Here is an 85888-nt window from a genome sequence, read left to right on the forward strand (position 1 = left end):
ACCGCCGCCACCACCAAGAAGCCGAGCAGGGAGAACTTTGTACCGCACCAAGCGCCAAACCCGGTACAAAACTCTCCCAGCGCTCCCGTTCTACAGCGGTTCCGCGAAAAAGTTCGCCCAGCACACCTAAAAACGGCGTTTTTCGCCTCTTTCGCGTCTGCAGGGCGAATTATTTCGCGCACAAGCAAGCAACAAGCCACGCAGGGCGAATTATTTCGCGCACTGGGGATAGAACAGGAAGTGCTGACGAAGGTCGTATGCGCTGATATTTAAGGTCGCCGCCGGAGGGGCCTGGCCAGGATTCGAGACGGGGCCCGGCTGCGGCGGCCGTGGGCGCCGGAGGGGCCTGGCCGGGCTTCAAGATCGATCACACCGAGCCGTCAGGCTCGCGTGTGGCGATCACGCGGGCAGGCCACCGCCCACAGATGCCACCCACGGGCGCATCAAGCAGCCCGGCCCCACAGACACGCGCCACCAGGCACGCGCCACCAGCTACACCCGGAACACCAGCGGCCCACTACCACCACCCACAGACACCGCCCACTACCACCGCCCACAGATGCCACCCACGGGCGCATCAAGCAGCCCGGCCCCACAGACACCGCCCACGGGCGCATCAAGCAGCCCGGCCCCACAGACACGCGCCACCAGACACGCGCCACCAGACACGCGCCCGGAACACCAGCGGGGCCACAACCACAGACACGACAAAGCGGGCCGGAACCTCTCGGTTCCGGCCCGCCCTCGATACTCAGCGACTATCGGCGCCACGCGGCAGGTGGTGCCACGCGACAGGTGAGCACCAGTGCGCCACCGCAGTCAGCTGTCAGTAGTGCACGACCACCGTGTCACCCATGTCGGTCCAGTCGTAGATGAACTTCGCGGCGTCGACGGGCATGTTCACGCAGCCGTGGGAGCCGCCGTAGCCGCTCCAGCCGAAGGAGGAGCGCCAGGGGGCGCCGTGCATAGCGTAGGAGCCGGTGAAGTAGGTGACCCACGGGACGCCTTCGGTCTCGTACTTGGAGCCGTCGGCGTTTTCACCGCGCATGGTCTGCACGTCGTACTTGAGGTAGACGTGGAAGGTGCCGGTGACGGTCGGCGTGTCGGGTGCGCCGGGGACCATGTAGAAGGGGCCGCCGGCGACCTTGCCGCCGATGTAGGCGGTGACGGAGGCGTCGGTGAGGTTGATGTCGACCCACTTTTCGCCTTCGGCGGCCTGGTAGACCAGGTTTTCGGTGCCTTCGGCGACCTGCTTGGTCTCGGAGCCGGGCTCGACGTCGTCGTAGTGGAACAGGCCCTCGTAGGCCTTGCCGTCGGTCATGGCGGCGACGACGTCCTTGGTGATCTGTTCGGTGTTGTTGGTCTTGAGGCCCTTCTTGCCTTCACGGGCGACGGTCAGGACGTTGCCTTGGGAGTCGACGTTGTCGACGCGGTTTTCGGGCTTGACGTCGGTCTTGGCGGCCAGGGCGTTGACCCAGTCGGCGACCTTGACGGTGCTGATCGAGGGTGCATCCAGGCTGCCGTCATCCTTGGTGAGGAATTCGACCCACTGAACCTTGTCGGAGCGCTCGGCGGTGAAGGTGTCGATGCCGTCGGAGATTTCGATGGGCGTGTCGAGGAGGGCGTTGGCCTGCTCGGCGGCGGCCTGCGCGTCCTCGGTGGTGATGGAGGGTTCCATCTGGCGCACGCTGACGTCCTGGGTGACGGAGGTGAGGGTGGCGCCGGCCTGCTTGACGGCGGCGGCCACGTCGTCCGTGGACACGCCGTTGCCGTTTTGCGCGGGGGTGACGGTGAAGGATTCACCGTCTTGCGCGACGACGACCGCAGCGTCCTTCATTTCCGAGGTCAGGGTGGAGTTCGCGGTGGCCGCGAGCTTCTTGATGGATTCCTCACTGACGGTGACGACGGGGTCGACGTTGCGCTGGGAGAACAAGGCGCTGACGAACGCGGGTAGGGACGTGGAGCCCTTCATTGCGGCGTCGGCGGTCTCGTCGGCGTCGACCGTGATGCCCGCTTCGTTGAGCGAGGCCTGCGTGGTCTTGCCTTCGACGGTGAGGGACACGTTGGTGGCGTCGGCGCGCTGGTTCACTGCAGCGACGACCTGGTCTCGGGTCATGCCCGCGACGGAGGTCCCGGCGATGGTGGTGCCGGGCAGGGCGCGTCCGGAGTAGTTGGCGGCGTAGACGACGCCGGCGCATACGACGAGGAGGACGAGGGCGCTCACAACGCCGATCGCCCATCTGGTTTTCAGAGATAGTTTCTTGAGCATCGTTTCTTATCGTATAGCCTCGTGTGCGCTTGTGGGTAAATTCCGTTGAATTTTCAGCTGAGTTATCGACCACACGGAAAGGGGCGAAATCTCGCCTTTTCGACCAACCAATCAACCGACAAACGTGATTATTGCCGCGACTCCCCTTGCCACCTGCAAGAACGCGAGCCTTTATCCTGGTTGTATACGCGTTTGCCGTCGATTTTGGGAGGCTCATCATGGCTGCGCCGCGACTTCTTGTTGTGCCCGGAGGCACCACTATCGGTGCCGTCGCGTTGGCGAACGCGTCGATCCACAAGCTTGTCGAGCTCTACGAGGAGCGTCAGGCCGACCCGAATCATCCGGCACCGCACACGGTTGTCATCCTGCGCGCGCCAGGGGATGTTCCTCCGGCGACGCTGCGCGGCTCGGCGGTGACCCCCGAGGACGCTTTCCCCGCAGAACGCCACCCCGGCCTCGCCGAGGCGATCAACGCGGACGCGAATTTCTTCGACGGTATTGACCTGGTTGTCCCGACGTCGGGGTCGAGCGCGGGCACCCCCCGCCTCGTCGGCCTATCGATCGACGCGCTCATCGCTTCGGCGAAGGCAACCGAGCTGGCTCTGGACGGCCCGGGACGTTGGATCCTGGCCCTGCCTGCGCACCACATTGCGGGCGCGATGATTCTGCTGCGCGCGGCGGTCGCGGAGACGAATCCGCAGATCGTGGATACGTCCGAGGGCTTCGATCCCCGCGCGCTCCTGCCGGCGATTGCGGGCGCGACGCAGGATGGGATGCCGGGCTACCTGTCGCTCGTGCCCACCCAGCTCGCCCAGTGCCTCGAGGCGGGCGAGGAGGTCGTGGGGCCGATGCGTTCCCTGTCGGCGATCCTCGTGGGGGGCGCGGCGACGAACCAGCAGTTGCTCGCCCGCGCGATCGAGGTCGGCCTGAAGGTGCGTCTCACATACGGCATGACGGAGACGGCGGGCGGCTGCGTGTACAACGGCAAGCCCCTGCCGGGCACGTCGGTGCGCGCGGTGGATTGGGACGGTCGCACGCGCCTGGCGATTAACGGCCCCACGCTGATGACCCGCTACCTGGATGCGGAGAGCCCTTTCTTTGACGAGGGCGGCCACCGTTGGCTGCTCACCGGGGACTTGGGCATTATCCGGGCTTCTGGGACGGTAGAGGTGCGTGGTCGCGCGGACGACGTGATCGTTTCGGGTGGCCTGTCGATTGCGCCGGGGCCGGTGCGCCGGGCGGTGCGCTCGTTCGAGGGCGTGGCGGACGCGTGGATCATGGCGACGCCGGACGAGAAGTGGGGGCACGTGGTGACTGCGCTGGTGGTTCCGGAGCAGGTGCCGGCGGATTCGCTGGAGATGGCTGAGCTTGGTTCCGCGGTCCGCGAGCACACGGCGGCTCGTATTGGTCGCGCGCAGGCTCCCCGCCGGGTTGTGGCGGTCGAGGCCCTCCCCTACCTGGGCTTCGACAAGGTCGACCGCGCTGCCGCAGCGCAGGCTGCGGCCGAGGCCTCGGGCACTGAACGGGAGTGGGTGCGCTAACCCGCTGCCCGGGCGAGCGCCCGCTCCAACTACACTGGTGGGCATGGCTTCCGTTTCGAACTGGATTGAAGGCGCTCGCCTGCGCACCCTCCCTGCCGCCGCCGCACCCGTGATCGTGGGGTCGGCGGCCGCGCACTACCTGGGGGGCTTCAGCACGCTGCGCGCGTCCCTGGCGCTCCTGGTGGCGCTGGCGCTGCAGGTGGGGGTCAATTACGCGAATGATTATTCGGATGGCATTCGCGGGACGGACGATAATCGCAAGGGGCCTGCGCGCCTGACGGGCGGGGGCCTCGCCAAACCGAAGACTGTCCTGGCGGCGGCGCTGGGTTCGTTCGCGCTGGCTGGGGTCGCGGGCCTGGCGCTGGTTGCGATTTCTGGTACCTGGTGGCTGATCGCCGCGGGCGTCGCGGCCGTGGTCGCGGCGTGGTTCTATACGGGCGGCAAGCACCCCTACGCCTATATGGGCATCGGTCTGTCGGAGCTCATGGTTTTTGTGTTTTTCGGTCTGCTGGCGTGCGTGGGCACGACGTGGACGCAGGTGCAGTCGGCCCCGTGGTGGCTGTGGATGAGCGCGTCGGCACTGGGCCTGCTGTCGGTGGCCCTGCTGATGGCCAATAATATTCGAGATATTCCGACGGACCGCGAGTCGGGCAAGATGACGGCGGCCGTGCGCCTGGGGGACCGGACGTCGCGCTGGGTGTTTGCGGCGTGCGCGTGGCTTCCGGTCGTGATGATCGTGACCCTCGGTGCGGCGCTTGGCTTGCATCCGCTGGCGACGTGCGCCCTGGGCGTGGGCGCGGGCGCGTGGGCGGTCGGCGTAAGCCTGCCGGTCCTCACTGGTGCCTCGGGTCGCGAGCTCATCACAGTCCTGCGCAACACCGGTTTTTTCACGTTGTCGTGGAGTCTTCTCGCGGCGATCGCCCTCGTGATTGCGTAGGTTTTCATCGACGAGGCCGGGGCTCCACGCACTCACGAGGCCTCGTCGGCCACTGAAAAACGACCACCTGTCAGGTAGGATGACCCACAGAACTACTCACCGTTCACGCGGAGGCCACGATGAGCAATGATTCCTACACGCCGGGCGCGCACGCCCAGATGGGCACGGTTGCCCCGGGTCCGGTGGTGAAGCCGTGAACTGGACAGACATCCAGCAATGGGAATCCGCGCCGCTGCAGACGTACGCAGTGGAGTGTGAAAACAAGCAGCGCCTGCTGCAGGCCGCAGGCGATAGCCTTGCAGATCAACTGGGTAGCCTCGTTGGTTCAAGCCAAACGGTCAAGGCCGCCAAGGTCGCGTTGCACAAGCGCATGATGGCTATCGAGAAAGAGGTTAACTTCCTCATCAGCTCAGCCGAGATCGCCTCAGAGGGCGCTGAGGGCATCAATGAGGTCCGCGCGAACGCTGACGATGCGAAGCAACTGGCCAGCACATGGGGCATGTCTATTGACGCGAGCGGGAACGTGTCGATGGATGCCGCTCAGGTGAAGAAACTCAAAAAGGCCGGGAAGAATATCCTCGATATCAAGTACATGGTCGACACTGCACAGGAGCGTGTCAACACTGCCCTCACGCGGGCACGGGAGCTCGTCGATTCCCTCTCGCAGAAAATGTCTGCATTGGACGCGGGAACCTACGATAACAACGTTCACTACTCTGCTATGAACAAGGTGCGCCCCTCATTGCCCCCCGCTGGTGCCTCAGCTCAGGAAGTTGCGTCCTGGTGGAACTCCCTATCCGACAAGGACAAGCAGTGGATGATCGAGCAGCATCCGGACGTCATCGGCAACCTTGAGGGCGTCGACTACACGTCGCGCAATCAGGCGAACCGGATCATGCTGCCCCGCCTCCAGAAGCAGGCCAAAGAAGAGCTGGACGCGTACATTGCGGAGCACCGCTTTAGTAATAGCCCCCATGTTGTTCTGGAATTGAAACGCCTTACGGACCGCGTCAAGGCTTTGGATCAAATTGACGAGACTCTCAAGCAGGAGTCCGACGGTGTTCCTCGCTACCTGATGCAGCTTGATCCGAGCGGACCGAACATCCTCGCGGCTGTCTCGCAGAATAATCCGGACGACGCCGATCACATCGGGGTTATTGTTCCCGGCATGACCACGAGCGTTGCAGGGAACGGCAAGGACGGTTCCATCCTCGATTACGACGAACATGCCACAGTCATGCGAGAAGCAGCGAAAGACGCAACCAAGCCCGGCGAAACAGTCGCGATGGTCTCGTTCTTCGGATACGATGCGCCTCCGGGCCTCATCGAGGCGTCAAACACCGACATGGCTCAGGCGGGTGCCACGAAGCTCGCCAACTTCCTGACCGGTATCGACGCGGCTCGCGAGCACGGAGCTGGCGACGCGCATATCACCGTCGCCAGCCACTCCTACGGCTCGACCACGGCGGGCATCGCCGCAACTCTGGTAGGAGATGGCGTCATCGACGACCTGGTTCAATTCGGCTCGCCCGGCTCGGGCGTTCAGGACGTGGCCGAGTTCCACGTTCAGCCGGGGCATCTCTACGTCAGTGCTGCCCCATATCTGCATGACGTTGTACAGGGCGTGGGCCCGGATGACTCGTTCGGGAAGAACCCCGACAAGATGGACGGGTACACGCACCTCTCCGGTGATGTCGGTCCCGCTCCGAGCTTCTATACCCCTTGGGATCAACATAGCGGCTACTTCCAGAAGGACACCCAGGCGAACCGAGATATCGCCAGTGTCATCGGAGGCAATCCCCCCTCATGAAAAAACTCCTAATTCCCCTTATTGCACTCGCATCAACCATCGCGTGCGCTGCATGCACGTCGCTTCTTGGAGGAGCCATGACCCCGAGTACTACCCCAGCTAAATCCATCGAGGCCTTCCAGCACGATCTCGAGCCCACCATCATCGCCGCGCGCAACGAGCTCGTCACCGCCGAGAACTTCATTGCCTACGTAAACGGAGACTTCATCGGCAGTTTCGGGTCCGCCCAGGGCCCACTCTATTCTGTCCACACCCGCCTGTATTACTTCAGTGACCTGGACACGGACCACATCCGCGACACCTACAACAAGCACCTCCTCCCCCTCGGATTTGAGCTATCCGAAAAACGCTGGACCTCCAACGGAGTTGATATTGTCCAATTCCTCTGGACCAATGAGGAGTACCACGCCGCCGTAGTGTCAACAACACGGCTCGGCGAGCAAAGCGCGACCCGCTACTACACGGTAGGTAACCCCTCAGACGGATCCAACGGTGATCCCAAGCAGATGATCGACCAGCCTGGACGCACTCCCGACTGGTTCGACCCCAACCTCCCACCCGCAGACCAGAAATGACCACACGCCTCCTGCGCAGGCGAGGAGCGCGACCACTCGCGCTCCTCGCCTGCGCCCTCCTGGCGCTGTGCACGACCGCGTGCGCACCGTTTTTCGGAGGATCCATGAACCCGTTTAGCCCCCAGGTCAAATCCATCGAGGCCTTCCAGCGCGACCTCGAGCCCACCATCATCGCCGCGCGCAACGAGCTCCTCACCGCCGAGAACTTCATGGCATACAAGAACAACTACACCATCTACAGGACCCAGGAGGACGGAAAGCCCGTATATTCTCTCCACTCACGCATGTTCTTCTTCACCGAGCTGGACACGGACCACATCCGCGAGATCTACAGCGAACGCCTCATCCCTCTCGGATTTGAGCTCTCCGAAAAGCGCTGGACCTCCAACGGAGTCGAGATCGTCGACTACCTGTGGATTAACGAGGAATACCACGCCGTCGTATCAGCGACAACGCGACTGGGCGAGCAGACCTCCACGTACTACTACACACAGGGAAACCCCTCGGACGGATCAACTGACGATCCCCAGCAGATGATCGACCAGCCCGGACGCATCCCCGACTGGTTCGACCCCAACCTCCCACCCGCATGACACGGATGACAAAACCTACTCCGACGGTGCGAGGAGCGCGACCACTCGCGTTCCTCGCCTGCGCCCTCCTGGCGCTGTGCACGACCGCGTGCGCACCGTTTTTCGGAGGATCCATGAACCCGTTTAGCCCACAGGTTAAGTCCGTCGAGGCCTTCCAGCGCGACATCGAGCCCACCATCATCGCCGCGCGCAACGAAGTTGTCACCGCCGAGAACTTCATGGCGTACAAGAACAGCTACTCGATCGACACTTATCCCAAAAATGGCAAGACCATCTGCTCGTTCCATTCGCGCATGTTCTTCTTCACCGAGCTGGACACCGACCTCATCCGCGACACCTACAGCGCACGTCTCCTCCCCCTCGGATTCGAGCTATCCGAAAAACGCTGGACATCCGGCGGAGTTGAGATCGTTGACTACATGTGGACTAACGAGGAATACCACGCCGTGGTCTCCGCGACGACACGACTGGGCGAGCAAACCTCCACCTACTACTACACGACAGGCACTCCAACGGACGGGTCCACTGGCAACCCGCCGCAGCTGATCGACCAGCCGGGGCGCATCCCCGACTGGTTCGACCCCAACCTTCCACCCTCAGGACAGGGATGATGCAACGAGCAACCGCACGCCGACGAGCGCGACCACTCGCGCTCCTCGCGCGTATGCGCCGCGGGTGAGAAAGTAGCTCAGCGCCCGCGGCGGTACAGGTATTCGTGCAGCCAGTCGCCAGCAATGCCGGTCGCTGCGGCGACGACGCAGACGAGGGCGACGGCCCGGAATGCGTCCGAGGCGAGCCACGGCGTGAACACGCCGATGCCGATCGCGGCGCTGCCCTGCATGGCGAGGTCGTTCATGGCGACGGCGCGCCCGTTCTGTCCGGGGGCGACGGTCGCAAAAACGGTGTCGTAGATGGGTGTGAACAGGGCACCAAAGCCCGCGTAAATGAAGCACATCGCGGCGGTGATGACCCACGTTCCCATGCTCATGCACAGCACGAGGAGGGCGGTGCCCGTCAGGATGAAGCCGATGCACGCGCGCACGGTGCGGCCGCGTCCGATGCGGGACATGACGGCACCCGACGCCATGGCGGTGGTCAGGGCGACGCAGTAGGCGGGCAGGAGACGCACGGACACCTGGGCAGGCGTGAGCCCGTAGTAGGCGGCACCGATACCGTTCATGAGGGGCGCGACCGTGAAGTTCATGCAGTAGACGATCAGGATGAGGCTGATCGAGCGCGCCCACGGCACGTTCGTGAAGAAGGAGCGCGTGATGAAGGGGGCGCGCGCACGCCCGATGTAGCGCCAGAAGAGGACGCCGCCGAGGACGAGGCCGGCGATGAGCCACCAGTGGGGGTTCGCTGCGGCCAGGGTGAGCAGGAGCGCCAGGGAGGAGAAGATCGCGAGGCCGACGACGTCGACGCGGCCGGCGTGCGCACGCGCGGGCACGCGCCGCCCCATGATGGGCAGGCATGCCAGGCCGGCCAGGGGGATGAGGAGGAGGAGCGCCCAGTTGATGTCGGCGAGGATGCCGCCCGAGAGCATCCCGATCGCGGTGCCGCCCTGGAAGGCCGCGCACATGAGGCCCACGTAGAGGCCTCGTTTCTTCGGGTCGCGGATCGCGGTCGCCAGGATCATGTACGCGGAGGCGGCCGCCTGGTATCCGAGGGTTTGGAGGGCGCGCGCGACGATGACGCCGACCAGGGACGAGGAGAAGGCAAAGCCGAGCAATGACCCGGCCACGATGAGGGCGATTCCCACGTCGACGATGCGTCGCAGCGGGATGAAGTCGCCGAGGGTTCCGTACAGGAAGCAGGCGACTCCGAGGACGATGCCGGGAATCGCGGTGATCAGGCCGGAGGCGTCCCCCGCGCCGATGTCTTGGGCGACGCGCAGGTAGACGAGGTTGAAGCCCTGGAGGGAGACGGTGCCGAGGGCGTAGATGCCGAGGAGCGGGAGGAGGACGCGCGCCGGGCCGTCCGCGTATTCGCCGCCCGTGGCGACGGTGCGCATGTTGAGCGCGGGGGCCGAGGCCGCCCCTCGGATCACCTGTGAGGGGACGGTGGCGACGCGGCAGGTGGAGCCTGCCGCCCGTGATGAGATGAAGAATCGGAGCGTGCGCACGGCGATTAGTTCACCACAAATCAACCGTTTAGCAGTATTGCAGGAAACTAGTGCGCGAATGAAGCTGCGCTTAACTCTCGCTATCGTTCAACGCGCGCACCAACGACTCCACCTACGAGGCACCAAAATACGCGACGACACCACTGTGACGTGGCACAATAGAGAATCCCATCGCAAAGGAGCGCTCATGGCACGCGTCATTGTCGTCGGTTCCATCAACCAGGATGTCACGGTCACGGTCGACCGTTTCCCCTCCCCCGGCGAAACACTCTCTGGCACCTCGCTCACCTACAGCCTCGGCGGCAAAGGCGCGAACCAGGCGGCCGCCGCCGCACACTCGGGGACGACCGTCGTCTTTGTCGGCGCGCTCGGCTCAGACCCCTCGGGCCAGCGCCTGCGCTGCGACCTGGCATCCCACGGCGTGGACGTCACGCACCTGCGCGAGGTCAACGGCCCTTCCGGGACCGCGCTCATCACCGTCGCTTCCTCGGGTGAGAACACGATCATCCTCGACGCCGGAGCGAACGCGACCGTGACCGTCGAGCCCGCCAAGGCCTCGCTGTTCCCCGCCCCCTCCGACATCGTCGTCCTCCAGGCGGAGATCCCCGAGCGCGCCAACGCCGAAGCCCTCGCGTGGGCGCATTCTTTCGGCGCGCGCGTCCTGCTCAACCTCGCCCCCGCGCGCCCGACAGACCCGGCGCTCATGGCGCGCACGGACATCCTCGTTGTCAACGAGACGGAGGCCGGCCTCACGCTCGGTATGCCCGCCCCCGCCAGCCCCATGGAGGCGATCGGCGTCGCGCGGGCGCTGCGAGGCCTCGGCCCCAAGCACGTCATGGTCACCCTGGGCGCGGATGGGGCTGCGTGGGCATCGGGCAGCGAGGCCGGGCACTGCCCCGCCCTCACCCTCGGCGAGGCCGTGGATACCACGGGGGCCGGGGACGCGTGCGTGGGCGCGCTGGCCGCCGCCATGGCCCTCGGCAAGCCCTTCGACGAGGCCGTGGCCGACGGTATCCGGGCTGGCTCGACCGCGGTCCTCGCGCCCGGCGCCGCCCCCTCGTACGCAGCACTCCCCCGCGTGACGCGCGCCTAAACGCCACGCGCAGCGCCCCCGATTGCTCCGGGAGTGAACGCGCCAGCGTGAGCCCTCCCACGCCCCTATGCTAGGGGCATGGCCAGAATCGCCCTCGTCGTCGCAATGCTCGCGCTCACCATCTACGCTGCTGCCGACTGGCACCGCACGCCCGAAGACGAGATGCCCGGCAAAATCGCCAAGCCGATATGGCTCATGATCATCCTGTTCACCGCGACGGTCGCCGCCATCGGCCCCATCGCGTGGCTCGTCCTGCGGTGGGTATCCCGCGCAGAAAAGAAGCAGACACGGTCGCCCGAGGCCCCCAAGCGCCCCTCCGCCCCCGACGACGACCCCGAGTTCCTCTTCCGCCTCGAGCGCGACATCCAGCGCAAGCGCCGCGAGGAAGAACGCCGCGAGCGCGAGCGCCGCAAGCGCTCCGACGACGTCGCATCCGACCCCACCGAGGCCTCGGGCGACGAGGCCCACTAAGGGACACCGTTACCGTCCACCTCAGGCGCTGCTTGTCGCGCGCCTCAGACGCGCCCTACCGCAGCGCGACCCGATACCCCGGACGCTACGGCTACGGTCAGCCCGGACGCTACGGTCAGCGGCGTAGATCCGCCTGCGAATCCCCCGGCGTCATATCCTTCGCAATCGCGACGAGGTCCGCCGCAGGCTCCGCGTAAGACGTCCCCACAAGCGTGGTGCCCGAAAAAATGAAGGACGTGATCGACGCGAGCGCGCAGTGGCGCGACTTCGGAGAATGAGGCAACGGCTGTCCATTCACAAAGCGCGTCAGCGTCACGATCGGATTCTGATGCGACACCACCAAAGCCTCGTGCCCCCGCGCCGCACGCAAAGCCGACGACAGGGCCGCACTCATGCGCGACGCAACATCCCGGTACGGCTCACCCCACGAGGGACGCAGCGGATTGCAGTAGTACTTGTAGTACTTCGGATTCGCCAGCATCGCCCGATTCGAATTCACCGGCATCCCCTCGAACACGTTATCGGACTCAATGAGACGCGGATCCGACTCAATCGTCAGCCCATACGCCGCCGCCGTCGGTGCCGCCGTCAACTGCGCGCGCAGCAGCGGCGAAGAAATCACGCGCGTAATATCCGCACCCGAATCCACCAGGTACTCCGCGGCGCGAGCAGCCATCGCGTGGCCCAGCTCCGTCAGCCCAAAACCAGGCAGACGCCCATACAAAACACCTTTCGGATTGTCCACCTCACCGTGGCGCATAACATGAATAATGGTGCGTTCCATAACACCCAAGTATAGGGGCCCGGATACACGAGAGGCCCGACCAAAAGGCCGGGCCTCCGCTCGCTCACTTCTTGTTGCGACGCTGGTGACGCGTCTTGCGCAGGAGCTTGCGGTGCTTCTTCTTCGCCATGCGCTTGCGGCGCTTCTTGATGACGGAGCCCATGGGGTTCCTCCCTCGTAGTGTGTGCGGCAGAGGTACTACCGCTGATGGATGATGGGTGCCCGAGACGGGCACATCGTGCCTATACTACCCGCCAATGACGCGAGCCTGGTCACCAGAGTGATCCGCCATACCGGCCTGGATCATCTGAGCGACCGCGGCCTCCGGGACTCGGAAGCTCTTTCCGACGCGAATCGCGGGCATTTCGCCACTGTGAATCAAGCGGTACACAGTCATCTTAGAGACGCGCATGATGTCCGCCACTTCCGTGACAGTCATAAAACGCGGCGCCGACTGCTGTTCCATTTACTGACTCCCAGTATGCTCGCGAGGCGCGCTAAACCCGATTCGTTCACCGCTTACGTAGCCTCACGAAATATACTACTGCCCAACCACATGGAAACTGCAACTTTGTCCAGTTTTGTTGCAGAGTCGTTAAGGAGCAGCGATGGCACCGGCACGCAAGGGTCGACAACAGCGAGCGAAGACACCTCGTTTACGTCCCCAGCCCGGCGCCACCCGATCCCTGATGCACGGGCGAGCCCCGGCCTCGTCCCCCACTCTCGCGGAGGAAACCCTCAGCCCACAGCCCTCCCCCATCGTCCGCCAAATCCCCGGAGGACCCAGCGGCCCCCACCCCCAGGTCCCCACCTCCCGCATGCAGCGGGTGCGCGCCTGGCTCTCACGCCAAGCACGCTACTCGCCCGCACGCCTCGCACTGGGCACCTTCGCACTCATCATCGGCGTCGTCACCGCGCTCCTGATGCTCCCCATCTCCTCCTCATCGGACACGTCCGCCCCCTTCGTCGACGTACTCTTCACCGCCGTATCCGCCGTGTGCGTCACCGGCCTGACCACCGTCGACACCGCGACCTACTGGTCCCCCTTCGGCCAAGCCGTCATCGCCGCCGGCATCGTCGTCGGCGGCCTGGGCGTCATGACCCTCGCATCAATCCTCGGATTCGCGGTGTCACGCCACCTCGGCCTCACCCAGCGCATGCTCGCCACCCAAGAAGCGGGAACCGGCGCCATGGGACAGATCTCGACACTCCTCAAAGCCGTCATCGCCACATCACTGAGCATGCAGGCGCTCCTCGCCGCCGTGTTCCTCCCCCGCTTCCTCGCCATGGGCATCGACCCCGTGCGCGCCGTCTGGGATGCCGTCTTCATGGCGATCTCCGTGTTCAACAACGCGGGCTTCGTCATCCTCCCCGGTGGCCTGGCGCCCCACGTCACCGACTGGTGGATGCTGATCCCCATCATCCTGGGCACAACCGTGGGCGCCATCGGCTTCCCCGTCATCATGGACGTCGCCAAAAACCTGCGCACTCCGCGCCGCTGGCGCCTCCACACCAAGCTGACACTGTCGACCTACCTGATTCTGGCGTTCGTCGGTGCCCTCGCAATGGCTCTCACCGAGTGGCACAACCCGACGACGCTCGGCGCGATCGACACGCCGTCGAAGATCCTCAACGCCATGCTCGCCGGCGTGAACTCCCGATCATCAGGGCTGTCCGCCCTCGACGTGGGCGCCATGCACTCGCAAACCCACTTCGTCCAGGACATCCTCATGATGATCGGCGGCGGCTCAGCATCCACCGCGGGCGGCGTCAAAGTCACGACCTTCGCTGTCCTCGTACTCGCCGTCATCGCGGAAGCGCGAGGCGACCGCGACATTGAAACCTTCGGCCGGCGCATCCCCACCTCCACGATCCGCCTGTCGGTTGCCGTGTCCCTGCTGGGCCTGGCGCTCGTCGCAATCTCCGTCGTACTCCTGATGTCGATGACGGACTACACGCTCGATATCATCCTCTTCGAGACCGTGTCAGCATTCGCGACCGTCGGCCTGTCCACCGGCATCACCCCGATCCTGCCCGTGGGCGCCAAATACGTGCTGATTGTCCTCATGTTCGCGGGCCGCACCGGCTCCATGACCGTGGCCGCGGCCCTGGCCCTGCGCCAGCGCTCCCGCGTCATCCGTATGCCCGAAGAGCAGCCCATCATCGGCTGATTTCCGGGCTAGTGGGGCTCCACACAACAAACCCGCCCCCAACGAGCCCCACGCACGGGCCCAACCGGTACAAAACTCTCCCGGCACGCCCAAAAACACCGAAATCCGGCCATTTCTCGCGAGCAGGGAGAATTTTCTCCCGCTTCCAACACCAATCCACCACTCACCCGGTACAAAACTCTCCCAGCAACAGCCACCCCCGGGCTCAACCGGTACAAAACTCTCCCAGCAACACCCACCCCCTGGCCCATCCGGTACAAAACTCTCCCCGCAACACCCATCCCCGGGCTCAACCGGTACAAAACTCTCCCAGCAACACCCACCTCAAGGCCCATCCGGTACATAACTCTCCCAGCAACAGCCACCCCCGGGCCCAACCGGTACAAAACTCTCCCAGCACGCCCAAAAACACCGAAATCCGGCCATTTCTCGCGAGCAGGGAGAACTTTCTCCCGCTTCCAACACCAATCCACCACTCACCCGGTACAAAACTCTCCCAGCAACAGCCACCCCCGGGCTCACCCGGTACAAAACTCTCCCAGCAACACCCACCCCCTGGCCCAACCGGTACAAAACTCTCCCAGCACGCCCAAAAACACCGAAATCCGGCCATTTCTCGCGAGCAGGGAGAATTTTCTCCCGTTTCCAACACCACCTTGGTGCCTATTTCAACGCAGCTGACAGACTGGTCCCCACTTTCACCCAGGCACCAGACCAATGCGCCCCTGAGCTGGGCATTGTGCGGGTTATCGGCTGCTCATCACGATGTAGCTCCCGAACGCGCAGGGACTGATCGGAGGTTAGCCGACTGGAATTGGCCCCGGCACACACAGGCCAGTTCCGAGCAGCTCAATCCAGAGCAGGCACGACTAGCGTAAAAGCCCCATCATCCACAGGCTAGTTTCCAACCGAGAGTTATCCACAGGCTCATGCGCAGGGCTTGAATGCAACGTCCAACCGGAACACAGTTGAATCCAAGTACCAACAGCGAAGCACACCTCGCAGTAACGAAGGAGTTGCAATGTTGCGAGAACACGTGGAATCCATTCGATCGTCCCTGGTAGTTGCGGACTCCCACGCAGCTAGCATGCGTATTCATCGACGCATTCAGAACGGGACGCTGCGTCGTCTGCTCTCGGGCGTCTACATTCCGACAGCTCTGTTGGACAGACATAGTTCATCCGAGTGCAGGGACATAGTTTTTATTGCACGTGTATGTGCCCTGAGTCTTCGTTACCCCGACTACGTTATTAGTGGTGTCGTCGCCGCGTACCTGCTTGGCCTTCCCTGCGAGGCTCGCATTGAGCAACTCGCGCTGTATGCGCCATCGCGAAAGTGCCCGACCCTCGTGCATTTTCCGGAAGTCGTCATTGATGACAGCATCCGCATCCCCTCCGTATGTGTTCGTACGTGCCGCCCGGGCCGTCCCGTGTCTTCCATCGAGTATCTGGGTTTTCGCATCGCGACACCGGCGCGAGTTGTTGTTGACTGCGCTCGCCTACTCAACGAACAGCACGGGTTTCCCATCGCCTGCGCAGGGTTGGCCCACGCGTGCCAGTTCGATCGTTTCCGTCAGGATGAGTCGCGCGCCCGCCAGGAGGAGTCACGTGGAGAATTCCACGAGGCTTTGGCTGCCACTTCCCTCAACACCATCGGACGAGGGCGAGCCCGATGGGTCATAGACCGCGCTGACGCTGGTTGCGAGTCTCCCGGCGAGGCTTTGGTTCTTCTGGCGTTACTGCGCGCGGGGATCACCGGGTTGACGACACAGGAGGAAGTCCGTATCGATGGCCGCACGTACTTCATTGATATTGCGTTGCCTGCATTGAAGATCGCGATCGAATTTGATGGCCGCATCAAGTACGGGGAGACCGTCAGCCAGGTACACGATTCGATCGAGGCCCAGCAGCGTCGCCAGCGAGACCTTGAGCGGGCGGGCTGGAAGGTGATTCGGGTTCGGTGGTCGGATCTGAAGCTCATCGACGAGGTCGTCGCCCAGGTTGTGGTTGCAATCCGCGCGAAGGTCGGACGCTGATTGTCCGCATGCCACAGCGCGGCCAGATGGCCGCATCGGCGTACCGCACGAGCAGGCGACGGCAACTGCGGCTGGTGCAGGCACGAGCAGTAATGCGACCGCAGCCATCAGCACCACCAGCGAGGCCGGGACCACCAACGAGGCAGGCACCAGCACCGGGACAAGCTTCCACATGTTTCACGCATGTTTCACGCGCCGAACGTGTGACCGCGACGGACACGCGCGACAGCCAACACCCCCCACACCAGCGACGCGCGGCCGCAGCGTTCGCGGCACGCGCGCCCGCAGGGAAGAATGGAGGGTATGGCAGATGAACGCGAGTCAAAGGAACTGCAGTCGGGAACGCTGGTCATCGGGCTGGGCCGTTTCGGCTCGGCTGTCGCGGTGACGCAGGACCAGTTGGGCTATGAGATCCTGGCGGTTGAAAAGAATCCCGCCCGAGTGCAGGCGTTCGCGGGGCGTTTCCCTCTTGTTGAGGCTGATGCAACCTCCAAGGACGCTCTCGAGCAGCTGGGCGCACGCGAGTTTCGCAGTGCTGTTGTCGGTGTGGGGTCGTCTCTGGAGGCGGCGGTGTTGATCACGGCGAACCTGGTCGACATGGGTATTTCGTCGATCTGGGTGAAGGCGACGTCCTCGCAGCATGGCCGTATCCTGCGCCGCGTGGGAGCGCATCATGTTGTCTACCCGGATTTGGATGCTGGTAAGCGCACGGCGCACTTGGTGGGTGGCCGCATGGTTGACTACATCGAGATGGAGAAGGATGGTTTCTCGATCATGAAGTTGCGCCCGCCGCAGGAGGTGCGCGGTTTCACGCTGGAGGAGCTGGATTTGCGTGGCCGTTATGGCGTGAATGTACTGGCTATTCGTCGTCCGAAGCAGCGTTTTGAGTACGCGGATGCGTCCACACGTATTAATGCCGACGACGAGATCATCGTCTCGGGCGATTCGCACCTGTTGGAGTATTTCGCGAATAGGCCGTAGCGCTGAGAATACGGGAGGGCCCCGCACAGTGGTGTGTGCGGGGCCCTCCCGTTGTCACACGGGGACGAGGCCGGGGCCGCCCGCGCTCACGCCGCGAGGCAGAGCGCGGGGGTCCGTGCCGGTCGTCTCACGTGCGCGGCACCTCCGGGGTGACTGGGCACCCCAGACGCACGGTCAGTGACCGCGACCGTGACGCGACCTATGCGGGCGTGGGTGACGTCCGCCGCCGTGGCCACCATTGTTGTGGCCACCCTTGCCGTGGCCACCCTTGTCGTTGCCACCCTTGTGGCCACCCTTGTCGTTGCCACCCTTGTGGCCACCCTTGTCGTGGCCACCCTTGTCGTTGCCACCCTTGTCGTTGCCACCCTTGTGGCCACCCTTGTCGTTGCCACCCTTGTGGCCACCCTTGTCGTTGCCACCCTTGTGGCCACCCTTGTCGTTGCCACCCTTGTGGCCACCCTTGTCGTTGCCACCCTTGTCGTGGCCACCCTTGTGGCCACCATCGTCGTGAGAACCATCATGGTCGGATTTACCGCCGCCCCAGTCAATATGGGGCTCGATGCTGGGGTTAACCTCAATGTGACGGTCTTCGCTATTGTCGACGTCACCGTTGTAGATGGTGCCATTGTTGTCACCGCCAACAACTGTGCCGCTGTTGTCTCCGCCAACAGAGGTGCTACCGGAGGTGCCACCGTTAGCCGTGCTACCGCCACCGGCACTGCCATCGCTACCGGCGGTGCCGCTCGTCGAGCCGCCTTCGCCGCAGCAACCGCCGCCGGGCGCCTGGCACTGCTCGCCGATGTGCTCGACGCCCCGAGTCAGGTCACTACCAGCCGAGGTCATGACGGCGTAGATGGCCTCGATCGCCTGGAGGGCGCTCATGAGGACCTCGAGGACAGGTTCAATACGATTGACCCACTTCGAGGTCTTGCTAGTCACCTGGGCCGCCGCCGCGGGCGTCGCGAGGCCGAGCGTGCAGATCTCTTCCGCGGCGACCTCGAAACACGTGACAACGATATCCGCGATAGCGCTCACGACCGAGTCGTGGATATTGTCGACAGAGTCCGCGACCTTGGACAGTGCTTCGCCGAAAGCACCCGACGCCTCGGACACGCCGTTGATCGCGCTGTAGACGACGGCTTGACGCTCCTGGTAGGCGCCCACGGCTTCGCCATGCATATCGGCAAAGTCACTTGAAGCTGCACTCTCCAGCTCTTCGGCAATGGACGCGAGGGAGCTGGAAATGGACTCCCAGCTGGCGCTCATGCCGTACACCTGCCCGGAGTCGCCGGTCAGCTGGTTGACCCAGGATTTGAGCGGATCCACGTGCTGCAAGATCCATTCGACGACCGAGCCAGCGATGCCACCGACAGGATCCAGCACCAGATTGCCGACCTCCTCAACGAGTCCCTGCGCGGAATCAACGAGGTTGGTGACATCGCCCGAGCGCAGATCCTGGGCAGCATTGTAGAGAGTGTCGAAGACGGCCAGGCCCTCTGTCGGGGTGGTGTAGTCGATACTCCGAGTGTATTCGGGGGCTTCGGGACTCACTTCTTAACTCCTTCGAACAGGAAGCGACGCAGCGTCCGCTCCTCATCCTGACGCTGACGGTAGAGGAATGTTTCGATGTCCTTATCGCCACGATTATCCTGTCGCTCGAACAGTGAACGCACATCGTCCGTATTCGTATCGGGGTTGGCCTTGGAGAACTCCTCGATACGGGCGGACTGGGCCTTCTCCTGCTGCTCAACGAAGCTGCGGTAGCTGGCCTGCTGATCGTTGCGCTGCTGCGACATGAAGGTATCGAAATCCCTGGATGTCGCCTGCGGGTGTTCCTGGACGTACTGGCGGATCTGCGTTTCCTCGTCTGTGCGCTGACGCGACAGGAAGTCCGTCATCGCGTCCTGCTGCTGTTGCTGGTTGGACTCGATGAGGGTCTTCATCTGGGAGACATCCGTACCCGGGTGTGCCTCCGCGTAGCGTGCGAGAGCCTCGCTCTGGTCTTGCTTCTGGCGCTCGTAGAACTGCGACAGGTCGGTGTTTTCGTCGTCGCGTTGCTTCTCGAGGAAGGCACGAAGGTCATCGTCGCTCGAGGTGATCTTGTCATGGCCGCCGAGCAGGCTGTCGAAGTCATTACCGGGGGCACTGTGATCCCCGTGCTTGCCATCGGAACCATCGTGGCCGTCGGAACCGTCCTTGCCGTCGTGACCGTCGTGACCGGAACCGTCCTTGCCGTCGTGACCGTCGTGACCGGAACCGTCCTTGCCGTCGTGACCGTCGTGACCGGAACCGTCCTTGCCGTCGTGACCGGAACCATCCTTGCCGTCGGAACCGTCCTTGCCATCGTGGCCGTTCGAACCGTCTTGGCCGTCGTGACCGGTCCCATCCTTGCCATCGTGGCCGTCAGAACCGTCCTTGCCATCGTGGCCCGAACCATCGTGATCGGAACCGTCGTGACCGGAACCATCGTGGCCCGAACCATCGTGACCGGAACCATCGTGACCGGAACCATCGTGACCGGAACCGTCAGAGCCACCGGAACCGTCAGAGCCGCCGGAGCTATGCGTGCCAGGGGTCGGAGGAACCGGGGTGGAGGGCTTATCGTCTCCGGAGCCATCGCCGCCGCCGCTGGAATCGCCACCACCGCCGCTGGAATCACCGCCACCACCGCTGCTGGAGCCGCCACCACCGCCGTTGGAACCGCCACCACCGCCGTTGGAACCGCCACCACCGCCGTTGGAACCACCGCCGCCGCTGCTGGAACCACCGCCACCGCCGGGCGACGGCGTCGGAGAAGGACCGGGCTGAGGCTGCGGCTGCGGGTTCTCCTGCCCCTCATGAGCCTTCTGAATCTCGTCCTTGATTTTCTTCTCAAGGTCGTCCATCTCCTGAGCCCATTGAAGGAGGCAGTTGACGAGACGCTTCTCGGCACCGGCGCAGTCGGTGATCATCTTGGTCAGATTCTCGATCTGCGAATTGACGGGAGGAGCGAAGAAGGAACAAATGAGGCCGAATGCATTGCCGCTGACCTGACCGTGCGTCGAGTTAGCGACGCCCACATTCTGGTCGAGCATCGATGCGTTGTCGCTGACCGTGGACGCGTGGCTACGGATTGTTTCCGTATTGACGCCGAGATCCACCCCGCTCATCGCTGACCAGCACCCAACGAACCGAGCGTCGAATCGACGCTATTGAGGTACTCCTTGAGGGAACCGCCGTCCTCGCCGAAGCGCATGGTCGTCTGCGTACGCACGTAGTCACGCATGTTGCGCCCGGCGTCGGCGTACGCCTCCATGATCGCTTCTTCAACGTCGCGACCGCTGCCTTCGAGCGCGTCGTCATCGATGGACAGTCGGACGAGCCGACCGTTCGGATCGACCTCCACCTCAACCTCATGGCGGGAGTCGAAGCCGGTCGCCTTCGCGCTCTTGAGGAGTTCAACGAGGTCGCGGGCATCGGTAGCACGCTTTTCGGCGGCAGCCATCTGAGCTCGGAGGGTCTGTTTTACTTCTTCGGGGGTACGCCCCATCACATCTACCATACGGTTATCCTAACTGAGTTCCACGGTGTACGTACACCTCTTCATCTGACGAGACAGTTCAGAGATTCCGGCCTCGCCAGATGCCGTCTATACGTTCAGTATTGAAGCATATTGGCTGAGAGCCCCTCGCGTCCACTAATCTGCGTGATAGCGCAGGCTCGTCCCCAGATGAGCCGGGTATCCGTAGGCATCCGAGTTCAACACACCTTCGTCGACGCCCCGGTAGACGTACTCATCGTCGTTGTAGATAAAACGCGGATCAGCAACCCCGTCTGCATAGTCCTCAAAGTCATCGAAGGTGACAACGGGATTACCGCCCTTGTCTTCGAAGGGATTTGCGTCACGATACTGTGTGGGGTCAGAAGCGAGGAAAGCCACCGGATCAACCTCACCGTAACCGGTGCGTTCATTCCACTGTCCACCAGACCCACTGGCCGTGGCGGCGAGCGCCTGCAGGATCTGATCTGCCGTTATGTCGCTGCCAAAACCTGCCCACGCCAGCGCGAGAACACCGGCGATCAGAGGCGCGGAAAACGACGTTCCCGCGACCGTGTAGATACTATTCGTGCTGGCCCTCCGCGCGACCCCCTCGCCGACAGCGACGAGGGACACACCATCACCCCAGTTCGAGTAGTCCGCGTATCGCCCATCCGTCTCGAGCGCGCCAGCACCAATGACACCACCCCACGGGCCGAGAATGTCATCCGGATTGCGTTCTCCGTCATTCCCCATCGATACGACGATAGGCACCCCTTGAACGACGGCGCGGGCCACCGCCCAGCGCAACGACTCTGTATCGCTGCGGGAAAACGTCGTGGAGATAGAGATAATGTTTGCGCCGTCATTCAGCGCCTGTTCGATGAGGCTCGGTTGATCCGCCAGAGCATGGGGATTACTCCCGAGGGAGCAGTCCGACCCTGCTTCTCGCGTAACACCTGCCTGTGCGTAGCTATAAATCGTCGCCCCGGGGGCGACACCAAAGTCGGGAGCGACCAGAAACTGAGCGATATACGTCGCATGATCGTTAGAGTCCTGATCTGTATTAACGGTGCACGGGGTCTTGTCTTGGATATCAGCCCCCTGTAGCTCAGGAATCGAGGTGTCGATATACCCATCGATGACGGCGATGATCACGCCCTCTCCCGTGTATCCCTGTGCGTGCAAAGACGCCAGAGAATAGCGCGAAAAATAGGCCTCGTCGGCAGCTGTAATTTTGTGGTCCTCCGCTCGGGCGGGAGCAACGGGGGCGACGGGCGAGAGCACGGCCGTCAGGGCCAAGGCGCATGCCGAGGCCAGAACGGAGAGGGCACGCAGGCCTCGGGACCGACCAATCGATCGCATCATTGTGTCTGTTCCTTTCGCTTGGGCACTCGGGCAAGTCGAGGCTCGTTACTGATTGTGGTAGCGCGGGCTCGTGCCCAGATGGGCTGGGAAGCCGTAGGCGCCAGAATCCACTACCCGTTCGTCGATTCCTCGATAGACGTACTCGTTATCGTTGTAAATGTCTTCGGGATCCACGAGGCCATCGACATAATCGTCGATGTCGTCGGAAGTCAGCACGGGATCGTCACCCTTGTCTTCAAAGGGGTTCTCGTCCGGGTACTGAGTCGGGTCAGAGGCGAGGAAGGCCACCGGGTCGATCTCCCCGAAACCGGTCCGATCGTTCCACCGACCACCCGAGCCGCGAGCGGTGGCAGCCAGTGCCTGCAGAATCTGCCCCGATGGCACGTCACCATCGAAGCCGTCCCATGCCAGGGCCAGGACGCCTGCAATCAGCGGCGTCGCAAACGAGGTTCCTTCGACCGTCTTCAGCTGATTGGTGCTGGCCTCACGCGCGTAGAACTGCCCGACGGCGGCGATGGAGACTCCGTCGCCCCAGTTCGAGTAGTCCGCGAATGTTCCGTCGGTTGCGAGCGCAGCGGAACCAATCACACCGGCGAAGGGGCCCATGGTATCGGATGCGTTGTACTCGCCGTGGTTACCCATTGATACGACGACCGGAACGCCTGCCGCTACCGCGCGGGAAACCGCCCACCGCAGCGATTCCTCGTCGGCCTCATTGTAGGAGGATGTGATAACGATGATGTTCACGCCGTCGTTGAGCGCCTGCTCAATCAGGCTCGGCTTGCGCGCGAGGGCAGCCGAATTGGAGCCGAGAGCACAGTCTGAATCCACGTCCCCCCAATCGTCCGCGTACGCGTAGTTGTAGATCGTCGCGCCTGGAGCGACCCCGAAGTCGGGCGCAACCAGGATCTGGGCGACTTCGGTCGCGTGATCGTCAGACTCCGCTTCATTGGTGACCTCACAGGGGGTCTTGTCCACGATATCTGCACCCTGAAGTTCGGGGATTGAGGCGTCGATATGACTATCAATGACCGCAATGATGACGCCGTCTCCGCGATACCCGCGTGCGTGCAGGTCAGCCAGTGAATAGCGGGAATAGTAGGCCTCGTCGGATGCCTGTACCTTGTGAGAATCTGCGTGCGCGGCCGGTGCAGGAGCCACCAGCGTGCCCACCGCGAGAAGGCAGGCCGACACCGTCACGCACAGGGCGCGCAGGCGTTGGAAACGATTAACCAATGGCCTCATTATTGTCGTTCCTCTCGGTGAATCGGGTGGGTGGGGGCGACCTGCGCCGTGTCAGCGGACGGCAGGGCGCGCGAGACGCGACGGCGCAGTGACCAGAGCTACGACGCCAGCCCCTGCGGCGCCTCGCCTCACGACAGGTCTTCGTCTGGCTCTTCGACGACCGCTGGCCTGCCGCGCAGGTGCGACAGGATCACGAGGCCGGCGATCATGGCGACACCGAGCACGGCGATCGCGGAGACGATGTAGGCGCGGACCGTCAGGTTGTTGTCCCGTTGCGTCAGGTTTGGCGAGGCGACGGCGGGGCGAGCGGGGGCGGGGTGCTGAGCCGCGTTGGGGTGCGCTGGCCCGTATCTCGTGCCGATGTCGGTGAAGGTCAGCGCGTCAAAGGGGGCGACGATCCCCCACCCGAGCCCATCGGTGCGTTGGTCGGCGGTGCCACGTACGGCTGTCACCTCCAGGCGGTACTTCCACATCTCGGGTCCCTCGTCCGGGTAGGCCGACGCGACGAGCGCCGCGAAACCTGCGGCGTAGGCGGTCGCATAGGAGGAGGAGGGCAGCGGCTGGTCGCCCTCGTATCCGCCGACGAGGCAGTCGGCCTGGTTGAACCATGTCGTGAGGATGACGCCGGCTGGAACAGCGATCCCGACGTGCGAACCGTGCACCTGCTGGTCGGAGGCTGACCCGTCGGCGTTCGAGGCCGTCACGCCGAGGACGCTCTCGTAGGCGGCCGGATACACGACCTTGTTTTGGTCCTGGCCCTGATACACGTTGCCGGTCGAGGCCACGACGAGGGCACGGCCGCGCACGGATTGGATCGCCGCTTCGAGGTTCGCGTCGCCCTCGGCCGCCGACTGGGCGACGACGATGATTTGCGCGCCATGGTCGGCAGCCCACTGGATGCCTCGGCCGACCTTGGACATGAAGGTCTCTTCGCCTTCCTTCGTCGACGTACCCTGCTCGAGGCCAGTGTCCACGCGGACGGGAAGAATCGTCGCCTCGGGGGCGACGCCGATGAGGCCAGAGTTCTTTGACTCGGGCAGTTCGCGGGCAGCAATCGCGCCGGCGATTGCTGTCCCATGCTCGCCCACGTCGACGCGCCCGTCGGTATTTTCGCCACTCAGATCCACGCCGGGCAGAACCACGGGGCCGTCGGAGGACTGAAAGTGTTCATTGCCTGCGGCCACACCCGAGTCGACGATGGCGACAGTCACGCCCTTGCCGCGGGAGATCTCCCACGCGCGCCGCACGCCCACGGCATCGAAGATGTCGGGCTGGTTCTTAATGTACGACGGCGAGTTCTCGGAACATTTCCCGTCCCCCGAGTCGGCCGGGGCGGTCGGCGTCGGGGAGGGAGATGCAGTCGGGGTGGGACGCACACTCGGCGTCGGCACCGGGTCCGCGTGCGCGGGGGCCGGGCCAAACGCGCCCCCAGCCCCGGCCTCGTCCGACGGGGTGAGGGGGGCGACGAGGGCGGCGAGCGTCAGGCCGGCGATCAGGGATGCCCCGACGAGGCCTCGGCCCAGCGCCCGAGATCTGGCACGTATGCGGCTCACGACAGCCCCGCTGAGGTAGCAGCCGCCTGAGGCGTCAACTCCGATCCGGGGGGAACGATATTGCCCCACGCCTGCGGGATCATCGCAACGTCATCCGATGTCCACCCGAGGGCCTTGAGCGAGATGGCGGGAGCATCGCCAAGCGAATGTCGGTACCCCATATCCGAAATGAAAACGTAGGCACCAGCATCGCCACCGCCCGCCGTCAGCGCCGCGACGACCCCGGAACCGCCGGCCACCGTGACCGTGCGCGACGTCGTCGGACCACCCGTCGCAGAGACCGATTCGGCGTCGTAGGAGGCCTGGATAGCACGTTGTTCCTTCATTGTGTACAGGCCAAATTGCGGAACAGTCTTGTCCTTCGTGTCCATCTTGGTGCACAGGACGGTGCGGCTGGCCGCGTCAAGCTTGTCATCCTTCCACTCCGGGTTCGCGAAGTCATCGACGGCGGGCCAGTCCTCGCCGATGAAGTCGGCCTGCACGGGCGCGACGTCCTTGAACATTTCCGTCGGATACTGCTCGACCTTCGGTGCGTCCTGGTAGAGCTTGGCCGCAGTCGAATTGAAGACAGCCAAATCGGAGTCGTTGATGACCAGATAGGAGTTGAGGACCTCGCCATTGGAATTGATCTGCTCGACGACCGTGCCGATCGTCAGGTTCTCATTCTTGAGTGGGCCCGGCAGATTCCTCGCAGGCTCGCCAGCGTTGGGGATGTCGCTGTAGCTCCACGGCTTCAGACGAGTGCCGGAGGGGAAGAGGTCGAGCCACTCGGGTTCGACGATGATCGGGTACGCCGTCCTGTTCTGGAAGGACAGGACCCAGTCGCCCAGGCGGCTCACGGAGGCGTCAATAAGGTACTTCTTGTGGGTCTTCGCATCGATGAAGTACTTGTCCTCGCTGCCCACCGCCTGCACGAGGGCCGCGGTGGCGGGCTGCAGCGGGAAGTTATCCGCCGGCAGGTCCTGGGCGATCCACGTGTGGTAACTGGTCGGCAGGTCGCAGGAGAGCCACGTCGAGGCCAGGTCTGCGGATGCAGGCACGTCGTCTGGGACGCCGGGCAGGCCGATCTGGGCGCCGCGTGGAGTGTCCTTAAGGGACGAGGCACTGGCGCTGACGATCGTCAGGCCGGAGTCTCCCGCGAGGAGCTTCGCGGTCGTCACGTTGCTGATCGGGTGTAGCACGCCGTTCACTGACAGGTAGCGCGCGCCCGTGTCCTTGACGTCGACCAGCTTGTAGTTAGCGTCCGTCAGGTCTGGTTTGGCCGCGAAGCTCCGCAGGGCGATGCCGATGACACACACAATGATGGCGACGACGGCGCCGACGATGAGAGGACGCACCGGGGAGGGAGTGTCGACCTCGCGACCGCCAGGGGTACCCGACGTAAAGGCGGTGATCAGGCGGTTTCGGTTGAAGCGTTGGGCTTCGAGGATATCTTTACTGGTCGGCATAGCTCAGCCCCACATGTAGACGGCCAGGGGAATCAGGGCAAACAGTGACAGCACCGAGATAGTGTCGGCGAGTCGCGTCAGGTGCGGACGCGCACGAGGCCCGACGACGTTCGTGATGACGAGCACGAGGGCCGCCGCAATCGCTGTGAGGGCCACCCATGCCAGCATCGTTGGTTCCGCGCGGGTGGCGAGGCTCGCGGTGATCAGGATCGTCACCAGACCCGTGAGAACACCGAGGAGGACCTCCACGCGCGAGCGAATCGAGCGGGTTTGGAGGATCAGGGAGATCGATCCGAGGAAGACGAGGATCAACGGGAGGAGCACTGAACGGGTGCCGGGCGCGCTCATCAACGAGACCGCGAGGAAAATCGCTGCCAACGCCCCGCCCGCGCGCAAGGCGACGACGAAGACGAAGGAAGTGCCGACCTGGTCGGTGATCGTTTGGGCGGGAATCTGCTCGGTCGTGTTCGCGTCGAGGATGCGCACGGGAATGTGTGCCAGGGCAATCCACGGCGCGATCTGGAGAAGGACGACAATGAAAGCGAAGAGGGCAGCGGAGACGCCGACCTGTGAGAGGGAACCGAGAGAGACCAGGAGACCCGTCGTCGCTATCACGGTACCGAGGACGAGGGGTGCCACGATCGAGATGCGGTAACGCTTGGGCAGTGTGAGGATCGCGAGCGAGCCAACAAGGAGGCCGACACCGATCCAGATCCACCCGGCGGTGTCCCACTGACTCTGCGTGAGACGAAGCGCGGATGCGCAGGTCAGAAGGGGCACTGTGTGCGCCAGCGCGATGCCGCTGGGCCGGGGGCTCTGACGCGTGACGACAGCCGACGTGCCGGTGACGAGGAGGGCGGCGATGATGCCGATGACGCCATAGACACGGTTGAGCAGCGTGATGCGCTGGGGGTCCAAGGATGCGAGGGCATCCGGGGGCGTGGTCGCCAGGAGGAGGGCGGCAACGAAAATGAGGGCAGCGGCAGACAGCGCAGCAAGAATATGAGCATCATCACGTGTCCAAGGAGTGGACACTCGTTCGATGATTTGACCCACCGCTTCAGTGAGGTCGTCGTAGACCATGTCGGCAGCGCCTTCACCAAGAGGCTCGAGCGTGAGGGCGGCTCCCGCACGCACACCCTGGGCGGACAGCGACTTCGACTGGTCCAGCAGACGACCTGACGCGGTCCTCACCGAGAAGCCATCATTTGTCGGCTGATCAGTGAAAGCACCAACGGTTTCAACCATTCCAGGCAACAGCTCCACGAGAGGGATCGACTGCGGAATCGTCACGTCACTGCGATCAACGCCATAGGTAATCGTGAGCGGAATCAGCGCCACTCCTCGAGATGTTTTCGTTGCCATATGGTCCTCCCGTTTGCCGCGTGATGGGGATTCTAACTACACGACACAACCCTGTAAGTCTAGATTCTCGGTCAGCTTTTGTCATGATTTTTCCGTAACATCAAAAATAATCATGAAAACATGGTTAGTATTCATACGTCCCCATGCTCTCACGCATCCCCGCGGGAGAGTCCACTCATACAAATGGAGGTTCACATGGCAGACCAGAGGGCCGCAGAAGGCGCCCTGAAGCAGGGCTTCTCGGCAGTTGAGTCCACCAAGGCCGACATCGACAGCCACCTCAAGCGCCTCGAGGGCGACCTGTCGACCATCGGCAGCTCTTGGCAGGGTGCCGCGTCGGCACAGTTCACGATGCTGATGGCTCAGTGGCAGGAAAACGCCGCAAAGGTTAACCAGGCCCTTCAGGACCTCGCGGATAACCTGCGCGCCACTGATTCGTCGATGGAAGCCAACGAGTCGGAGACCGAGAACTCGTTCTCCAACCTGCTCGGCGGACTGTGAGAGATTAGGTAGATTAGGAGACTGACATGGATTTCCAGGTAAACTACGCCGCGCTTGACGCCGCCGCCGCTGACATCACAACCGGTGCCAATAACCTGCAGAACTGCCTCGACGACCTCGAGCAGACGCTGAACCAGCTGCGTTCCTCGTGGGAGGGTCAGACCCAGGAAGCCTACGACGATGCTCAGCGTCGTTGGAACCAGGGCCTTGAGGGCCTGAAGGACGTTCTGAACCGTACCTCCAGCGCTGTCGACGCCGCTCGCTCCAACTACCAGACGACGGACCAGTCCAACGCTGCCCGCTTCTGAGAGCATGAGCGCCTAGCGCTCTGGGGAGGGCCGTTCCATGTGGGGCGGCCCTCCCCTTTTCCATGCGCGCTGTGTCATGCGCGCTATTTCTCGTGCGCGCTGTGTCATGCGCGCTATTTCTCGTGCGCGCTGTGTCATGCGCGCTGTTTCTCGTGCGCCCGTCTTGCCGGGCCCGCGTTTACTCACATCCGGTGTTCGGTGCGTGCACTGCGCGAATGCTCGACCACTGGATCAACGTCGCTCGCGCCCAGCGTAATTTTCCGTCCGGTTGAATTGGCTATGTGCCGGGCAGCAGAAAACCGCCCCCTCCTTCGAAGGGGACAGCGGCGGGACGCATCCGACTGAACAAACTCAGACACTCACGCCCGGGGTCAGAGCCGCGTGCAGGACCAGGGGTCAGAGCCGTGTGCAGGGCACGGGGTCAGAGCAGCGTGCAGGGCGCAGGGTCAGAGCCGCGTGCAGGACCAGGGGTCAGAGCCGCGTACAGGGCACGGGGCCAGAGCCGGGACTGAGACCGGGACGCGTCATTCGAGTCAGCGAACAGAATCCGCGTCAGCGTGGACGATCGTGGCGCGACGTTCCCCCATGAGGATCTCGGTGCCCGCAGGGACCTCAACGGCCTGACCGCCGGTCAACGCGGTGATACGCCCGTCGGGGGTACGGATCTGCGTGCCGTTCGCGGAGAACGAGTCCTCAATCCACGCCCCACTTGCTGTGGGACCCACGCGCATGTGCGTGCGCGACAGGGACACCGTCGTATCGGGAACGACGACAGCGCGCGACCCTTCGGCGGCTGCAGGTGCCCGCCCCAGGGTCAGCGGCATGTCGATAAGCTCACGCTGGCCCGAGTCGAAAATGAGCCACAGGAGCTGCGCGCGCGGCGGCGTCGCAGGCGCACCCCACTGGGACTGGCCGGCACCTCCCCACTGCCCCTGGGGGGCGGCCGCGCGCTGGGCAGCCTGCACGTCGCGACGACTCGGCGGCGGTCCAGGCACGCCCGAGGCCGGGGCCTGGTACTGCACCGGAGCAGAGAACGGGGGCTGAGCGGGTTCCTGGCGCGTGGGCCCACCCCAGCCGTCCTGGGGCGCGGGCGACGCGGAGGGCGCGGGCGACGCGGAGGGCGCAGGCACCGCCGGGGGCTGCTGGGCTGGCACCTGTGCGGGCGTGGGCCGCTGGGGTGCCGGACGATGAGCCTCGGGCGCGCCCTGAGGTGGTGCGAGGAGCGCGTCGAACTGCGTGGGCTCGTGAGCGGCGGGCGCGGACGGGAGCGGCGCAGCAGCGGGCGCAGCCGGAACCGCGGGCACGCTCGGCGCGGACGGGAGCGGCACCGCCGGAACCTGCGCGGCAGCGGGCGCAGCCGGAACCGCGGGCGCGCTCGGCGCCACTGGCGCACTGTAGGGATCGTTCGCTCGCTGACCGGGAGCCGAGTAGTCGGGCACGGACGAAGGAACGGGAGTCAGCGGGGCACTCGGCGCATCCCACTGACCTGCACCTACCTGCACGCCTTCGAAGCCGCTGGGTGCCTGGCCGGGGCGGGGATGATCCACCGCCTGTCCGGGACCCGCAGCGAGGGCCGCATGTTTGCGCAGGTCGACGAAACGCGTATGCGTGGGCCCATTGAGCCACGTGCGCCCATCATGGACCATCGCGTACGAGGCCAGCAGACCCACAACCGTCACCTGAAGCAGCGCACTCAAGGCCGTGTAGCCCATGGCCGCTCCCAGCGAAGGAGTCTGGGCGTCATCCTCGTCTCGAATGAGGCACACGCGCATGAGGGCCATACCCGGGGTCCGCCCCGACACCCCCAGCATGACGCCGGAGGCAACCAAGGCCTCGGCGATGATCAGACCGACCGTCACCGGCGTGAAATAGACGAACCACGTCACCCCCACCAGCGCCCCGAGGACCAGCAGATCGATGACGTACGCGCCGACAAGCCGCGAAGCGGTCGCGCGGGCGAAAGGAGTCTTCGTGGTATCACCCATTACAGGATCGCCCTCCAAGCAAACTCGAAGAGACCCGAGGAGAAAATCGCCGCGGGGAGAAGTGCAAAAATACAGAACGACTGCACGAAGTCGAGGATCGTGCCGATCAGTGCGGCATGTCCCTTGGGCTCATACAGCGTCATCCAGGCCACCAGCGCGATGCCCGTCAGGACGAGGACGCACACGGGCAGGACGGGATAGATCTGCGCGCCGACCGCCCAGGACTTCACCCAGGTGCCAAAGAGGAAGGCACACCCGATGCCGGCGGCACCAATGCGCGGCAGGACCCTCCCCATCGGCGTGCGGGCACCCCTCGGCGCCGTTAACAGGGTCACCACGGCCGCGATGACGATCACGAAACCGCCGATGCCTCGGCCCATGGCCACCGTTGGCATCACCGTGCGAGCGAGGGGGATACCACCCGCGAGGGTGAACAACGTCGAGGCGGTCAGCAGCAGCGTGTAGCGGGCATCGGTGTGTCCGATCGCCGTCTTCATGCGCCCACCGGTCACCGGCGTGGGAGGGACCATCATAGGCTGGCGGATACGCGAGGCAATCGTTTGCACCGCCGCCGCATCGATCAGCTGACTGTCGGGCACGCGCAACGCGAAGCGCGGGGCCATGAGGAACAGGAACACACCCAGGGCCAACGCGAGCGGCGCAATGTTAATCAGGTGGAAGAACGGGTAGGCGCCAATCGTCACGAGGACGGTCGCCCCGAGCCACGCCATCATGGCACTGAGCGCCGTGGGCGTGTTCGTCAGCGAGAGCACCGCCAGGGACACGACGAGGGCCACCCACACCCCGACAACGGGCGCGAGCGAGAGGGCATGGATACCCGCCATCGACACGAAGCCGATGGCGCTGTAACCCGCGAGCGCCGGCATCAGGAGGAGCAGGAGGGACATCGAGCGCAGCCTGCGCGAGGCAAACAGCGGAATGATCGCAACCGCGCAGCACACCAGGGCGCATACTCCGCGCGCCCACGTGGGGATCGACGAGGCCGCGAGCGCCCAGGCGGGTCCGTCCTCCCTGTGGGCGAGCCCACTGAGCGCCGCGTCGCCCATCATGGGCAGCAGGCACAGTGAGGAGACCGCGCCAATGAGGAGGAAGCATAGGCCGACCAGGGCGAGGGTGGGGGAGAGCCACTGATTCTCGTAGCGCTCCGAGGCCTCGTTGAGCTGGCGGGCGGACAGGACCCGGCTGGACAGGGCGATCGTCGACCCGGCGGGCAGGTCGCGGCCGAGGACCGCAGCACCGTCGAGGGGACGCCCGTCGGCGTAGGAGATACGCACGGACGGCAAGGTGAGGTCGATGGCCAGCATGGCGCACAAACCTGCGACCGTGGTCCCTGTGGGAGCAGCGAAGTCGGAGGCCCCATCGGAGTCGATAACGGTCACGGACACCATGGTGGCGCTCATGAAACCTCCGATCTTCGGGAAACAACAGTGCCCAGTGTAATGCACCGAGGCTAACCGTCGGTTAAAACTTGGAAGAGCACTCAGCTACACTGGGGACAGTCGCATCGAACACGTACGCGCGCAGCGCGAGGAGACCTGATGGTTACACGCAAAAAACGGCGGATTGCCGCGGTTCCGGAGCAGCCTTCCGGCAGCTTGGCCCTGCAGATGCCGCCGGAGAAGGCTGAGCCCGCATCGATGGGCAACGTCCTCATGATGGTCGTCCCGATGCTCGGTTCGACGGGTGTCATGATTTTCATGGCGATGCAGAACAACGGTGGCGGGCGTTCCATGCTCATGGGCGGCGGCATGTTGGTCGCTATGCTGGGCATGGTCGGCTTCAACATGTACCGCCAGTTCTCCCAGTACCGTACGCGCGTGAAGACGCAGCGTCGCGAGTACCTGTCTTACCTCGCGGAGACGCGCGAGTCGATCCGCAAGGTCGCGAAGAAGCAGCGCGCCTACTACAACTGGGTCTACCCCGACCCCGACGCCCTGGTGACCCTGGCAGCGAACGGGTCTCGCCTGTGGTCGCGTGAGGGCAACACCTACGACGTGCTCACGTTCCGCTATGGCAGTGGTACGCAGCCCCTGGGCTTGACGTTCGAGCGTCCGCCGATCGATCCGATGACGGAGATGGACGTCGTGTGTCTGTCGGCGATGGAACGCTTCATCGCGGTGCACGATCACACGGACAACGTGGGTAAGTTCCTCTACCTGGGTGATTTCAGCCATATCGAGGTCGTCGGCGAGGGCGAGAGCGCCTACGACGAGATGCGCGCCATCATGATGCACTTGGCGTGTTTCATCGAGCCTTCCAAGCTCAAGATCGCGGTCCTGTGTTCGGCTGATCGTCTGGGCGACTGGGAATGGGTGAAGTGGATGCCACAGGCGCGCTCGGCCAACGTTCGCGACGCCATTGGCCCGGCTCGCATGATTTCCACGGACCCGCGTGAGTTGGTCGAGATGATCGGCCCCGATATCGCGATGCGCGGCGCGTATCGCCCGGGCGAAGAGATGCCTGAGTGGCCCCATCTCCTCCTCGTGTGCGACGGCGCCGAGTTCCCCACCTCCTCGCCCTTCGGGTCGATGGCGGGCGTGCGCGGCGTGACGATCATGAGCCGCGCCCGCGAGTGGACGCCGATGAAGTCTCACACTGCCCTGCGCCTCGTCATCCACCCCAGCCCGAATCGCAAGGGCGCGGACGTCGTCGACGTGGTGACCATGGACTCTGTGCCCGAGTCAGCCTTCGCAGATCGGCTCAGCGCCGTGCAGGCCGAGGCCGTGGCTCGTCGCATGACCCCCTTCGCCACCCAGGAGAAGCTGGAGGAGTCGGACACGCCGGTGGGCCGCTCGGACGAGTCGCGCCAGAAGGACCTCATGGAGCTGGTCGGTATCGGCGACATTCGAGACTTCGACCCGGAGAAGCAGTGGGTGCGACGCGAGGGGCGTGCACGCCTGGCCGCCCCCTTTGCGGTGACGCCCGAGGGCCGGCCCGTCGTCCTGGACATTAAGGAATCCGCCCAGCAGGGTATGGGTCCGCACGGCCTGCTGATCGGCGCGACCGGTTCAGGTAAGTCCGAGGTGTTGCGCACCCTCGTTCTCGCGCTGGCTTTGACCCACTCCCCCGAGCAGCTGAACCTGGTGCTCGTCGACTTCAAGGGTGGCGCGACCTTCGCCGGCATGGCGGACCTGCCGCACGTGTCGGCCATGATCTCGAACCTGGAGTCCGAGCTCTCGCTGGTTGACCGTATGCAGGACGCCCTGCAGGGCGAGATGGTGCGCCGCCAGGAGATGCTGCGTCAGGCCGGCAATTACGCGAACGTGTCCGATTACGAGGCGGACCGCCTCGCCGGCAAGCACGAGTACCCGCCGCTGCCGGCCCTGTTCATCGTCCTGGACGAGTTCACGGAAATGCTCATGGCCAAGCCGGAGTTCGGCGAGGTCTTCATCATGATCGGTCGTCTGGGCCGATCCTTGTCGGTGCACCTGTTGCTGGCTTCGCAGAAGATGGACCTGGGTAAGGCGCGCGGCCTGGAGTCGCACCTGTCGTACCGCATTGCGCTCAAGACGTTCACGGAGAGCGACTCGCGCGAGGTCCTGGGTATCCCCGACGCCGCGAAGCTGCCTCCGCTGCCCGGTTCGGGCTTCCTGAAGGCGGGCGGCGACGGCCTCGTTCGTTTCCGCGCGTCCTACGTGGCCGCTCCCCCGCCGGCGCGCACCCTCGCGTCGATTGCCGAGGCCTCGACGGCCGGCGCCCCGAGCGCGCCGATCGAGATCCTGCCGTTCACGGTCGCTCCCGTCATCACGCGCGAAGCCCTGGGCGAGGAGGAAGACGTCGATCAGAACCAGGAGATCGTCCTGGCCGGTGACGAGGTGTGGGCGGACATGTCCGAGATGGACATCGCGGTGGCCAAGATGAAGGGCAAGGGCTACCCGGCGCACCAGGTGTGGCTGCCTCCGCTGGAGGTTCCCGATACGTTCGCGACTCTCATGCCGGACTTGGCGCCGGATCCGGAGCTGGGCTTCATTTCTCGCGCCTGGCGCGAGTCCGGGGTCCTGCGCGTGCCCCTGGGCACGGTCGACCTGCCGCTTGAGCAGCGCCGCGAGACCCTGGTCCTGGACCTGTCGGGCGCGGGCGGTAACTTCGCGCTCGTGGGAGGCCCGCAGACCGGTAAGTCGACGGCGCTGCGCACGATCGTTCAGGCCCTGTCACTGACCTACACGCCTCAGGAAGTCCAGTTCTACGTGATGGACTTCGGTGGCGGTACCTTCGCGGGCTTTGCCGGCGCGCCGCACGTGGCCGGCGTGGCGACGCGCGACACCGAGGAAGTGCGCACGCGTATGCTCGCCGAGATCGCGGCGATCATGGACGACCGCGAGCGTTACTTCCGCGCGCACGGCATCGACTCGATGGATACCTACCGTCGTGGGCGCCTGGCGGGCACCTACGACGACGGCTACGGCGACGTGTTCCTGGTGATCGACGGGTGGGGTGCGCTGCGCTCCGAGTTCGATGGCCTGGACCGCGAGGTCACGACGATGATGAGTCGAGGCCTGTCGCTGGGCGTTCACCTGGTCATATCGGCAGCCCGTTGGATGGATATCCGCGCCGAGGCACAGGATATTTTCGGGTCGCGCCTGGAGCTGCACACGGCGAACCCGAAGGAGTCGATCGTCAACCGCGAGGGTGCCGCTCGCATTCCGAAGGGACGCCCGGGGCGCGGCATCGACATGGCGGGTCACGAGATGATGATCGGCCTGCCGCGCGCGGACGCGGAGCAGGATCCGTCAACCGTGTCGCAGGGCGTGGCGTACACGGTCAACAAGATTCGCGAGTGCCTGGTGGCGGGCGAGGGCCCGAAGCTGCGTTTGCTGCCCCAGCGGATCACGCTTCCGGAGATCCTCTCGCAGCTGCCGGATCAGCAGATCCTGCCGCGCGGCGGCGGCGACATGGTGCTCGGCGTGGAGGAGTCGCGCCTGGGGCCGCTCCTGTTCAACACTCGCGCGGAGTCGCACCTGTACCTGTTCGGCGACGGCAAGACGGGCAAGACCTCCTTCCTGCGGTCGATCATTTCCGAGGTCACGCGCCTGTACTCGCCCAACGAGGCGAAGATCCTGGCGATCGACATGCGCCGTTCGCTCCTGGGTGCGATCCCGGACGAGTATTCGCTGCGCTACCTGACGAACCATGCCGAGGCGATGAAGCAGCTGCGTGAGCTGGCTAAGTTCCTGCGCACGCGCCTGCCCGGTTCCGACGTGACCGCCGAGCAGATTCGCGAGCGCACGTGGTGGTCGGGTCCGGAAGTGTGGATCTTGGTCGACGACTACGACCTGGTGGCCACCTCGTCGGGTAACCCGCTGATGGAGCTCATTGACCTGCTGCCGCAGGCGGGAGACATCGGCCTGCATGTGATCATCACCCGTCGTATGGGCGGCGCGTCGCGCGCGGCCTACGAGAAGGTCCTGCAGATGATGAACGACCTGGCCGTCACCGGTATCCTCCTGTCCGGCAACCCCAGCGAGGGCGCGATCATCAACGGCGTGAAGCCGAAGCGCGCGATCGCTGGCCGCGCGCAGGTCGTTCACCGAGAGCTGGGCGTCGTCGCCGCGCAGCTCACGTGGACGCCGCCAGCAATTTGATCGTTTGTTGACACAGCGGCCCCTTCGTCGCATATGATTGACCAGTCTGAAAGTAGGAGAAAAACATGTCCTCTCTCGTGTCCCATCGCGCTCGCGCAGCCACCGCTTCCCTGCTGCTCGCTTCCGTCGCCCTGTCCGGTTGCAGCATCTTGGGTGGTGCGCGAAATTCCAGCGATATTTCGAAGTTGCCCAACATTCCCGAGGGACAAAAACAGCAGCTGGTCAGCCAGATGCAGTCTGCGTCCGGCTCGGAGAAGCAGGAGATCGCCGCGAAGGCGACGGCCCTGAGCAAGATGGTGGGAACGGAGCTGGTCGCGGTGGATCCCCCGTCGATCATCGACCAGACCTTCAAGTTGGATCCCAAGGGTAAGACCGTGGTGAACAAGGACGACAAGATCTACCTGATGATGTCGGCCACCGATTACTGGCGTCTGGGCCAGGACACCTACGACCTGTGCGTGGAGCAGGACTGCGAGTACTACTCGTCGTGGACGGTAGACGTGGAGGGCTCGGGCGCTGACCTGACGTACGTGTGGACCCTGAAGGTCGATGGTGACGATCAGCCCAAGGAGCCGCTGGTCCGCCGCTTCAAGGTCGGTAAGTAAGCGGCCCTGCGCATCGACACACTTTCTTCTTTTCTCATCAACCATTTAGGAGTCAACAATGGCCGGAAATGCAGACGTCAGTTACGACGACGACCAGCAGCAAGCAGCCGCACCGAAGGTGACCGAAACCTGGGACGCGGTGACGGGATCGCGCAAGCATACCGAGGCCCTAGGGTCCGCGCAGACATCCACCTTCTGGGGATACGAAGACGGGCCCGCGGACCTGCAACGCAGTGCTGAGAAGATGTTCGAAGCCGTATCCGGACTTCTCGCGGGCGAATCCACAATGCTCAAGAATTTCGAGGAGGATATGCATAAGGCCATGACCCGCTTCACCGGCACGGAATACGACAACCAGCTGGAGTTCAAAAACACGCAGGCCGACCAGCAGATGCAGGCAATCCGCTCCCAGAACCCGACCAAGTTCACCGCGATGCTTCACGCGCTCGGTTTGACCCCCGAAGATCTCGGCTCCGCTCTAGATCCACTGATCGCGCCCCCCACTCAATCGGGTGCTGGCTCGGCGGGTGGTTCGAGTGGTGCACCGACTACTTCCTCAGGCCCGTCGGACTACTGAGCTGCATAGCTAGATATAAGGAGTTTGTCACAATGGTTGCTTCACCGAATTATGAGCGTCTTAAGGTCTTCATGGAGGCGGCTCGCGCCAACAAGGGGCTTGACGCGTGGGACGGGGATCACGACAAGGCCTTGAAGGGCTTTGATGACGCCGTTGAGCGCCTGCGCGCCTATCGCGAGAGCCACGGCTTTACCGGCGCGACGGGTAGAGCCATGGATCGCTGGGTTGACGCGTCCATCACCCGCATCGAGAAGTATCGGGAGGGCTACGAGCGCGGCTATCACACCTACTCTCGAGGCCGTAACGTGATGGCGACGGCGCTGAGCGAAGCCGAGAAGCTCTCGCCGGACCTCCTCGACGCGAACACGGCGGCGATGCGCGATGACCTGCTCGTGTCGGTTCCCTCCAGCGAGCCCGGTACGGGCATCCGCTTCATGGGCAAGCTCTACACCACCGGCGCCGCCTACGTCGCCGCCGTCGAAGAGCAGGCGAACGAGCAGCGCGAGGCCGCGGCGAAGCGCATCATCGACATGGTGAACGACCGCACCTTGACGATCAGTGGCATCATGAAGGGCCAAATCACAGGTGAGCCCGGCGAAAAGGGCCGCAACCTGCAAAAATACGAAGACGAGGAGAAGAGTAAGGATCCAGGTGGTGGTGGCGGCGGCACCCAGGGCGGTGGCGGCACCCAGGGCGGTGGTGGCGGCACCAGCGGTGGTGGCGCTGGCGGCGGCGACTGGGGATACGGTAAGGGCGATGACTTCGGTCGCGCCGCGGATCGTAGCCCTTCTTCTCCCAACTACCCCGGTGGCTTCGACCAGCCGTGGTGGAGTGAGGCCGACGCTGCCGCGGCCCGCAACCGCATCATCTCCTCGGGCGCGGTTCCCACGCAGGAGCCCGCCTACGGAGAGGCCGGATCGCGCACGAACCCCATCACCGATCCCCAGGACCTCATGGGCAAGGATCTGCTGCATACGCGCGTGAACGGCACGGCCTACCGCAATGGCGTCGTCGGCGGGCATACCCCGGCACCGCCCGCGGATATGGATCACCCCCTGTGGCGCCTGAACGGCGGCGCGGCCTCCGCCGACGCGAGCACCACGGGACGGCTCGGTGGTGCTGGTGTGCTCGGTGCGGGTGCCCTCGGTATGCGTGGTGCCGCCCGTATGGGATCCGGCGGTCTTGGCGCGGGCATGCGCGGCATGACCGGTGGCCTGGGTGGCGCGGGGGCCTCCGCCTTGAAGGTCGGCTCCTACTCCGGGTCGGGTTTTGGCTCCTACAATCCCCCCGCGGGTGCGAACGGCCTGGCCGGTTCCGGGGCGGGCGCGTCGGGCGCGACGGGCGTTGCCGGTTCCACCGGGGCGAACGGTGGCGCGGCTGGCGCTGCCGGTGCCGCGGGCAAGGGTGGCTCGGGTTCGGGCTTCATGGGTGCGGGCGCTGGTGCGGGTGCGGGCGCGGGTAAGCAGGACAAGAAGGGTCGCAAGCGCCAGTACGTCGCCTTCAAGTTCGAGGACGACGAGGACGATCTGCCCGTCGGCTACGTCAACCCCATGTCCCAGACCTACGGGTCTGACACGACCATCACCCCGGCCAAGAGCACGGACGACGGATGGGATCCGCGCCAATGGTGAGCCTGTCCTCTCACGCCGCGCCCCGTTCTCCCTTCTCTTTCGTGGGGAGGGCGGGGCGCGCCGCGCGCGCCCTGACCACCGTCGCCTCCGCCCTGGCCCTCGCCGCTGGCGTCCTCACCCTGGCGCCGGCCCCGGCCCACGCGGACGACGCGGTGCCCTCACAGGAGTACTTCTCCTACTACCACTTCGACACCGCACGCCAGAAGGGATACACCGGTAAGGGTGTCACGATTGCCGTCATCGGTGGTCCGGTCGATACGAGTAATCCGGCCCTCAAGGGGGCGAACATCACTGATAAGAGCCGCTGCACCATCCAAGACTCACCCGAGGGCGTCCGCCACAATACTGACATGGCGATCATCCTGGTCTCCCCCATCTCGGGCGTGGCACCCGACGCAACCCTGTATAACTATCAGTCCTCCACCGGTTCGACAACATCGAACGGCTCGTGCGACTCCAACGGGGACGAGCTCAACACCACTGCCGCTCTCATTAACCAGGCCGTCGAAGACGGCGCCCAAATCATCTCGGTCTCCCAAAGCGTCAACGAATCGACCAACGAGCTCAAATGGGCCATCACCAACGCGATCACCAAGGGCGTCATCATCGTCGCCGCGGCCGGAAACGAGGGACACCAAGACGACACCACACAGCTGGGTAGGTACTCCGGTGTCGTCGGCGTGTCCGCCATCAACAGTGACGGCACCTTCGCCTCCTATTCCAACTCGGCCGATGGCATGGTCACCGGCGCCTTCGGCGGACCATACACCACGTACAACGTGAACACAGGGGAGCCGGCCACCGTTCACGGCACCTCCATATCCACCCCACTCGTGGCTGGCATGTTGGCCCTCGCGCGCCAAAAGTGGCCCGACGCCACCGCCAACCAGATCCTCCAACTCCTGGTCCACACCGGCCTGAACCCCAACCACGACTGGAACAAGTACACGGGCTACGGTGCCATCGATGGTGGCGCACTGGTCAACACGGATCCCTCGCAGTACCCCGACGAGAACCCCATCATCCAAAAGAACGGTGGTTCTGAACCCACCGCGCAGGAGGTCCAGGACTACATCGACGGAGTCGCAGGATCCTTACAGATAGCCTCCTTCCCCGACACCTACGTCTACCGCGGAACTGACCAAGGAGTCGTCTACGACCACGGGTCCATCCCCGTCCACCTGGGAACCAGCCCCCGCTACCACCGGAAGTGACCATGACACTCGCGCGAACCACCGCGCAACCCGCGCCCCGTTCTCCCTTCTCTTTCGTGGGGAGAGCGGGGCGCGCCGCGCGCGCCCTGACCACCATCGCCTCCGCACTCGCGCTGGCTGTCGGTGCTCTCACCGTGGCCCCGGCCCCCGCGCACGCAGCGGACCCGATCACCACCCAGGAGTACTTCTCCTACTATGGCTTCGACGCAGCACGCGAGAAGGGTTACACCGGTAAGGGCGTGACCATCGCCCTCTTTGATGGTCCCGTGGACACCAGCGCCCCCGAGCTGGCCGGCGCCACCATCGTCGACAAGAGCCGGTGCACCGTCATTGACTCCCCTGACGGCGTGCGCCACGCAACCGATATGGCGACGTTGCTGGTGTCTCCCTACACGGGCGTCGCTCCCGATGCGACGCTGTACACCTACCAGATTTCGTCAGAAGATTCGCAACCCGGTGGCACGTGCGGCGGCTTGACTGACAAGGCCGATAGCATCGACAAGCTGATCAATCAAGCCGTCGATGATGGAGCCCAAATCATCTCCATCTCTTTGAGTAACTCTGAGCACGGTTCGGAGATCAAGTGGGCGATCGCCAACGCGATCAGCAAGGGTGTCATCATTGTCTCCTCCTCCGGTAACGGAGCGACGGACGAAAACCGTAGCCACCTGGGTCGGTGGTCGGGCGTCGTTGGCGTCACCGCCATCAACACCGACGGCACGTTTGCGTCCTACTCCTCCTGGGGCAATGGTGTCGTCACCGCCGCTGTCGGCGGCCCGTACACTTATCTCGATGCAAGTACAAATCAACCTGCCACCACGCAAGGTACCTCCATCTCAACGGCCCTCGTCGCCGGAATGCTCGCACTGGCACGCCAGAAGTGGCCCGACGCCACCCCCAACCAGATCCTCCAGTCCCTGGTCCATTCCGGTCTGAACCCCAACCACGAGTGGAATCAATACACCGGATACGGAGCCATTGACGGCGGCGGACTCGTCATCGACGATCCCTCGCAGTACCCGGACGAGAACCCGATCCTCAACAAACCGGGTGGTTCCGAACCCACGGCTGATGAGGTAGCCGACTACGCCGACGGACTCATCAATCCCGCTGCCGAGCGGGAGGTCCCAGATTCCTACGTGTACCGAGGTGCCGACGATACCGTCGTCCTGTACCAGTCCGAGCTCAAGACACCGCTCCACCTGGGAACCAGCCCCCGCTACCACCGGAAGTGACCATGACACTCGCGCGAACCACCGCGCACCCCGCGCCCCGTTCTCCCTTCTCTTTCGTGGGGAGGGCGGGGCGCGCCGCATCCCCCACTACTTCTTCTTACGCGTCGTCTTCTGCGTGGTCTTTTGCGTCGTCTTCTTGTGGTAGCGCGGACTCGTCCCCAGGTGCGTCGGGTACGTGGCGTCGCGGCTGACGACGAGGCGTTCATCGAGACCCCGGTACTGGTAGGAGTTATCGTTCAGGATGACGCGAGGATCCACGACGCCATCCTTGTAGTCCTGCACGTCCTGGCGGCTCGGCACCGTGTTCTCGCCCTTGTCCATGAAGGGATTCTCATCCGGGAAAGACATCGGAGAAGTCGTGAGCAACGCGTACACGTCAAGCGCGCCATAGCCGGTGTACGGGTTCCACTGGCCGCCGTTTCCGCCCACACCGGTGTGTGCCAGGCCCTGCATGATCTGATTGCCGCTCGCGCCTGGCCACCGCTCCATCGACAGCGCCAGCGAACCCGCGACGAGGGGTGTCGCAAAAGAAGTCCCCCACCAATAACCGCGCTCCTGCGACACGCCGGAGCGCACGTACGGGCGCGCCAGGGCCGCCGTCGACACGGGGCTCCCCCAGTTCGAATAGTCCGCGATGACGCCGTTGTGCTCGATCGCGGCCACGCCCACAACGCCACCCCACGCGGGCAGCCAGTCCTTCGAATCGCGGGTCGAATCGTTGCCGACGCAGGCGACCACCGGGACTTCTTGCGCAATCGCGCGCGCCAGAGCCCAGCGCATACCCTCGTAAGTACTGGGGTAACTCGCTGACGTCGTGATCACGTCCACGCCGTCGTTCAGCGCAGTCTCAATGAGAACCGAGAGGTCGGAATAGCCTCGCAAGAACTCGCCAATCGCACAGTCGGGCCCAGTCCAATCGCCCGCAAAGGACAGCCCGTATGCGCGCAGCGTCGCGCCCGGCGCAATCCCAAACTGGGGCGAGACAATCTCTTGCGCAATGACCGTCCCGTGGTCCCAATACTTATCCTGAGAATTAACCTGGCAGGGACGGTAGATTTCGATGTCGGCGCCCGTCAACTCGGGAATGCCAGTGTTCACCGGCCCATCGATGAGGCCAATCGTCTTGCCCTTACCCGTAATCCCCGAGTTCCGTATCGCGTCCAGGTAGTAGTAGGAGTAGAAAGGCTCCTCATTCGCCCCAATCGCACTATCAGCCGAGGCCGGAGCCGCGGGAACCACCAGAGCCGTGAGCGCGAGCGCCCCGGCCACACCGATACCTGTGCCACGCCGCGCGACGCGACCGAACCCGTGCTTCATCACTATTCCTTTCGCTGCGCACCCCGGCGGCGCGCAACACGTCAGTCTACCATCCGGTCATGCGCGCGAGCGTGACGGCCAAACCGCCGCCACCGCGCCTCACGGCACCGTGACACACTGGGTGACGGGTGCCGATTCGCGGCCCGTGGCCTCCACGACGACGCTCACCGTCAGGCAGTTCTCACCGCTGACCGCGCTCGTCGTCAGGCTGTTGCGACGCATCGTCTCAGCGACCACGGCCTCGCCAGGGCGCGTCAGCAGATACTTAAAAGCCAGCTCCGTGGCCTGGTACTGCCCCTGCTGGGGGATATCCCAGCCCCACCGGATCTCTTTCCCATTCGGCGTCGCGGTGAGCCCCGTGACCGCCTGCGGAGGAGCCACGCTCGTATCCGTCCCCTGGCCGGCACCGCTCACAGACCCGCCCGTCGCCTCGGCGCTCGGCGTTGCCTCGCCGCCACCACCGCCCAGGTGAACGCTGTGCCCGCCGCCGGTCAGCATCGCGACCACCAGGCCAGCGGTCGCCAGCACCATGACGAGCGCAAGAACCGGCAGCACCCACGCGGGACGCTTCGACTCCCCCTCGACCAACCCGGTCCTGCCCGTCGTCGAATTGCCCGCCCAGGCCTCGTTCGACGAGGGCTGGGCACCATCCGCGAAACTACCGCGCCGGGTGCGCGTACGCTCCGCGTCGAGGGCCACCGGGGAGGGCGCGGACAGCGCCGAGGCGGGCGCACTCGAAGAAGCGACGACGCTCAGCTTCATCTCCGTGACCGGGCGATGCATCTCGCGCTCGATCGTCTGCAACGCGTAGCCGAGGGCCGCGGCAGAGCCGAAACGCTGCTCAGGATCCAGACTCATCGCGCGACGAACGATAGCCGTCACCGCCTCGGGCACGCCCGGACGGTCGATGCGCGACACACGGCCACGGGCCACGCGCTGGGCCACCGCCTGAGCAGAGTTATCCCCATCCACGACCTCGAAGGGCGAACGCCCCATCAAGAGTGTCCACAGGGTCGCACCCAGCGCCCACACGTCCTGCGTCGGGTGAGCGCGCGCGGTGCCCGCGATCTGCTCCGGGGGTGCCCACATCACCGAGAACCCGTCGCGGCCAGCGCGCGGATCCGTCCCCACCGGCTCCGAGACTCCGAAGTCCGTGAGCACCGGCGACCCGTAGGCGTTGATCATGATGTTGCTGGGCTTAATGTCGCGGTGCACGTATCCCGCACGGTGCAGCATCTCCGCGCCACCGCACATGCGGATCACCATGGACAGGGCCCGGTCCGTCGCCATCGGATTTGCGCGCACCTGGTCGAGGATGTTCGCCACGGGGCAATACTCCATCACCAGGTACGGGCGTCCATCCGGCGTGCGGCCCGCCCCGTAGAGCTGGGCGACAGCCGGGTGACCCGACACGAGGGCCATCACGTCCGCCTCGCGGGCAATACCGGCCTCACCGTCCGCCCCACGATCACGCCGGGCAACCTTCACGGCCACCTCTCGGCTGGGCAGCTCCTGGCGGCACAGGAACACGTCCGCGAAACCACCCGACCCCAGCGGCCGGATCCACTGGTATCCCGGCAGAACCGGGACCATCCCGACGCGAGCGTCGCTATCCATCAGCGTGTTCCTTTCCTACGACCCATACGCCCCGTCAACGGCCGACGCTTCGCCCCGGATGCGGCGGCCGCCTGGCGGCGCGCGCGTCGGCGCCAGCGCAACGACTTCAGCGACAGCGCATAACGCAGCCGCGCGAACGGGGAGACCGAGGCCGCCCACTCGCGGCGCAGCTCATCCACGTCCTCCCACGCCTGCTTCGCATCTTCAGGCCGTGCGCCGCCCGCGGCGAAGTCCGCGACATCCGCGCGACGCGCCACGGTGACCGGGCGGGGAACCGCGCCCGAGAACAGCGACCAGCCGGGCACACGCACGTCGGCCGCCGAGCGTGTGGCGGGCTTGCGAGACTTCGCCGCCCCCGCCTCGTCGTCCTCAGATTTGTCAGGCGTCCACTGCGAAGCCAACGCCCACGCGACCTCCTGACGGGTCAGGTGCGGCTCCACCACGAGGCCCGAGTCAATCGCCGTATCCACCAGCTCATCCCACGAACCGCGCACCGACTCGGCGGCCTGCGCGCCGCGGCGTGCCTTGCGGCGGCGAGACTTCGCGAGCAGCACCGCCAGAACCGGACCGACCAGCAGGAACAGGAACACGGACACCGTCCCGATAGCCATCCACGGGATGTGCAGGCCGTTCGGATCGTGCGGGTCCGTCGCCTGGTCACGGGTGGCCGGAGGCAGCTCGACCGGCTGTTCCGGGGGTTCCGGCGGCTGCAAAACCTGCGGCTTGGGCACAGACTTCGGCTTGTTCACCTGCGTCGTGGGCTGCTGATCGCGCGGAGGCGTCGGATCGAAAGTCGCCCAGCCCACGCCGGGGAACTCGACCTCGACCCACGCGTGCATATCCGAACCCGTCAGGTCGACGCCGCCCGACGTCCCCTCACGGTAGGCACCCATGACGACGCGAGCGTTAATCCCCTGCGAGTGCAGCATGAGCGCCATAAGCGTCGCGTACTGCTCGTCATCGCCCACCAGCGCCTCGGCGCTGATCATGCGCTCAATACGATCCTGGGAGGAACCGGGGCGCGAGTTAATCGTGTCGTCGTTCGAGTAAAAGCCGTCCGTGTGCAGGTAGCTCTCGATGGCGCGGGCCTTCTCCAGGTCCGAGCGCGCGCTCGTCGTGTGCTCCGATGCCAGGGAATCCACGTCCTTGGGCACATTTGTGTCCGTGCCCGCGTAGCGGGCCGCATCCACGCTGGCGAACTCCGAATCCTCGTGATCGCGCGGCATCGTCGTGCTCAGCGAATAGTTGAACTGGCCCGTCGGCCCCGTCGTCAGGGCGGTCTCCGCCCACAGGTCGTAGTTCAAGCCCTTCTGCTGCTCAGCAGCGTTCGGGTCGGAAGGCTCAAAACGCAGCACCGATACCTCGCCAAACGTCGGCACCCACGGGCCCAAGAGCTGCGAGGTAGACACCGAGGCCTGCTCTCCCGCCGTTTCTGCGCTGCGTCCCGGGATCGTGGACCCGACGCGGCGGTACCCAGCGGTACCATCAGCGTTGTTCGTCACACCCATGCCGAACGTCGTTCCGTCGTACACCTCCATCGCGCCCAGGCGCACGCGCGCCCCCTTGGGCAGATTGGACACACGGATCAGGGATTCGTCCTCCAGATCCTTGTTGTAGTGGCGGTAACTGGACAGCGGAGAGGGGTACTCGCGTGCATCCACGGGCGGTTCCACGACGTCGCGCCCAACGACGCGGTCCGAGGCCGTGGGGCCCAGCAGTGACGCCGCGGGGAGGGCGGCCGCGACCATCACGCCCACCATCAGGGCACCCATGCCCACGCGCCACCACACGTGCACGACCTGACGCGACGAGCCACCCATCGTCGTGGATGCAGTGGTCGACGACGCGGACATACCGATCACGATGTCGGCACCCATGCGGGCACGGCCAATCGCCGACGCCCACGCCCACCACACGATCAGGCCAACCCACCACGCAATAACGAGGAGGGACGAGGGCGCCTCGTGCGTGGGCCCCCACACGATCGCAATCACTCCGGCGAGAATCAGCGGCAGGGACCCCCACATGGGACGCCCGTACCGTACTGTGACGACCCCCGCAGCAACCGAGCACACGAGGCACGTCATCCACGGGACCATCGCCGGACCAACATAGGAACCGGCAGGGGGCGTCAGCGTCAGAAGATCCTTCCAGGCCTCGACCGAACCGATCACCAGCGTCTGGAGAGTGCGCGACGTGGGAACCACGACCCACCGGGTCGTGTCTCGCAGGGCTGCCGCCCCGCCCAACAGGAAGTGAGCCGCGACGACGCAAGCCACGATCGACAGCAGGTCCCAGCGCCACTTTGCCGCCGCCCACGCGAGAGCAAGGCCGGTCGCGACGCCCGCGAGCGCCGCGATCACACCCTGACCGCCGCCAAAGACGGACTCGAACTGTACCACCGGGCCAGCGAACAGAATGGCAAGAATCAGGAGGGACCACGCGGGCATGGCGGCGCGGTGCACCGAGCCACCCATGGTGGTTTCTTGGGCAGTCGACCGACGCGTTCGACGCGGCGGCGTGGCCTGACGAGAGGGGGTGCGGGTAGGCGTACTCACGCGTTCACCCCCCGCGACACGAGCATCGGCAGGTCCTCCAGGGAGGGGCAATCGATGATGACGCCACGCGTGATCTTGCGCCGGCGCCTCGCCCGTCCCGGGACCACGCGAATGACGGACACGACCACGTCGACTGGCGCGATATTTGCCAGGCGGGCCGCTTCCTCGTCATCCACGGACTCACTCACCACGATCGACAGGACCGAAATTCCGCCGCGTTCCATGATGCAGCGACGGACGATGCCCGCGAAGTCGGGACGCGTCGAGGTCTCCATCTCGGACAGCGCATCCAGCATCGCCATGGGCGTTCCCGTCGGAATCCACTCGTCCGCGGTGTGCATCGACACCGTGCGCGCCTCACCCGACCCTGCGATCGCCAGCGACGCAGCGACCGACACGGCTGTCTCGAAGGAACGCCGATCCCACGCGTCCATGCGCGTGTCGAGGAGCACCATGTGGTGGGAACGGTGAGTCTCCTCGAACTGGCGTACGATCAGGCGGCCCAGGCGCGCCGTCGAGGGCCAGTGCACCGCGCGCCGGTCGTCGCCCGGCTCATAATCACGCAGTGCGTGGAAGGACACGTCCGAACTGGTCAGCTTCTCGCTGGCCACGCCTTCGACATCCATCTGCATACCCGTCGCGTCAAACGAGAAGCGCACCGTCGGCGGATGCACGTGCACCAGGATCGGCTCGTCCCAGGAGCGCACACGGCGCAGCAGGCCCAGGCCGTCCATACGCACGGTGCGCGCCGGGCCCACGTTGATCACGCCGCGGCGCTTCGTCATCACCGAAAATGCCTCGTTCCACGTGCTGTTCGCGCTGATCGGAGGCACCAGGAACTCGCCACTGCCTCGTCCGATCGTGACCTCCACGATCGTCGAACCCGAGCGATGCCCGGACTCGTTCACCACGCGGATGCGCCCCACCGCCACCTGACCGGCAACGATGCGATCATTCTTCATGCGCAAGGACACCGACAGCGGCGACGGGGACGCGACCGAGGCGACCGCGACCACGAGGGCCACCAGGCCCATCACGGCAACGATGAAGCCCTCCAGCCATCCGAAGGCCGCCGCGGCGACGCCACCCGCGGTCGTGACCGCGATCACCGCCCACCCGACCGGCGTGAGCGCGCCCAGCCAACGGGCCGCCGCGTCGTAACCGGGCAGAGCCCGCACGCGTTCGCCCATGGCACGCCACGCGCCGTTGAGAAGTCGACGTAGTTTCTTCACGCGAACATCACTCCGGACGGCATTCGCCGATGAGGTAGGACCCTTGCTTGAAGGCATCCTCGCTGTCTGCCTGGGTGGTCAGGCGCGTCCAGATCGGGCCCGCACCATCCACACGCACCCACTCCGTGCCGTTCGTGCGGTCGTTGCGCACGGGGCACACGTGCGGCTCCGAGGAACTCGACCAGCCCGGCGCGCTCAGCGTGAACGTGTGGCACGAGGCCGGGTTGAACCCGTGCTCGTCGCCGCGGCAGGTCTGCACCCACTGAGCGCTCACGTCGAGCTTCGTCACGGAGTCCGGATGCTGGCTCATCGTCTTCGAGCCCTGCGCGTTTTCCGCGGTGACACTCGCCCGGTACCGTTTGCCCTGCTCCAGGTTCGAGAACGTCACCTCCGTGGCGTTACCGGACACGGGCTTCGTCTCGCTACCCAGGGTCACGTAAATCGTGCTGACCGCCGGGTTTGCGCCGATGGGATCCCACTGCACCGTCAGGCTCGTCGAATTGACGTTCGTGATTCTCACGCCCACCTCCGAGGGCACACCCGTCGCCGTACCCGTCGCCGCAACGACGGGAGAGACAGCCAGCGTGTTGTTCAAACCGATGCCCGTCTGGCAGAAGTAGTACGTCGTTGGCGCCCACCCGTTAGAGGGCACGATCGTGCCATCACTAATCGGCTGGCCGCTGCCACACCCGTTCTCGCTGGAGGAGTAGCGCAACGTCAGGTCGGAGGCATCGAAGCCTCGGCCCGTCGCAATCGACAGCCCGCTCACCCTCAGCTCACCCGGCGTGTTCGTTCCCGACAGGGTCGGGGCAGAAATCGGCGCGGGGGTCGTCGCAATCGAAACCTGCGCGTAACCGGCGCCGGCCTGGTCGCCGTCCGAGTTCGTCAGCACGACCGACACCGGTACCCCGCGACCGGTCTGCACGCCCGACAGCGTCACAGACGTCTGGCCCGGCCCAGCCGTTTCGGTCACGCCACCAGCCGTGACCGTGGTGGGACCCCAGCCTCGACCATTGGAATTGCCCAGCGACCACGAGACCTCAACCGTCGCGCGGTTCGGGTCCGAACCCGCACCCACCGGCACTGCCGACACGTTACCCGCCGGATCGGGGGCGCCGTGCGGGTAGCTCGCCGTCGGCGAGGACGGCGGCGAAGGTGTCTCCGCATTGTTCAGCGCCTGAACGGACACCGAGTACAGCTCACCGTTCTTCAATCCGCCGATCCGGATCGAGTTCTCAGAGCCCGACACCGACTGCGAGATCGGCTGGCCACCCGACGGCAAATTAACGAACACCATGTACGTGTGGATCGCAGACCCCGAGTTATTGGGCTTCACCCACGAGATATCGAGGGCACCATCGACACCCACGACCGTGGGTGCCGCCATCTGCTCGGGCGCCGCGTCGATCAGCACCTCAGCCGATGCGGTCGACGGATCCGAATCCCCGGCCTCGTTGTGCGCGACGACCGTGAAGGAGTGCTTCACGCCGTTCTCCAGGCCCGTGACCTGGACGCCCGGATCGCGCGTCGTGAAGGTCCGGCCGCTGTTCCTATCGGTGATCGTGTAGCCCGAAATCGTGCCGCCGTTCGCGGCGCCCGGCTGGAAACTCACGAACGCCGTGCCTGCCCCCATCGGGGTCACCGACACGTTCTGGGGCGGATCGGGACGGTCCAGGACCTTCACGATGACGCGGCCCTGCACGATGCGATCAGGGTCATTCGTCGCATCCATGACGCGGTACACAACGATCATGTCGCCGTGGAAGCCCGCCTTGGGCGTCACCGACAGAACATTCCCGTCGCCGGAGGCCGTTCCCTGCCCCACGTGAACAGACGCGTCGAGGACGACGAGCGGCTCCGTAAACGGGTTCGTCGTGTACTCCGCCAGATTCACGTTCGCAGTCTGACCAGCGTTGACCTTGATGCGCGCGTCCGTCGTCGTCACGAGGGGTTTCGAGGACTTCACGATCGTCACCGGAATATCGGCATTGACCGCGCCCGAACCGTCATCGACGCTGACCGTGATCGCGCCGACCGGCCCCTTCGGCTGGTCCTTCTTGCCGGTCACCGTCAGATTGAAGCCGTCCAGGGACACGTCGACGCCACCGGGGGCCTTGACCACGGCGTACGTGAAGGAACCCTTCGCCTGATCGTCCGGGTCATCCACCATCTGCGTGAGATCCACCGTCACGGCCTCACCCTGTCCCACGAGGATCGGGGTCGGGGTCAGACGCGGCGGTAGGTTCCTGGCCGGCTGGATCGTCACCGGGATCGTCAGCGTCGAGGACAGGGCCGAGGCATCGTCCGACGCGCCGTCACGCACCGTGAAAGACAATGACGCCTTGCCGGACGCCGTGTCGGGAGCGCTCACCACGAGGTGCGTCGAATCCTGCAGGGACACCGAATCCAGGCCTCCGTTGAACTTCACCGAGGCCGCGTCCGTAATGATCGGGGAACGCGAATGATCGCGCACGAGCACGTAGTCGCCGATATCGAGGGTCGCCGACGAACCCGCGCGGATCGCCACCGGAATACGCGTCATATCCAGGCGCGGGGCCAGCAGGTCGGTACCCGGGACGGTCACGACCGCGCTCGCGCTCAGGCCGTCGGGATCCGTCACTGTGTAGACGACGAGGCGACGACGCGCATCCGGGGAAATTGACAGGTTCTGCCCCGACACGCTCACGCCCGAGCCCTGGGCCGACACCGTCAGCGCAGCCGTCGTCCCATCCGGGTCCTCGTCATTGACGAGGACGGGAACGCTCACGGGCTTCGAATCGGCGGGTAGGTCCGCGACAGACACGACGTCGTCGCGGGCAATCGGGGCGCGCAGCGGCGCATCAGCATCCACCGTCACCGTCAACTGCCCTTGCGCGCGTCCGCCTCGTCCATCCTGAATCTGGTAGGCAACGACGAACACGCCATCGGCTGCGGGGGCCTTGACCGTCACCGCATCCTGCGCCACGGTGACGGTAGCTGCGGGATCCGACACCGACACGGTCGCCGGGTCCGTATCGACCGACAGGGCGTCACCATCCGCATCCAAGTCGTTGCTCAGGACGTTGACACTCACCTCGCGTCCCGGTCGAATCGTCACCGAGTCAGGCACGGCCGTCGGGTTGTGGTTCTGCGATCCCGGGGGTGCAATACCAACGCGCACGCGGGCGCGCCCCTGCACGCCGAGGCGGTCCTCGACAATGTAGGAGAACGTGTCCGTACCGGTCGCGTTGTCGGAGGGCGTGTACTCCAGCCACTCCGTACCCAGCACGACGCTGCCCTTGGCGGGCGGCTGGTCAATGCCGACCAGAGCGACCGAGTCGCCGTCCGGGTCGATGCCGGTGAGCGGCACGGGGATGCGCGTCATTTGCCCCTGAACGGCCCACGCGCTCAGCGCCTTGGGCACGGGGGCGCTATTCGCGTCGGAAGCTGCCACGACCTCGAACGTCACGGTCGACGTCGCGCGGTTACCCACCGAATCAACGACCGTGTATGCCACGCGCACGACGCCGGGCTCAGTACCCGCAGCCAAGCGCACCTGGTTGCCGGTCACGAAGACCGTGCCCAGCTCGCCACCCGACATGACCTGCACGCCCGGGTCAACGTTCAGCGACAGACCGATCGGCGACCGGTCATTCGACAGGACAGCAACCGAACCAATGTCGCCCGCGCGTACCTTGGCGGTATCAGGATTCGCCTCGGGCGGCGTTTCCTCGCTCTGGGCCTCCGTCGGGATGACGCTCACCTGAGCGGTAGCGGAACCCGCGCCGTTGGACACCGTGTATGTAAACGCGGTGACGTCGCTCAAGCCCGCAGGTGACGTAATGCGCAGCAAGTGACGCTCAATGAGGGTTACTTCGAGGCCAGAGTTCGCGGGCACGTCAATCGATTGGACGACGAGCACGCCACCCGACGGGTCCGTGTCATTCGCCAGCGGCGCAATCAGCGAAGCGCCACCGCTGGGCAAAACCGCCAGGTCATCCTCGGCGATCGGCACCGCATTCGTATCGTCCGCGACCACGTCGACGCGGATGACGCCGACAGTCGTTGACGGTCCGTCGGAAATCGTGTAGGTGAACTGGAAGGAGCCCGGAACCGACCCCGTGAACGTCAGCGTGCCGCGCGACAGGTCGGCGCTCACAGACGTACCCGCCGGTGGCGTGCCCGCAGCAACGAGGTTCAGCGTATCCCCATTGGGGTCGGTGTCGTTCTCGACCGGGTCGATCGTCAGCGGCTCGCCCACGCGTGCCACGTAAAAGTCCGCGCGCGCAATGGGCGGCACGTTGCCGTTCTCCTGCACGCTCACCTGCAGCTCGCCCGCGGTCTCCGCGTGCCCGTCCGACATGGTGACGGCGATTGCCTTGACGCCCGCGCCGGAACCCAGGTCGCGGATCTGAACTGTCCCGTCCTCAGAGAACTGCACGGCCATGCCATCGGGAGCCGTCGCCGACTTCAGGTAGAACTGGTCTCCATCGGGATCAATCCAGTCCGACAGCAGGTTGTACTCCACCTGCGCGTTCGCGCCAACCTTGACAACCGGGTGCTTGAGCTGGCGCGGACCCTCGTTCTGGCTCCACGGGTGAATCGTCACATTCACCGTCGCCGTCGCACCCGCGAGGCCGTCCGAGGCCTCGTACGTGAAGGACGTCGACCCGCTCGTCATAGACTCCGGAATGTCCGTGATCTGTAGGGCGCGCCCGCCCCTCGTGCGCACGACCGTCCCGAACTCCGGATTCGTCAGGGCGCGCGCCGTCAGCACGTCGCCGTCATCATCCGAGTCGTTGTCGAGGACCGGCAGGAGCGTCGAACGACCCGGGCGGATGCCAAAGTCGTCGTCGACGGCCTCGGGCGGAGTGTTCTTGTCGTTGTGCTCCGGCTCGGAGACCTGCTCGCGATCATCGGGAGTCGGAGTATCTTCTTCCTCCTGCTCCTCGGTGGGGATCTGATCCCAGTTGTCGACAACAACCATGTTCTTGTCCGGCAGCCACAGCGTGCCCGTCGACACATCATTGAGGACGATGCGCGTGCGGTTCGTCCGGAAAACAGCGGACGTGGCCTCGGCGAGCGTAGGCACAGTCTGCGCCTGGTTGCGCGTCGAATCCGTGCAGGTGCGCACGAAGGCGCCCGAACCCGCCCACGCGCCGTAGGAGCAGCCGCCGTGGAAAACCGGGGGTGCGGGTGTGCCCTTCTGACCGCCGTCCGAGGCCGGCTGGCGGTCCACCGACTTGCCGTTCAGGGAGACGGCCACGAGCTCGGCATCGGTGGCCAGCAGGACGGAGGACGCATCGTCGCCGGGGGCCTGCAGGACCGCGCCGGTCACGTGCTCCTCGGCGAGGTCGCGTACCTTGCCGCCGGGCAACACCAGCTTGTTACCGGCCTGGTCGTAGATGACGGGCTTGTCACCGACCGCGGTGATCGTCGGTATTCCGGCCGGGGTGAAATCCTTGATCTCCGTGGTCTTTGCACGCCAAGCCTGGCCCTCTCGCGTGAGCGTGACCAGCTTGGAGGACCCGGGAGAGTATGCGAAGACCGTCCCCGCGAGCGACACCGCGACGACCCCGTCACTCAGGTCGTTCGCGATTGCATCCTCGCGCACGAGCGACATGGAAGCCGGTTCGTTGGCATCACCCACCCACAGCAGGCCCTCGTTGGGGTCGAGGACGGCCAACACGGACCCGCCCTGGACCTGGACCGCGTTCTCGGGCAGCGTGATCGCCTGGCCCAGCGAGAAGGACGTGGAGCGCACGGGCGTAACCGTACGGCCCACTGTTTCCCCCAGCGTCACGTCGCCGCCGGCCTGCCCAATGTCGAAGGACGCGGACTTGACCGAGACCGTGCCGTCGAGCATGAGCGCGTCGTAGTTGAGGTGGCCCAGGAGCTTACGATCCTGGTTCGTCACCCAAATGCCACCGTCATCGACGCTGACCTGGGTGACCTCGACGCCGCGGTAGACCACCGCGAGGACGCACAGCATCACGGACACCAGCAGGACGGCGATTGCGGGTATCCGCTTCGACCAGGTGTTTCGCGTTCGACGCGCCTTGTTCATGTCGCTTCCTCAGTCTTCATGTGCGCACTGTTGTGGGGCGGTATCTGTATCCGCGTGGCCATGGTGAGCCATTCCAAGGATACACACCGACCAACCCTATGGATAAACGCCCGAGACAACAACAGGTACTGAATAAGTTCAAACGCCTGGTGACTCGTTCGCGCCGCGTTCACGCGCTTCCCGGGCGCACGAGAACCTGACCACAGCGACGTATTTGGATGCTCGTTCTCGTTCGACGAGGCCGGAGAGCCAGACCCTTACCTCCGCGGGCCCTCCGCGCTCGGCTCGCGTCGTTGTGCCCCCTTCGGCGCGCACACCTGCGGCCTTCTTCGCGCGCGCGGACCGCAGATGAGGGTGGGTCGGGTTACGGTGAGTGCATGGCGAAAGAGAAGATCACGTACCGCTGCTCCGACTGCGGCTGGACCTCCCCCAAGTGGGTGGGCCAGTGCCGCGAGTGCGGGGCGTGGGGCACGGTCGACCAGGCCGGCGAGGTCACGGGGGGCGCGCGCACGGCGGCCGCCACCCCACGGCGTCCCGCGCTGCCCATCGGCGAGGTCGACGGCGAGCGCGCCTCGTCGCGTTCGACGGGCGTGGGCGAGCTGGACCGGGTCCTCGGCGGCGGGATCGTGCCCGGCGCGGTGATCCTCCTGGCGGGTGAGCCCGGCGTCGGCAAGTCGACGCTGCTGCTGGACGTGGCAGCCAAGGCCGCGCGCACGGCGGCCGCGGGCGGGCGCGGACCCGTCCTGTACGTCACTGGCGAGGAGTCGGCGGCGCAGGTGCGCGGGCGCGCGGAGCGCATCGGCGCGCTCGAGCCGAACCTCCTCATCGCGGACGAGACAGAGCTCGGCGTCGTCCTCGGCCACGTCGAGGCTTCGCGCCCCTCCCTGCTGATCGTCGACTCCGTGCAGACCATCTCCTCCTCCCAGGTCGAGGGCGGGGCGGGCGGCGTCGCGCAGGTGCGCGCGGTCGCGGCCTCGCTGATCCGCGTCGCCAAGGAGTCCGACCTGCCCACCCTGCTCGTCGGCCACGTGACGAAGGACGGCGGGATCGCGGGCCCGCGCGTCCTCGAGCACCTCGTGGACGTCGTCTGCCAGTTCGAGGGCGACCGCCATTCGCGCCTGCGCCTGCTGCGCGCGGTGAAAAACCGTTACGGCCCCACGGACGAGGTCGGCTGCTTCGAACTGACCGACTCGGGGATCTACGGCCTCGCCGACCCGTCCGGCCTGTTCCTGTCGCGCACGACGCGCGGCGTGCCCGGCACGTGCGCGGCCGTCTCCCTGGAAGGGCGCCGCCCGCTGCCCACGGAGATCCAGTCGCTCGTCGCTCCCTCCTCGGGCGGCTCGCCTCGGCGTACCACGTCGGGCGTGGACCACGCGCGCGTCGCCATGATCCTCGCGGTCCTGCAGGCCCGCATCGGCGCGGACACGTCGGGGGCGGACGTCTACGTGTCCACGGTGGGAGGCGCCCGCACGGTCGAGCCGGCGATCGACCTGGCGATGGCCATCTCGATCGTGTCCTCACTCAAGGGCGTTCCACCTCGCCCGGACCTCGTGGCGGTCGGCGAAATCTCCCTGACGGGCGAGGTTCGGGCGTGCACGGGCACTCAACGTCGCCTCGCCGAGGCCGCACGGCTGGGATTTGCCGCCGCCATCGTCCCCGCTCAGGGCAGCGAGGATCTCACGGGCGTCGACGGCATCACCGTCTTTACTGTGTCGGATCTGGCGACGGCGATTCGCGTCGCTTTCCCGGCAGACTCGCAATAATAGATATCAAACCTACTCGTCTGGGAGGAAACCACATTGACGTCCGATGCAGCGATCCTTCGCGAGGCACTGCGCGCAGTCGCGCCCGGTACGCCATTGCGAGAAGGACTGGAACGAATCCAGCGCTCCCACACAGGCGCCCTCATCGTCCTGGGATATACGCCCGAGGTGCAGGCCATCTGCTCGGGCGGCTTCGACCTCGACGTGGCATTCACTGCGGCGCGCCTGCGCGAGCTGTGCAAGATGGACGGCGCCGTCATCATCGACCCCAACCTGTGGCGCATCCGCAAGGCCAACGTGCAGCTCTTCCCGGATCCCACGATCCCCACCGACGAGTCCGGCATGCGCCACCGCACCGCGCAGCGCACCGCACGTCAGACCCACCTGCCGGTCCTGTCCCTGTCCGCGTCGATGCGCATGATCTCCATCTACGTGGGCACCGAGCACCGCCTGGTGGAAGAGCCCGAGGCCCTGCTCTCGCGCGCCAACCTGGCGGTGGACACGCTCGACCGCTACAGCCAGCGCCTCGACGAGGTCCTACAGACCCTCACCATCCTCGAGATGCGCGACAGCGCGACCGTGCGCGACGTCGCCACCGTCATGCAGCGCATGGAGATGATCCGACGCATCACCTCCGAAATCACGGAATACCTGGAGGAACTCGGATCCGAGGGGCGCCTGCTGGCCCTGCAGGTCGAGGACCTCGTGCGCGGCTCCGCGTCCGAGCGGGCCCTCGTCATGCGCGACTACATCCGCGACCCCGACGACGTCGCCCGCGTCGAGGCCGAACTGTCCTCCCTCGGGTCGGAACGCATCGTGGACCTCACCGCGATCGCGAACATCCTCGGGCTGGACGTGTACGAGGTCGCGGACCTGGACCGCGAGATCACGCCGCGCGGCGTGCGCGCCCTCTCCCTGGTCCCCCACCTGTCGTGGGGCGCCATCAAGGAGGTCTCCGCGCACATCACGACGCTGCCCGCACTGCGCGCAGCCACCACCGAGGAACTGGAAGCCATCGAGGGTATCGGCCCCTACCGTGCCAAGCTCATCACCGAGAACCTGGCGCACCAAGCGCAGGCGGTCAGCTCCGGCCTCGTCGGCTGGTAGGCGCTAGCGGCCCGACTGGGTTCCCGACTGCGGGCCGGACTGAGCTCCCGACTGCGGGGCGGGCGCGGGGGTCACGTCGACCACGGTCGAACCGACCTCGCGCGTACCCATGGTGACCGCGACCTTGTAGGTCCCGGCAGACGCAGCACTCGCTCCACCCGCGGGTGTCGTGCAGCCGTTCGTGTACACGTAGCCGTCCCAGCGCAGCGCGCCGGTCCACGTGGCGCCCGGGCGCAGCAGCAGGGTCGTCGACGACTGCTGCTCCTCGCCACACTTCGCCGAGTTGTAGACCTGCAGGTCACCCGTCGAAATCTGCAGGCCGAAGTGGGACAGGGACGTCGAGCAGGCGACGGAACCGCGGTTTTCGAGCGTGAGGGTCACGGGCATCGCCGAGCCGGACGAGGTCGTGGACGCCTTCGCGGTGACCGTGATGTCGCGGTCCAGGCAGGTGGGAATGTCGATCGTCGTGCCGTCGGTGAGCAGGCCGTCGGCCGTCGCCTCCTGGCCGCCCTTCAGCGTGTAGCCGGACGCGTCCACCGCGCCGGACTGAACAGCAGATTGGGGGCTGGACTGCGGGGTGGGATCGGCGCTGACGGCTCCAATGATCGCGCGGACCATAGCGACAATGCCCCACACGAGAAGCGCGAGGATGAGGATCAGGCCGAGGCCCGTGATAATGCGCCGCGGCCACAGGTTGACCGGCGGACGGCCGCCGCCCGACGACTTCTTCTGAGCGGGCCTCTTCGCGCCGGAGGGGCGCTGGGCAGCGCCTGTACGCCCCCGCTTCACGGACGCCGAGGCCTTCGACGAGGCCGGACGAGCAGCAGATGCGCGGCTGCCGGCTGCGGCGCGGGACGCGCGATCACCTGTGCGACCACTGGCGCCTCCCGACGTACTACGCCTGGAGGTGGGTCGCCTGGGGGAATTCTTACGCTGGTCAGCCACGCATCCACGATACCGGGCATGGCGCGCCGGATACGGCTAACGCTCGGGACGGGGGCGACTTTCACACGCGGCGCGCGGCGCGCGGGGCTACGACGAGCGGGCGATCAGGCGGCCGCGCTGCGCTTAGAGGACGTCGATCCCTCGTCGTCGGGGTTGATGATGCACCAGCGTTCGATGGCGATCGCGATGATGGTCCACACGATGCCGACGAGGCCAGACAGGCCCGCCCCGATCGCGTTGGCCGCCATCGCGGGGGCTTCGAGCTGCGTGAGGGACACGGCCATCACGCCGATGAGAATTCCGGTCAGGCCGGAGCCGACGAGGGCGCTCGTGCGCGCGAAAACCGCGACGCGCATCGCGCCGATCGCATCGATCCACGTGTCCTTGCCCGCGCGCAGGCGGCGCACCGCCAGGCCGGACCAGATGAGGCAGGCCGTGGCAATCGCAAAGATGACCGCGGGTCCCGGGGTGACGATCAACGGGGTGCCGCCCTGGCGCATGTGCGCGAGGAATCCGAGGAAGCTCAGGCCGGCGGCCACGAGGCCCACCGCCGCCACCCACACGATCGACACGGGTTTCATTTAGCGCCTCTTGACGATCGGGATCGCTCCGGTCATCGTGGGCCGCACAACGACGCGACGCAGGATGCCGGTCTGGGTGGCCTCGTCCTCGGGGATGGGGCCGACGGGGGTGTTGTCGGGCAGCCCGGGGGCGAGGATCGTCGAGCGCCCGTCGGCGTGGACGGTGGCTTTGGGGGGCTCGTCGTCGTGGCCGAGGCCGGAGCGGTCGTCAACGACGCGCACGTCGTGTGCGGAGCTAACGGAGAAGTTCCAGTCCGGTAGCGCGATCGCCGAACGCGTTTCCTCCCGCTTGGGCTCAAAGACGGGGACCCAGCGGGGTTTTTCGGTGCCGCTCGGCTTGTAGGTGCCCGTGCCGATCTTGCGGGTCATGCGCCCGGCCGCGGAATCCGCGGGCACGGAGGAGACCGGGTGCCAGGAGGGGCGCGACGAGGCGCGATCTGCGCGGTGACGGCGTTCGCGCTGGGGCGGAGCCTCCTGAGAGGACGCCTCGTGGACGGGCGCGCTGTCCTGCGCGGGCTCACTGTCCGTGGAGGGCGCGCTGTCCGTAGTGGGCGCGTTTTCCTGCGCGGGCGCGGCGGGTACCTGGACGCCAGCTGCCGCCTCGGCGGGGGCAAAGCGCGACGCATCGCCTGCCGACAGGGCTGTATCTGCCGTCTGCTCGGCCGCGAGCTGGGCGGGGGTCTGCGGCTGCGGGATCGGTGCAGCGTCGAGCGCAACCGCTTCCTCGCTGCTCATCTCCTGCGGAGCGGGCGTCACCTCGGGCGCAGGCACGGCCTCGGGGGCCCACGCCGCGTGCGGGGCCGCGGCCTCGGGCGACGGCGCACCTGCGGGAGCCGACACAGTGTGAGGAGCGGGCGCAGGCGTCGGCGCGGGCGGGACCGAGGCCTCGATCGCGCCGGAGAAGGGGGCATCGGCCGCGGGCACACCCGGGCGGGTCACGAGGTTGTCGACCTGGCTGATTTCGCCGGTCAGGGCCTCGATGAGCTCGCGCATGTCGGCGCTGGCCTGCTCGGCGCGCTGGGCCAGGAGCTGGTCCGAGTCGGCCATGACGGCCGCCGGATCTTCGAGCCAGTCGTCGACGGCGTCGATGATGCCCTCGCGGTCGGGGGTGTGGGCCAGCAGGTCGGACACGCGGCCCACGCCCTCGAGAATCGCGTCGGGGTCGCACAGGAGCCAGGGCGCCAGGACGAAGGCGCGTTCCTTGGCGCGCGGGTGCGGCAGGGTGAGGACCGGGTCGGCGGAGGCCAGACCCTCGATCTGAATGATGTCGATGTCGACGGTGCGCGCGCCCCAGCGCTCGTGGCGTTCGCGCCCCAGCTCGCGCTCGATGCGGCTGGTCTGAGCGAAGAGCTCGTCGGGGCTCGCGATCGCGGAGCCGATGACGACGGCGTTCCAATAGTCCGGCTGGGGGGCCTGACCGGGCGCGAGCACCGGCTTCGTGCGCATGATCGGCGAGACGTCCTCGATCTGGAAGCCCTCCATGTAGGACAGGGCCTCGACCGTGTGCATGAGCGTGACGGGCACGTCCCCGAGGTTGCCGCCGATCGCCAGGACCACGCGACGCGAGCGCAGGTGCGCCGGTCGGGAGGTGTCCTCCTCGCGCGCTGCCTCGGCGGCGTGCACGGCGCGGCGCGACGGGAGCGCCTCGCGGTGCTCCTGCTGCGCGGGGCTGGGCGCCTGAGCGCGGCCATAGGCCTCGATCTCGCCGGTGAGGACCGAGCCATCCTCGGCCTCGTAGATGCCCTTGAGGGACAGCGACAGCGGCATCGCGTCAGTCTCACCCGCGCGCACGGTCACCGACACGTCCGCGAAGGGGTGGTCGATGGGGGCGTCGGGCTTGTGGACGGTCACCTCAGTGCCGACGACGCCCTCGTGGCTCATGACGCGCGCGGCGATGGTCTCAGCGAGGGTTTCAATCAGGTCAACGGCGGTGCCGGTGAGAACCGCCATGGCCTCGTCGGCGATATCCGCGTAGGAGACGGTGGCGGCGATGTCATCGGTGGCACCCGCGGTCTCGACCCACATGACGATGTCTGCGCTGAAGCGCTGGTCGCGGGCGCGCTCGAAGTCGTAGACGCCGTGATTGGCCATCGCCCCCAGTCCTTTGAGGGCGATGATGACGCGTCGGTTAGTCAACGTCGTTCTCCTTTCGGGCGATGGCTGCCACGGTGGCGGCTACGTCGTGGACCCGCACGGCCCACGCGCCTGATGCCGCGCAGTAGGCGGCGATGGCCGCGCTGTCGGCGTCCACGTCGCCCCCGAGGGCCTTGACGAAACGCTTGCGAGAAGCGCCGACGAGGACGGGATAACCGCCCTCCAGGAAGCGCGGCAGTTCGCGCAGGATCTGCCAGCACTGGTCGCCCGTCAGCGAGAAGCCGAGGCCCGGGTCGATGACAATTTTATCAGCTGTCACACCAGCATCAATAGCGTCTTGAACCTGGGACCCCACGCGCTCGATGAGCGTGCCCACGAGGTCCTCCCCGTAGTCGAAGTGTTCCCCCGGCATACCCGGCAGCGCGCGATAGTGCTGAACGACGTACGCGCAGCCCGAGGCGGCGACCGCCGCATTCATCTCGGGATCCCAGCGCCCGCCGCTCACATCGTTGATAATCGCCGCACCGGCGCGCGCGGCCTCGCGGGCAGTCGCCGCGTGCAACGTATCCACGGACACGACGACGCCCTCGGCAGCCAAGGCCTCGACGACCGCGCCGATGCGCGCCCACTCCTCGTCCGCTCCGATACGCGTCGAATTCGGCCGCGTCGACTCCCCGCCGACGTCGATCAGGTCCGCGCCCGCGGCCACCATCTCGCGCGCATGGCGCAGCGCCGCGGCCACGTCCGCGTAGCGTCCCCCATCCGAGAAGGAATCGGGGGTGACGTTGAGGATGCCCATGACCGCCGTGCGCCCGCCGGGCAGGGCCAGCCCGCCCGGCAGTGCCAGGGACGGGACCGGGAACGAGGCCGGGGCGGCGGGCAGGGGCAGGGCACTCATGTCATCGGCTCCCAGACAGGACGAGGGCCATCATTTCGGCGCGGGTCGCCCCGTCGCTCATGATGCCGCGCAACGCGCTGGTCACGGTCGACGAGCCCGGCTTGGAGATACCGCGCATCGACATGCACATGTGCTCGGCCTCGATGACGACGATGACGCCCTGAGGGTCCAGGATCTCGTCGATCGCGTCGGCCACCTGGGCGGTCAAGCGCTCCTGGACCTGGGGGCGGCGCGCGTAGCCCTCGACGACGCGCGCCAGCTTGGACAGGCCCGTCACGACGCCGCCGCGCGGGATGTAGCCCACGTGGGCGCGGCCGTAGAAGGGCAGCAGGTGGTGCTCGCACACCGAGAAGAAGGTGATGTCGCGGACCAGGACGAGCTCGTCGGTGCCCGCGTGGAACTGCGTGCGCAGGTGCTCACGCGGGTCCTCGGTCAGGCCCTTGCACATCTCGCGCCACGCGCGCGCCATGCGATCGGGCGTGCCGACCAGGCCCTCGCGCTCGGGGTCCTCACCGATCGCGACGAGCAGGTCGCGCGACGCCTTCTCGACGCCTGCGGGATCGTAGGTCACTCCTGCTCCTCTTCCACGCCCGAGGCGCCGATGGCGTCAGTCGGCGACACGTCGATTCCCTGCACGGGAACGGACGTCCACTCGTCCTCGGCCTTGATGCCGACCGGGTGACCCAAAACCACGCCGGGGACGGCCGCGTCGGACTGGTAGTTCCACACGGGACGCTCGGGGGCCTTGATGACGTCCTGGAAAATCTCGCGCAACTGCGCCTCGTCGAGGGTCTCCTCCTCGAGCAGGCGGGAAGCCAGCGTGTCGAGAACACTGCGGTTTTCCGACAGGATGCGCCACGCCTCGCGCATCGCGTTGTCGAGGAGGCGACGCACCTCCTCGTCGATGATCGCGGCGGTCTCATCGGAGAAGGAACGCGGAGCCTCGCCGGACCCGTGCCCAAAGGCCTCGGTGTCGGCGTCGCCGAGCTTGACCATGCCGATGCGGTCGCTCATGCCGTAGTCGGTGACCATCGCGCGGGCCGTCTTCGTGGCCTGCTGAATGTCGTTGGCGGGGCCCGTCGACGGATCGCGGAACACGATCTCTTCGGCGACGCGACCACCCATGCCGTACACCAGGTCGTCGAGGAGCTGGTTACGGGTCTTGTTGAAACGGTCCTCGGTGGGCATGACCATCGTGTAGCCCAGCGCGCGGCCGCGCGGCAGGATCGTCACCTTCGTGACCGGATCCGTGTAGTTCAGGGCGGCGGCAGCCAGGGCGTGGCCCGCCTCGTGGTACGCGGTCACGGCCTTGTCGTGGTCGTTCATGACGCGGGTGCGCTTCTGCGGGCCGGCGATCACGCGGTCGATGGCCTCGTCGATGGCGCGCTCGTCGATGAACTGCATGTTCGAGCGCGCGGTGAGCAGCGCGGCCTCGTTGAGGACGTTCGCCAGGTCCGCGCCCGTGAAGCCGGGCGTGCGCTTGGCGATCTGACGCAGGTCCACCTGCGCGGTGAGCGGCTTACCCTGCGCGTGGACCTTGAGGATCGCCTCGCGGCCCTTCAGGTCGGGGGCCTCGACGGCGATCTGGCGGTCGAAACGCCCCGGGCGCAGCAGCGCCGGGTCGAGGATATCGGGGCGGTTGGTCGCCGCGATCAGGATGATGTTGGCGCGCTCGTCGAAGCCGTCCATCTCCACGAGGAGCTGGTTGAGCGTCTGCTCGCGCTCGTCGTTGCCACCGCCGATGCCGCTGCCGCGGTGGCGACCCACGGCGTCGATCTCGTCGACGAAGATGATGGCCGGCGCGTTCTTCTTCGCGCGCTCGAAAAGCTCGCGTACACGCGAGGCACCCACGCCAACGTACAGCTCCATGAACTCCGAACCGGAGATCGAGAAGAAGGGGGCATTCGCCTCCCCGGCCACGGCCTTGGCGAGGAGCGTCTTACCGGTTCCGGGAGGACCGTAGAGCAGGACGCCGCGCGGGATGCGCGCACCCACCTTGTGGAACTTGTCCGGGGACGCCAGGAACTCGCGGATCTCCTCGAGTTCCTCCACGGCCTCGTCCTCACCGGCGACGTCCGCGAAGGTCACGTCCGGGCGTTCCTGGTTGAATTCCTTGGCGCGCGACTGGGTGAAGCCACCCATCATGCGCGAGCCCGACATGGAACGCATGACGAAGTAGAACGCGCCCATGAGGATCAGCAGCGGAATCAGCAGCTGAATGATCGCGCCGAGGGCACCGGACTGCGGGCGCACCGCGTTCCACCCCTTGGCGGGTGCCTTGTCGGCCACCGTGTCCAAGATGTCCTTGGTCTGCACGTAGGAGTACGTGAAGTACACGCGCTTACCCAGATCGACGGTCTTGTCGTCGCCGCCGGTGGACTGGTGGACGTAGTTCTCCGTGAGCGTCAGATTCACCTGCTGGGTGCCCTCGTTGAGGACCACCTGCTCCACCGTGTCACCCGAGATGAGCGCCAGGCCCTCCGAGGTCGTCACTGCACGCGGTTGGTTCGTCTGCCAGAGGAACCAGCCGCCCACGAGCAGCACGATGAGCGGAACCAGCACCCACCCCAGGCTGGGGCGTTTGTTCTTGATCTTCTCGTTCACGGGCATCCCTTACAGGTAGGCGTTCTCAGTTGGTGTAGACGTGCGGCTGCAGCGTGCCGACGAAGGGCATGTTGCGGTACTTCTCGGCGTAATCCAGGCCGTAACCGACGACGAACTCGTCGGGAATATCGAAGCCCACGTAGGCGACGTCCACGTCGACCTTCGCGGCCTCGGGCTTACGCAGGGCGGTCGCGATCTTGACGGAGGCGGCGCCACGTCCGAGCAGGTTCGCCTGCAGCCACGACAGCGTCAGGCCCGAATCGATGATGTCCTCGACGATCAGCACGTGGCGTCCGGCGACGTCCTGGTCGAGGTCCTTCAGGATGCGCACGACGCCCGAGGTCTTGGTACCCGAACCGTAGGAGGACACGGCCATCCAGTCCATCTCGAGGGGGGTGTGCAGCTTGCGGGACAGGTCCGCCATCACCATGACGGCACCGCGCAGAACGCCGACGAGCAGCAGGTCTTCACCCGCGTAGTCGCGGTCGATCTGTTCGGCCATTTCGGCGAGCCGACGGTCCATATCCTCGGCGGTGACCAGGATTTCCTTCAGGTCGTTTCCCATGTCGGTGGCGTCCACCGTGTCCTCTTTTCGTATCGATGCTACGCGAGCGATTCCACTATAAGCGTGCCATACAAACGCTCGCCTGTACCAGGAAGGATGAGATTCTCACTGTCAGCGCAACATCCTGTGATCGCGCAGTGGGTGCCGGGCCGCTCTCGGGGGCGTCTCTCGCGGCTTGTTGTTGCCCCTGAGCGGGGTCTGTTTCCGGCGGTGCGCCTCTCTCGCGCGCGACGAAGACGATGCGCGCGCGGGCTCCGTGTCCAACGCGCGATGCGCTCCCCCCGGGCAGGTCGATAGGCCCCTGCCCCCGCCACGCGACCACGAGGTCGTCGATGGCGTCCACGTGAGCACTGGACAGCGCTCGGATTCCCGCCGCCTGAGCCGCCTTGCGCAGGGCGCGCGTGCGCACCGCCCGGGGAGCGCCGCGCAGGGACGCGACTGCGAGCGCCACGGGCGAGTCCGCGCCACCGGGGTCTGTGTCGTCGGCGACGCGAGCGGCGGCGACCCGCGCGGCGGCGGTGAGTGCGCGCGCTCGGTCGATGAGGGCGTCGTCGTCCTCGGCGCACAGGGCGGCGGTGCGCGCCAGCGCGGGGACGGGATCGACACCCAGGGCCGAGGCCAGGGCCGGGATTGCCCCGTGCCGCAGGGCCGAGCGGCGCAGCGGGCTCCCGTCAGCGGCCCGCCAGGGGCCGTCGATGTCGTTCGTCGGGTCGTGCACCGGGGTGAGGCCCGCCTGGGCGCAGGCCTCCTGCGTATCTGTTCGCCGCAGCTTCAAGAGCGGGCGCAGCCACGTCACCCCGTCGTCGTCGCGCGAGAGAGGGGCGATGGCCCGCAGTGAGGAGGGGCCCGAGCCGCGCGCCAGGCGCAGCAGGACCGTCTCGGCTTGGTCGTCCATCGTGTGGCCGAGGAGGATCGGGGCGCCCTCGCGCACACCAGCCGCACGCAGGGCGGCGCGCCGCGCGTCGCGGGCCGCGCCCTCGGGGCCTCCCGGGCCGTCCACCGTCACGGTCTCGACAACGGCGCGCGCCCCCAGGGATGCCGCCAGATCCGCGACGCGACGAGCCTCCTCGGCGCTCCCCTCGCGCAGCCCATGGTCCACCGTCACCGTGACCACCGGGATCCCCGCGCGCGCCGCCACGTCAATCGTCGTCAGCGCCAACGCCAACGAATCCGCGCCACCCGACAGGCCGACGACGAGAGCGGGAGGGGCCCCGGCCTCGTCGATGAAGGAGGCCAGAGAAGCACGCACGGCGAGGGAGCAGGCGCGCAGGGGGCCGCGCGGGTTCGCCCCCACACGGCTCGAGGCGTCAGCGCACACGCGCCAGCCACGCGGACGGATCCGCGTACTCGGGAGCGGTCGGCAGCGCCTCGACGCCCGACAGGAGGCGGGCGATCGCGCCCTCGCGCACGACGGTGCGCGCGAAGCCCTCGGTCTGGGCCTGCAGCGCCTCGACCCCGGCCAGCGGCATGCCAGCCGCCGCGCACGCGCGCACCAGCGCCACCCCGCCGGCGTGCGCGCGGTGGGTGCGCAGCCACTGGATCGACGGCAGGTCGCGGGGCGTGAGGACCTCCATCTCGGCGGTGGGCAGCGCGTCCAGGAGCAGGACGATGCGCACGAGCTCGTCGCTGCGCTCGGGCAGCGCGCGCATCAGGTCAGCGATGTAGGGGACGAGGAAGGGGGCATGCGTCAAGTGGACGCCGCGCAGGCCCGTGCACAGGGACACCCACCGGCACCAGTCCGTCTGGTCGAGGGCGTAGCGCTGCGCGTCCGCGAGTACGTTGGGGGCCACGAGGATCCGACGCCCCGTGCGCACGTCCCAGATGCCCGTGGCGTCCTTGGCCAGGGCGCGCAGGATGACGGCTTCGGCCGCCAAGACGAGGGGTGTGCGCGTGTCCTCGAAGTTATCCAGGAGCGAGCCCACCGAGCGGATCAGCCCGCGCCGATCCACGACGATCGTCGAGGAGGCGGCGACCTGCGCGGAGGCCTCGGGCAGGGTGGAGAGCGCGGCGAGCCGACGGTCCGACCAGGCCACCGAACGACGCAGGCGCGCCACCACGGCGGAGGCACCCACGCGGGAGGCCGACGGACCCGCATACGACAGCGAGGCGAGAACTCCCGCGACGTCGCGCGGGCCAAACGGCATATCCATGGGCCTAGTCTAGCCCGGCCAGGCCCTCCTCGAAGGCGTCCAGGCGCCCGCGCGTGGCGTAGGCGCCCTCGGTGACGTGATCATGCCCGATCGACACGAGGAGGACGCGCCCACTCTGGGTCAAGACGGAGCCCGACAGGGAGGTGACCTCCTGGAGCGAACCCGTCTTGGCCTGCACGTTTCCCGCGGCCGGGGCCTCGGTCATGCGCTGGGAGAGCGTGCCCACGAGGCCCGCCCACGGCAGAAGGCGCATCGTGTCCGCGCCTGTTCCCTGCCCCGCGTACGAGGCCTTGAGGACGCCGACCAGCGTGTTGGCGCTGATCTTATCGTTGCTGGACAGGCCCGAGCAGTCCTCCAGGGTCAGCCCGTCCGTGGGGACACCGGCCTGCGTCAGGGCCTTGCGCACCGTGTCGGTCGCGCCCTCGTAGGTCGAGGGGGAACCGGCGGCGCGCGCGGCGAAGCGGCAGTATTGATCCGCGAGAGTGTTATCGGAGTGCGCGAGCATCCAGCGCAGCTGCTCCCCCATCGTCGCCGAGCTCACCGACGCGATAGTGGCCGCGCCCGCCGGACCGTCCCCGGCCTCGCCGAGCGTCGCCGTGATGCCGGCGGCACCCAGCGCCTGCGAGAAAACCTCGGCGACGCGACCAGGTGCGTCCGCGTAGAAAGCGTTAGCGCCCTCGTAGGTGCGCCCCGCGTCGATCGCCATCGGCCCAACGTGCCCCTCGTAGGAGCCGACCTCCTGCGCGTCCCACGACGCCAGGTGCGAAGCCCCGTCGAAGAGTGAGCCGCGCCAGTTCAGGGTCACCGAGGTGATGCCGCGCTGCTTCAGAGCCGCCGCCGCATCGTTCGCGAGGGTCTGCAGGCCCGCACGCCCCGACACCTCGACCTCGTCGGAGGTGCCGATGCCCAGGAGCAGGTCGCCCTCGGAGTCCAGGTAGAGAGTCTGGTTGTCGGTGCCCAGGAGCGCGCTCGTCGTCAGCGTCGCCGTCGGGTCCAGGTTCGCCAGCGCGGTGAAAGCCGTCAGCGTCTTCGTCGTCGACGCCGGCGTGTGAGCCCTCGACGCATCCGCGTCCAGCAGCACCTCGCCGGTCTGCGCGTCCACGACTGTGCCCCACGCCGTGTAACCGCCCTCGGCTGCGGCCGCCGCGACCGGTGCCCACAGAGCCTCCACGTCTGCGGCGCTCACCGGGGTTCCCGCGCCCTTCGCGTCGCCGGAAACCGGTGCCGCTTCAAGGGTCGAGGCCGTGGGAGCGTCCGCCGGAGTAGCCGCTTGCGGGGAGCAGCCCGAACCCACCAGCGCCGCCGTCGCCACGAGCGCGGCGCTAGCGCTTACAATTGCCCCCATAGACGTGCGATGCATGGATGTCCCTTCGTGGTTATTTCGGTAACTACACTACCTGTCCATGTGCCCACACAACCAACTGGACCCCCGAGTTTCGGGGCTGACGCGGAAGGCACGGCCATGGAATTTGACGTGACCATCGAGATCCCCAAGGGGAACCGAAACAAGTACGAGATTGACCACGAGACGGGTCGCATCCGCCTCGATCGCATGCTCTTCACCTCGACCCGCTACCCGGACGACTACGGTTTCATCGACGACACCCTGGGCGAGGACGGCGACCCGCTGGACGCCCTCGTCCTCCTCGAAGAGCCCACCTTCCCCGGCTGCGTGATCCGCTGCCGCGCGCTCGGCATGTTCCGCATGCGCGACGAGAAGGGCGGCGACGACAAGGTCCTGTGCGTTCCCGCCTCCGACCAGCGCGCCTCCTGGCGTACCGAGATCGAGGACGTGTCGGAGTTCCACCGCCTGGAAATCCAGCACTTCTTCGAGGTCTACAAGGACCTTGAGCCCGGCAAGAGCGTCGAGGGTGCCCACTGGGTGGGCCGCGAAGAGGCCGAGGCCGAAATTCGTCGCTCCTATGATCGCCTGAAGGAGCACGAAGGCCAGCACTGAGCTCACTGCTTGCGAGGGGGCCGCGCGGACGAGCGTCCGCGCGGCCCCCTCGTATACGTCAGACGGTCACGCGGGGCTCATTGCGGCGCTTCCCCTAACTGCCCACGTTCCTCGTTCCCGGCGACGAGTCGCATGAAGCGCCGCTGCGCGGGCGTCAGGTTCTTCGCAGTCACAAACCCATTCAGGCTGTTATCCGATCGCTGGGGTGCAGCGTCCGACGTCGCTCCCATGAGGCTTACAGGAACCCGAACTGCAAGTCTTTCTCGCAGAGAAGCGTCAAGCACCGAGACTGGCGAGGATACCCGTGCGGGGGTAGACCTCGGCGCTCGTGAGCGTGCCGGGCGTTCGACACAGCTCGTCGAGGGACACATAGGGCTCGTCGTGGGCGCGAAGTCTGCGGTCAAACTCGGCCGACGCGACGCGCACCGGAAGGTCAAGCCCATCGGGGCTCGTCAGCGTCATGAAGACGTACTCGATGTCGCCAGCATCGTCGTTGGTGTGCTTGACGGCCCGAAACATCCCGTCGCAGCTCACAGACTCGTAGCGAACCGGTCCCGAGCGACTGTCGGCCAGGGCTGGAGCGGCATACGAGTAGCCCCGCCACGCGACGCCGCCCACCACGAGAGCGGTGACAAGAAACGGAACAGTCAGGGCAGCAAACCAACCCACACTCCCCCACCCCACGTCCGGCGCGCGCAGGGAGAACACGAAGCGGAGGGGCCATGCGAGTATGCGCAGGACGAGCGGAACCCACCCGAGAAGGAAAATTATCGGGGCACCGATGAAACGGGCCCGCCCCCGGAGCGCCTCCTCACCCAGGTCATAGCGCCACAACAGCATCCACACGCACAGGTAAAGCAAGGCGACGACGGTCATGAGCACTCCACAGGCCACGCGGCCACCGCAACCGCTCATCTCGCCCTCACCCTGGGAACTGCCCGCCGCCCCGCTCGAAGAATTCGCCCGCGGCGCTTCACCCGCACAGGCATCCCCCGACGCGGCTTCCACCGATGCTGACTCGTCGCTTGTCACTCGCCAATCGTATCTCCCAGCGCGCGATCCAGCGGCAGCCGTGGCCACGCCTCGCACCCGCGCACGGTGAGCGGCGTCAGTGACTCCTCCATGCCTCGACAATGGTGCCCGTGCGCTCGTAGAGGGAGATCCCGATCTGCGTGCCGGGGGTCTGGCAGGCCTCGACGATCGTGTTGTAGAGGGGCGTGCCTTTCGCGGCGTGGCGGTCGAGCTCGTATTGGCGCAGGTCGTAGGCGCGCACGGATCCGTCGCCCTGGGTGAGCTCGATGTGCACGAAGGGGCCGTCGTCGCTCGACACGGGAGTCATCGCGGTGCACGTGACGCCCTCGCGCCTGACGGGGCCATCGCGCCAGTCCAGGGCAGTCTGCCCGCCGAGATCCCAGGCGGTCATGCCAACCACTCCAACCACCACGAGCGCAGCCACAACACCCAGGAACGCGGTGCCGGGGTGGGCCTCCGGAGCGTGCTTGCCGCTGGGCGACGGCTTGATCCGGCGAATCAAGTCGATCGCGAAGCGACTGAAGGCAGACCAGACGATGGGGAGGAACGCGAGGACAGCGATGGCCGCGACAATCACCCTCGCTTGACCCAAGTGGAACGCCCACTGCCCCCAGTGGTCCCTCGTCAGAAACCCAATGAAGGACCACGCCGGAAACACCACGAGGGACAGGAGCGCCAGGGTGCGCCAGAACGCGGACAGCGGCTTGACGGCGCGTGGGACCGTGGGAGTGGCGCTGCTCGTGGGGGTTGTGCTGCTCGGCGTGGTGTTGCTGCTGGCGTCCGGGGCACTCATGCCGTTCATGCTAGCGAACAGGCCCCACAACCCTCGCGTAAACCCTCTCATACGAGTGTGGGCCCTCAAGTTCGCACGTTAACCCGCTAATCCGAGCGCGGGCAGGGCCGCCCACGAACGAAATAGCGGGTTCAGGCGCGAAATGGCGGGTTAACGCGCATATCAAAGGGGCCGACGCGCAACTACCCACTGTTTGGCGGCATCGGTAGCCCACCTGGTGGCCACCTCGACCCACCAATGCGCACGTAAACCCACCTAGTGGAGCGCTGGCACCCCCGCACAGGCACCCGCCGGTACAAAACTCTCCCAGCAACCCCCGCCTCAAGGCCAAACCGGTACAAAACTCTCCCAACACGGCGAAAAACGCCCATTTCCGACCATTTGGCGCGAGCAGAGAGAAAATTATCACGGCCAGGAAGCAAACAACCCAAGCAGGGAGAACTTTTTACCGCAAACCACCACTCACCAACCGCACAGGGCACACACACCGGTACAAAACTCCCCTAGCAAACCCCCGCACAGGCGCACACACAAACGCCGGGGGCCGGGCAGACTCACTGTCTGCCCGGCCCCCGGGCCATCAAGCAACGTTGTGGCTCAGAGCCTCACGGCGTAGGGCATGATCGAACCCCAGCTGTACACGCCGGTGATGGGCACAGGCATCCCCCGACGCGGCTCCTCCCGATGCTCACTCGTCGCTTGTCACTCGCCCATCGTATCTCCCAGCGCGCGATCCAGCGGCGCGCCAAGCCCAGCCTCGCACCGGCGTGAAGTGAGCGGCGTCAGTGATTCCTCCACGCCTCGATAATGGTTCCCGAGTGGGGGTACAGGACGATCCCGATCTCCGCACCCTCTGAGCGGCACGCGTCAATGACCGTCGCGTAGGGCTGTTCGCCCGCCTCCACCCTGTCATCCATCCACCTCTTGCGTTCCCTGTACTCCCACGACGAGCCGTCCGAGCTGACCAACTCGAACACGTACTGTGCTTTGCCGGAGTGCGTGACGCTGTTGTCCACGTCGAAATCACGGCACGTGACGGCCTCGTGGCGCACGGTCCCCGAACGCCAATCCTGGACGTAGGGGGTCGGGAAATACTGCGAGGCGTACCCAAACGCCCACAGGATCGACGCGGACATCCCAAGGCCGAGAAGCGGAGCGAGGAGCGACGCAACGCCGCCGCGCCTGCCCGACGACGACGGAACGACGCACCTCCAGGCCACTCGCGCGAGCCACCGCAACGACGCCCAGACAACCGGGAACCAGAACACGAGAACTAGGAGCGGCACCCCAAGGCCGGCAAGGCCCGCGTACAGCCTCCATATCGTCCACGGGTCGTCCCCCACCACGACACACACCGCGATGTACGCCTGGATGACCCAGATGCCGATGATCACCCACCTCAAGCGCCTCTGCGCGGGCGTCAGATTCTTCGAGGTGAAGAGCTTATTCACCAAATTACCGGGGGCCGTCTGCGCGGCCGTATCCGAAGTCGTTGCCATGCGGCCACAATAGCCCAGTCCTCACCCCTGTCCCCCAGGCAGTATCAATCAACGGGAGCGGCCCGCCCCCGAACAACGTGACTCAACCAGACGGGCCGGGAGCGAGCACCGCCGCGACCCTCGCGCTCGCGCCGCGTCCCCTAGTCGCGTCGCCAGGCTTCGGCGATGACGCCCGTGCGCTCGTAGACGGAGACACCGAAGCCGGGGCCCTGCGCCTCGCACAGGGTCATGATGGCGTTGAAGGGGCTATCATCGCGTTCCATCTCCTTTTCGAGGTCGGAGAGCCCGAACTTGAAGTGCTGCGAGTATCCGTCGGCACTCACCAGGTCGAAGATGACGTAGGTCTTGTTTGCGCGCTTCAGGAAGGTCTCGTCCCCTTCTTTGTGCGCGTTCTGGCAGCTCACGTTCTCGTGGCGGATCGGTCCGTCCCACCAGTCCTGGACAGCGAGGCCGTAGCTTCCCCATGCCCGGGAGACGACGAACGCGAGGATGCCGGCAGCGAGGACAAAGGAGAAGCCGGCGGCGAAGGGGCGAGGCTTCTTCGCATGCTTGGCGAGGAGGGGGGCTTTCTGGGCCCTGATGAAGTCACGGAGCGTCCACCGAAGCGAAGCCCAGACCACGGGGACCCACAGGAGGATGAAGAAGGCGGGGATGATGGCGGCCGCCATCTGGGTGCGCATCGACCATTGCCCCCACGAGCCGCGCAGGCCGAATCGCCAGAACAGCCCGTACACGACGATGACGATAAGTCCGACGAAGACGCGGAACGCACGCTTGGTCTGGGTATCAAGCGGGACGGACACCTCTTCGTCGGCCGACGCGGCGCCGGGTTCGTGTCGGTCGCTCTGAAGGGCTGAGTTCTCCATGCCTTCATGCTAGCCACATGACCCCACAAGCGCGCTCGCGGATTCCTCGTCGGGGCACTCTTCTGCGCCGGGCGCGCCATCCGGAACTTGTGGCCTCATGACGGCAGCACCAGGTAAGACTCGCGGCCCATTGAGTGGCTATCGCGGCCCCTCAGGTGGCCACCGCACACGTGCCGACCGCGCACGTACCGACCGTCGCGTTACTGGCGTTGAAATTTTCCATTGCTGACCCGTAAACCCCCGTACAGGCGCCCACCGGTACAAAACTCTCCCAGCAACCCCGACCTCAAGGCCAAACCGGTACAAAACTCTCCCCACACAGCAAAAAACACCTATTTCAGCCCATTCGAGGCGAGCAGGGAGAAAACTATCACGGCCGGGACGCAAACAACCCGAGCAGGGAGAACTTTTTCCCGCAAACCACCACCCACCAGCCACGCAGCGCACACGCCCCGGTACAAAACTCTCCCAGCAACCCCCACCTCAAAGCCAAACCGGTACAAAACTCTCCCCACACACGGCGTGTAAGCCCAGCCATACACAAGCCCACAACACACAACCCACACAAGCCCGCACACAAACGCCGGGGGCCGGGCAGACTCACTGTCTGCCCGGCCCCCGGACGATCATGCAACGACGCGGCTCAGAGCCTCACGGCGTAGGGCATGATCGAGCCCCAGCTGTACACGCCGGTGATGCGCACGGGCACGCCGAAGGTGGGGGCCTCGATCATCTGGCCGCCGCCCAGGTAGATGGCGACGTGGTAGATGCCGGACTGGGTGCCGTTGGAGGACCAGAAGATCAGGTCGCCGGCCTCCATGGAGCCGATCGGCACGTGCGTGCCGTAGCTGTACTGGGCGCGCGAGAGGTGCGGCAGGTCGACGCCCGCGCTACCCCAGGCGAGCATGGTCAGGCCGGAGCAGTCCACGCCGCCGTAGGATTCGCCGCCCCACACGTAGGGCACGCCGAGGTAGCTCTGCGCGGTTGCGATGGCGGTGGAGGCACCACCGCCACCCGAGTAGGAGGGTGCCGAGTACGAGGGCTCTTCGTAGGAGTAGGAGGGCGCGGAGTACGAGTAGCCGTCGTCATCATCCTCATCGTCGGAGGACGACGACGAGGAGGACGAGGCCTGGGCCGCGGCGGCCGCATCGGCTGCGGCCTGGCGTTCGGCGGCGGCTGCGGCGTCGGCTTGACGCTGGGCTTCGGCGGCTGCGGCGGCCTGCTCGGCGGCGATGCGCGCGGCTTCCTGGCGTTCGGCCTCGAGGGCGGCTTCGCGCTGGTTAATGAGGTCGACCGTCGTGTTCTGCTTGGTGGCGAGCTCCTGGACGTAGGCGCTGCGCTGGGCGGCGACGATCGCGGCCTCGTTCTGGGCGGCGGCTGCGGCCTGGTTGGCGGCGTCCGTGCGGGCCTGGACCTCGTCCGTGGCTGCCTGCTGGCTGGCGAGCGCGGTGTTCGCGGCGTCGCGCGTCACCTTGGCGACCTGCTCGAGGGCGGCGACGTTCTGCATCTTCGCCTCGGCGGAGGAGGAGAAGGAGTTGATGCCGGCCTGCTTGGTTTCGACGCTGCGCAGGCCGTCGGAGTCGAGGTAGGGGGCGAGCGAATCGAGCGTGCCACCGCCGTTACGGTAGGCGGCCTGGGCGACGGAGGCGATCTGCTGCTTGCCTTCCTGGAAGGCGGCTTCGGCGGCGTCGGCTTCGGCCGAGGCCTGGCTGGCAGTCGCGGTCGCCTCGGCCAGCGCGATGTTCGCCTCGTTGAGGTTTTCGCCGGCGATCTGGGCGTTCTGCGTCGCGGTTGCGGCGCTGGCGCTGACCTCGGCGAGCTTGACCTCGATCTGGGCGACGCTCATCTTCGCGGCCTCTTCGGCAGCCTTGGCGGCTGCGATTTCTTCCTCAGAGGGGGCGGCTTGCGCCATCTGGGGCAGCACGAGGAGGGCGCAGGCTGCGATTGCCGTCAGGCCCGTGCGAATGGTTCCGCGTCGTCTCATCGTTTGTCTCATCTCGTTTGTTGACGTGCGCCGGCGGGCGCGTACTGGGAAAAAGCCTAACCACTTTCGCCACGCTTGGCAACAAACACACCACAAAACTCAACTTTCACACATACAACAATCGCAACATTCATAACACCAGCATCATGATTACCGCACAAATACCAGCACTTTCATCACGCTTTCAACCATCAGTGCGAGCCTGCTCACATACCCGAGCATCGCACCCCCACCCGTCACAAAAGTCCACCATCCGGGACCATCACGCCCCGGCCTCGTCGATGACAAACAATGGGAACCATGAACCGTCGAATGTGCCGCTGACTGCGCGTCAGCACCAGCGACTGCCGCGCAGTCCCCCGACAGCGGGACGCGCCTCGACGCATGTTCACTTACCGCAGCTGCGGCCCGCCGGAGGGGAACCAGAGACGACCCACCCCCGACCCTAGGAACCGCACCATGACAGCCAACGACTGGTCCTTCGAAACCAAGCAGATTCACGCCGGATACGACCTCGACCCCGCCACGGGCGCGACCGCCCTGCCCATCTACCAGACCTCCTCCTACGCTTTTGAAGACACCGCGCAGGCGGCGAGCCGCTTCGCGCTGCAGGAACTCGGCCCCATCTACACGCGCCTGACCAACCCGACGACTGACGGCGTCGCCGCCCGCATCGCGGCCCTCGAGGGCGGCGTCGGCGGCCTCCTCGTCTCCTCCGGCCAGTCCGCGACCGCCCTGTCGATCCTCGCCCTGGCCGTGGCCGGCAACAACGTGGTCGCCTCCCCCTCCCTGTACGGCGGCAGCGTCACCCTGCTGAAGAACACGCTGGGACGCCTGGGCATCGAGGCGCGCTTCGTCCCCAACCCGCTCGACCCCGAGGCCTGGCGCGCGCTCGCCGACGACAAGACGGTCGCCTTCTACGGCGAGACGATCCCCAACCCGCAGGGCGACATCCTCGACATTGAGCCGATCGCAACGGTCGCTCACGAGGTCGGCGTGCCCCTCATCGTCGACAACACGGTCGCGACCCCCTACCTAGTGCGCCCGATCGAGTGGGGTGCCGACATCGTTGTCCACTCGGCCACCAAGTACCTGGGCGGCCACGGCACGTCGATCGCGGGCGCGATCGTCGACTCGGGCAACTTCGACTTCGCCTCCCAGCCCGAGCGCTTCCCGCTCTACAACACGCCGGACGAGTCCTACCACGGCCTCGTCTACGCCCGCGACCTGGGCGTGGGCGGCGCGCTGGGCGCGAACCTGGCGTTCCTGCTGCGCATCCAGACGCTCATCAACCGCGACCTGGGTGCCGTCACCTCCCCCTTTAACGCGTTCCTCATCTCGCAGGGCATCGAGACGCTGTCCCTGCGCGTCGAGCGCCACGTCTCCAACGCGCTGGCGGTCGCCCGCTTCCTGGAGGCCCACCCGGACGTCGAGTCCGTCAACTACGCGGGCCTGGAGTCCTCCCCCTACTACGAGCTGGGCAAGAAGTACGCGCCGCTGGGCACCGGCGGCTTGCTCTCCTTCGTCATCAAGGGCGGGTACGAGGCCGGCCGGGCCTTCGCGGACGGCGTGCAGCTCCTGCCGGTGGTGGCCAACATCGGCGACGCGAAGTCCCTCGTCATCCACCCGGCCTCGACGACGCACTCGCAGCTGACCGAGGAGGAGCTGGCCAAGGCCGGCGTCGCGCCCGGCACGGTGCGCCTGTCGATCGGCCTGGAGAACATTAAGGACATCCTGGCCGACCTGCAGCTCGGCTTCGACGCGGCCCGCGCGGCCACGGCCTGATAGACCCGTCGGCGGCCTCGGAGACAAATACACACACTCCTGAGGCTCCGAGGCCGCCGCTGCCCTTCCCCGCCTCGCGCATCCACCGCGACAGCGACACGTCACTGCGAAAGAAGGACCTCATGAGCCGTTTCAACCTGCCTCCCGCACCCACGTCCGGCGCGTGGCGCGAGGGCGACCCGGTCGCGTTCCGCAAGTTCGCGAACCTGGGCGCTCAGCGCCTGGAGAATGGCGAAATCCTGCCCTCCGTGACGCTCGCCTACGAGACGTGGGGCACCCTGGACGAGGCCTCGTCGAACGCGGTCCTCATCCTGCACGCGCTGACCGGCGACGCGCACGTGTGCGGCGAGGCCGCGCCCGGCCAGCCGACCCCCGGCTGGTGGGAGCAGATCGTAGGCCCGGGGCGCATCATCGACACGGACCGCTATTTCGTGGTGGCCGCGAACGCGCTGGGCGGCTGTCAGGGCTCTACGGGCCCGGCGTCCCTCGCCCCGGACGGCGCGCCGTGGGGCTCGCGTTTCCCCGTGATTTCCACGCGCGATCAGGTGTACGCGGAGTCCCGTCTGGCCGACCTGCTCGGCATTAGCGAGTGGAGCATCGTCGTGGGCGCGTCGCTGGGCGGCCAGCGCGCGATCGAGTGGGCGGTCAGCTACCCGGAGCGCGTGCGCCGCCTCGTGGTCGTGGCCTCGGGCGCGCAGACGACCGCCGACCAGGCGGCGTGGACGCACACGCAGATCCGCGCGATCGAGCTGGATCCGGCGTGGCGCGGCGGCGACTACTACGCGGGCCCCGGCCCGAATGCGGGCCTTGCGCTCGCCCGCCAGATAGCGCACACGACCTACCGTTCCCCCTCGGAGCTGGACGAGCGTTTCGGCCGCATCCCCCAGAACGACGAGGACCCGCTGCACGGCGGACGCCTGGCGGTCGAATCCTACCTGGACTACCACGGCGAGAAGATCGTGCGCCGCTTCGACGCGGGCTCGTACGTGACGCTGTGTCGCACGATGCTCTCCCACGACGTGGGCCGCGACCGCGGCGGCGTCACCGAGGCCCTCAAGGCGGTCACCGCGCGCACGCTGGTCGTCGCCGTCGATTCCGATCGCCTCTTCTTCCCGGAGCAGGTCTGGCAGATGGCGGCCGGCATCTCGGGCGCGTTCTACCGCGAGATCCACTCCGACCACGGGCACGACGGCTTCCTCATCGAGCACGACCAGCTCACCGCCCTCCTCGACGAGTTCCTCAACGAGCGCATCCCCTCGCGCGCGTCCTCCTTCGCCTGATCCCCGCTCAATTCTCGCCGAGGCCGCCCGCGCTTCCTCCTCATCAACAAGGCGCCGGTGGCCTCGCGCGTTATGCTGACCCCATGAGCGTTACCAGCAATCCCACGCCCGACGGCGAGCAGATGCCAGACACGAGCGGGCTTCCCGACCTGTCCGGGGTTGGGGCCGAGGCCTCGGCGGCCGAGGGGATCCCCGAGCGCGACGTCATGGCCCCGTGGGGCGAGGCCGGTCCCCCCGGACCCCAGTGGCGCACCGACATTCTGGGGGAGGGCTACCAGTCGCGCACGATCGAACTCCTCGACGACGCGGAGGGGCCCTGCGTGGCGACCCTCGTGCGCGCGCGCCCGCCCAAGAGCGCCCGCATGACGGTCCTGTACCTGCACGGGCGCAACGACTACTTCTTCCAGACCGAGATGGCGGATCGGCTGCGCGAGGCGGGCGCGGCGTTCTACGCGCTGGACATGCGCAAGTACGGCCGTTCCCTGCGTCCCCACCAGACGATCGGCTACACGGACGACCTGTCCGTCTACGACGAGGAGATCGGCGAGGCCATCGAAATCATCCGCTCCGAGCGCGAGGACGAGCCGATCGTCCTCATGGGACACTCGACGGGCGGCCTCGTCGCGACGCTGTGGGCGCACCGCCACCAGGGGGTCCTGTCCGGCCTGATCCTGAATTCGGCATGGCTGGAGATGCAGTCGATGGCCGCCTGGCGCGGGGCGATGACCCCCGTCATCGGACGCATCGCGTCGCGTAACCCCATGTGGGAGGTGCCCTCGGGAGGTGCGGGACACTACGGCCGTTCGCTCGCGGGGCGCGCCTCCTCGGGTCTGCCGATCCCCGAGGGCCTGAGCCCCGACGACCCATCGGTCGCGGGCTGGCCGATCATCCACGAGTGGAAGCGCCCCGAGTCCTACCCGATCCCGGCCTCGTGGCTGGAGGCGATCATGGCCGGGCACGAGACGATCGAGAAGGACGTGCACCTGGACTGCCCGGTCCTGTCGATGGTGTCGACGTCCTCCTATTTCGACGAGGAGTGGTCCGAGCGCGCCTTCACCTCTGACACCGTGCTGGATCCGGTCGTCATCGCCCAGCGAAGCCTGGGCCTGTCGGACCTGGTGACGATCGCGCGTTTCCCCGGCAAGCACGACCTGGTCCTGTCGGACGCGCCCGTGCGCGAGGCCGTGTACGCGACGATGCGCGGGTGGTTGGACGCTTTCGTGCGGTGACTCCCCGGTAGCGAGGAGGCCCGGGATCGCGTGATCCCGGGCCTCTCGTCGTCTTCTCGCGTCGCGCCGTGTGGGCGCTTCGTCGTCGCGCGTTAGTGCTTGGCGGAGCGGTGGCCTCGCGGCGCCTGCGCGTATTCGCGCACGATCTCGCGGTTGACCTCGTCGAGCGCTTCGGCCAGGGTCGGGCCCAACCGGTCGCCGATGCGCACCTGACCCCAGACGTCGATGTGGCCCAGGCCGCGCGCGGTCAGGAGCGTGTCGAGCGAGGGGTAAGTCAGGCCGGCGCCGGACACCGCGCCGCTGGCCGCGAGCACGAGGTCACCGGGCAGACCGAGCTCACCGCGGGCAATCAGGGGCGTGTCCTCGCCGAGGATCTGGGCGAGGGTGCGCAGGCCGGACTCGTCGCGGCCGAGGACGGGCAGGCCCTCCGCGCGGGCTTGAACGACCTCGGGAGATTCGTCGGCGCGGTCGACGAACGAGGCCGTGGCCGCGTCCGTGGCTCCGCCGTCGTTGAGTTCGCTCGACTCTTCGCGGGCGCGGCGCGTGGCGCGGCGGCTCATGTGGGCGGGAGGCTCCCAGCGGGGCGCGTCGTCCTCGGTGCTGACCTGCTCGTCGGCGTGTTCGGGCACGTCGTCGCCTTCCTCGTCCGGTTCCGTCTCTGTTTCCGCGTGATCGGCAGGTTGATCGCCGACATGCTCGGCGGCCTGATCGTCAGCGTGTTCGCCCGCTTGTTCGTCGGCGCGTTCGTCGGCTTGTTCGCCCGCCGCCGTATCCTCGTCGGACTCAGCGTTCTCCTCCGCGCGGGGTTCCTCGTGGTCGGGGAGCTCGCCCGTCTCCTCGGTCTCGCCGTGCTGCGTTGCGGCGGCATCATTGGACTCGTGCTCGTCTGACTCGGGAACGTGCTCGGCGTGCGAGTCGGCGTCACGCTCGTCGGCATCCTGAGCGTCGGCCTCCGCGTCCTCAGCGCGGTCGGCTTCGACAGATTCGTGCGCGTACTCGTCGCCATCCTCGGCAACCGCATCGCCGTCGACGTGCTCGTCGGTCTCGATGCGCTCGTCGCCAGCGTCCTGCTCGGTGGCCTCATGCTCGTCCTGAGCGTCGGCCTCGGCCTCGTCCTGTTCGTCCTCCTCGGAGGCGGGACGCCAAGGTGCCGGGGGCTCCTCGTCGATCGGGTAGGTGAACACCTCGCGCAGGTGGGGCGCGACCTTCGGCGTGGGGCGCGTCGTCGGCGTCTCAGAATCGGACTCGACGGAGGCGTCGGCGTCGACCTCTTCGATGCTCTCCTGCGCGGGCGCCACGATCTCGGGCGCGGCAACGGATGCGGAGGCCAGGAGCTGCGGGGCGTGGCCATACAGGCGCGGACCCACCGCGTTCACGTCGAGGAACAGGCGGCCATTCGACATCTGGCGCAGGTTCATGAGGTGCACCTCGACGCCCGAAGTCGCCAGGATGGACAGGGCGGGGCGCACCGAAGGATCGATCTCACCGGCGACGATGATGAGTCGCGGGCCGGGCCCCACGGCCCGGGGCATCGAGTCGCGGAACTGCGCCCAACCGGCCCGGAAGCCCTCGGGGCCCGAGGGGTATTCGGCGGCCAGGTCCGACCACGAGATCGAGGCGACCTCAGCCAGTCGCGACAGGGAGGTAATAAGGGTCTCGGAGTCGAGTTCCTTCAGAATTTCGACGGACACGATCTGCCCCGAGACATCGAGAGCTGTCAGGCGCGGCGTCTCCTCGTCGCCCTGGCCCGTCATATCACGCCAGGTCACGGGGAACAGCGGGCGCGACACGATCTGCAGGACCTGCTGGCAGATAGCGTCAACCAGTTCGGGACCCAGATCCTGCGCAACCGGGTATCCGAATTGAGCGGGGACGAGGTGTCCATCCTCGAACTCAAACAGGGCCATCGCTCTTTCCTTCACGTGTATGGGGCGCTCGGGGCCATTGTTTCATACGTTCCAAAAGAAACAAGGATGACACAGGCACAATGGGATGGATACCACGTAAGCATCCACGCGCAGGTCGCCCGCCGACAAGGGGCCTCGGGTATGGCTCACCACGCGCCCACAGTCCTTCACATCGGTAGAATAGTGAGCAAGGACAGCTTCTTTTGACCCCGGGACAGGACACCGACGTTCAGCCCCAGCATCGGCGAGACAGGCCTCGAAACTTTTTTCGGCGACCGCGCGAATTCTGCGCGAATGATGGCACGCACATCCCGCCACTGCGTAACCTCGCCCAGGCTCGGACAACCATGAACAACGTCTCGCCGTTCTAACAGGCCCACAACACGGGCGAATACGCGGAGCGCGCCACCACGCACATACAGCACCCAACGCATCCCACTGACACATGCCGAGCAACTATGAGCCATACCCCGCCAGCGTGGGACCAATGTCGTGTACGATGGCACATGTCGCTTCGAATCCGGATGGCACGGCATCTTCCATCCGGTTAGACTACTGCGCGGCAGAATACTTGAGACAGAACAGGGTGGCATTCAATGGGCAGAGATAAGCTGCGCATCGTTGAATACTCGGCGCCGGAGCCGCAGGTTCCCGCGTCCGAGGAAACGCGCCGCGAACTGTCCCCCTACTGCCTGAATACTGAAGCATCACCCCGCTTGTACCCAAAGTCTGAGCAGGTGGTCAACCCACACCTGCCTCCCATTGAGCGCATGCCCGTCCCCGTGACACCCTTCCCCAAACTGTTCCGCGACGACCCCGAACCCGCGTGATCTTCAGGGCCGCAGGCATCCACTGCCTCGGCCCTCTCCTATTACCCGAAGCATCACGGCCCCCACGCCCGCCCCAACCGGCCACGGCCTCGCGCGACCATCCGCACACCGGATATCCGCCGCCCAACGCGCGCCCGCGTGACACACTGTCACCATGAGCGAGAGCTTCCTGACGGACCTGCGCGCACTCATCGACGTCGATTCCTCGACCGGTACGCGTGCGCGATACTCCTCCGACGCCGGCCTCACGCGCATCCCGCCCCTGGCCGTCGCGTTCCCGCGCACGCCCGAGCAGGCGCTCGCAGCCTTCGACCTCGCCCGTGCCCACGGCGTCCCCCTCACCGCCCGAGGCGGGGGCACCTCGTGCGCGTCCAACGCGATCGGCCCCGGCCTCGTCCTCGATTTCTCGCGGCACATGAACCGCGTCGTCTCCATCGACCCCGAGACCCGCACCGCCACGGTCGAACCCGGCTGCGTCGGCTCTACCCTCCAGGCCGCGGCGGCGAAGTACGGCCTGCGTTTCGGCCCCGACCCCTCCTCCCAGAACCGCGCGACGATCGCCGGCATGGTCGCCAACAACGCGTGCGGCCCGCACGCGACCGCCTGGGGGCGCACCTCCGACAACATCGTCTCCCTCGACTGCGTGGACGGGAGGGGACGCCGCTTCACGGCCACGACCGGCCGCGACTCGGCGCTGCGCGACGTGCCGGGACTGGCCTCCCTCATCGACTCACATCTGGCTCCCATTCGCACGCAGCTCGGCCGCTTCAAGCGCCAGGTCTCCGGCTACTCCCTCGAGCACCTCACCCCCGAGGGTGGGCGCAACCTCGCCGCCATGCTCGCGGGCACCGAAGGCACCCTCGTCCTCATCCTGTCCGTCACCGTGCGCCTCGTGCCCCTGCCCGACGCGCCCGTGCTCGCTGCCCTCGGCTATCGCTCCATGATTGAGGCCGCCGACGACGTGCCCGCACTGCTGGCCCACTCACCCCTCGCCGTGGAGGGCATGGACCGCCGCCTCGTTGACGTCGTGCGCGCCCACAAGGGGCCCGGCGCCGTGCCCGCCCTGCCCGAGGGCGAAGGCTGGCTCCTCGTCGAAGTCGGCGCCCCCGGCGAAAACGTCACCGCCTCCCTGGAGCGCGCACGCGCCCTGTGCGCTGCCTCCGCCGCCGTCGACACGGTCGTGTACCCGCCGGGGGAGCAGGCCTCGGCCCTGTGGAGGATCCGCGCCGACGGTGCGGGCCTGGGCGGGCGCACCCCGCCGGATGGCGCGGGCGGCGGCGATCAGCAGGCCTGGCCCGGCTTCGAGGACGCGGCCGTCCCACCCGAGAGCCTCGGCGCGTACCTGCGCGACTTCACCGCCCTCATGGATGAGTTCGACATCGACGGCCTCCTGTACGGGCACTTCGGCGACGGCTGCGTGCACGTGCGCCTCGCCATGCCGCTCGAGACCCCCGAGGGCGTGGCACACTCGCGCGCCTTCCTCCAGTCCGCGGCCCGCATCTGCGCCGCCCACGGCGGCTCCGTCTCCGGCGAACACGGCGACGGGCGCGCTCGCGGCGAACTCCTGCGCTTCATGTACACCCCCGAGATGCTCGACCTGTTCGCGCGCGTCAAGCACGTCTTCGACCCGGACAACCTCCTCAACCCCGGGGTGCTCGCCTCCCCCATGGACGAGGCCGAGGCCGCCTCTCGCGCCCGGGTGCGGAATGCCGGCGGCGCCGGGAATGCCGGGGCTGCCACTGCTGCTGGCGCGCTCGAGCTGCAGCCCGGCGTCGACCCCCTCGACTTTGGCCTGCGCCGCGTCGCCGCACACCCCATGCCCGCCGACGGCGGCTTCGCGTTCACCCACGACGGCGGCGACTTCACGGCGGCCGTCCACCGCTGCACGGGCGTGGGCAAGTGCCGCGCCGGAGTGCCCGGCACGTTCATGTGCCCGTCCTACCTGGCCACGCGCGACGAGAAGGACGTAACCCGAGGGCGCGCTCGCATCCTCCAGGAGGCCGCGAACTCGCAGCTCGTTCAGGCCATCAACTCCCCCGAAGTCCTCGAGGCCCTCGACCTGTGCCTGGCCTGCAAGGCCTGCTCCGCCGATTGTCCCGCCGGGGTCGACATGGCCCGCTACCGCTCCGAAGCGCTCTTCCGCACCTACCGTGGCCGCATGCGCCCCCTCAGCCACTACACGCTCGGCTGGCTGCCGCGCCTCACCCGCGTCACCGCGCGCGTGCCCGGCCTAGCGACCGTCGCGAACGCCATCATGTCGATCGCTCCCCTGCGGTCGCTCGCCTTCCGCCTCATCGGCCTGGATCCTCGACGAGGCATGCCCGCCCTCCAGTCCGGGACCTTCACCGCGTGGGCTCGCCGCCACTCCCTGCTGGCGGGCGGTGTTCCTTCCTCTGTGTCGCCGGGGTCCGTGTCTGGCTCGTCCGATCCTGTTTCTGGCTCGTCCGATCCTGTTTCTGGTTCTTCTACACCTGCTTCTGAGGCCCGCGAGCGCGGCGGTGTCCCGGCCTCGTCAACCCCGGCCTCGTCGATGACAGCCTCCCCGATCCTTTCCGGGCCGCGCGATCCCAGCGGGCGGCCGTACGCGCTCGTGTGGGCGGACTCGTTTAGCCAGACCCTGGACGATGCGGGGGCGCGCGCGGTCGTCGACGTGCTGGAGGCGAACGGGTTTGCGCCGATCGTCGCGCCGGATGCGTGCTGCGGCCTCACGTGGGTTACGACGGGTCAGCTGACGGGTGCGAAGAAGCACCTGTCGTCGCTGCTCGGCATCCTCGCGCCCTTCGCCGCTGCGGGGATCCCGATTGTCGGGGTCGAGCCCTCGTGCACGGCGGTACTGCGCGACGACCTGCTGGACCTGCTGCCCGAGGATCCGCGCTCGGCGCTCGTGTCTGGTGCGACGCGCACCCTGGCCGAGGTGCTGTCGGCCGTGCCCGCATCCGCGCGCAAGCTACCGAGCCTGGAGGGCGTCGAGATCGTCGCGCAGCCGCACTGCCACCACTACTCCGTCATGGGGTGGGACGCGGACCAGGCGTTGCTCGAGTCGCTGGGCGCGCGCGTGACGCGGCTCGAGGGCTGTTGCGGCCTGGCCGGTAATTTCGGCATGGAGGCGGGCCACTACGACCTGTCGGTCGCGGTCGCGTCGCATTCGCTGCTGCCGTCCCTGGCGGCGCAGCCGGATGCCGTGTATCTGGCGGACGGCTTCTCGTGCCGAACCCAGGCCGCGCAGCTTGCGGGCCGCGGTGGCGTGCACCTGGCGACGCTGCTGGCGGGGCGCGCTGGCTGAATGCCGGTGCTGCGGTGCTCCGCGGGTGCTCCGGGCGGAGCTTGCGGGTCGTGCTCGGCAATTTCGCACGTAATTCCCTTGCGGGTATTTCAAACTGAGAACATAGGTCGTTGGAATTGCAACGTTTTCAGACGTACTTAAAAAATGACCGACTTAAATTACGTGCGAGATTTGTCTGAGACAGTTGTCGCCGCCGCCCTCCGGTACCACGGCAGGGCCCCGCATGGTTTCTGGTATTGCTGTGTGGTGCCACTGGCGTTCCGGGCACCACCGGGCCCGGCCGCTGCGTGTGCCCGTCGACGGCGGCCCGCCCGCGAGCCGTCCGCGCCGCGAGCTTCGCTCGGCGCGTCGGCTCGTTGTCCGGCCAGGCCCTGCCACCACCCACAGGCACCGCTGCAGGGCCCTCCGACACCCTCCACACCGGTGCCA

General features: G+C 66.4%; 64 protein-coding genes. 28 read left to right on the forward strand and 36 right to left on the reverse strand.

Annotation, left to right across the window (positions count from 1 at the left end; genetic code table 11):
* A partial coding sequence (locus tag O3656_RS04465) for a hypothetical protein (protein WP_500062807.1) occupies window positions 1-273 on the forward strand: 273 nt, incomplete at its 5' end.
* A gap of 553 nt (window positions 274-826) precedes the next feature.
* Here the strand turns inward: O3656_RS04465 and O3656_RS04470 are convergent.
* Window positions 827-2269 carry a L,D-transpeptidase family protein gene (locus tag O3656_RS04470; RefSeq protein WP_500062808.1) on the reverse strand — a complete coding sequence of 481 codons (1443 nt, stop codon included), beginning with the start codon at window positions 2267-2269 and terminating at the stop codon, window positions 827-829.
* 218 nt (window positions 2270-2487) lie between these two features.
* Between O3656_RS04470 and O3656_RS04475 the strand changes: the two genes are divergently transcribed.
* From O3656_RS04475 to O3656_RS04500, 6 genes are all read left to right on the forward strand, one after another.
* A complete protein-coding gene (locus tag O3656_RS04475; protein WP_500062809.1) occupies window positions 2488-3810 on the forward strand; it encodes an AMP-binding protein in 1323 nt (440 codons plus the stop codon).
* A gap of 43 nt (window positions 3811-3853) precedes the next feature.
* Window positions 3854-4747 (forward strand): 1,4-dihydroxy-2-naphthoate polyprenyltransferase, encoded by an 894-nt coding sequence (locus tag O3656_RS04480; protein ID WP_500062810.1) that lies wholly within the window; start codon window positions 3854-3856, stop codon window positions 4745-4747.
* Window positions 4748-4940: 193 nt separating this feature from the next.
* Window positions 4941-6557, forward strand: coding sequence for an alpha/beta hydrolase (locus O3656_RS04485; RefSeq protein ID WP_500062811.1), 1617 nt, complete (start codon window positions 4941-4943; stop codon window positions 6555-6557).
* A gap of 77 nt (window positions 6558-6634) precedes the next feature.
* Window positions 6635-7132: a DUF4853 domain-containing protein gene (locus O3656_RS04490; RefSeq protein WP_500062812.1), complete on the forward strand. Its 498-nt coding sequence runs from the start codon at window positions 6635-6637 to the stop codon at window positions 7130-7132.
* Between the two features lie 104 nt (window positions 7133-7236).
* Window positions 7237-7725, forward strand: coding sequence for a DUF4853 domain-containing protein (locus tag O3656_RS04495; protein ID WP_500062813.1), 489 nt, complete (start codon window positions 7237-7239; stop codon window positions 7723-7725).
* Between the two features lie 113 nt (window positions 7726-7838).
* Window positions 7839-8336, forward strand: a complete 498-nt coding sequence (locus tag O3656_RS04500; RefSeq protein ID WP_500062814.1) for a DUF4853 domain-containing protein — start codon at window positions 7839-7841, stop codon at window positions 8334-8336.
* 77 nt (window positions 8337-8413) lie between these two features.
* Here the strand turns inward: O3656_RS04500 and O3656_RS04505 are convergent, their stop codons facing one another.
* The gene (locus tag O3656_RS04505; protein ID WP_500062815.1) at window positions 8414-9847 is read right to left on the reverse strand and encodes an MFS transporter; all 1434 of its coding nucleotides are present in this window, start codon (window positions 9845-9847) and stop codon (window positions 8414-8416) included.
* A gap of 187 nt (window positions 9848-10034) precedes the next feature.
* Between O3656_RS04505 and O3656_RS04510 the strand changes: the two genes are divergently transcribed.
* Window positions 10035-10940 carry a ribokinase gene (locus O3656_RS04510; RefSeq protein WP_500062816.1) on the forward strand — a complete coding sequence of 302 codons (906 nt, stop codon included), beginning with the start codon at window positions 10035-10037 and terminating at the stop codon, window positions 10938-10940.
* 78 nt (window positions 10941-11018) lie between these two features.
* On the forward strand, window positions 11019-11411 hold the full coding sequence (locus O3656_RS04515; protein WP_500062817.1) for a phospholipase: 393 nt from the start codon (window positions 11019-11021) through the stop codon (window positions 11409-11411).
* A gap of 115 nt (window positions 11412-11526) precedes the next feature.
* Here the strand turns inward: O3656_RS04515 and O3656_RS04520 are convergent, their stop codons facing one another.
* From O3656_RS04520 to O3656_RS04530, 3 genes are all read right to left on the reverse strand, one after another.
* Complete coding sequence (locus tag O3656_RS04520; RefSeq protein WP_500062818.1) at window positions 11527-12195, reverse strand: histidine phosphatase family protein; 669 nt, start codon at window positions 12193-12195, stop codon at window positions 11527-11529.
* Between the two features lie 64 nt (window positions 12196-12259).
* Window positions 12260-12358 carry a 30S ribosomal protein bS22 gene (locus tag O3656_RS04525; RefSeq protein WP_003792170.1) on the reverse strand — a complete coding sequence of 33 codons (99 nt, stop codon included), beginning with the start codon at window positions 12356-12358 and terminating at the stop codon, window positions 12260-12262.
* 84 nt (window positions 12359-12442) lie between these two features.
* Entirely contained in the window at window positions 12443-12661 is a 219-nt protein-coding gene (locus tag O3656_RS04530; RefSeq protein WP_003792089.1) for a helix-turn-helix domain-containing protein, read from the reverse strand.
* A 142-nt stretch (window positions 12662-12803) separates the two neighbouring features.
* On the opposite strand from O3656_RS04530, the gene O3656_RS04535 reads away from it, so the two are divergent.
* The 3 genes from O3656_RS04535 (at window position 12804) to O3656_RS04545 (ending at window position 17382) form a co-directional block, all read left to right on the forward strand.
* Window positions 12804-14366 carry a TrkH family potassium uptake protein gene (locus O3656_RS04535; RefSeq protein WP_500062819.1) on the forward strand — a complete coding sequence of 521 codons (1563 nt, stop codon included), beginning with the start codon at window positions 12804-12806 and terminating at the stop codon, window positions 14364-14366.
* Between the two features lie 1087 nt (window positions 14367-15453).
* The gene (locus O3656_RS04540) at window positions 15454-16401 is read left to right on the forward strand and encodes a hypothetical protein (protein WP_500062820.1); all 948 of its coding nucleotides are present in this window, start codon (window positions 15454-15456) and stop codon (window positions 16399-16401) included.
* A gap of 303 nt (window positions 16402-16704) precedes the next feature.
* The gene (locus O3656_RS04545) at window positions 16705-17382 is read left to right on the forward strand and encodes a potassium channel family protein (protein WP_500062821.1); all 678 of its coding nucleotides are present in this window, start codon (window positions 16705-16707) and stop codon (window positions 17380-17382) included.
* Between the two features lie 174 nt (window positions 17383-17556).
* On the opposite strand, the gene O3656_RS04550 is transcribed toward O3656_RS04545, so the two are convergent.
* The 8 genes from O3656_RS04550 to O3656_RS04585 form a co-directional block, all read right to left on the reverse strand.
* The gene (locus O3656_RS04550; RefSeq protein ID WP_500062822.1) at window positions 17557-18933 is read right to left on the reverse strand and encodes a hypothetical protein; all 1377 of its coding nucleotides are present in this window, start codon (window positions 18931-18933) and stop codon (window positions 17557-17559) included.
* Window positions 18930-20531 carry a hemophore-related protein gene (locus tag O3656_RS04555; RefSeq protein ID WP_500062823.1) on the reverse strand — a complete coding sequence of 534 codons (1602 nt, stop codon included), beginning with the start codon at window positions 20529-20531 and terminating at the stop codon, window positions 18930-18932. The genes O3656_RS04550 and O3656_RS04555 overlap by 4 nt, the downstream gene beginning before the upstream one ends.
* Window positions 20528-20923 (reverse strand): YbaB/EbfC family nucleoid-associated protein, encoded by a 396-nt coding sequence (locus O3656_RS04560; protein ID WP_500062824.1) that lies wholly within the window; start codon window positions 20921-20923, stop codon window positions 20528-20530. Before O3656_RS04560 ends, O3656_RS04555 begins: the two co-directional genes overlap by 4 nt.
* Window positions 20924-21058: 135 nt before the next feature.
* Window positions 21059-22267, reverse strand: coding sequence for a S8 family peptidase (locus O3656_RS04565; RefSeq protein WP_500062825.1), 1209 nt, complete (start codon window positions 22265-22267; stop codon window positions 21059-21061).
* Window positions 22268-22312: 45 nt separating this feature from the next.
* Window positions 22313-23512, reverse strand: a complete 1200-nt coding sequence (locus O3656_RS04570) for a S8 family peptidase (protein WP_500062826.1) — start codon at window positions 23510-23512, stop codon at window positions 22313-22315.
* 128 nt (window positions 23513-23640) lie between these two features.
* Entirely contained in the window at window positions 23641-25065 is a 1425-nt protein-coding gene (locus O3656_RS04575) for a S8 family serine peptidase (RefSeq protein ID WP_500062827.1), read from the reverse strand.
* Window positions 25062-26513 carry a type VII secretion protein EccB gene (eccB, locus tag O3656_RS04580; protein WP_500062828.1) on the reverse strand — a complete coding sequence of 484 codons (1452 nt, stop codon included), beginning with the start codon at window positions 26511-26513 and terminating at the stop codon, window positions 25062-25064. The genes O3656_RS04575 and eccB overlap by 4 nt, the downstream gene beginning before the upstream one ends.
* Window positions 26514-26516: 3 nt before the next feature.
* Window positions 26517-27878 (reverse strand): EsaB/YukD family protein, encoded by a 1362-nt coding sequence (locus tag O3656_RS04585; RefSeq protein ID WP_500062829.1) that lies wholly within the window; start codon window positions 27876-27878, stop codon window positions 26517-26519.
* Window positions 27879-28073: 195 nt separating this feature from the next.
* Here O3656_RS04585 and O3656_RS04590 point away from each other — a divergent pair, with 195 nt between their 5' ends.
* Window positions 28074-28379: a WXG100 family type VII secretion target gene (locus O3656_RS04590; RefSeq protein WP_500062830.1), complete on the forward strand. Its 306-nt coding sequence runs from the start codon at window positions 28074-28076 to the stop codon at window positions 28377-28379.
* 26 nt (window positions 28380-28405) lie between these two features.
* Complete coding sequence (locus O3656_RS04595; RefSeq protein ID WP_500062831.1) at window positions 28406-28687, forward strand: WXG100 family type VII secretion target; 282 nt, start codon at window positions 28406-28408, stop codon at window positions 28685-28687.
* A 533-nt stretch (window positions 28688-29220) separates the two neighbouring features.
* On the opposite strand, the gene O3656_RS04600 is transcribed toward O3656_RS04595, so the two are convergent.
* On the reverse strand, window positions 29221-30672 hold the full coding sequence (locus O3656_RS04600; RefSeq protein ID WP_500062832.1) for an RDD family protein: 1452 nt from the start codon (window positions 30670-30672) through the stop codon (window positions 29221-29223).
* The gene (locus O3656_RS04605) at window positions 30672-32093 is read right to left on the reverse strand and encodes a hypothetical protein (protein WP_500062833.1); all 1422 of its coding nucleotides are present in this window, start codon (window positions 32091-32093) and stop codon (window positions 30672-30674) included. Before O3656_RS04605 ends, O3656_RS04600 begins: the two co-directional genes overlap by 1 nt.
* Before the next feature lie 138 nt (window positions 32094-32231).
* Here O3656_RS04605 and eccCa point away from each other — a divergent pair, with 138 nt between their 5' ends.
* The 6 genes from eccCa (at window position 32232) to O3656_RS04635 (ending at window position 41537) form a co-directional block, all read left to right on the forward strand.
* The gene (eccCa, locus tag O3656_RS04610) at window positions 32232-36275 is read left to right on the forward strand and encodes a type VII secretion protein EccCa (protein ID WP_500062834.1); all 4044 of its coding nucleotides are present in this window, start codon (window positions 32232-32234) and stop codon (window positions 36273-36275) included.
* A 65-nt stretch (window positions 36276-36340) separates the two neighbouring features.
* Window positions 36341-36880 carry a hypothetical protein gene (locus O3656_RS04615; protein ID WP_500062835.1) on the forward strand — a complete coding sequence of 180 codons (540 nt, stop codon included), beginning with the start codon at window positions 36341-36343 and terminating at the stop codon, window positions 36878-36880.
* 58 nt (window positions 36881-36938) lie between these two features.
* Window positions 36939-37457: a hypothetical protein gene (locus O3656_RS04620; protein WP_500062836.1), complete on the forward strand. Its 519-nt coding sequence runs from the start codon at window positions 36939-36941 to the stop codon at window positions 37455-37457.
* Window positions 37458-37489: 32 nt separating this feature from the next.
* Window positions 37490-39088: a hypothetical protein gene (locus O3656_RS04625; protein ID WP_500062837.1), complete on the forward strand. Its 1599-nt coding sequence runs from the start codon at window positions 37490-37492 to the stop codon at window positions 39086-39088.
* A complete protein-coding gene (locus O3656_RS04630) occupies window positions 39067-40302 on the forward strand; it encodes a S8 family peptidase (RefSeq protein WP_500062838.1) in 1236 nt (411 codons plus the stop codon). Before O3656_RS04625 ends, O3656_RS04630 begins: the two co-directional genes overlap by 22 nt.
* 2 nt (window positions 40303-40304) lie before the next feature.
* Window positions 40305-41537 (forward strand): S8 family peptidase, encoded by a 1233-nt coding sequence (locus O3656_RS04635; protein WP_500062839.1) that lies wholly within the window; start codon window positions 40305-40307, stop codon window positions 41535-41537.
* An 87-nt stretch (window positions 41538-41624) separates the two neighbouring features.
* Here the strand turns inward: O3656_RS04635 and O3656_RS04640 are convergent, their stop codons facing one another.
* From O3656_RS04640 to O3656_RS04660, 5 genes are all read right to left on the reverse strand, one after another.
* Window positions 41625-42854, reverse strand: a complete 1230-nt coding sequence (locus tag O3656_RS04640) for a S8 family peptidase (RefSeq protein ID WP_500062840.1) — start codon at window positions 42852-42854, stop codon at window positions 41625-41627.
* Between the two features lie 99 nt (window positions 42855-42953).
* Window positions 42954-44471: a serine/threonine-protein kinase gene (locus tag O3656_RS04645; RefSeq protein WP_500062841.1), complete on the reverse strand. Its 1518-nt coding sequence runs from the start codon at window positions 44469-44471 to the stop codon at window positions 42954-42956.
* On the reverse strand, window positions 44471-46948 hold the full coding sequence (locus O3656_RS04650) for a transglutaminase-like domain-containing protein (protein WP_500062865.1): 2478 nt from the start codon (window positions 46946-46948) through the stop codon (window positions 44471-44473). Before O3656_RS04650 ends, O3656_RS04645 begins: the two co-directional genes overlap by 1 nt.
* Window positions 46949-47025: 77 nt before the next feature.
* Window positions 47026-48261 carry a DUF58 domain-containing protein gene (locus O3656_RS04655; RefSeq protein ID WP_500062842.1) on the reverse strand — a complete coding sequence of 412 codons (1236 nt, stop codon included), beginning with the start codon at window positions 48259-48261 and terminating at the stop codon, window positions 47026-47028.
* 7 nt (window positions 48262-48268) lie between these two features.
* Window positions 48269-54307 carry an Ig-like domain-containing protein gene (locus tag O3656_RS04660; RefSeq protein WP_500062843.1) on the reverse strand — a complete coding sequence of 2013 codons (6039 nt, stop codon included), beginning with the start codon at window positions 54305-54307 and terminating at the stop codon, window positions 48269-48271.
* A 377-nt stretch (window positions 54308-54684) separates the two neighbouring features.
* Between O3656_RS04660 and radA the strand changes: the two genes are divergently transcribed.
* Window positions 54685-56070, forward strand: coding sequence for a DNA repair protein RadA (gene radA, locus O3656_RS04665; RefSeq protein WP_500062844.1), 1386 nt, complete (start codon window positions 54685-54687; stop codon window positions 56068-56070).
* A 36-nt stretch (window positions 56071-56106) separates the two neighbouring features.
* The gene (gene disA / locus O3656_RS04670; protein ID WP_500062845.1) at window positions 56107-57177 is read left to right on the forward strand and encodes a DNA integrity scanning diadenylate cyclase DisA; all 1071 of its coding nucleotides are present in this window, start codon (window positions 56107-56109) and stop codon (window positions 57175-57177) included.
* A gap of 3 nt (window positions 57178-57180) precedes the next feature.
* On the opposite strand, the gene O3656_RS04675 is transcribed toward disA, so the two are convergent.
* The 10 genes from O3656_RS04675 to dacB all read right to left on the reverse strand — a co-directional run bounded on the left by O3656_RS04675 (window position 57181) and on the right by dacB (window position 68374).
* On the reverse strand, window positions 57181-58122 hold the full coding sequence (locus tag O3656_RS04675) for a hypothetical protein (RefSeq protein WP_500062846.1): 942 nt from the start codon (window positions 58120-58122) through the stop codon (window positions 57181-57183).
* A gap of 104 nt (window positions 58123-58226) precedes the next feature.
* Window positions 58227-58703 (reverse strand): DUF3180 family protein, encoded by a 477-nt coding sequence (locus tag O3656_RS04680; protein WP_500062847.1) that lies wholly within the window; start codon window positions 58701-58703, stop codon window positions 58227-58229.
* On the reverse strand, window positions 58704-60839 hold the full coding sequence (gene folK / locus O3656_RS04685; protein ID WP_500062848.1) for a 2-amino-4-hydroxy-6-hydroxymethyldihydropteridine diphosphokinase: 2136 nt from the start codon (window positions 60837-60839) through the stop codon (window positions 58704-58706).
* Window positions 60832-61695, reverse strand: coding sequence for a dihydropteroate synthase (gene folP / locus O3656_RS04690; protein WP_016460952.1), 864 nt, complete (start codon window positions 61693-61695; stop codon window positions 60832-60834). Before folP ends, folK begins: the two co-directional genes overlap by 8 nt.
* A 1-nt stretch (window position 61696) precedes the next feature.
* On the reverse strand, window positions 61697-62266 hold the full coding sequence (gene folE, locus O3656_RS04695) for a GTP cyclohydrolase I FolE (protein WP_016460951.1): 570 nt from the start codon (window positions 62264-62266) through the stop codon (window positions 61697-61699).
* Entirely contained in the window at window positions 62263-64299 is a 2037-nt protein-coding gene (gene ftsH / locus O3656_RS04700) for an ATP-dependent zinc metalloprotease FtsH (protein ID WP_500062849.1), read from the reverse strand. The genes folE and ftsH overlap by 4 nt, the downstream gene beginning before the upstream one ends.
* 25 nt (window positions 64300-64324) lie before the next feature.
* Entirely contained in the window at window positions 64325-64879 is a 555-nt protein-coding gene (hpt, locus tag O3656_RS04705; RefSeq protein ID WP_034474950.1) for a hypoxanthine phosphoribosyltransferase, read from the reverse strand.
* Window positions 64880-64919: 40 nt separating this feature from the next.
* Window positions 64920-66182 carry a tRNA lysidine(34) synthetase TilS gene (gene tilS, locus O3656_RS04710; RefSeq protein WP_500062850.1) on the reverse strand — a complete coding sequence of 421 codons (1263 nt, stop codon included), beginning with the start codon at window positions 66180-66182 and terminating at the stop codon, window positions 64920-64922.
* On the reverse strand, window positions 66172-67014 hold the full coding sequence (locus O3656_RS04715) for a zinc-dependent metalloprotease (RefSeq protein WP_500062851.1): 843 nt from the start codon (window positions 67012-67014) through the stop codon (window positions 66172-66174). The genes tilS and O3656_RS04715 overlap by 11 nt, the downstream gene beginning before the upstream one ends.
* 4 nt (window positions 67015-67018) lie before the next feature.
* Window positions 67019-68374, reverse strand: coding sequence for a D-alanyl-D-alanine carboxypeptidase/D-alanyl-D-alanine endopeptidase (gene dacB, locus O3656_RS04720; protein ID WP_500062852.1), 1356 nt, complete (start codon window positions 68372-68374; stop codon window positions 67019-67021).
* A gap of 102 nt (window positions 68375-68476) precedes the next feature.
* On the opposite strand from dacB, the gene O3656_RS04725 reads away from it, so the two are divergent.
* Window positions 68477-68971 (forward strand): inorganic diphosphatase, encoded by a 495-nt coding sequence (locus O3656_RS04725; protein ID WP_500062853.1) that lies wholly within the window; start codon window positions 68477-68479, stop codon window positions 68969-68971.
* Window positions 68972-69247: 276 nt separating this feature from the next.
* On the opposite strand, the gene O3656_RS04730 is transcribed toward O3656_RS04725, so the two are convergent.
* From O3656_RS04730 to O3656_RS04750, 5 genes are all read right to left on the reverse strand, one after another.
* Window positions 69248-70003, reverse strand: coding sequence for a hypothetical protein (locus O3656_RS04730; protein ID WP_500062854.1), 756 nt, complete (start codon window positions 70001-70003; stop codon window positions 69248-69250).
* Between the two features lie 76 nt (window positions 70004-70079).
* The gene (locus O3656_RS04735) at window positions 70080-70796 is read right to left on the reverse strand and encodes a hypothetical protein (RefSeq protein ID WP_500062855.1); all 717 of its coding nucleotides are present in this window, start codon (window positions 70794-70796) and stop codon (window positions 70080-70082) included.
* Between the two features lie 782 nt (window positions 70797-71578).
* Window positions 71579-72295, reverse strand: a complete 717-nt coding sequence (locus O3656_RS04740) for a hypothetical protein (RefSeq protein WP_500062856.1) — start codon at window positions 72293-72295, stop codon at window positions 71579-71581.
* A 140-nt stretch (window positions 72296-72435) separates the two neighbouring features.
* The gene (locus O3656_RS04745) at window positions 72436-73161 is read right to left on the reverse strand and encodes a hypothetical protein (RefSeq protein WP_500062857.1); all 726 of its coding nucleotides are present in this window, start codon (window positions 73159-73161) and stop codon (window positions 72436-72438) included.
* Between the two features lie 643 nt (window positions 73162-73804).
* Entirely contained in the window at window positions 73805-75145 is a 1341-nt protein-coding gene (locus O3656_RS04750) for a C40 family peptidase (RefSeq protein ID WP_500062858.1), read from the reverse strand.
* A 459-nt stretch (window positions 75146-75604) separates the two neighbouring features.
* On the opposite strand from O3656_RS04750, the gene O3656_RS04755 reads away from it, so the two are divergent.
* The 3 genes from O3656_RS04755 to O3656_RS04765 all read left to right on the forward strand — a co-directional run bounded on the left by O3656_RS04755 (window position 75605) and on the right by O3656_RS04765 (window position 79439).
* Window positions 75605-76930 carry an O-acetylhomoserine aminocarboxypropyltransferase/cysteine synthase family protein gene (locus O3656_RS04755; protein WP_500062859.1) on the forward strand — a complete coding sequence of 442 codons (1326 nt, stop codon included), beginning with the start codon at window positions 75605-75607 and terminating at the stop codon, window positions 76928-76930.
* 122 nt (window positions 76931-77052) lie between these two features.
* Complete coding sequence (gene metX, locus O3656_RS04760) at window positions 77053-78210, forward strand: homoserine O-acetyltransferase MetX (RefSeq protein ID WP_500062860.1); 1158 nt, start codon at window positions 77053-77055, stop codon at window positions 78208-78210.
* A gap of 83 nt (window positions 78211-78293) precedes the next feature.
* On the forward strand, window positions 78294-79439 hold the full coding sequence (locus tag O3656_RS04765; RefSeq protein WP_500062861.1) for an alpha/beta hydrolase: 1146 nt from the start codon (window positions 78294-78296) through the stop codon (window positions 79437-79439).
* Between the two features lie 92 nt (window positions 79440-79531).
* Here O3656_RS04765 and O3656_RS04770 read toward each other — a convergent pair whose 3' ends face one another.
* Complete coding sequence (locus O3656_RS04770; protein ID WP_500062862.1) at window positions 79532-81346, reverse strand: hypothetical protein; 1815 nt, start codon at window positions 81344-81346, stop codon at window positions 79532-79534.
* 596 nt (window positions 81347-81942) lie between these two features.
* Between O3656_RS04770 and O3656_RS04775 the strand changes: the two genes are divergently transcribed.
* The gene (locus tag O3656_RS04775; RefSeq protein ID WP_500062863.1) at window positions 81943-82176 is read left to right on the forward strand and encodes an ABC transporter; all 234 of its coding nucleotides are present in this window, start codon (window positions 81943-81945) and stop codon (window positions 82174-82176) included.
* 154 nt (window positions 82177-82330) lie between these two features.
* Window positions 82331-85459: an FAD-binding and (Fe-S)-binding domain-containing protein gene (locus tag O3656_RS04780; protein WP_500062864.1), complete on the forward strand. Its 3129-nt coding sequence runs from the start codon at window positions 82331-82333 to the stop codon at window positions 85457-85459.
* The last annotated feature ends 429 nt before the right edge of the window (window positions 85460-85888 follow it).

The sequence above is a fragment of the Pauljensenia sp. 27098_8_83 genome (genome assembly GCF_041432695.1).
Lineage (GTDB): Bacteria > Actinomycetota > Actinomycetes > Actinomycetales > Actinomycetaceae > Pauljensenia.

Bases quoted from the DNA above. Each gene is read 5' to 3' on its own strand.
- O3656_RS04470 (WP_500062808.1), bottom strand. From the start codon at position 2,269: ATGCTCAAGAAACTATCTCTGAAAACCAGATGGGCGATCGGCGTTGTG.
- O3656_RS04475 (WP_500062809.1), top strand. From the start codon at position 2,488: ATGGCTGCGCCGCGACTTCTTGTTGTGCCCGGAGGCACCACTATCGGT.
- O3656_RS04480 (WP_500062810.1), top strand. From the start codon at position 3,854: ATGGCTTCCGTTTCGAACTGGATTGAAGGCGCTCGCCTGCGCACCCTC.
- O3656_RS04490 (WP_500062812.1), top strand. From the start codon at position 6,635: ATGACCCCGAGTACTACCCCAGCTAAATCCATCGAGGCCTTCCAGCAC.
- O3656_RS04495 (WP_500062813.1), top strand. From the start codon at position 7,237: ATGAACCCGTTTAGCCCCCAGGTCAAATCCATCGAGGCCTTCCAGCGC.
- O3656_RS04500 (WP_500062814.1), top strand. From the start codon at position 7,839: ATGAACCCGTTTAGCCCACAGGTTAAGTCCGTCGAGGCCTTCCAGCGC.
- O3656_RS04510 (WP_500062816.1), top strand. From the start codon at position 10,035: ATGGCACGCGTCATTGTCGTCGGTTCCATCAACCAGGATGTCACGGTC.
- O3656_RS04515 (WP_500062817.1), top strand. From the start codon at position 11,019: ATGGCCAGAATCGCCCTCGTCGTCGCAATGCTCGCGCTCACCATCTAC.
- O3656_RS04520 (WP_500062818.1), bottom strand. From the start codon at position 12,195: ATGGAACGCACCATTATTCATGTTATGCGCCACGGTGAGGTGGACAAT.
- O3656_RS04525 (WP_003792170.1), bottom strand. From the start codon at position 12,358: ATGGGCTCCGTCATCAAGAAGCGCCGCAAGCGCATGGCGAAGAAGAAG.
- O3656_RS04530 (WP_003792089.1), bottom strand. From the start codon at position 12,661: ATGGAACAGCAGTCGGCGCCGCGTTTTATGACTGTCACGGAAGTGGCG.
- O3656_RS04535 (WP_500062819.1), top strand. From the start codon at position 12,804: ATGGCACCGGCACGCAAGGGTCGACAACAGCGAGCGAAGACACCTCGT.
- O3656_RS04540 (WP_500062820.1), top strand. From the start codon at position 15,454: ATGCGTATTCATCGACGCATTCAGAACGGGACGCTGCGTCGTCTGCTC.
- O3656_RS04545 (WP_500062821.1), top strand. From the start codon at position 16,705: ATGGCAGATGAACGCGAGTCAAAGGAACTGCAGTCGGGAACGCTGGTC.
- O3656_RS04555 (WP_500062823.1), bottom strand. From the start codon at position 20,531: ATGAGCGGGGTGGATCTCGGCGTCAATACGGAAACAATCCGTAGCCAC.
- O3656_RS04560 (WP_500062824.1), bottom strand. From the start codon at position 20,923: ATGGTAGATGTGATGGGGCGTACCCCCGAAGAAGTAAAACAGACCCTC.
- O3656_RS04565 (WP_500062825.1), bottom strand. From the start codon at position 22,267: ATGATGCGATCGATTGGTCGGTCCCGAGGCCTGCGTGCCCTCTCCGTT.
- O3656_RS04570 (WP_500062826.1), bottom strand. From the start codon at position 23,512: ATGAGGCCATTGGTTAATCGTTTCCAACGCCTGCGCGCCCTGTGCGTG.
- eccB (WP_500062828.1), bottom strand. From the start codon at position 26,513: ATGCCGACCAGTAAAGATATCCTCGAAGCCCAACGCTTCAACCGAAAC.
- O3656_RS04585 (WP_500062829.1), bottom strand. From the start codon at position 27,878: ATGGCAACGAAAACATCTCGAGGAGTGGCGCTGATTCCGCTCACGATT.
- O3656_RS04590 (WP_500062830.1), top strand. From the start codon at position 28,074: ATGGCAGACCAGAGGGCCGCAGAAGGCGCCCTGAAGCAGGGCTTCTCG.
- O3656_RS04595 (WP_500062831.1), top strand. From the start codon at position 28,406: ATGGATTTCCAGGTAAACTACGCCGCGCTTGACGCCGCCGCCGCTGAC.
- O3656_RS04600 (WP_500062832.1), bottom strand. From the start codon at position 30,672: ATGGGTGATACCACGAAGACTCCTTTCGCCCGCGCGACCGCTTCGCGG.
- O3656_RS04605 (WP_500062833.1), bottom strand. From the start codon at position 32,093: ATGAGCGCCACCATGGTGTCCGTGACCGTTATCGACTCCGATGGGGCC.
- eccCa (WP_500062834.1), top strand. From the start codon at position 32,232: ATGGTTACACGCAAAAAACGGCGGATTGCCGCGGTTCCGGAGCAGCCT.
- O3656_RS04615 (WP_500062835.1), top strand. From the start codon at position 36,341: ATGTCCTCTCTCGTGTCCCATCGCGCTCGCGCAGCCACCGCTTCCCTG.
- O3656_RS04620 (WP_500062836.1), top strand. From the start codon at position 36,939: ATGGCCGGAAATGCAGACGTCAGTTACGACGACGACCAGCAGCAAGCA.
- O3656_RS04625 (WP_500062837.1), top strand. From the start codon at position 37,490: ATGGTTGCTTCACCGAATTATGAGCGTCTTAAGGTCTTCATGGAGGCG.
- O3656_RS04630 (WP_500062838.1), top strand. From the start codon at position 39,067: ATGGGATCCGCGCCAATGGTGAGCCTGTCCTCTCACGCCGCGCCCCGT.
- O3656_RS04635 (WP_500062839.1), top strand. From the start codon at position 40,305: ATGACACTCGCGCGAACCACCGCGCAACCCGCGCCCCGTTCTCCCTTC.
- O3656_RS04640 (WP_500062840.1), bottom strand. From the start codon at position 42,854: ATGAAGCACGGGTTCGGTCGCGTCGCGCGGCGTGGCACAGGTATCGGT.
- O3656_RS04645 (WP_500062841.1), bottom strand. From the start codon at position 44,471: ATGGATAGCGACGCTCGCGTCGGGATGGTCCCGGTTCTGCCGGGATAC.
- O3656_RS04650 (WP_500062865.1), bottom strand. From the start codon at position 46,948: ATGGGTGGCTCGGTGCACCGCGCCGCCATGCCCGCGTGGTCCCTCCTG.
- O3656_RS04660 (WP_500062843.1), bottom strand. From the start codon at position 54,307: ATGAACAAGGCGCGTCGAACGCGAAACACCTGGTCGAAGCGGATACCC.
- radA (WP_500062844.1), top strand. From the start codon at position 54,685: ATGGCGAAAGAGAAGATCACGTACCGCTGCTCCGACTGCGGCTGGACC.
- O3656_RS04680 (WP_500062847.1), bottom strand. From the start codon at position 58,703: ATGAAACCCGTGTCGATCGTGTGGGTGGCGGCGGTGGGCCTCGTGGCC.
- folP (WP_016460952.1), bottom strand. From the start codon at position 61,695: ATGAGTGCCCTGCCCCTGCCCGCCGCCCCGGCCTCGTTCCCGGTCCCG.
- O3656_RS04715 (WP_500062851.1), bottom strand. From the start codon at position 67,014: ATGGATATGCCGTTTGGCCCGCGCGACGTCGCGGGAGTTCTCGCCTCG.
- dacB (WP_500062852.1), bottom strand. From the start codon at position 68,374: ATGCATCGCACGTCTATGGGGGCAATTGTAAGCGCTAGCGCCGCGCTC.
- O3656_RS04725 (WP_500062853.1), top strand. From the start codon at position 68,477: ATGGAATTTGACGTGACCATCGAGATCCCCAAGGGGAACCGAAACAAG.
- O3656_RS04735 (WP_500062855.1), bottom strand. From the start codon at position 70,796: ATGAGTGCCCCGGACGCCAGCAGCAACACCACGCCGAGCAGCACAACC.
- O3656_RS04740 (WP_500062856.1), bottom strand. From the start codon at position 72,295: ATGGCAACGACTTCGGATACGGCCGCGCAGACGGCCCCCGGTAATTTG.
- O3656_RS04745 (WP_500062857.1), bottom strand. From the start codon at position 73,161: ATGGAGAACTCAGCCCTTCAGAGCGACCGACACGAACCCGGCGCCGCG.
- O3656_RS04750 (WP_500062858.1), bottom strand. From the start codon at position 75,145: ATGAGACGACGCGGAACCATTCGCACGGGCCTGACGGCAATCGCAGCC.
- O3656_RS04755 (WP_500062859.1), top strand. From the start codon at position 75,605: ATGACAGCCAACGACTGGTCCTTCGAAACCAAGCAGATTCACGCCGGA.
- metX (WP_500062860.1), top strand. From the start codon at position 77,053: ATGAGCCGTTTCAACCTGCCTCCCGCACCCACGTCCGGCGCGTGGCGC.
- O3656_RS04765 (WP_500062861.1), top strand. From the start codon at position 78,294: ATGAGCGTTACCAGCAATCCCACGCCCGACGGCGAGCAGATGCCAGAC.
- O3656_RS04770 (WP_500062862.1), bottom strand. From the start codon at position 81,346: ATGGCCCTGTTTGAGTTCGAGGATGGACACCTCGTCCCCGCTCAATTC.
- O3656_RS04775 (WP_500062863.1), top strand. From the start codon at position 81,943: ATGGGCAGAGATAAGCTGCGCATCGTTGAATACTCGGCGCCGGAGCCG.
- O3656_RS04780 (WP_500062864.1), top strand. From the start codon at position 82,331: ATGAGCGAGAGCTTCCTGACGGACCTGCGCGCACTCATCGACGTCGAT.